General features: G+C 63.8%; 79 protein-coding genes (1 of these 79 cut by a window edge). 34 read left to right on the top strand and 45 right to left on the bottom strand.

The annotated features are described in order from the left end of the window. Positions 1 to 109 precede the first annotated feature (109 nt). Positions 110 to 994: a 3-hydroxyisobutyrate dehydrogenase gene (gene mmsB / locus LB525_RS17420; RefSeq protein ID WP_224545532.1), complete on the top strand. Its 885-nt coding sequence runs from the start codon at positions 110 to 112 to the stop codon at positions 992 to 994. Between the two features lie 426 nt (positions 995 to 1,420). Here mmsB and LB525_RS17415 read toward each other — a convergent pair whose 3' ends face one another. The 4 genes from LB525_RS17415 to LB525_RS17400 form a co-directional block, all read right to left on the bottom strand. Then, positions 1,421 to 2,800 carry an aspartate aminotransferase family protein gene (locus tag LB525_RS17415; RefSeq protein ID WP_224545531.1) on the bottom strand — a complete coding sequence of 460 codons (1,380 nt, stop codon included), beginning with the start codon at positions 2,798 to 2,800 and terminating at the stop codon, positions 1,421 to 1,423. 51 nt (positions 2,801 to 2,851) lie between these two features. Further along, the gene (locus tag LB525_RS17410) at positions 2,852 to 2,974 is read right to left on the bottom strand and encodes a hypothetical protein (RefSeq protein ID WP_040969798.1); all 123 of its coding nucleotides are present in this window, start codon (positions 2,972 to 2,974) and stop codon (positions 2,852 to 2,854) included. 43 nt (positions 2,975 to 3,017) lie between these two features. Then, positions 3,018 to 5,090, bottom strand: coding sequence for a prolyl oligopeptidase family serine peptidase (locus LB525_RS17405; RefSeq protein ID WP_224545530.1), 2,073 nt, complete (start codon positions 5,088 to 5,090; stop codon positions 3,018 to 3,020). Positions 5,091 to 5,162: 72 nt separating this feature from the next. Then, positions 5,163 to 6,323 carry an MFS transporter gene (locus tag LB525_RS17400; protein ID WP_224545529.1) on the bottom strand — a complete coding sequence of 387 codons (1,161 nt, stop codon included), beginning with the start codon at positions 6,321 to 6,323 and terminating at the stop codon, positions 5,163 to 5,165. A 307-nt stretch (positions 6,324 to 6,630) separates the two neighbouring features. Between LB525_RS17400 and LB525_RS17395 the strand changes: the two genes are divergently transcribed. The 5 genes from LB525_RS17395 (at position 6,631) to LB525_RS17375 (ending at position 14,618) form a co-directional block, all read left to right on the top strand. Next, positions 6,631 to 8,208, top strand: coding sequence for a trimethylamine methyltransferase family protein (locus LB525_RS17395; protein WP_224545528.1), 1,578 nt, complete (start codon positions 6,631 to 6,633; stop codon positions 8,206 to 8,208). 395 nt (positions 8,209 to 8,603) lie between these two features. Then, entirely contained in the window at positions 8,604 to 9,089 is a 486-nt protein-coding gene (locus LB525_RS17390; protein WP_411967020.1) for an endonuclease domain-containing protein, read from the top strand. Beyond that, positions 9,086 to 11,668, top strand: coding sequence for an FAD-dependent oxidoreductase (locus LB525_RS17385; RefSeq protein ID WP_224545527.1), 2,583 nt, complete (start codon positions 9,086 to 9,088; stop codon positions 11,666 to 11,668). Before LB525_RS17390 ends, LB525_RS17385 begins: the two co-directional genes overlap by 4 nt. Positions 11,669 to 11,854: 186 nt before the next feature. Next, positions 11,855 to 13,261, top strand: coding sequence for an ArnT family glycosyltransferase (locus LB525_RS17380; protein ID WP_224545526.1), 1,407 nt, complete (start codon positions 11,855 to 11,857; stop codon positions 13,259 to 13,261). A 16-nt stretch (positions 13,262 to 13,277) separates the two neighbouring features. After that, positions 13,278 to 14,618, top strand: a complete 1,341-nt coding sequence (locus LB525_RS17375) for a M24 family metallopeptidase (RefSeq protein ID WP_224545525.1) — start codon at positions 13,278 to 13,280, stop codon at positions 14,616 to 14,618. On the opposite strand, the gene LB525_RS17370 is transcribed toward LB525_RS17375, so the two are convergent. Next, the gene (locus LB525_RS17370; RefSeq protein ID WP_224545524.1) at positions 14,586 to 15,422 is read right to left on the bottom strand and encodes a phosphate/phosphite/phosphonate ABC transporter substrate-binding protein; all 837 of its coding nucleotides are present in this window, start codon (positions 15,420 to 15,422) and stop codon (positions 14,586 to 14,588) included. The genes LB525_RS17375 and LB525_RS17370 overlap by 33 nt on opposite strands. Before the next feature lie 76 nt (positions 15,423 to 15,498). Beyond that, positions 15,499 to 16,521, bottom strand: a complete 1,023-nt coding sequence (locus tag LB525_RS17365; protein WP_224545523.1) for a fatty acid desaturase — start codon at positions 16,519 to 16,521, stop codon at positions 15,499 to 15,501. A gap of 228 nt (positions 16,522 to 16,749) precedes the next feature. On the opposite strand from LB525_RS17365, the gene LB525_RS17360 reads away from it, so the two are divergent. Both LB525_RS17360 and bmt read left to right on the top strand, forming a co-directional pair. After that, positions 16,750 to 17,607: a helix-turn-helix domain-containing protein gene (locus tag LB525_RS17360; protein WP_224545522.1), complete on the top strand. Its 858-nt coding sequence runs from the start codon at positions 16,750 to 16,752 to the stop codon at positions 17,605 to 17,607. 155 nt (positions 17,608 to 17,762) lie between these two features. Beyond that, positions 17,763 to 18,785 carry a betaine--homocysteine S-methyltransferase gene (gene bmt / locus LB525_RS17355; protein ID WP_224545521.1) on the top strand — a complete coding sequence of 341 codons (1,023 nt, stop codon included), beginning with the start codon at positions 17,763 to 17,765 and terminating at the stop codon, positions 18,783 to 18,785. A gap of 8 nt (positions 18,786 to 18,793) precedes the next feature. Here bmt and LB525_RS17350 read toward each other — a convergent pair whose 3' ends face one another. The 6 genes from LB525_RS17350 to LB525_RS17325 form a co-directional block, all read right to left on the bottom strand. Then, complete coding sequence (locus LB525_RS17350) at positions 18,794 to 19,078, bottom strand: hypothetical protein (RefSeq protein WP_224545520.1); 285 nt, start codon at positions 19,076 to 19,078, stop codon at positions 18,794 to 18,796. A 139-nt stretch (positions 19,079 to 19,217) separates the two neighbouring features. Further along, the gene (locus LB525_RS17345; RefSeq protein WP_224545519.1) at positions 19,218 to 21,413 is read right to left on the bottom strand and encodes a vWA domain-containing protein; all 2,196 of its coding nucleotides are present in this window, start codon (positions 21,411 to 21,413) and stop codon (positions 19,218 to 19,220) included. 2 nt (positions 21,414 to 21,415) lie between these two features. Beyond that, on the bottom strand, positions 21,416 to 21,976 hold the full coding sequence (locus LB525_RS17340; RefSeq protein ID WP_095765551.1) for an RNA polymerase sigma factor: 561 nt from the start codon (positions 21,974 to 21,976) through the stop codon (positions 21,416 to 21,418). Positions 21,977 to 22,159: 183 nt separating this feature from the next. Further along, on the bottom strand, positions 22,160 to 22,891 hold the full coding sequence (locus tag LB525_RS17335; RefSeq protein WP_224545518.1) for a dienelactone hydrolase family protein: 732 nt from the start codon (positions 22,889 to 22,891) through the stop codon (positions 22,160 to 22,162). A gap of 103 nt (positions 22,892 to 22,994) precedes the next feature. Continuing rightward, the gene (locus LB525_RS17330) at positions 22,995 to 23,684 is read right to left on the bottom strand and encodes a 4Fe-4S dicluster domain-containing protein (RefSeq protein ID WP_224545517.1); all 690 of its coding nucleotides are present in this window, start codon (positions 23,682 to 23,684) and stop codon (positions 22,995 to 22,997) included. Positions 23,685 to 23,773: 89 nt separating this feature from the next. Further along, entirely contained in the window at positions 23,774 to 25,348 is a 1,575-nt protein-coding gene (locus LB525_RS17325) for a trimethylamine methyltransferase family protein (protein WP_140840065.1), read from the bottom strand. A 270-nt stretch (positions 25,349 to 25,618) separates the two neighbouring features. Between LB525_RS17325 and LB525_RS17320 the strand changes: the two genes are divergently transcribed. Beyond that, positions 25,619 to 26,317: a corrinoid protein gene (locus tag LB525_RS17320; RefSeq protein ID WP_095764935.1), complete on the top strand. Its 699-nt coding sequence runs from the start codon at positions 25,619 to 25,621 to the stop codon at positions 26,315 to 26,317. Positions 26,318 to 26,402: 85 nt separating this feature from the next. Here the strand turns inward: LB525_RS17320 and LB525_RS17315 are convergent, their stop codons facing one another. Then, positions 26,403 to 26,537: an entericidin A/B family lipoprotein gene (locus LB525_RS17315; protein WP_041003961.1), complete on the bottom strand. Its 135-nt coding sequence runs from the start codon at positions 26,535 to 26,537 to the stop codon at positions 26,403 to 26,405. Between the two features lie 53 nt (positions 26,538 to 26,590). Between LB525_RS17315 and LB525_RS17310 the strand changes: the two genes are divergently transcribed. Beyond that, complete coding sequence (locus LB525_RS17310; protein WP_224545516.1) at positions 26,591 to 27,232, top strand: DUF1638 domain-containing protein; 642 nt, start codon at positions 26,591 to 26,593, stop codon at positions 27,230 to 27,232. A gap of 3 nt (positions 27,233 to 27,235) precedes the next feature. Here LB525_RS17310 and LB525_RS17305 read toward each other — a convergent pair whose 3' ends face one another. Then, positions 27,236 to 28,147, bottom strand: a complete 912-nt coding sequence (locus LB525_RS17305; protein WP_224545515.1) for an NAD-dependent epimerase/dehydratase family protein — start codon at positions 28,145 to 28,147, stop codon at positions 27,236 to 27,238. Between the two features lie 238 nt (positions 28,148 to 28,385). On the opposite strand from LB525_RS17305, the gene LB525_RS17300 reads away from it, so the two are divergent. The 6 genes from LB525_RS17300 (at position 28,386) to LB525_RS17275 (ending at position 33,062) form a co-directional block, all read left to right on the top strand. Beyond that, the gene (locus LB525_RS17300) at positions 28,386 to 28,961 is read left to right on the top strand and encodes a DUF4893 domain-containing protein (RefSeq protein WP_224545514.1); all 576 of its coding nucleotides are present in this window, start codon (positions 28,386 to 28,388) and stop codon (positions 28,959 to 28,961) included. A 94-nt stretch (positions 28,962 to 29,055) separates the two neighbouring features. Next, on the top strand, positions 29,056 to 29,838 hold the full coding sequence (locus tag LB525_RS17295; protein WP_224545513.1) for a formyl transferase: 783 nt from the start codon (positions 29,056 to 29,058) through the stop codon (positions 29,836 to 29,838). Between the two features lie 134 nt (positions 29,839 to 29,972). Then, a complete protein-coding gene (locus LB525_RS17290; protein WP_041003951.1) occupies positions 29,973 to 30,275 on the top strand; it encodes a virulence factor in 303 nt (100 codons plus the stop codon). Further along, complete coding sequence (locus LB525_RS17285; protein ID WP_224522699.1) at positions 30,268 to 30,858, top strand: methylenetetrahydrofolate reductase C-terminal domain-containing protein; 591 nt, start codon at positions 30,268 to 30,270, stop codon at positions 30,856 to 30,858. The genes LB525_RS17290 and LB525_RS17285 overlap by 8 nt, the downstream gene beginning before the upstream one ends. Next, positions 30,855 to 31,946, top strand: coding sequence for a methylenetetrahydrofolate reductase (locus LB525_RS17280; protein ID WP_140840055.1), 1,092 nt, complete (start codon positions 30,855 to 30,857; stop codon positions 31,944 to 31,946). The genes LB525_RS17285 and LB525_RS17280 overlap by 4 nt, the downstream gene beginning before the upstream one ends. 141 nt (positions 31,947 to 32,087) lie before the next feature. Further along, positions 32,088 to 33,062 carry a methyltetrahydrofolate cobalamin methyltransferase gene (locus tag LB525_RS17275; RefSeq protein ID WP_095764928.1) on the top strand — a complete coding sequence of 325 codons (975 nt, stop codon included), beginning with the start codon at positions 32,088 to 32,090 and terminating at the stop codon, positions 33,060 to 33,062. Between the two features lie 79 nt (positions 33,063 to 33,141). On the opposite strand, the gene LB525_RS17270 is transcribed toward LB525_RS17275, so the two are convergent. Further along, the gene (locus LB525_RS17270; protein ID WP_224545512.1) at positions 33,142 to 33,384 is read right to left on the bottom strand and encodes a hypothetical protein; all 243 of its coding nucleotides are present in this window, start codon (positions 33,382 to 33,384) and stop codon (positions 33,142 to 33,144) included. Between the two features lie 89 nt (positions 33,385 to 33,473). Here LB525_RS17270 and LB525_RS17265 point away from each other — a divergent pair, with 89 nt between their 5' ends. Continuing rightward, positions 33,474 to 35,543, top strand: a complete 2,070-nt coding sequence (locus tag LB525_RS17265; protein WP_224545511.1) for an ASKHA domain-containing protein — start codon at positions 33,474 to 33,476, stop codon at positions 35,541 to 35,543. 9 nt (positions 35,544 to 35,552) lie between these two features. Here LB525_RS17265 and LB525_RS17260 read toward each other — a convergent pair whose 3' ends face one another. Next, the gene (locus LB525_RS17260) at positions 35,553 to 36,575 is read right to left on the bottom strand and encodes an acyltransferase family protein (RefSeq protein WP_224545510.1); all 1,023 of its coding nucleotides are present in this window, start codon (positions 36,573 to 36,575) and stop codon (positions 35,553 to 35,555) included. A gap of 338 nt (positions 36,576 to 36,913) precedes the next feature. Between LB525_RS17260 and LB525_RS17255 the strand changes: the two genes are divergently transcribed. Both LB525_RS17255 and LB525_RS17250 read left to right on the top strand, forming a co-directional pair. Then, positions 36,914 to 37,099: a hypothetical protein gene (locus LB525_RS17255; protein WP_181174730.1), complete on the top strand. Its 186-nt coding sequence runs from the start codon at positions 36,914 to 36,916 to the stop codon at positions 37,097 to 37,099. A gap of 306 nt (positions 37,100 to 37,405) precedes the next feature. Beyond that, positions 37,406 to 38,368, top strand: coding sequence for an alpha/beta hydrolase (locus LB525_RS17250; protein ID WP_224545509.1), 963 nt, complete (start codon positions 37,406 to 37,408; stop codon positions 38,366 to 38,368). Position 38,369: 1 nt separating this feature from the next. On the opposite strand, the gene LB525_RS17245 is transcribed toward LB525_RS17250, so the two are convergent. Next, a complete protein-coding gene (locus LB525_RS17245; RefSeq protein ID WP_095764924.1) occupies positions 38,370 to 39,269 on the bottom strand; it encodes a LysR substrate-binding domain-containing protein in 900 nt (299 codons plus the stop codon). A 221-nt stretch (positions 39,270 to 39,490) separates the two neighbouring features. Here LB525_RS17245 and LB525_RS17240 point away from each other — a divergent pair, with 221 nt between their 5' ends. From LB525_RS17240 to LB525_RS17235, 3 genes are all read left to right on the top strand, one after another. Beyond that, complete coding sequence (locus LB525_RS17240; RefSeq protein WP_095764923.1) at positions 39,491 to 39,676, top strand: hypothetical protein; 186 nt, start codon at positions 39,491 to 39,493, stop codon at positions 39,674 to 39,676. Between the two features lie 350 nt (positions 39,677 to 40,026). Then, on the top strand, positions 40,027 to 40,161 hold the full coding sequence (locus LB525_RS28580) for a hypothetical protein (RefSeq protein WP_263483928.1): 135 nt from the start codon (positions 40,027 to 40,029) through the stop codon (positions 40,159 to 40,161). Positions 40,162 to 40,464: 303 nt separating this feature from the next. Next, the gene (locus LB525_RS17235) at positions 40,465 to 41,403 is read left to right on the top strand and encodes a GlxA family transcriptional regulator (RefSeq protein ID WP_263482302.1); all 939 of its coding nucleotides are present in this window, start codon (positions 40,465 to 40,467) and stop codon (positions 41,401 to 41,403) included. 20 nt (positions 41,404 to 41,423) lie between these two features. Here the strand turns inward: LB525_RS17235 and LB525_RS17230 are convergent, their stop codons facing one another. From LB525_RS17230 to LB525_RS17160, 15 genes are all read right to left on the bottom strand, one after another. Next, entirely contained in the window at positions 41,424 to 42,215 is a 792-nt protein-coding gene (locus tag LB525_RS17230) for an ABC transporter ATP-binding protein (protein ID WP_224545508.1), read from the bottom strand. Next, positions 42,212 to 42,988 carry an ABC transporter permease gene (locus LB525_RS17225; RefSeq protein ID WP_224545507.1) on the bottom strand — a complete coding sequence of 259 codons (777 nt, stop codon included), beginning with the start codon at positions 42,986 to 42,988 and terminating at the stop codon, positions 42,212 to 42,214. Before LB525_RS17225 ends, LB525_RS17230 begins: the two co-directional genes overlap by 4 nt. A gap of 61 nt (positions 42,989 to 43,049) precedes the next feature. After that, on the bottom strand, positions 43,050 to 44,000 hold the full coding sequence (locus tag LB525_RS17220; RefSeq protein WP_224545506.1) for an ABC transporter substrate-binding protein: 951 nt from the start codon (positions 43,998 to 44,000) through the stop codon (positions 43,050 to 43,052). A 133-nt stretch (positions 44,001 to 44,133) separates the two neighbouring features. Further along, on the bottom strand, positions 44,134 to 44,976 hold the full coding sequence (locus LB525_RS17215; RefSeq protein WP_224545505.1) for a DUF1194 domain-containing protein: 843 nt from the start codon (positions 44,974 to 44,976) through the stop codon (positions 44,134 to 44,136). A gap of 76 nt (positions 44,977 to 45,052) precedes the next feature. Then, complete coding sequence (locus tag LB525_RS17210; protein ID WP_224545504.1) at positions 45,053 to 45,994, bottom strand: phosphoribosylaminoimidazolesuccinocarboxamide synthase; 942 nt, start codon at positions 45,992 to 45,994, stop codon at positions 45,053 to 45,055. Positions 45,995 to 46,125: 131 nt separating this feature from the next. Next, entirely contained in the window at positions 46,126 to 48,687 is a 2,562-nt protein-coding gene (locus LB525_RS17205) for an FAD-dependent oxidoreductase (RefSeq protein WP_224545503.1), read from the bottom strand. Between the two features lie 142 nt (positions 48,688 to 48,829). Beyond that, positions 48,830 to 49,588, bottom strand: coding sequence for an FkbM family methyltransferase (locus LB525_RS17200; protein ID WP_224545502.1), 759 nt, complete (start codon positions 49,586 to 49,588; stop codon positions 48,830 to 48,832). Continuing rightward, positions 49,585 to 50,817: a hypothetical protein gene (locus tag LB525_RS17195; protein WP_224545501.1), complete on the bottom strand. Its 1,233-nt coding sequence runs from the start codon at positions 50,815 to 50,817 to the stop codon at positions 49,585 to 49,587. The genes LB525_RS17200 and LB525_RS17195 overlap by 4 nt, the downstream gene beginning before the upstream one ends. Before the next feature lie 12 nt (positions 50,818 to 50,829). Then, on the bottom strand, positions 50,830 to 52,305 hold the full coding sequence (locus LB525_RS17190) for an aspartate aminotransferase family protein (RefSeq protein WP_224545500.1): 1,476 nt from the start codon (positions 52,303 to 52,305) through the stop codon (positions 50,830 to 50,832). 23 nt (positions 52,306 to 52,328) lie between these two features. Further along, positions 52,329 to 53,336: an NAD-dependent epimerase/dehydratase family protein gene (locus LB525_RS17185; protein ID WP_224545499.1), complete on the bottom strand. Its 1,008-nt coding sequence runs from the start codon at positions 53,334 to 53,336 to the stop codon at positions 52,329 to 52,331. Further along, positions 53,333 to 53,782, bottom strand: a complete 450-nt coding sequence (locus tag LB525_RS17180) for an EamA family transporter (protein WP_224545498.1) — start codon at positions 53,780 to 53,782, stop codon at positions 53,333 to 53,335. The genes LB525_RS17185 and LB525_RS17180 overlap by 4 nt, the downstream gene beginning before the upstream one ends. 123 nt (positions 53,783 to 53,905) lie before the next feature. Next, a complete protein-coding gene (locus tag LB525_RS17175) occupies positions 53,906 to 55,258 on the bottom strand; it encodes an FAD-dependent oxidoreductase (protein ID WP_224545497.1) in 1,353 nt (450 codons plus the stop codon). Continuing rightward, entirely contained in the window at positions 55,258 to 56,691 is a 1,434-nt protein-coding gene (locus LB525_RS17170) for a UbiA family prenyltransferase (protein ID WP_224545496.1), read from the bottom strand. The genes LB525_RS17175 and LB525_RS17170 overlap by 1 nt, the downstream gene beginning before the upstream one ends. Positions 56,692 to 56,952: 261 nt before the next feature. After that, on the bottom strand, positions 56,953 to 57,216 hold the full coding sequence (locus LB525_RS17165; RefSeq protein ID WP_095764911.1) for a hypothetical protein: 264 nt from the start codon (positions 57,214 to 57,216) through the stop codon (positions 56,953 to 56,955). Positions 57,217 to 57,407: 191 nt separating this feature from the next. Next, a complete protein-coding gene (locus LB525_RS17160) occupies positions 57,408 to 59,897 on the bottom strand; it encodes a mechanosensitive ion channel family protein (protein ID WP_224545495.1) in 2,490 nt (829 codons plus the stop codon). A 194-nt stretch (positions 59,898 to 60,091) separates the two neighbouring features. Here LB525_RS17160 and LB525_RS17155 point away from each other — a divergent pair, with 194 nt between their 5' ends. The 5 genes from LB525_RS17155 to LB525_RS17135 all read left to right on the top strand — a co-directional run bounded on the left by LB525_RS17155 (position 60,092) and on the right by LB525_RS17135 (position 66,838). Then, positions 60,092 to 61,351: a sarcosine oxidase subunit beta gene (locus LB525_RS17155; protein WP_224545494.1), complete on the top strand. Its 1,260-nt coding sequence runs from the start codon at positions 60,092 to 60,094 to the stop codon at positions 61,349 to 61,351. 15 nt (positions 61,352 to 61,366) lie between these two features. Then, positions 61,367 to 61,645: a sarcosine oxidase subunit delta gene (locus LB525_RS17150; protein ID WP_095764908.1), complete on the top strand. Its 279-nt coding sequence runs from the start codon at positions 61,367 to 61,369 to the stop codon at positions 61,643 to 61,645. Next, the gene (locus LB525_RS17145) at positions 61,642 to 64,635 is read left to right on the top strand and encodes a sarcosine oxidase subunit alpha (protein WP_224545493.1); all 2,994 of its coding nucleotides are present in this window, start codon (positions 61,642 to 61,644) and stop codon (positions 64,633 to 64,635) included. Before LB525_RS17150 ends, LB525_RS17145 begins: the two co-directional genes overlap by 4 nt. A 7-nt stretch (positions 64,636 to 64,642) precedes the next feature. Beyond that, positions 64,643 to 65,230, top strand: a complete 588-nt coding sequence (locus LB525_RS17140; RefSeq protein ID WP_318012410.1) for a sarcosine oxidase subunit gamma — start codon at positions 64,643 to 64,645, stop codon at positions 65,228 to 65,230. A gap of 225 nt (positions 65,231 to 65,455) precedes the next feature. After that, positions 65,456 to 66,838, top strand: a complete 1,383-nt coding sequence (locus LB525_RS17135) for an MFS transporter (RefSeq protein ID WP_224545491.1) — start codon at positions 65,456 to 65,458, stop codon at positions 66,836 to 66,838. A 14-nt stretch (positions 66,839 to 66,852) separates the two neighbouring features. Here LB525_RS17135 and LB525_RS17130 read toward each other — a convergent pair whose 3' ends face one another. Further along, the gene (locus tag LB525_RS17130; protein ID WP_095764905.1) at positions 66,853 to 67,557 is read right to left on the bottom strand and encodes a nitroreductase; all 705 of its coding nucleotides are present in this window, start codon (positions 67,555 to 67,557) and stop codon (positions 66,853 to 66,855) included. 232 nt (positions 67,558 to 67,789) lie between these two features. Here LB525_RS17130 and LB525_RS17125 point away from each other — a divergent pair, with 232 nt between their 5' ends. The 4 genes from LB525_RS17125 (at position 67,790) to LB525_RS17110 (ending at position 74,554) form a co-directional block, all read left to right on the top strand. After that, on the top strand, positions 67,790 to 68,377 hold the full coding sequence (locus LB525_RS17125; protein ID WP_224545490.1) for a helix-turn-helix domain-containing protein: 588 nt from the start codon (positions 67,790 to 67,792) through the stop codon (positions 68,375 to 68,377). A 98-nt stretch (positions 68,378 to 68,475) separates the two neighbouring features. Next, positions 68,476 to 70,929: an FAD-dependent oxidoreductase gene (locus LB525_RS17120; protein ID WP_224545489.1), complete on the top strand. Its 2,454-nt coding sequence runs from the start codon at positions 68,476 to 68,478 to the stop codon at positions 70,927 to 70,929. Then, positions 70,929 to 72,110, top strand: a complete 1,182-nt coding sequence (locus tag LB525_RS17115; RefSeq protein ID WP_224545488.1) for a pyridoxal phosphate-dependent aminotransferase — start codon at positions 70,929 to 70,931, stop codon at positions 72,108 to 72,110. The genes LB525_RS17120 and LB525_RS17115 overlap by 1 nt, the downstream gene beginning before the upstream one ends. Next, a complete protein-coding gene (locus LB525_RS17110) occupies positions 72,107 to 74,554 on the top strand; it encodes an FAD-dependent oxidoreductase (RefSeq protein WP_224545487.1) in 2,448 nt (815 codons plus the stop codon). The genes LB525_RS17115 and LB525_RS17110 overlap by 4 nt, the downstream gene beginning before the upstream one ends. A 164-nt stretch (positions 74,555 to 74,718) precedes the next feature. On the opposite strand, the gene LB525_RS17105 is transcribed toward LB525_RS17110, so the two are convergent. From LB525_RS17105 to LB525_RS17075, 7 genes are all read right to left on the bottom strand, one after another. Then, a complete protein-coding gene (locus LB525_RS17105) occupies positions 74,719 to 75,306 on the bottom strand; it encodes an NAD(P)H-dependent oxidoreductase (protein WP_224545486.1) in 588 nt (195 codons plus the stop codon). Next, positions 75,306 to 75,887: an NAD(P)H-dependent oxidoreductase gene (locus LB525_RS17100; protein WP_224545485.1), complete on the bottom strand. Its 582-nt coding sequence runs from the start codon at positions 75,885 to 75,887 to the stop codon at positions 75,306 to 75,308. Before LB525_RS17100 ends, LB525_RS17105 begins: the two co-directional genes overlap by 1 nt. Next, positions 75,887 to 77,290: an FAD-binding oxidoreductase gene (locus tag LB525_RS17095; protein WP_224545539.1), complete on the bottom strand. Its 1,404-nt coding sequence runs from the start codon at positions 77,288 to 77,290 to the stop codon at positions 75,887 to 75,889. Before LB525_RS17095 ends, LB525_RS17100 begins: the two co-directional genes overlap by 1 nt. A gap of 2 nt (positions 77,291 to 77,292) precedes the next feature. Further along, the gene (locus tag LB525_RS17090) at positions 77,293 to 78,591 is read right to left on the bottom strand and encodes a cytosine deaminase (RefSeq protein WP_224545484.1); all 1,299 of its coding nucleotides are present in this window, start codon (positions 78,589 to 78,591) and stop codon (positions 77,293 to 77,295) included. Positions 78,592 to 78,666: 75 nt separating this feature from the next. Beyond that, positions 78,667 to 79,518: an ABC transporter permease gene (locus LB525_RS17085; RefSeq protein WP_224545483.1), complete on the bottom strand. Its 852-nt coding sequence runs from the start codon at positions 79,516 to 79,518 to the stop codon at positions 78,667 to 78,669. Further along, positions 79,505 to 80,326 carry an ABC transporter ATP-binding protein gene (locus LB525_RS17080; protein WP_224545482.1) on the bottom strand — a complete coding sequence of 274 codons (822 nt, stop codon included), beginning with the start codon at positions 80,324 to 80,326 and terminating at the stop codon, positions 79,505 to 79,507. Before LB525_RS17080 ends, LB525_RS17085 begins: the two co-directional genes overlap by 14 nt. A gap of 15 nt (positions 80,327 to 80,341) precedes the next feature. Then, a complete protein-coding gene (locus tag LB525_RS17075; protein WP_095764895.1) occupies positions 80,342 to 81,346 on the bottom strand; it encodes an ABC transporter substrate-binding protein in 1,005 nt (334 codons plus the stop codon). A gap of 253 nt (positions 81,347 to 81,599) precedes the next feature. Between LB525_RS17075 and LB525_RS17070 the strand changes: the two genes are divergently transcribed. Both LB525_RS17070 and LB525_RS17065 read left to right on the top strand, forming a co-directional pair. Further along, positions 81,600 to 81,983 carry a RidA family protein gene (locus LB525_RS17070; RefSeq protein WP_224545481.1) on the top strand — a complete coding sequence of 128 codons (384 nt, stop codon included), beginning with the start codon at positions 81,600 to 81,602 and terminating at the stop codon, positions 81,981 to 81,983. Positions 81,984 to 82,044: 61 nt separating this feature from the next. Further along, entirely contained in the window at positions 82,045 to 82,842 is a 798-nt protein-coding gene (locus LB525_RS17065) for a creatininase family protein (protein ID WP_224545480.1), read from the top strand. Between the two features lie 18 nt (positions 82,843 to 82,860). Here LB525_RS17065 and LB525_RS17060 read toward each other — a convergent pair whose 3' ends face one another. Further along, positions 82,861 to 83,370 (bottom strand): tyrosine phosphatase family protein, encoded by a 510-nt coding sequence (locus LB525_RS17060; RefSeq protein ID WP_224545479.1) that lies wholly within the window; start codon positions 83,368 to 83,370, stop codon positions 82,861 to 82,863. Beyond that, positions 83,367 to 84,422 (bottom strand): threonine-phosphate decarboxylase CobD, encoded by a 1,056-nt coding sequence (gene cobD / locus LB525_RS17055; RefSeq protein ID WP_224545478.1) that lies wholly within the window; start codon positions 84,420 to 84,422, stop codon positions 83,367 to 83,369. Before cobD ends, LB525_RS17060 begins: the two co-directional genes overlap by 4 nt. Between cobD and cbiB the strand changes: the two genes are divergently transcribed. Beyond that, a complete protein-coding gene (cbiB, locus tag LB525_RS17050) occupies positions 84,421 to 85,410 on the top strand; it encodes an adenosylcobinamide-phosphate synthase CbiB (protein ID WP_224545477.1) in 990 nt (329 codons plus the stop codon). The two genes, cobD and cbiB, sit on opposite strands and share 2 nt — an antisense overlap. On the opposite strand, the gene cobO is transcribed toward cbiB, so the two are convergent. From cobO to LB525_RS17035, 3 genes are all read right to left on the bottom strand, one after another. Next, on the bottom strand, positions 85,407 to 86,036 hold the full coding sequence (gene cobO / locus LB525_RS17045; protein WP_224545476.1) for a cob(I)yrinic acid a,c-diamide adenosyltransferase: 630 nt from the start codon (positions 86,034 to 86,036) through the stop codon (positions 85,407 to 85,409). The genes cbiB and cobO overlap by 4 nt on opposite strands. Position 86,037: 1 nt before the next feature. Beyond that, positions 86,038 to 86,583 (bottom strand): bifunctional adenosylcobinamide kinase/adenosylcobinamide-phosphate guanylyltransferase, encoded by a 546-nt coding sequence (cobU, locus tag LB525_RS17040; protein ID WP_224545475.1) that lies wholly within the window; start codon positions 86,581 to 86,583, stop codon positions 86,038 to 86,040. 129 nt (positions 86,584 to 86,712) lie between these two features. Then, on the bottom strand, positions 86,713 to 87,230 hold the 3' portion of the coding sequence (locus LB525_RS17035) for a gamma-glutamylcyclotransferase (protein ID WP_318012408.1). Its footprint extends 154 nt past the window's final position; the window shows 518 of its 672 coding nt (coding positions 155-672); its start codon lies off the right edge, out of view — the gene reads right to left on this strand; its stop codon occupies positions 86,713 to 86,715.

Here is an 87,230-nt window from a genome sequence, read left to right as displayed (position 1 = left end):
CTTGTATGAGTTGATCTCGCCGGTCATCTTTCCCTACTGCCTACTGCCTACTGCCTACTGCCTACTGCCTACTGCCTACTGCCTACTGCCTGATCCAGGGAGCACTATCATGACAACGATCGCCTTCATCGGCCTCGGTAATATGGGCAATCCCATGGCCGCCAACCTCGTAAAGGCGGGTCATACGGTGCTGGGCTTCGACCTCGTGCCCGAGAACCTAGCCACTGCCAAGGAACACGGCGTCACCGTCATGGCGAACGCCGTCGCGGCGGTGAAGGACGCTGACGTCGTCATCACCATGCTGCCGGCCGGCAAGCATGTGTTGTCGGTTTATGAGGACATCGCGCCCAAGGCAAAGGAAGGTGCGCTGTTCATCGATTCCTCGACCATCGATGTCGAATCGGCTCGCAAGGCGCATGCCATTGCCGCGAAGCATGGTCACCCGTCGATCGACGCACCCGTCTCCGGCGGCACGGGCGGCGCCGCTGCCGGCACACTCACATTCATGGCCGGTGGCTCGGATCAGGCGTTTGCCGCTGCCGAGCCGATCCTGAAGCCGATGGCCGGGCGCGTCGTTCATTGCGGCGGCGACGGCGCCGGACAGGCGGCCAAGATCTGCAACAACATGATTCTCGGCATCTCGATGATCGGCGTCGCCGAAGCCTTTGTGCTGGCCGAAAAGCTCGGCCTGTCACACCAGGCGCTGTATGACGTCGCCTCCACTTCCTCGGGCCAGTGCTGGTCGCTCACCACCTATTGCCCGGTGCCCGGCCCTGTTCCGGCCTCGCCGGCCAACCGCGACTACAAGCCCGGCTTTGCTGCCGCGCTGATGCTGAAGGACCTGAAATTATCGCAGGAAGCCGCGCAGAACGCAGGCGCCGCGACTCCGCTCGGCGCCGAAGCCACGCAGCTCTATGCCTTGTTCAATGCGCAAGGCCACGCCGGCGCCGATTTTTCCGGCATTATTAATTTCCTGCGCGGAAATCCGGCATAAGTCTCTGCTTTTGAAGGGTTATTTCCAAGATTTGCCGGTGCGAAGCCGGCAAATTTAGATTTGCTTAAGGTCTTGCTAACGCACCGGTAACGATGTGCCTTTAAAACGGACTGCGAGGCGGACATCGCGTCTGCCCGGCGCTCCGGATCAGGTCTCGCGTACCGGAGCCCGTAAATTTCGCAAGTATTCTCGTAGCGAAATGCCATGTGTATCTGGCAAAGCCGCGTTCCCGCAGGGACGCGGTTTTTGCGTTTCGGAGACGCCCTCCGCGAGCCGTTCAGGAATGGACCGGGCGCTTAGAGCAATTCCAGGAAAAGTGTGAGCGGTTTTCCGCCCGGAATTGCGTCAAAACAAGGAGATAGAGCATTTCGCCGTTTTCGTGAAACGGTGAAATGCTCTAGTCAGGAGCGCCCGGAGAACATCCGCTTAGCGCTTGCGCAAATCGGCGTCAGCGAGATCGAGCGCCCTGGCGATGCGTTCGCAAGCCATGTCGATCGTGTCGCGCGTCCAGATCAGCGGCGGCGAGAGAATCATAGTGTCGCCGGTGGCCCGCAGCATCATGCCCTGCGCGATCGCGTGGTCGCGCACGACGACGGCCGCATTTCCCGATGGCAAATAACGTTCCTTGGTCGCCTTGTCCTTGACGATCTCGATCGCGCCCATCAGGCCGATCGAGCGCACCTCGCCGACCAGCCTGTGTCCGGCGATCCGCTCCTGCAGCGCCTGCGCGAAATAGGGACCGGTGTCGTTCTTGACCCTTTCGACCAGGCCTTCCTTCTCGATGATCTCGAGGTTCTTGAGCGCCACCGCGCAAGCCACCGGATGACCGGAATAGGTGTAGCCATGGTAGAACTCGCCGCCTTTCTCGACCAGCGTCTTGGCGATGCGGTCGCCGACCAGCAGCGCCGAGAGCGGCTGGTAGCCCGAGGTGAGCGCCTTGGCGGTGGTGATGGTGTCGGGCTCGATCCCGAACGTCTGCGCCGCGAACCATTCGCCGGTGCGACCATAGCCGGTGATGACCTCGTCCAGCATCAAAAGCACATCGTATTTGCGGCAGATGCGCTCAACTTCCGGCCAGTAGCTCATCGGTGGGATCTTCACCCCGCCCGCGCCCATCACCGGCTCGCCGATGAAGGCGGCGACCTTGTCGGCGCCGGCTTCGAGGATCGCGTCCTCGACCGCCTTCGCCGCGCGGATGCCGAAATCATGGTCGCTTTCGCCGGGCAGCGCGAGCTCATAGGCATAGGGCATCATCACATGGACGATGTTGGGCACGGCACCGCCGAGCTGCTTGTGCATCGGCTCCATGCCGCCGAGCGACGTGCCGGCTACGGTCGAGCCGTGATAGGCCGACTTGCGCGAGATGACGCGGTTCTTCTCGGGCTTGCCTTCAAGCGCCCAATAGTGGCGCACGAGCCTGAGCGCCGTGTCGTTGGCCTCCGACCCGGACGAACCGTAGAAGACCTGGCTGACATGCGTCGGCGCCAGCTCCGCCAGCTTCTTCGACAACAGCACCGGCGTCGGCGTCGAGCATTTGAAGAAGGAGTTGTAGTAAGGCAGCTCCTTCATCTGCGCGTAGGCCGCCTCGGCCAGCTCATCGCGGCCATAGCCGACATTGACGCACCACAGGCCCGCCATGCCGTCGAGGATTTCGGTGCCGTCGGCATCGTAGATGAACGGGCCGTTGGCATGGGTGATGATGCGCGAGCCCGTCTCGCGCAGCTCCTTATGGTCGGTGAAGGGGTGCAGGTGATGCGCGGCATCGATCTGCTGAAGCTGCTTCAGCGAATAATTCTGATAGGTCATGGATTTGATCTTTCCTCTTGAATCAATCCGGCAGCGGCCGGGGCGGATTCGTCAGAGGAAGCGGGGCGGCGAATAGCCGATGCGGGCGCACAGCCGCAACAGCTCGGCGCGCAGCGTGCGCGGTGACGGCGTCACCGCGACCCCGAAGGCGCCTGATGTGCTGAAGCGGATCATGGCAGCAGCTTACGCCGCCTGACGCCCAGAATTCAAGCCATGCCTATGAGGCAGGCTTACCCAGCGCCCGTTGCAGGAAAACATAGCGCATTGCCGTCTGCGCCGCCTGCGGCCGGCGGTCGCCGCGCCCGCCATGGCCGCCTTCGGTCTCCTCGAAGAACAGCGTCCTGCCGTGACCTGCCTCTTGCAGCCGCGCCGCCATCTTACGCGCATGTCCGGGATGGACGCGGTCGTCGGCGGTGGACGTCATCAGGAGCACCGGCGGATAGGCAGCGCCCGCCTTGACATGCTGGTAAGGCGAATAGGCACCGAGCCAGGCCGCCTCCTCCGGCTTCGACGGATCGCCATATTCAGCCATCCACGAGGCGCCGGGGGGCAGGTCGGTGTAGCGCAGCATATCGAGCAGCGGCACGTCGATGATGACGGCGCCGAACAGCTCCGGCCGCTGGGTCAACGACGTGCCGGTGAGCAGGCCGCCATTGGAACCGCCCTGGATGCCAAGCTGCGCCGCCGTGGTGATGCCGCGCCGGACCACGTCCTCGGCCACGGCCGCGAAATCGTCGAAAGCGTTCTGGCGCTTGCCCTTCAGCGCCGCCTGATGCCAGGCCGGACCGAACTCGCCGCCGCCTCGGATATTGGCCTGGATATAGGCGTTGCCCCTGTCCAGCCAGAGCCTGCCGCGAATGCCGGCATAGCCGGGCAGCAGCGGCACTTCAAAGCCGCCATAGCCGTAGAGCAGCGTCGGCACCGGTCCTTTCTGGTCGCGCCGCCGCACCACGAAATACGGGATCATCGTGCCGTCCTTCGAGCGCGCCTCGAACTGCTCCGAGATATAAGGCGAGGCGTCGAAGCGGGCCGGCTGCGACTTCACCGTTTGAAGCGTCTCGCCATTGTCATCCGACCAGATGATCGAGCTCGGCGTCAGGAAATCGGTGAAGGAGAAGGAGACGCTCGACCCGAAATGCTCGACATGGCTGATGCCGACATTGCCGTTGTCGGGCAGCGCTATCCGCTTCAGCGACCAGCCTTCTGCGGCGCGGTCGCAGGCGATGATCTTGCCGCGCACATTGTCCATCAGGTTGATGAACAGCCGGTCCTGCGTCCTGGCGAGGCCGGCGATCGAAACGCGGTGCGCCGGCTCGAGCACGGTCTGGAACGGACCGAAGGCACCGTTCTCGATCCAGCGATCGAAATCGACCGAATAGAGCCCGTCGGGCAGGCAGCGCGTGCCGTCCGGCGCCGTCCAGGGGCTGCGCACGCCGAAGATCAGTTGGCCCTTGAAGACCACGGTGTCGGTGGCGTCGTCGGGCAGCGGGATGCGCCGGTTCTCGCCCGAAGCCAGCCGCAGGAAACTGTGCGAAGTGAAGAAGTCGAGCGTCTTGCCGAGCAGCACGTGCCGCTTGTCGCCGTCATATTCGACGCCGCCGCCGACCGCGAGATGTTGTTTCTCGCCTTCGAGGATCGGCGTGGCGTCCTCGAGCTTGGCGCCGCGCCGCCACAGCTTGATCACGCGCGGGTAGCCGGACTGCGTCTTGTCGTCTTCCTCGAAAGCGGCGGAGACGATCACGGTATCTTCGTCCAGCCAGGAAAAGCCCGACTTGGAAGCGGGCGCCCGAAACCCGTCCTCGACGAAGGATTTCGTCACGATGTCGAATTCGCGCATCTCGCTGGCATCGCCGCCATCGGGCGACATGTAGAGCAGGCAGCGGTTGAAATCGGGATAGAGCCGGCTCGCCCCGCCGAACACCCACTTCACGCCTTCCTTCGCGGAAAGCTGATCGAAGTCGATGATCGTCTCCCAGTCGGGCTTGTCGGTCTTGTAGGACGCGACCGTCGTGCGCCGCCAGAGACCCAGCGCATTGGTCTTGTCCTGCCAGAAATTATAGACGTAGCCGGCAAGCGCAGCCCCGACGGGCATATTGTCCTCGGCGGTCATCAGGTCGAGCGCGGTCTCGAACGCGGCCTGATAAGAAGGATCGCCCTGCAGTTCGGCGACCGTCAGCACATTCTGGCGATGAACCCAGTCCAGCGCTTCCTTGCCATTGCGATCCTCAAGCCAGAGGTAGGGATCGTCGGCGGTCAATTCGAGCTGGGTTTTGGTCATCGTGCTGGTCATGCAGGTCTCCATCCGGCGGCCCCGCCTACATCGCGTTCGCTGCCTTGATATTCAAGAGCCATTCGGGGCCGATTACAAAACCCGCCTGCGCGCGATCGTCGCCGCCGCCAGCGCCGCGGAGATGGCGCCAAGCGTGACCGGCAGGCCGGCGGCGCCGATGACATCCATGACGCCGCCGGTGAGCGGCGGCACGACGATGCCGCCAAAACCCCACATCAGCGAGAAGGCGGCATTGCCGGCAACCAGCGCCGACCCGGTGAAGCGCTCGCCGAGCTCGATGATCGACATCGTGTAGATGCCGTAGGAAACGGCGCCCCAGATAAAGACGCAAGCCCAGATCAGCGGCGTCTCGATCAGCGCCGGCAAAGCCACGCATCCAAGGACGGTCACCGCCACGCAGCCGAACCGCACCAGGCGCGCCGTCAGCCTTTCGGCGAGCAGGCCGAGCGGCACCTGCATGGCGATGTTGCCGGCGATCATCACGGAAAGCAGCGCCGACATACGCGCTTCGGGAATGCCGTGATGCGTCCCATAGACCGGCAGCAGCGCCAGTATCGCCTGCTCGAACCCGGCCGCGACGATCACGGCCGACATAAGTAGCCAGGCCATTGGTATGAAGCCCAGCACCGAAACTTTGTTCTCGGCCTCGTCGACGTTCGGCAGCCTTTTCACCACCACGGCCAGGCAGCCGCCGCAGAAGAGGAAGGCAAGAATGCCGACAAGGAAAGGCGGCCAGCCTTCCGTGCCGACGCCGAGCAGGCAGAGCGGCCCGGCCGCGAAGCCCGCCGAGATGATGGTTGAATAGATGCCCATGACGCGGCCGCGCCGCGCCGGCGGCGCAAGCGCAATCACCCAGATTTCGCTCAGGACATAGAGCGGGTTGGTCACCACGCCGATCAGGAAGCGCAGCGGGAACCACAGATAGACATTTTGCGTCCAGCCGATCAGCGCCAGCACCAGCGCCGAAAGCGCCGCGCAGGTCAGCGCGGTCCGCCCCGCCCCGAACCGGCGCGCCAATCCCGGGATCAGCGGCGAGGACAGGATGAAGCCGACCGGCGTCATCGCCGCCGACAGCCCGATCATCGCCGGCGAAATGCCTTGCCGCTGCAGGATGAAGCTGAGCAGCGGATAGGAAAGCCCTTGCGCAATGGCGAAGACGGAAACCGTCGCGATCACGCCGGTGATCGCGGCCCACTGCACCGTCTCGTCGCTTTCCGAGCCCGCCAGCGCCATCAATGCCGCTCCAATCTTCGGAGCCTTAGCCGCTACCGGCGACAGCCGTAAGGGCCAACGGCGAAAGCGCATGCTCCAGCCAGTCCCTGTCAGGAGCGCTGGCGCTGCCAGGATCGGCACAAGGTAGCGGCACCCAGCAACGCATGGAGCCCGACGATGACGGCAGGCAGCCGAGCGGCCGATCGCCTGCGGCCGCCTCCCCTTCCGTCATGTCGCTTCCCTCGCCCTAGTGGTCGCCGCCTCCTCACCGGCTGTATTGCTGCCAGTCCATTATGCCGGCCAAATTCGCATCCTCACGAGGCCTCTCATGACTGCCGCCCTTCATCCTGCCGAGCCGGCACTGGCAACCGATCGCGCCCGCCGTGGCGGCCGCGCGGGAAAGCGCGCCGGCGGTTCGGCCGCCTTCGAGCAGCCCGCCTTCCGGCAATTGAAGAACCCGCTGACGCCGACCAGGCTGGTGTCCGATGACGAATTGGAATCAATCCACCTCGCCTCACTGCGCGTGCTGAGGGAAATCGGCGTCGACGTTCTGCACGACGAGGCCCGCCGCATCATGAAGGCGCATGGCGCGGACGTGCGCGAAGGCTCGGAGCGCGTGCGCTTCGACAGCGACATGATCCTCGAGCTTGTCTCGCACTGCCCGTCGGAATTCACCCTGCATGCCCGCAACCCGGCGCATAATCTGCGCTTCGGCGGCAACAACGTCATCCTGTCGATGATGGCTTCGGCGCCGAACTGCTCCGACCTCGACCGCGGCCGCAGGCCCGGCAACCAGGCCGATTACCGCAACTTCCTGCGCCTGGCGCAGATGCACAACATCCTGCACTGCACCGGCGGCTATCCGGTCGAGCCGATCGACATCCATCCGTCGGTGCGGCACCTGGAATGCATTCGCGACCTAGCCATGCTGACCGACAAAGTCTTCCACATCTATTCACTCGGCAAGGAACGCAACGTCGACGGCATCGAGATCACTCGCATCGCGCGCGGCATCAGCCGCGAGCAGCTGATGCAGGAACCGTCGGTCTTCACCATCATCAACACCAATTCGCCGCTCAAGCTCGACGTGCCGATGATGGAAGGCATCATCCAGATGTCGAGCATGGGCCAGGCCGTGATCGTCACGCCCTTCACGCTGTCCGGCGCCATGGCGCCCGTCACCGTCGCCGGCGCGCTGGTGCAGCAGAACGCCGAGGCGCTCTCGGGCATTGCCTTCGCGCAGATGGTCAAGAAAGGCGCGCCGGTCGGCTATGGCGGCTTCACCTCCAATGTCGACATGAAGTCCGGCGCGCCGGCCTTCGGCACGCCCGAATATATGAAGGCGCAGCTCGTCGGCGGCCAGCTCGCGCGCCGCTACCAAATTCCCTACCGCACCTCCAACACCTGCGCCGCCAATACGGTCGACGCCCAGGCCGCCTATGAAAGCGTGTTCTCGCTGTGGGGCGCGATCCAGGGCGGCGGCAATCTGATGATGCATGGCGCCGGATGGCTGGAAGGCGGCCTGCGCTGCTCCTATGAAAAGACCATCCTCGACATCGACCTTTTGCAAATGGTGGCCGAATTCCTCACCCCGCTCGACCTCTCCGAGGATGCGCTCGGCTTCGACGCCATGCAGTCGGTCGGTCCTGGCGGTCATTTCTTCGGCACCCAGCACACGCAGGAGCGCTACAAGACCGCCTTCTATTCGCCGATCGTGTCCGACTGGCGCAATTTCGAGACATGGTCCGAGGCGGGCTCGCCGACGGCGATGGAGCGGACCAACAAGGTCTGGAAGGAGCGCCTTGCCTCCTACGAGGAGCCGTATATGGATCCGGCCATCCGCGAGGAGCTCAACGACTTCGTCGAGAAACGCCGCGCCGAAGGCGGCGCGCCGACGGATTTCTGACCATCTGTGTTGAGGATGAATAGTCGACCCCCACTCCGTCGAGCTTCGCTCGACACCGCCCCCCCCCCCGGCGCGCTCCGCGAGCCACCTCTCCCCCGATCGACGGGGGAGAGGAAAGGCGCGAGGCGATTCCAGCTGTCTCCTTTCCTCTCCCTCCGGAGGGGGGAGAGGTGGCGCCGCGAAGCGGCGACGGAGTGGGGGAAGGCGCTGTTCAAACGCGAAGCCGTCGCAAACAGGGCACGACCCAGCAAGCCGGAAATCAAACGGATTTGGTGCACAGTCGACCCCCACTCCGTCGAGCTTCGCTCGACACCTCTCCCCCGATCGACGGGGGAGAGGAAAGGCGCGCGGCGATTCCAGCTGGCTCCTTTCCTCTCCCTCCGGAGGGGGGAGAGGTGGCGCCGCGAAGCGGCGACGGAGTGGGGGAAGGCGCTGCTCAAACGCGAAGCCGTCGCAAACAAGGCACGACCAAGCGCGCAAGAAATCTCCGGCAAGCCGGCAATCAAGCGGAAGCTTTGCTTTGGCTTGAATTGAAGTCACGCAAGCTCGGCGGCTATCGCTTTACGCGCCAGTTTTCCATCGGACCGTTCTTCGCCGACTTCGCTTGCCGCGAGCGTCGGCTCGTCGTCGAGGTCGATGGATCCCAACACGCCGACAGCTCATATGACCGCCGCCGCGACCACTTCATGCAGGCTCAGGGCTACTCGATCCTGCGCTTCTGGAACCATGACGTCCTGAAACATCGTGCTTCCGTCTGTGAAACCATCCTCGCCGCGCTCGACGGCAGGCTGGCCGAAAACATCGCGGCGTCCGATCTCCGCTTTGTTTTCACACCTCGATCCCTCGATTCAGTATTTTCAAACACGGATCTATCTGCATGAAATCCCACGTAAAAGCGGTTGTCATCGGCGGCGGAGTCGTCGGCTGTTCGGTGCTCTATCACCTCGCCAAGGCCGGCTGGACCGACATCATGCTGATCGAGCGCTCGGAGCTGACCTCCGGCTCGTCCTGGCATGCGGCGGGCGGCTTCCATACGCTGAACGGCGACCCGAACGTCGCCAAGCTGCAGGCCTACACGGTCCAGCTCTACAAGGAGATCGAGGAACTCTCCAGGCAGTCCTGCTCGCTGCATCTGACCGGCGGCGTCATGATGGCCGATACGCCCGAGCGCATGGACTTTCTGCGGCTGGCTCACGCCAAGGGCCGCTATCTCGGCATGGATACCGAGCTGATCACGCCCTCGGAAGCCAAGGCGATGTTCCCGCTGATGGACGAAACGAACTTCGTCGGCGCCATGTGGGATCCGGTCGAAGGTCATCTCGACCCTTCGGGCACCACCATCGCCTATTCCAAGGCGGCAAAAAAGCTCGGCGCCGAGATCGTGCTGCGCAACCGCGTCGTCGACCTGACTCAGCAGCCGGACGGCACCTGGAACGTCGTCACCGAGCAGGGCACGGTCCATGCCGAGCACGTCGTCAATTGCGGCGGCCTGTGGGCGCGCGAGATCGGCCGCATGGTCGGCGTCGAGCTGCCGGTTTTGGCCATGGAGCATATGTACCTTTTGACCGAGCCGATGCCGGAGGTCGAGGAATTCAACAAGTCGACCGGCCGCGAGATGATCGGCGTGCTCGACTTCAAGGGCGAGATCTACACCCGCCAGGAGCGCAACGGCGTCCTGCTCGGCACCTACGAGAAGGCGTGCAAGCCGTGGTCGCCGGTCAACACGCCGTGGGATTTCGGCCATGAGTTGCTGCAGCCCGACATCGACCGCATCGCGCCGTCGCTGGAGATCGGCTTCAAGCATTTCCCCGGCATCGAGAAGGCCGGCATCAAGCAGATCATCAACGGCCCCTTCACCTTCGCGCTCGATGGCAATCCGCTGGTCGGCCCGGTGCAGGGCCTGACCAATTTCTGGTGCGCTTGCGCCGTCATGGCCGGGTTCAGCCAGGGCGGCGGCGTAGGCCTCGCGCTCTCCAACTGGATGGTGCATGGCGATCCGGGCTTCGACGTCTGGGGCATGGATGTCGCTCGCTTCGGCGAATGGGCGAGCCTGCGCTACACCAACGCCAAGGTGCGCGAAAACTATTCGCGCCGCTTCTCGATCCGCTTCCCGAACGAGGAACTGCCCGCCGCCCGTCCGGCGCAGACGACCCCACTTTACGACACCATGCTCGCCAACAACGCCGTCATGGGCGATTCGTGGGGCCTGGAAACGCCGCTCTGGTTCGCGCCGAAGGGCACGGAGCCGAAGGACCTCGTCTCCTTCCACCGCTCCAACGATTTCGGCCCGATCGGCGAGGAAGTGCGCGCCACGCGCGACAGGGTCGGCGTCACCGAGATCGCCAACTTCGCCAAATACGAGGTGTCCGGTCCGGGCGCGGAAGATTTCCTCAACCGGCTGATGACCAACCGCATGCCGAAGGTCGGCCGTATCGTGCTGACCCCGATGGTCAACGAATTCGGCAAGCTGATCGGCGACTTCACCATCGCCAAGGCCGGCCCAAGGAATGGAGAAGACCGCTTCATGATCTGGGGCTCGTCCGCAGCGCAGAAATATCACATGCGCTGGTTCGAGAAGCACCTGCCGAAGGATGGCTCGGTGCGCATCCACCGCTTCGACCAGACGCTGGTCGGTCTCTCCATCGCCGGGCCGAAATCGCGCGACCTGCTGCAGAAGCTCGTCGATGTAGACGTCTCGACAAAGGCCTTCCGCTTCATGGACTTCCGCGAGATGGCGGTCGGCGGCGCGCCCTGCATGGTCAACCGCATCAGCTATACCGGCGACCTCGGCTACGAGATCTGGATGGCGCCAGCCTATCAACGCCTCGTCTACAAGGCGATCAAGGAAGCCGGCGCGGAATTCGGCATCGTCGATTTCGGCATGCGTGCGCTGCTCTCCATGCGCCTGGAAAAGAATTTTCCGACCTGGTTCCGTGAATTGCGTCCGATCTACGGACCGTTCGAAGGCTCGATGGACCGCTTCATCAAGCTGGAGAAGAACGACTTCATCGGCCGCGAGGCGTCCGCCAAGGAGCATGCCGAAGGGCCGAAGCTGCGCCGGGTCTCCTTCATCGTCGACGCTGCCGATGCCGACGTGATGGGCGACGAGCCGATCTGGGCCAAGGTCGGCAAGGACTACGGCACGGTCGAGAAGCCGCATGGCTACGGCGCGCCGCGCTTCGACACGTCAGGCAAGGAAGTGCGCGGCTCGAAGGCCGCCGAAGGCGCTTCGGCCGTGCGCGGCATCGTCGATGGCGACTGGCGCGTCATTGGTTGGGTGACCTCGGGCGGCTATGCGCATTACGTGCAGAAGTCGATGGCGCAGGGCTATGTGCCGGCCGCTCTTGCCGAGGACGAAAGCGCCGGCCTGTTCGAGATCGAGATTCTCGGCCACCGCCGCCCCGCCCGCATCAATGTCGAACCGCCTTTCGACCCGAGCGGCGAGAAGATGCGGACCTGAAGCCCCATTGTTGGATTGCGTCGGTAGCTATGGCATGGTCCGAGCCCACTACCGGCGCATCAGCATGAGAAGACCGTCCCCTTGCGGCAACTAGAGAAATGGACCGATTGGCTCTGCGATGAACGGGTCGGTCCATTCAGCGCGGCGGTTGCGTCGGTCCTCCTCTACTGTCTGACCCAGATCGTCATGATGGCCCTGCTGTCCCATGTTGCGGGCACGGGCGTCGGTGTCGACGATGCAGAGCAATTGACGGAAATGCGGTTCCTGGCCGCCGGCTACGGCAGCTCGCAGCCGCCTCTATACACCTGGCTGGCGACGCTTGCGGCCTCGCTGGTCGGAACCAGCGTCCTTGCCCTCAAGATCGTCAAATACGGCCTGCTGGCCGCGGGGCTGGTCGCCTATTTCACCGCCATACGCCGCCTCGGCTACTCGAACCGCGCCGCGGCGGCCGGCATATTCGGATTGCTGCTGTTTCCTCAGATCTTCTGGGAGATGCAGCACGCCCTCACCCACTCGGTCGCCATATTCTGTTTCACCTCGGTGCTGCTTCTGGCGCTGGTCGAGGTGGAGAAGCGGCGATCGGCTGTTGCCTATGCGTTTTTCGGCCTGGCGACGGCGGCCGCGATGCTGTCGAAATACAACATCGTCATCTTCCTTGCCGCCCTGTTCCTGGCATCTCTCTCGGTTCGCGAAACGCGTGAGGCGATTTTCGACCGCCGTTTCGCAATCAGCGTGGCGGTGGCGGTCCTTGCTTGCCTGCCGACGCTTTATTGGAGCCTGACACATCTGGAAGACCTGCTCGCGCACCAAGGGGGCCTGGGCGTCGCCGAAGGCGGCAGCGTTGCGAAAACGGCGCTTCTCGGCATCCGCAGACTGGTCAACGCGATCGTCAATTTCGCTGGACTGCCGGTCGTGATTTTTGCCGTCGCCTACGTCCTGGCGACAAGAAAACGGACGGATCCGCCTCAGCCGGTACGGTGGCCGGAAAAGCTGTTGTGGCGGGCGATCGTACTTGGTTTTGTGGTCATGGTCACAGTCGTGTTGGCGGCCGGCATCACCCAGTTTCGCGACCGCTGGATGCTACCGATCTTCATCCTCTTGCCCGCGGCGCTCGCCATGCGCTTCGACGCCATGGGCCAGAAGGGCCGAAAGACGCAAGCCACCATTGTCTTCGTCGGCGCTCTCCTTGCCATATTGGTGCTGCCGCTGAGCTGGTACATGCATCTGCACGGCGGCGACAGCCGCGGCAGCATCGTGCGCATGGATTACCGCTCGCTTTACGACCAGATCAACGCCGACGGGCCAGTCAAGACCGTGGTCTCGAGCTGGTTCTGGGTCGGCAATCTGCGCCTGGTCGATGCCGATCTCATCGCGCTCGATGATGAGACGCCGGACTTCGCCAGGTCGATCCGCGAGCCGGCGGTGCTCGTGCTTACCGATGACAGGGAATCGTCCTCGGAGGTTTTCGAAGAGTTGGCGAAGGTCGGCTACGTGATGGACACCATCCACCGCACAATTGAAGTGCCGCAGGCACTCGGCTTTCCGCCCCGCAAGGTCACGATTACCAGACTGCACAAGAAGCCCGCGCAGTAAGCTTCAGGTGGGACGAATGGACAAGCTAGGCTTCGGCCGCCATCGCAAGATCATGCCCTTCGAGCCAAGCTCGGTCGAAGCGCTGCGCGAGGCCTCGCGTAAAAAGGCGGCCTCGCTCAACCAGCATCTGCTGGGCTATGGCGCGACCGCCGAAGCCGAGTGGGCGACGGCGGGCGTCGCCGCGCCGGACTTGGCCGAAATGCGCAGATACCGGCTGGACCGCATCCGCGCCGAGCTGAAGCGCCGCGATTATGCCGGCGCCCTGCTCTACGACCCGGTCAACATCCGCTACGCGACGGACTCGACCAACATGCAGCTCTGGGTCGCGCACAATTCGACACGCCACTGTTTCGTCGCCGCGGAAGGGCCGGTGGTGCTGTTCGACTATTTCTCCTGCGAGCACCTGTCCGACCATTCGGGCGTCGTCGACGAGGTGCGCCCTGCGGTATCGTGGATATATCTCTACAGCGGCGAGCTCACCGAGCAGAAAGTCCGGCGCTGGGGTGCCGGTATCGCCGAGCTCGTTGCCGAGCATGGCGGCGGCAACCGCCGCATTGCCGTCGACCGCATCAACCCGGAAGGCGTTGAGGAACTCGCCCGCCGCGGCATCGCGATAGGCAATGGCGAGGCGGTGATGGAGAATGCGCGCCTCATCAAATCGCCGGACGAGATCCTCGCCATGCGCCGCGCCATCGTCGCCTGCGAGGCGGCAATTGGCGAGATGGAGACAGCGCTGAAGCCCGGCATCTCCGAAAACGAGCTCTGGGCGGAACTGCATCGCGGCAACATCGCGCGCGGCGGCGAATGGATCGAAACGCGGCTTTTGTCATCGGGACCGCGCACCAATCCCTGGTTCCAGGAATGCTCCTCGCGCGTCATCGAGGATGGCGACCTCGTCGCCTTCGACACGGACCTGATCGGTCCCTACGGGTTCTGCGCCGATCTTTCGCGCACATGGCTTTGCGGCGACGGAAAGCCGTCGAACGAGCAGCACGACCTCTTCCGCATCGCCGCCGGTCAGATCGCTCATAACACCGAACTGATGCGGCCGGGCATCTCCTTTCGCGATCTCGTCGAACGCTCGGCGGTGCCGCCGGACGACTGTTATCCGACGCGCTACGGCGTGCTCTATCACGGGGTCGGCTTGGCGGACGAATATCCGACGCTGCCGCATGCCGGCGACTGGACCGACGACACGCCGGACGGCGTGCTCGAACCCGGCATGGTGCTTTGCGTCGAAAGCTATATCGGCAGGCTTGGCGGGCGCGAAGGCGTCAAGATCGAGGAGCAGATCCTGATCACCGAAACCGGCAACGAGAAGCTTTCAGCCTACAAGCTGGACGAGCGGCTGCTCTGATGCGCTTTCGACGGCCGCGACGGCGTCGCGCATCGCGGCAACGATTTTTTCCGGCGTCGTTCGGGCGGTGATATAGGGCAGGCCCTTGCGCCGCGCCGTCCAGCCGACCACCTTCACGCCTCTCGCCGCCGGCTCGAAACGTTGCGCCAGCGCCCAGCTTTCGCAGTCGATGGCCGCGACCTCGGCCCTGCCTTCCGCGACGGCCACAATCGACGACCGGTGGCCGCCGCTTTCGCCGCGCGAGGCGAAGATGTCCAGGCTTTCGCCCATCGCCTCCAGGTCGCGCTGCAGGCCGATCAGCCCGGACATCGAATCCGGATTGTTGAAGGTGAAGCGCCTGCCGCGGAGAAGGTCGATCGGGATGAGGGCCTTGCCGTCCGCGGGCGAGGCAATCCCCGGTCCGCCATCCGCCGGCATCACCAGCGCGCTGGAATAGAGCTCTCCCTGCCCGCCCTCGAACGCATCGTAGCTCGGCTGCGCAACCACCTGCACATGCCGCGCAAGACCGAGTTCCATCGGCCCCCAGCAGGTTTGCCCGAAGAGCAGCGCCGGGCTCAGCCAGAGCTGGTGAAAGTCCAATTCTTCCGGGGGCAGCGTCGCCGGGTCGGGTGCGATCGGCTTGCCGGTGTCATCGAGTATGCCGCCGGGAACTCCTGGCAGCTCGCGATTGCTGCGCACGACCGCCTCCGGCGCCTCGATGCCCCTTTGCCGGAAAGCGTCACGGAGCCGCGCCCATTGCGCGTCGACTTGGCCACGCGCTTCGGACCAATCATACATAGGCAGGGCCGCAACGAACTTGCTCATGTCGAATAGCTTTCAAAGGCAAGCGGCCTTCGGCGCCTGCGTTCCGCCGCGCAAAAAGCGTCGCGGAAAGTCGAAATTACTCCTTCGGCGGCTCGGCGGGAACCGGCGCCGTGCCAAGTCCGCTGACATTGCGCGCCCTGACGCGCGGCTTGAAGGCGCGGCCCGGTTCCGGCGTGCGCCGCAGCACCGGATGAACGATCGGCTCCTTGGCCCTGAACGCATGGGCCTTCAGCATCGCAAAATAGTTCGGATAGGCATAACCGTTGTTCATCCGCAGCCATTCCTCGCGGCGCTCGCGAAAGAGCTTCGGCAGCCGGTACCAGGCAATGGTCGGGCTCTTGTGATGAACGAAATGCAGATTGTTGTTCAGGAACAGGAAGGAGAGCGGCGAGCGCTCGACGATCACCGTTCGCCCCTCCGGATGCTCCGACCACTGGTGCTCGGCATAGGTGCGGATCGAGATCAGTGACTGGCCGAGCCACACCGGCACCAGGATATAGAGCCACAGCGGGATGCCGAAACCGAACGTGACGATCGGCGCCACAATCGCGAGGCCGACGGCATGCAGCAGCCAGGCCTTGCGGATCGCTTTGTCGCCGGCAAGGATCTGCTTGGCATCGTCGATGAAGAAACCGACCGAGGACAACCACGGACCGAGGACGAGGCGGCCAACCATGGTGTTGTTGATCTTGAGCAGAAGCTTCATTGTCGGCGGCAGGCCCTCATGCATCCAGAGCGCCTGATAGTAGCTCTCCGGATCGTCAAGCGGATCGGTCAGGCGCTCGTCTGCATGATGGCGAAGGTGGATGGTCTTGAAGCGGCGGAACGGCCAGACCATGCCGATGGGGAGGAAGACGAAGGCTTCATTGATCCTGGCGTTGCGGGTCGGATGACCGTGCAGCACTTCGTGCATGATCGAGGATTGCAGAGCCAGGATAAAGGGCAGGACGGCAAGCGCCAGAAGCGGATGGGATGGCCAGACAAGGAAACCGGTGGCGAGCCATGCGCCGTAGCAGAAGAGTGTGAGGAAGACTGTCGGCCATTCGACAGCCGGTGTGCTGCGACGTCTCTTTTTCGTGCCGGTATTCACGCTTGCCATGCTCTTGACCACTGCCCCCCAGTCGCCGGAACCAACTCGATTCCTGACAACATTGTGTCAGTAGCCTGCCGTTATATCAATGCGACAATGCGCACAAACCGTTGCGAATGCGCATTTTTGGCGGCATATGTTATACATTGTAAACAGACATCGGGATTCATTTCCGCCTGAGCCACGTTCAGAACGACTCCGGCGCAAATTTTTCCTCTCCGACACGGAAGCAGCGTGATGGACAAGCGCGATCTATCGACGACCTTTCGGGAGCGCCTGAAATTGCTCTTGACACGGTCCGACCTGAACCAGTCGGCCTTCGCGACGGCGGTCGGCATCGACCGTTCGGCGCTGTCGCAGCTCCTCTCCGGCGCCTCGACCCGCCTGCCGCGCGCCGAGACCCTCCTCAACATCGCCGCCGAGTTCAAGGTATCGCTCGACTGGCTGCTGGGCCTGAGCCAGGACGAAGGTGTCACCGGCGAAATCAGAGAAAGCCTGGAGATCGAAGAGGCGCCCGACGGCTTCGACCGCACGCTTTTGGCCAAATGGCATGCCGAGGCAGCCGGCACCAAGATCCGCTATGTGCCCGCGGGCATTCCCGACCTTCTGCGGACCGAGGCACTGGTGGAATATGAGGCCGGCATTGCCAACAAGAGCCGTGAGGCGCAGGCAGGCGAAACGCAATATCGCATCGACTACAACCGTCGGCCGGAGACCGACATGGAGGTCTGCATGCCGCGCCACACGCTGGAGATCTTCGCGCGCGGCCTCGGCGTCTGGGATCGTTTCCCCGAGGCCGAACGGCGCAAGCAATTGCTGCACATGGCGGCGCTGCTTGACGACCTTTATCCGACCTTTCGCCTGTTCCTCTATGACGGCCGCATTCGCTATTCGATCCCCTATACGATCTTCGGCCCTTATCGCGCCGCAATCTATGTCGGCGACATGTATATCGTGCTGAGCGCCACTCAGCCGATCCGCACGCTCACCAGCCATTTCGACAACCTGATCCGGGCCGCCGACATCAACGCGCACGAGGCCGCGAGCTTTGCGCAAAAGCTGGCCGCAATGTCCTTCCCATCAAGCTCTGCCTGATCGCGCGCTTCGGCATCATCTTGGTCGCCGGTCATCGTTCCAGGGAAACCCGTGGCCTTTCGCGGCCGCAAATTCGTTGACTGGACATAAAGACTTCTTTATATCGTTATTTGAATTTGAACGCGAAAGCCATTCCAGGCAGGAAATTCAGGGCCATGACCGCGACCAACCCTATTGACGCACTGCTTGCCGAGAAAGGCGTGCTTTTGGCCGATGGCGCTACCGGCACCAATCTGTTCGCGATGGGTCTGGAGGCCGGGGAAGCGCCTGAGCTGCTCAATGAGGCGGCGCCCGAGACCATCGCCAGCCTGCATCAGAACTTTGTCGACGCCGGCGCCGATATCATTCTCACCAATTCCTTCGGCGGCACTCGTCACAGGCTGAAGCTGCATCATGCGCAGGATCGCGTCCACGAGCTGAACAAGCGCGCCGCCGAGATTGCCCGCTCTGTCGCCGACAAGGCCGGCCGCAAGGTGATCGTCGCCGGCTCCGTCGGCCCGACCGGCGAATTGCTGGTGCCGCTCGGCGCCATGACCTATGACGAGGCGGTCGAGGCCTTCGCCGAACAGATCGAGGGCTTGAAGGCCGGCGGCGCCGAAGTCGCCTGGATCGAGACCATGTCGGCGCCGGACGAGATCCGCGCCGCGGCTGAGGCCGCCATCCGGGTCGGCCTGCCCTATACCTACACCGGTTCCTTCGACACGGCCGGCCGCACCATGATGGGCCTGCTGCCGAAGGATATCCACGCCGTCGCCGATGGCCTGTCGCAGGCCCCTCTCGGCGTCGGCGCCAATTGCGGCGTCGGCGCTTCCGATATCCTGGCGTCGCTGCTCGACATGACCGAGGCGAAGCCGGATGCGACCGTGATCGTCAAGGGCAATTGCGGCATTCCGGAGTTCCGCGGCGCAGAGATCCATTATTCCGGCACGCCGGAGCTGATGTCCGATTATGTGCGGCTGGCGGTCGATGCCGGCGCCAAGATTGTCGGCGGCTGCTGCGGCACCTCGTTCGCGCACCTTGCTGCCATGCGCAAGGCGCTGGACGCGCACACCAAGTCGACCCGCCCGACCGTCGAGACGATCGTCCAGCGCATCGGCCCGATGCGCAACAAGGCGGCGACGGCAAACACCGCCGAGACCAGCGAAGCCCGCCGCGAGCGCCGGCGCAGCCGCGCCTGATACGTTTTCTACTTGCTGTTTTCAGCGTAGCGCGACAGCGCGGTATTGAGATCGGTGCCGGCGCTGCCCTGGTTGTCGGCGCCCATCGTCATCAGGGCGCCCGATGCGCCGGGGTCGCTGATCTGCTCGAGCATCGAGCGAAAACGGTCGTTGTTGAGGGCCGAAAGCGCTGTGTTGCGCGCCGCGTCGACATCGTTCCTGATGCGCGCGGCTTCCGCTGAAGCAGCGGACGGTCCGCGCACCGGGGCATTGGCCGCCGTCGAGTTCACGTTCCCCATTGTCGCGATATGCACTGCTGATCCCTCAAACCCTTGTCAGCACCGACTAACAGAAGCTCGTTGCGGCGAAGTTCCGGAAAAGCCGTGCAATTTAACGATCGAAAAAAGGCCGGCAGGATCTGTCCCGCCGGCCTTTCCTTCAATCCGCAATGGCCTACTTGTTGCCGTCCAGCGATGAGGCCAGCCGCACCAGCGACAGGAACTCCGCCCGATAGCCGAATGGATCGGCGCCGCGCGCGGCATTGGCGATCTCTGCGATGCGGTCATAGCTGAAATTCGCGGTCTGATCCTCGTCGCGCAGCTTCTGCCCGAAGGCCGCGACGGCAACCGAAAAACGTTGGTCGGCGCCGGCCGCATCGAAGGACGAGACCTCATTGGCGGCGGTCACCGGCGTGGTGATGAGCTTCGAGACGTTCTCGTCCGGCAGCTTGTAGCGGATCTTGACGAAGGCATATTCGCCCGCATTGGCGACGCCGCCATTGTCGACCTTGGCTTGGCCGTAGCGCAGCGGATCGACCTGCTCGCCGCCGCTGCCTTTAGGCGTGATCTCATAGACCGCGGTCACCGAATGGCCCGAGCCGATATCGCCGGCATCGACGCGGTCATTGTTGAAATCCTCGCGCTTCAGGGCGCGGGTCTCATAACCGACGAGACGGTATTCGGAGACCGTGGCTGGGTTGAACTCGACCTGAATCTTGACGTCCTTGGCGATGGTGAACAGCGTCGAGGAGGCATCCTCGACCAGCACCTTCTCGGCTTCGGCCAGCGTGTCGATATAGGCCGCCGTGCCGTTGCCATTCTGCGCGATGGTCTGCATCATCTGGTCGTTCAGATTGCCGCGGCCGAAGCCGAACACCGAGAGGAACACGCCCGTCTTCCGCTCCTTCTCGATCAGCCGCTTGAGGTCGTCGTCACTGGTCTGGCCGACATTGAAGTCGCCGTCGGTGGCAAGCATCACACGGTTGACGCCGTCCTTGACGAAGGATTGCTGCGCAAGCTTGTAGGCCTCGCGGATGCCTTCTTCGCCGGCCGTCGAGCCGCCGGGCGCCAGATTGTCGATTGCCGCAAGGATCTTCTGCTTTTCCGCCCCCTTGGTCGGCATCAGCACCGTGCCGGCATTGCCGGCATAGGTGACGATCGAGACGGTGTCGTCTGGCTTCAGTTTGCTCACCAACAAGCGGAAGGCGGATTTCAGCAGCGGCAGCTTGTCGGGCTCGTCCATCGAGCCCGAGACGTCGATCAGGAAGACCAGATTGGCCTTCGGCTGCTCGGCCGGCTTAACGTCGAAACCCTTGATCGCGACATGCATGAGCTTGGTGTGCTCGTTCCACGGCGTCGGCATGACGGTGACGGTCGAGTTGAACGGCGTTGAAGCCGATTCCGGACCCTTCCACTCATAGGGGAAGTAGTTGATCATCTCCTCGATGCGGACCGTGTCCGGGTCGGGCAGACTGCCTTCCTTGAGCGAGCGACGCACGAAAGAATAGGAGGCGGTATCGACGTCGATCGAGAAAGTCGAGACCGGATCCTGGGCTGTTTCATGCACCGGATTGGTTTTGACATTCTCGACGCGATCGCGGTTTTCCTCCTGCGGCTGCAGTTGGTCGACCGGCATGGGCGCGGGCTGCACCATCAGCTTGGAATCGGCGACGGCGGGCGGAGACGCCGGAACGGCGGCCGCGCCGCCTGCCGGCGCCTTGTCGGCCCGCTCAGCCTCATCGACGCTAGGCGGTGTCATCGACATGATCACTCTGTTTGACGACCCGTCCTTGCCGCCGGCCGCGAGCTGGCCGCTCCCCGCCGGCGCAGGCTGCAGGGCGCGCTTGCTCTCCGGCGCCGCCTCCTGCTTGAGCAGGCTGTCGACCTCGGCCGCCGGCTTGGGCGGCGTTGCCGGCACCGTTTGTGAATTGGCCCGAGTCTCGGCGTCGGCGTCTGTCTTCTTCTGCTTGGCCGGCGCCGCTGACAGCGGCTCGTTGATCGCGGGCTGTTCCGGCCCAGGCTTCTGCGCCGCCGGCTTGTCGGCCAAGGTCTCGGTGACCGTGCCGTTGCCGCCGACGACGGGCGGGTGGTCCTTCAGCATCTCGAAAGCGGCATAGCCGGCGATAGGCAGCGCGACCAGCGCGGTGATGGCCGGCGTGGCGATGAGTTTCCGTTGCATGATGTCTCTCCAGAGCATTCTTGCTCGCTCCGTGAGACGAAGGCCTGCGAACGTTCCTTGGCGAACAGGCGAGATTTTTTCGTCGAGGTCGAAAGCCTGCATCGCGGCGGCGAACGCGCGCGCCTTCGCCTCGCCGTCCGGCGCCGGTACCGCGATATCGCGCAGCCTTTCGAGTTCGTTGTCGTCGACCATGGTCACACTTCCCCGGCTGAGCGCATCAGCAGCTTCAGCCGTTTCTTCGCTTCATGGATGTGCCAGGACACCGTCGTCTCCGAGATCGCCATGATCTCGCCCGCCGCCGCGTGGTTGAGACCTTCGCCATAGACCAGCAGCACCGCGTCGCGTTGCTTGTCGGGCAGCATCCGCACCGCCGCCCACAGCGCCTCGGCCGGATCGTCGATCTCCGCCGACGCGTCGCCCGCGATCAGCGCATAGGCGCCGTAGGCATCGGTCTTGGCGGTGTCGCGGGCGCGCTTGCGCATCATGTCGCGCGAAGCGTTCAGCGTCATGGCATAGAGCCATGTCGTGAAGGCGCCGCTGCCCTGATAATCGCGGATCGCGCGGCCGAGCCGCACGCAGACGTCCTGGGCGATGTCCTCGGCGTCGGCTTTGCGGCCGCACCAGCGAAAGGCGGCGCGATAGACGAAGCCGTAATGCCTTTCGAGCAATCTGCCGAAAGCACCCCTGTCTCCGCCCCTCGCCCGCCCGATCAGTTCGGCATCGGAGGCTTCGCCGTCGTCCAGCATCATCGCCATCATTTGCCTGTTGGACGAAGGCTAATGGCCAATCCTTGGGGCGATGGAAAGATTTTTTTGCGGAGGCGCATTTCCTTCTGCCCGTTCACGGGGAGAAGGTGCCCGAAGGGCGGATGAGGGGCAGCGCGAACATTCGAAGGCTCGCGCTGCACGACGCCCCCCTTCGCGATCTGCGAGAGAAGGCTAGCCCAGCGTCTCTTGGAAAAATGTCGTCAGCCGCTTCCAATGCCTCTCGGCGCCCGCCTCGTCATAGACGCTGTGGTCCTTGACGCACCAGCCGTGGTCGACGCCGACATAGTTTTCGATGACGTGGTCAACCTCTGCCACCCTGAGCGCCTCTGCCAGCCGCGCCGACTGCTCCGGCGGGAAGCTGCGGTCGACGCCGGCGACGCCGACATAGACGCGCGCCTTGATCGAGGACGCCTTACGGTGCGGGCTGTCGGCCGCGTCGCTGGCGAGATTGCCGCCATGGAAGCTCGCCGCGGCAACGATCCGGTCGGGATAGCTCGCCGCCGCGTTTAGCGCCCGCGCGCCGCCCATGCAGTAGCCGACGACGCCAGTCGGTCCGGCGATCCCCTCGGCGGCCAGAGCATCGAGGAAGGCGCTGCCGTCGCGGATGGTCATGCCCTGCGTCGTGCCGCCGCTGAGCATCAACAGCAGGGCCTTGGTCTTTTCCTCGGCAAAGGCGGTTTTGGGATCGAACGGGCCATATGGCACATAGCGGTAGAAGAGATCGGGCACCAGCACGGCATAGCCATGCTCCGCGAGGCGCTCGGCCATCTGGTCGAGCGCCGGGCGCGGACCGAAAATATCCATATAGAGTATGACGCCAGCCTTGGCCGGCGCGGCTGGACGAAACAGCCGTGCCTTCGCCGTGCCGTCCAGGGTCTTGATCTTGATGTCCTGCCTCGTCATTGCGCGCTCCGCCGGTTGCCAGGGAGAGATATCCGCACCGCCCGGCAGGGCAAGCCGCAACCTCTCGATCGCGGTCAAGTTTCCGTGCGGTTCGGAAGAATGCCTACAGTCCGGCGAACGCCGCCATATGGAAAGCCTGGACATCGGCCGGATAGCGATACTCAGCGCCGTAAGGACAGGCGTTGCGGTCGAGGCAGCCGCCGGCGCGGCAGGGCGCACCATCCGTGCCACGCACATGCACCAGGCACGCCTCGTGCGCAAAGCCAGCCACCGAATATGCGCCGACCGGACAGGATTTCAGGCAGGGTTTTTCGACGCATGCGTCGCAAAGATGATTCATCTCATGAGCTTCTGGAAGAGAAATCTCGTCCTCGAACAGCAATGCGGCGCGATAGGCATGCCAAAGTCCATAGGTCGGATGCATGAGGATGCCGAGCGGCGACGGCTTCAGCCCTTCGGCCCGTATCGCCCACTGCTGGAACGGCAGGTAGGGCCGATCGGATGGCGACACCGCGCGGGCGCCGAATTCTTTCGCCACCGCGCCGATCACCTCGCGCGACCAACTGTCGAGTGGGTTGGCGATGTCCCTCGCCTGTCGTTCCCGCCAGCGCTGGAAATCCGGCCAGGGCGCCGCGCCCGCCTGTCCGACAAGCAGCACGGATTTGGCCGGCGCGCCGGAAGGCCCGGCTGGCGCCACCTCATCGTCACCGAAGCTGAAACCGCCGCGGAGAATCAGGCCGTTGACCGCGAGTGCGGCCGCAATCTCCTCGACCGTGCCGCGGAAAAAAGTCATCCCTTCCGGTCCGGGTCGGAGAACGCGCTCCGCCAGACTTCCTTGTGGATGATGTCGGCCACTTTAGCCCGGCCTGACTCGGGCTCCTTTCACGTGAAGGCGTCGGCCATCGAGCCCTTCTTCCTGGCGATGAAGTCCTTCAGCGCCTCGTCGATGGCCGGATCGAGATGCGGCGCCTCGTAGCTTTCCAGCCAGCGGCGTGCGAGCTCGTTGGCGCGCTGCGGGGCGGTCTTCTCGCCTTCGGCCAGCCACTGCTCGTAGGAATTGTTGTCGGCGATGCTGGAACGGTAGAAGGCCGTCTGGAAATTCGCCTGCGTGTGGTCGCAGCCGAGATAGTGGCTGCCCGGACCGACCTGGCGGATGGCGTCCATCGCCTGGCCGTTTTCCGACAGATCGACACCTTCGGCAAACTTCTGCTGCATGCCGAGCTGGTCGATATCCATCATGAATTTTTCGTAGCAGGACGCGAGACCGCCCTCGAGCCAGCCAGCCGAATGCAGGACGAAATTGGTGCCGGCAAGGATCGTCGAGTTGAGCGTGTTGGCGCTCTCATAGGCTGCCTGCGCGTCCGGGACCTTCGAGGCGCAGAGCGAGCCGCCGGTGCGGAACGGCAGGCCGAGCCGGCGCGCGAGCTGCGCGGCGCCGTAGGAAACCAGCGACGGCTCCGGCGTGCCGAAGGTCGGCGCGCCGGACTGCATCGAGATCGACGAGGCGAAGGTGCCGAACAGCACCGGCGCGCCAGGCCTGATCAGCTGGGTGAACGAAGCGCCGGCGAGCACTTCGGCAAGCACCTGCGTCAGCGTGCCGGCGACGGTTACCGGGCTCATCGCGCCGGCCAGGATGAACGGCGTGACGATGCAGGCCTGGTTATGGCGCGAATAGACTTTCAGCGCGCCTAGCATGGTCTCGTCGAACACCATCGGCGAGTTGGCGTTGATCAGGCTGGTCAGCACCGTGTTGTTCTCGACGAAGTCGTCGCCGAACACGAGCTTGGCCATCGCCACCGTGTCCTCGGCCCGTTCCGGCGCCGTCACCGAGCCCATGAACGGTTTATCCGAATACCGGATATGCGAGTAGATCATGTCGAGGTGGCGCTTGTTGACCGGCACGTCCACCGGCTCGCACACCGTGCCGCCCGAATGGTGGATCGAGGGCGCCATATAGGCGAGCTTCACGAAATTCTGGAAATCCTCGATCGTCGCGTAGCGGCGGTTGCCGTCGAGGTCGCGCACGAAGGGCGGGCCGTAGACCGGCGCGAATACGGTCGCGTTGCCGCCGATCTGCACCGAGCGCTCCGGGTTGCGCGCGTGCTGGGTGTAGATCGAAGGCGCGGTCTTCAACAGCGAGCGGCAAAGACCTTTCGGAAAATGCACGCGCTCGCCCTTGACGTCGGCGCCCGCGTCCTTCCAAAGCGCCAGCGCCTCGGCATCGTCGCGAAAAATGATGCCGATTTCTTCCAGCACCGTGTCGGTATTCTTCTCGATCAGCGCTAGTCCTTCCTCGTTGAGGACCTCGTAGACATTAATCTTGCGCTTGATGTAGGTGAGCTGTGTGCCCGGACCGCCGCCCGAGCGCGCCGCGCGCCGGGCCGCCGCGCCGCCGCTGGCACCGCGCCCACGCCGTGCGTTTGACGCTTCCTGGTCGACTGCCGCGTTCTCGCTCATGATCGTGCTTCCTATAAAACCTGGTCTGGATTGGCTCGCGGCCCGTAACCGCCGCTTCTCGCCGGATCGTAACCATGCACCCTATTGGAAACGGCCCGCCAGCGCCAACGCCTGTCGCAAAATCGACAAGAAAAGCGCCAACTTTCCAGTCGCTTTCCTTTTGCGGGAAGTCGCAAATCAGCTATGGCTAGCTTGCCCTCGCGGGTTAGGTATTGGCGCATCGATTTTTAGGCTGCCGCAGTCATCCCGAGCAGCAAGGAGCCCGAGAAAATGTCCGACGACGAGATCATCCTTTCCGAGCTTTCCGACGACGAGCTCGTGCAGCAGATGCACGACGACCTGTATGACGGCCTGAAGGAAGAGATCGAGGAAGGCACTAACATCCTTCTCGAGCGCGGCTGGGCGCCTTACAAGGTGCTGACCGAGGCGCTGGTCGAAGGCATGCGCATCGTCGGCGAGGATTTTCGCGACGGCATCCTGTTCGTGCCGGAAGTGCTGCTCTCCGCCAACGCGATGAAGGCCGGCATGGCTATCCTGCGCCCGTTGCTCGCCGCCACCGGCGCGCCCAAGCAAGGCAAGATGGTGATCGGCACCGTCAAGGGCGACATCCACGACATCGGCAAGAACCTCGTCGGTATGATGATGGAAGGCGCCGGCTTCGACGTCATCGATCTCGGCATCAACAACGCCGTCGAGAAATACCTGGACGCCATCGAGCAGCACCAGCCCGACATCATCGGCATGTCGGCGCTGCTCACCACCACCATGCCCTATATGAAGGTCGTGATCGACACGATGAAGGAAAAGGGCATCCGTGACGATTATGTCGTGCTGGTCGGCGGCGCGCCGCTCAACGAGGAATTCGGCAAGGCCGTCGGCGCCGACGCCTATTGCCGCGATGCTGCGGTGGCGGTCGAGACCGCCAAGGACTTCATGAAGCGCAAGCACAACGTTCGCGCTTCCGCCTGACCCAAGGCATCAGGATGGATCGACAAGAAAAGCCGCGCCTTGCAGCGCGGCTTTTTTGTACCCAGATGATAGGCGAGGCTGCCGATCAGTTGACGGTGTCTTTGACCGCCCTTGCCGTCGATTTGACGTCCTTGCCGACGCCCCGGATGGTGTTGGCGCAGGCCGTGAGTGCAAGCGCGCAGGCCAGGATGGCGATCGGCGCGATGCGTAGCAGTTTCATGGACGGTGTCTCCCTCGACAGATATTAAGCCCCGCAGCGAAAGCCGGCCCGACTTGGTCAAGACGCAAAAAACGGAACCGAATCAAACAGACAGGCTGCTCGTCATCGCCTGCGGGATGATTGCGCGCGAAGTTTTGGCCGTCAAGCAACAGCTAAAGCTCGACCATCTCGATCTGACCTGCCTGCCGGCCGAGTTTCATTTCTACCCGGACCGCATCGCGCCGGCGATGGACAAGGCGATCGAGAAGGCCAAGGCGGAAGGCTACCGGCAAATCTTCGTCGGCTATGCCGATTGCGGCACCGGCGGCCTGCTCGATCGCATCATCGAGAAGCACGGCGTCGAGCGCATGGCCGGGCCGCACTGCTTTGCCTTCTACCAGGGCATGGACGCCTACGCGAAGGTCGCCGACGACGACATGATGTCGTTCTACATGACCGACTTCCTCTGCCGCCAGTTCGACGCCTTCTTCATCAAGCCGCTCGGCCTCGACCGGCATCCCGAGCTGATCAAGGATTATTTCGGCAATTACGAGAAGCTGATCTATCTCGCCCAGACCGACGATCCGGAGCTCGACAAGGTCGCCGAGAAAGCCGCCGCCATGCTTGGCCTCGCCTATGAGCGCCGCTCGACCGGCTATGGCGATCTGACCGGCGAACTGGCGCGGACGGCACAGGGGGCTGCCCGAGACGCCTAGCCGTCACGCCTCTTCCAGCGCTGCAAGCACATCGGCGAAGCTGGTCCTGCAGACGAAGCCCAGCCGCTTCCTCGCCCGCGACGGATCGTACACGCGGTCGATCGAGGAAAACATCGTCCAGCCCTTCCTCGCATGGAGCCTCGAATAATCCGGGAAATAGCGCGCGACGACCGTCGGCGCGTCGGCGATCAGCTCGGCGCAATCCTGCGGCCGGAACGGCGTCGGCGCCGAGATGATGAAGATGTCGAAGCCAAGGCTCGGCGCCTTCTCCAGGGCCGCCACATGGGCTTCCGCCGCATCCTCCACCGTCAGTCGCCGGAACAGCAACTCGTTGGCCTTGGTGTTGGCATCGGACTGCTCGATGGCATGCGCCATGTCGTCCGCCTCGGGAAAGAAGCGTGCCGTGCGCAGCACCACCGCCGGCAGTCCATGCTCGATATGGTAGAGGCGACAGAGATGCTCGGCCGAGAGTTTCGTCACGCCATAGATGTTGCGCGGCTCAGGCGACATCTCTTCCGTCAGCCAGGCGGCCTTGCGCGCGCCGCCCTGGAACCCTGCGCGGATTGCCTGCGAGATCATGAGCGACGTCGTCGAGGTGAAGACGAAGCGTTGCACGCCGCAGGCCACGGCAGCATCGAGCAGATTGAGCGTGCCTTGCACATTCGTGGCGATAAAGGCCGTGTTCTCATGATGCTCGATATTCGGCTTGTGCAGCGCCCCACTGTGAATGATGGCCTCGATGCTGTTCTCGCGGACGGTCTTCAGGACAAGATCGCGATCCGCGATCGAGCCGACGACCTGCGTGCGCGCCGAGGCAACCGGATCGAGACCGACCACCTCATGGTCGAGCGCTTCGAGCCTTGGCTGAAGCGCGCTGCCCAACCAGCCGGACGATCCCGTGAGCAAGATTCGCATCGATCAACCGCCATTTTCTAGAGCATGATGCCGAAAAGTGTGGAGCGGTTTTCGGACGACATCATGCTCTATCTCTTTGATTTGGAGCCGGATTCAGATTTCAGGTCGACCCGACCTGAAATCATCCGGCTCTGGCTCACGCTGTAAAGCACGGATGACAGGTGAGCGCGAACCGGTAAGTTGTGCGTCAGCGATAGAAAGAACTTTGTTCCAGCTATTGATTTGAGGAAACACGTTCATGATGGCTCGCCTGTTCCTTGCCGCCCTCGGTGTCGTAGCCCTCACTTTGCCGTCCCTTGCCGACGGCGAAGTGCAGAAGCTGATCACCGCCGCCGACAAGACGCGACTGGATAGATATGGCGAGACGCGCAAGGCGGCTCTCGAGGCGGCAAAAGCCGGCGATCCGTCCGAGGTCAAGCAGTTGGACGAACTGCTCGCCAGACCTCTTGTCGCCTTCTCCGACAAGGATCTCACCGGCAACTGGAAGTGCCGCACCATCAAGGCGGGCGGCCTGAGCCCGCTCATCATCTATGGCTGGTTCAAGTGCAAGGTGACCGACGACGGCTCCGGTTGGCGCCTCGCCAAGATCAGCGGCTCGCAGCGCACAACCGGCCGCTTCTTCGACGACGGCGAGAAACGCTCCATCTATCTCGGCTCGTTCTCGGTCAATGATGACAAGGCCAAGCCCTATGGCAGCGGTCTCGAAAGCGACCAGGTCGGCTACGCCTTCCGCAACAGCGCCACCGAGTGGCGGATCGAATTCCCGGCGCCCTATTACGAATCGAAACTCGACATCATGGAATTCAAGCGCTGAGCCCGTCCTCTGCTGCCTCGTTGAAACGGCGCCGTCACACCAAGGATTAACCTGCTCCGCATAGCATGCGCGCGATTTCAAGCGGGTGGGTGCCGTGGCAGCGTCGGACTCGAATACGCGACCGATCGTGGTCGTCACCGAAGGTGGCCCGCATATCTGGGCCATCATCAATGCGCTTGCCGACCGTGTCGGTCCCGTCAGCGTCATCCTCGAATCCGCCGAATCCAAAAAGCGCCTGCTCATCCGCCGTGCGCGACGTCAGGGCTGGATCTCGGCCATAGGCCAGCTCGGCACGATGGTGCTGACCAGGCTCGGCAAGCGGTTCCTCGCCGGTCATGCCGAGAGGCTGATCGCCGAGGAGAAGCTCGACACTGAACCGCGGCAAGGTCAGGTGATCATCCATGTGCCATCCGCCAACGGGCCCGAATGCCTCGAGGCGGTCGCCAGGATCAATCCGGGCGTGGTGCTGCTTGCCGGCTGCAGGCTGTTGTCGAAGGAAACGCTGGCAAGAATGCCTTGCCCAGTGCTCAACTACCATGCCGGCATCGCGCCGAAATATCGCGGCATGAATGGCGGCTACTGGGCGCTGGCCTTCGGCGATCAAGGGAATTTCGGCACCACCGTTCACCTGGTCGATGCCGGCGTCGACACCGGCGGCGTGCTGAAGCAGGCGCGCGGCAGGCCCAAGACCGGCGATACGATCGCCAGCTACGCGCTGCGGCAGGCAGCCTTTTCGCGCGATATCTGCGTCGAGGCGGTCGGCAATGCGCTGGCCGGCAGACTGGAAACGATCGATACGGGCCTGCCATCGAAGCAATGGTATCACCCGACGATCTGGTTCTATCTCTGGACCGGCCTGACCAAGCGCGTCTGGTGATCAGTCGCAACGGATTTCAGCATTCGCTTTGCGCCATCGCCAGCGTCGCTTTTGAAGGCGCGCGCGTCGTCCCATAACAAGCGGCTCAACCACGCATGCGGCAATGCTCCATGACTTCGAGGAGTTGAGAATTCATGGCCGATCTGATCGTCGTCTACTGGCGCGACATCCCAGCCCAGGTCATCGTCAAGAAGGGCCGGCAGAACGCCAAGCGCGAATTGCCGCTGCGCTTCACTGAGGCGATAGACATGTGCGCCATGCGCACCGGCGCCGGCGGCACCGACGACTATCTGGCGGAATGGCGCAAGGCCGACCCGGTTCCGGTCGGCGACGACATCGAGGCCGAGGTTGAGAAAGCCTATCAGGAACTCGACGCGAAATATGACCGAGAGCGGCTGGTCGCTCTGGTCAAGGCTGGCGGGAAAGAAAATGTCTGAGCAACAGCCGGCGGTCACCCAGGCCACCTTGGTCAAGAAGGCAGCGCCGAAATCCGACTACAAACCGGCCGACGTGTCGCCGCAGCGCCGTGTCCAGCGCACTTTTGCCGTACGGCTTTGGTCGGTCCGGCACTCGCGCTTGCTCGAGTGGTTTTACAGCAGGTTCGCCGACGTCTTCCTCCTCTTGCACCCTCTGTGGAAAGGCATCGGCTACGGCCGCGTCGAAGCCCCGGTGAAATTCGTCGAGAAGCGGGTCAAGGGCTTCATGTTCGACTGCCGCATGTGCGGCCAATGCGTGCTCTCCTCCACCGGCATGTCGTGCCCGATGAACTGCCCCAAGCAACTGCGCAACGGTCCTTGCGGCGGCGTGCGCGCCAACGGCAATTGCGAAGTCGAGCCGGACATGCCCTGCGTCTGGGTCAAGGCCTGGGAAGGCTCGCGCAACATGGTCCACGGCGACAAGATCCTCACCGTGCAGAAGCCGGTCGATCAGTCGCTGCGCGAAACCTCGGCCTGGCTCCGCGTGACCGCGCAGGCCGCCGCCGCGCGCGAAGCGGCCAAGAATCCCGGAGCTTCGGCATGACCATCCGCCAGATCGACGAGAACCCGGCCGGCATCCACCTGCCGCTCGAGCCCCTGCCCGGCCACACGTCGCGCGGCCGGCTGGAGCGCGTGCTGCGCCGCGGCGAGTTTGCTGTAACGACCGAGCTCAATCCGCCCGACAGCGCCGATCCCGAAGACGTCTACAACCGCGCCAAGATCTTCGACGGCTGGGTCGACGCCATCAACGCGGTCGATGCCTCGGGCGCCAACTGCCACATGTCCTCGGTCGGCATCTGCGCGCTGCTCACCCGCATGGGCTACGCGCCGATCATGCAGATCGCCTGCCGCGACAAGAACCGCATCGCCATCCAGGGCGACGTGCTGGGCGGCGCCGCGATGGGCGTCGCCAATATGCTCTGCCTCACCGGCGACGGCGTGCAGGCCGGCGATCAGCCCGGCGCCAAGCCGGTATTCGACCTCGATTCCATGTCGCTGCTCGAAACCATCCGCATCATGCGCGACAACGGCAAGTTCCTGTCCGGCCGCAAGCTGACGACGCCACCGCAGGTTTTCCTCGGCTGCGCGGTCAATCCCTTCGCGCCGCCCTACGACTTCCGCCCGATCCATCTCGGCAAGAAGATCGCCGCCGGCGCGCAGTTTGCCCAGACCCAGTACTGCTTCGACGTGCCGATGTTCAAAGCCTTCATGCAGAAGGCGCGCGACCTCGGCCACACCGAAAAGCTCTTCCTGCTCTGCGGTGTCGGCCCGCTCGCCTCCGCCAAGACCGCGAAATGGATCCGCTCCAACGTGCCGGGCATCCACATCCCCGATGCGGTTATCAAGCGGCTGGAGGGCGCGCAGGATCAGAAGAAGGAAGGCAAGCAGCTCTGCATCGACATCATCAACGAGGTGAAGGAAATCCCGGGCGTCGCCGGCATCCATGTGATGGCCTATCGCCAGGAAGAATATGTCGCCGAGATCGTCGATGAATCCGGCGTGCTGAAAGGCCGCCAACCTTGGAAGCGGGAGATCCGCCGCGACGACCAGCTGGTCGCCGACCGGCTCGACCACCTGCTGCATGACGAGATAACCGAAACCCAGGTGGATATGGTGAAGACCGCGCATTGATGTATGTCGCCCCAAAGTGGGAACCGGTTTGGGCAACGACACACATGAACCTAGAGCCTAAGAGCGCGGACGGCACGCATTCACTTGAACCAAATCAGATAACGATATAAAGAAGTCTTTATATCCCGACGGAGAGATCGCATGACCCGCACCATCGTCGCCTCGGCGACCCGAGAAATCGTAATTGGCTTCGATCAGCCCTTCTGCGTGATCGGCGAACGCATCAACCCGACCGGCCGCAAGAAGCTCGCTGCCGAGATGGTGGCCGGCAATTTCGAGACCGTCATCAAGGATGCGCTGGAACAGGCCGCCTGCGGCGCCACTATGCTCGACGTCAATGCCGGCGTCACCGCGGTCGACCCCAATGCGACCGAGCCGGCGCTTCTGGTGCAGACGCTGGAGATCGTGCAGGGCCTGGTCGACCTGCCGCTGTCGATCGATAGCTCGGTCAGCGCCGCGATCGAAGCCGCGCTGAAGGTCGCCAAGGGCCGCCCTCTGGTCAACTCCGTCACCGGCGAGGAAGAAAAGCTCGAGGCAATCCTGCCGCTGGTCAAGAAATACAACGTTCCGGTCGTCGCCATCTCCAACGACGAGACTGGCATCTCGATGGACCCGGACGTCCGCTTCGCCGTCGCCAAGAAGATCGTCGAGCGCTGCGCCGATTTCGGCATCCCGGCGCATGACGTCGTCGTCGACCCGCTGGTGATGCCGATCGGCGCGCTGGGCGATGCCGGACGCCAGGTGTTCGCGCTGCTGCGCCGGTTGCGCGAAGAGCTCAAGGTCAACACCACTTGCGGCCTCTCCAACATCTCCTTCGGGCTGCCGCACCGCCACGGCATCAACGCCGCTTTCATCCCGATGGTGATCGGCGCCGGCATGACCTCGGCAATCATGAACCCGGTCCGTCCGCAGGAAATGGAAGCCGTGCGCGGCGCCAATGTGCTGAACGGCACCGACGAGAACTGCACCAACTGGATCCGCACCTACAAGGATTATAAGCCGGCCGAAGGCGGCCAAGCGGTTGCGGCTCCGACCGCCGTCAATGCGCCGGGCGAAGGTAACGGCAATGGCGGCCGGCGCCGCGGCGGCCGCGAAGCCCGCATGGCCAGAGGATAAGCGCGCAATCGTGAGCCGCACCGCAAACAAGGCTGGTCCGATCGCATCGTGGATGCGGCCGGACAGCTCTGCTTTGCGTTCAGGCCACGCCCAATATGGCGTCGAACAACGCCATTCCCGCCCACGATCCGAAAATGCCTGTCACGCCGCCGACGATGAAATCATCGTCATAGGCGGGCCAGAACGCGTGCAGCAGCAGCGCACCGATGATCGCGCCGAGGATCCCGGTGGCGAGATATTGCGGATTGCGCAGCCACGAGCCCTTGATCACGCGCACCATGGTGAACGCGGTGAAGATGGCGGAGAGCAACAGATCCGACATGGTTGGCCCCTGGACCAACGGACTCTCCGCCCAATAGTAAAACGATCCGTTAAACGGCATCGGCGATTGCCATCGAGACACGTGCCAGCATGAATCCTCCCCCCAACATCACCGATCCGCTCGTGCTGTTCATGCCGTCCGGCAAGCGCGGCCGCTTTCCGGTTGGCACGCCGGTGCTCGATGCCGCGCGCCAGCTCGGCGTGTATGTCGAAAGCGTTTGCGGCGGCCGCGCCACCTGCGGCCGCTGCCAGATTGAAGTGCAGGAAGGCAACTTCGCCAAGCACAAGATCGTCTCGTCCAATGACCACATCTCGCCCAAGGGCGCCAAGGAAGAGCGCTACGAACGCGTGCGCGGCCTGCCCGAGCGGCGCCGCCTCTCCTGCTCGACGCAGATCCTCGGCGACCTCGTCATCGACGTGCCGCAGGACACGGTCATCAACGCCCAGACCATCCGCAAGGATGCAGATACCAGGGTGATCGCCCGCGATACGGCGATCCGCATGTGCTATGTCGAGATCGAAGAACCCGACATGCACAAGCCGCTCGGCGACCTCGACCGATTGAAGATCGCCCTGATGAAGGACTGGGGTTTCAAGAACCTCGAATTCGACTTCTATCTCATGCCGCAGGTGCAGGGCATTCTGCGCAAGGGCAACTGGACCGCCACCGCCGCCATCCACAAGGACGCCGACAGCGATATCGCGCGCGTCATCGCACTGTGGCCCGGCCTGAAGAACGAGGCGTACGGCCTTGCCTGCGACGTCGGCTCGACCACCATTGCCATGCATCTGGTGTCGCTGCTCTCGGGTCGCGTTGCTGCGTCCTCCGGCACGTCCAATCCGCAGATCCGCTTCGGCGAGGATCTGATGAGCCGCGTCTCCTACGTGATGATGAACCCGGACGGCCGCGAAGGCATGACGGTCGCCGTGCGCGAGGCGATCTCCGGCCTCGTCGACAAGGTCTGCGCCGAAGGCAATGTCCAGCGCAACGATATCCTGGATTCCGTCTTCGTCGGCAATCCGATCATGCATCATTTGTTCCTCGGCATCGATCCGACCGAGTTGGGCGGCGCGCCTTTCGCGCTTGCCGTCTCAGGCGCCGTACGCATCAAGGCCTCCGACATCGGTCTGAAGCTCAACCAGGGCGCGCGCCTTTATATGCTGCCCTGCATTGCCGGCCATGTCGGCGCCGACGCGGCCGCCGTCACCCTGTCGGAAGGCCCGCATCGCCAGGACGAGATGATGCTGATTGTCGATGTCGGCACCAACGCCGAGATCGTGCTCGGCAACTCCACGCGCGTCGTGGCGGCCTCCTCCCCGACCGGCCCGGCCTTCGAAGGCGCGGAGATCTCCGGCGGTCAGCGCGCGGCGCCTGGCGCCATCGAGCGCGTTCGCATCGACCCCGAAACGCTGGAACCGAAATATCGGGTCATCGGCTCGGAACTGTGGTCCGATCAGCCTGGCTTCACCGACAGCGTGCAGGCCACCGGCGTCACCGGCATCTGCGGCTCCGGCATCATCGAAGTGGTGGCGGAGATGTATCTCGCCGGCATCATCTCGGAGGACGGCGTCGTCGACGGATCGCTCGGCATGCGTTCGCCTCGCATCGTGCCGAACGGCCGCACCTTCTCCTACGTGCTGAAGGAGGGCGAGCCCAAGATCACCATCACCCAGAACGACGTGCGCGCCATCCAGCTTGCCAAGGCGGCGCTCTATGCCGGCACCAAGCTTCTGATGGAAAAGCAGCACACCGACCATGTCGACCGCATCCATTTCGCCGGGGCCTTCGGCTCTTTCATCGATCCGAAATACGCCATGGTGCTCGGCCTGATCCCGGATTGCGACTTGGACAAGGTCCAGGCCGTCGGTAACGCCGCCGGCGCCGGCGCGCGCATGGCGCTGCTCAATCGCGGTTACCGGCGCGAGATTGAGGAGACGGTGAGCAGGATCGAGAAGATCGAGACGGCGCTTGAGCCGAAATTCCAGGAGCACTTCGTCTACGCCATGGCGCTGCCGAACAAGGTCGACCCCTTCCCCAAGCTGGCGGCCGCGGTGAAGCTGCCGCCGCGCAAGGCGATGAGCGAGGACGGCACCGCCGGTGACGCTACCCCACGCCGGCGTTCCCGCGAGGAGCGCGCTGCACGGCGCGGTCGGGACTAACGTTTCAGTTCATTCCGCTGCCCCTGCGGCCGCGGCATTGACTGCCTTGACGGCGCCCTTGGGACGTTGCGGATGCAGCAGCCCGATCAATGGCTTTTCGACGATCAGATATAGCATCGCCGAGAGCGCCAGCGTGGCGACCAGGATCGTCGCCGGCTGCATCGCTGCCGGCAGGCCGGTCCTCAGGACGACGCCAGTCGTCAAGACGCCGACCACGACATGCCACAAATAAATCGAATAGGACGCATCGCCGAGAAATGTGGGCAAGGCAGCCGGCTTGAACGGCCGCGACCGTTCGGCAAAAACCGCGCCCGCCACGATCAATGCGGCCGGAAGTCCCCAGCGCAAGGCACGCGGCAAATCGGCATCGAATAGTGGGCCAGCGGCAAGGAGAAGAAATCCCGCGCCAGCCATCGCCAGCCCCACCCCGAGCGGCAGCCTGGCGCCCTGCAACCACAAACGCCCCACGACGACGCCGGCCGCGAATTCGAGCACGACAGGATCGCTGAAGGCGCGTGCGTATCCGGCGGGAACCACGAAATGCAGCGCGACGATGGCAACAAGGGCGCCCACGAGGACGCCGAACCGCCAGCGTTGCCCGAGAAACAGAACCAGCGCGAAAACGAGATAGAACATCATTTCATAGCAGAGCGTCCAACCTTGTATGACGATTGGATGCAGCGCGTTCTCCTGCAGAACCGGCAGGAAGAACAGCGAACCAACGAAATTCGGGACGCTGAAGAAATGGCCGTAGAAGAACTGCGGCTTGATCAGGATGCCGGCCGCGGTCAGCAGCGTGACGATCCAGTAGAGAGGCACGATGCGGGTGATCCGGCGCCCCATGAAGCGCCAAGGATCAGCCGGCCTGCCGGCCGTCGTCACCCACATGATGAAGCCGCTGATGACGAAGAAGACGTCGACGCCGGATGCTCCGACGTTGAACGGACCGCCGAACTGCTCGCTGACATGAAAGCAGACCACCGCGCAGGCGGCGAGGCCGCGCAGATATTGGACACTATGGATGCTCGTCACGATGCCTTTGATCCGATCGCATCATGCTGCGATGCACACGCCCCACGCCGCATTGCACAATAACAATGCAGCTGCTCGCCTCTGTCAACCGCCGATGGCAGCTATTCGGATCGAAACGGGCGCGCCGGTCTGCTCAATTCATTTGTATGCAAATGTTTCCGAATCCACGCGATCTCGAAACGGAAACACTGTTTTCGCGAAATCGACCCGATACATGTGTGACGCATTTAGCGGCCATCGCACGGCGGCTGAAGATTGTGGGTGTCGCCCAAAGCGCTTCGCGGCTTTGGGACAAAGACATGCAACTTCGGCTGCCACGCTCTTCAAGGGAGATGAAAATGTCGATGTTTGGAAATCTCAGCCGCTTCGGTGTCACCATCCGGCAGGCTCATGCCAGGAACAAGGCGATCCGCGCGCTCAACGATCTGCCGGCGCATGTCCAGAAGGATATCGGCTGGCCGGCCTCGCCGCCGAGCGACCCGCAGGCAGCCCTTCATGCGCTGCTTCTGGGCACCCCGCGCTGATGACCTTCGCCGACAAATGCAAGCTGCTCGGCAAGCGCCGGGGCCGCGACGCGGCCTCGGTTGCCGGCGATAACAAACTGCGCTCGGCGCTGCTGTCGAAGCGGCGCTAGAGCAATTCCAGAACAGTGCGCAGCTAGGCTCGACAATTCGGCGTAGCCTTCCGCCCGAAATCGCGCAAACAAAGAACCGGCACCATCCGATCACGCCGATGTGCCAGCGTGATCCTTGACATTTTTAACTGAGGTACAATCTTCGCAGAGCGGGGGGAATTCTCTTAGTCGGCTCTGCCGAAGTGCGTGTATCTGCATGCCCAGTTTGAAAAGCCATCTCGTTTCGTTCGTTCTCAGGCACAGCCGCAAGAAGGCGTTTTCCAGTCCCGAGAACCTGCAGCGCTGGATCGCCTACGCCCGCAAGACCGAGGACTATCATCCGCCGGCCTTGCTCAGGGCACGGTTGGGCATCACCGAGACCGAGATCGACGGCTTTCCCGTCTATGAGATCGCGCCGAAGGCGGGCGAAAGCCGGCGCATCCTCTACATGCATGGCGGCGCCTATGTCTTTCAGATCACCTCCTACCATTGGGGGCTGATCGCCGAGATGGCCGAGCGTCTCGGTTTCGGCATCACCGTGCCGATCTATCCCATCGCGCCGGAGCACAATTTCCATGACATGTTCGGCATGGTCGGCAACGTCTACCGGCGCATGCTCGAAGAGACTGAGGCGCAAGAGATCGTCTTCATGGGCGATTCCGCCGGCGGCAACATGGCCGTTGTGCTGACCATGATGGCCGCCGAGGAGGGGCTGCCGGCACCGTCGCGCCATGTGCTGATCTCGCCCGGTCTCGACGTTTCGCTTGCAAATCCCGAAGTCTTCGAGGCCGAGCGGCAGGATCCGTGGCTGGGTATTGCGGGTGGGCTGGAAGCGGTGCGGCTCTACAGCGCCGGTTTCGACCGCACCGACTGGCACATCAGCCCGCTCTACGGCAACCTGTCCGTGCTGCCCAAGACGCTGCTGCTGACCGGTTCACGCGACATGCTGACGCCAGATAATCTCATCTTCGCCGAACGCGCGCGTGCTGCCGGTGTCGAGGTCGACCTGGTCTACGAGGAAGGCATGTTCCACGTCTGGCCGCTGATCGAGATGCCCGAGGCGCGCCGCGCTCGCGATTCCATCGTCGATTTCCTCAGCGTTCCGGCGCCAGCCCGAGCCCGCGCTCGACGCAGGACGAAAGCAGCTTTCGCAGCCCGCTCCGCGCCCGCGGCCGAATAGTTCAGAACTTGCCGGTTTCCCGGAACACTTCGAACGTCGCCCGGATATGGTCGGCCACGGCCTTCACCGGCGCGCTCGCATCAGGCGCCACCACCATGGCAAGATTGTAGGTTCCGATCTCGGGCATGCCGTCCTTGGCGCCCAGCGAGACCATGTCGTCGCCGAGGAAGGACTTCGGCAGCGGCGCCACCGCGAGGTCGGCCATGATCGCGGCGCGCTGGCCGGCCGTGTGTGCGCTCATATAGGCGATGCGGTAGTTGCGGCCCTCGCGCCCGAGCGCTTCGAGCGCTCCCGCCCGCCAGGCGCAGCCTTCTTCCCACAGCGACACCGGCAGCGGCTCGCGCAGATGCGCGCAGCCGCCCTTGGCGCCCGCCCACACGATCGGCTCGGTCAAAAGCACCTCCGCGCCGATCGCGCTTGTCTTGTAGGAATTGGTGAGCAGCGTGATGTCGAGCGCGCGGTCGTCCATGCGGCGGCGCAGATTGATGCTCTGGTCGATGGTGACGTCGACGGCGATCGAGGGATGCGACTGGGCAAAACGCTTCAGCACATGCGGCAGCACGCGCTCGCCATAGTCGTCCGGGGAACCGAGCCGCACCACGCCGACAATGTCGGGAATGATGAACTTCGACACCACCTCGCGGTTGATCGACAAAAGCCGGCGCGCATAGCCGAGCAGCATCTCGCCATCCGTGGTCAGCGTCACCGAACGCGCGTCGCGCGCGAAGACGGAACGGCCGAGGATATCCTCCAGCTTCTTGATCTGCATCGAGACGGCCGACGGCGTGCGGAACACCGCATTGGCGGCGGTGGTGAAGCTGCCGGTCTCGGCAATCGCCACGAAGGTGCGCAGCACATCGAGGTCAAGCAGCGGCAAAGGATGATTGAGCGGGGCGTTCATGGCAGCCTGCCTTCAATTTTTCTGATGCAATCCATCATTCCATTTCGTTTGATTGAACATCACTCCAAGCGCATAGTCAACTCGATCGATACAGGATGCTGCCAAAAGCAGTCATGAAACGACCCTGACACAGTCCTGCAATCGACGTGAAATGAAGCTGAAACAGACCTGGTTTAACGCAATGACGGGCGCCCCTCCCTGCCCGCATAGAGGAGAAAGAAATGTCTATCCTGTCGTCCATCGGTCGGCTTGCGACCGAATTCAGCGCGGCCCGCGCCCGCTACCAGACCGAACGCGCCATCCATGCCCTGCCGATCGAACTGCAGAAGGATATCGGCTGGCCGGAAGCCGCCGACGCCAAGACCGGCTTGCGCCTCGGTGTCGGAAGCTGGGCCGGAGCGAAGTAATCAAGTGTGTATGGAGTTCTGAAGGCCTGCCGGATCAGCTCGGCAGGCCTTTCGTTTGTTTAGAGCCTTTTATTTGCATTCAAATGACTTTTCCAGCCATGCGGCCGCTGCATGACGCATATGAACAAGTCGCATAGCGCGTTAATTTTCGAATTAAGCCGCTGTAAATTATCGGAAATTTTGAGCACCCCGCCTAAAAACGTCGCAAATGATGTCGCTTTTCATAACAAGCGCTTCGCTTTTGCGATTCAGTTTTTGCTGAACTGAGCCTATATCACCGTCAGCCAAAACGAGCTGCCCCACTCCATTAAGCGAAGGCGACCCGTCTGAGCAACCAAATGGAGATGACGATGAAGCTCTTTGCCCGCCTGTTCACCCGCCGTGAAATGAACCTGACAACCGCTATGGAACGTCAGCGTCTTGCCAAGACCATGCCCGGCCAGACCGGCGCCATGGCTGCTGCCCGTCTCGGCTTCGTCGCCTGAGACAATTCGGCATGCTGAATTCAACGCCGCCCGGCTTGCCGAGGCGGCGTTTTTATTGGGGCATTGCCACCTGACGTCGGCGAAGAGACGCCCTGCAGTTGCACGAATTGCCCATTTGCGACCCGTGTCGCAAATTTAATCTTCACTTAGCCGCCTACCCGATTGACAGGAATGATTTTTCCTGTTGTCGCTATGCTGTTCGCGACATCCTGTTCGCGTCATGGCTGCGTGAGGTTTCCCGTGAATGCCGTAAAGCATCCGATCAAGAGATCGTTTGTATTCTTCCTCATTCCCGATTTCACCATGATCGCCTTTGCGACGGCGCTCGATCCGCTGCGCTCGGCCAACCGGATGCTCGGCTACGAAGCCTATCGTTGGCGGCTGGCCAGCATCGACGGCAAACCGGTGCGCGCTTCGAACGGCGTCGAATGCGCCGTCAACACCTCGCTCGAGGAAGAGCGCAAGAAGATGGCCGGGCCGGATCGGCCGAACATGGCGATCGTTTGCAGCGGCATCAATGTCGAGCGCTACCACAACAAATCTGCCTTCGCCTGGCTGCGGGAGGAATACAACCGCGGCGTCGCCGTCGGCGGCCTGTGCACCGGCGCGCATATCCTGGCCGCCGCCGGCCTCTTGTCCAACAAGCGTTGCGCCATCCATTGGGAAAACCTGCCGGGCTTTTCCGAGGCATTCCCGAAGGCCAATGTCTTTGCCGACCTCTTCGAGGTCGACCAGAACGTCTACACCTGCGCCGGCGGCACCGCCGCGCTCGACATGATGCTGAAGCTGATCGGCGACGATTTCGACGAAAGCCTCGTCAACCGCGTTTGCGAGCAGGTGCTGACCGACCGCGTGCGCAGCCCGACCGATCGCCAGCGCCTGCCGCTGCGCGCCCGCCTCGGCGTTCAGAACTCGAAGGTGCTCACCATCATCGAGCTGATGGAAGCCAACCTAGCCGAGCCGCTGTCGCTGATCGAGATCGCCGACCATGTCGATCTTTCCCGCCGGCAGATCGAGCGCCTGTTCCGCACCGAGATGGGCCGCTCGCCTGCTCGCTACTATCTGGAGATCCGACTCGACCGCGCCAGGCACCTGCTCATCCAGTCGTCGCTGCCGGTGGTCGAAGTGGCGGTGGCCTGCGGCTTCGTCTCCGCCTCGCATTTCTCCAAATGCTACCGCGAGCTCTACGCCCGCTCGCCGCAGCAGGAGCGCGTCGACCGCAAGCAGTTGCTGGCAGCTTGAGCAGGCAGAGGCGAAGTCCTCTAGGTGGACTGCGTCTGCGCGGTCCGCATCGCCTCGATGCGGATGTCTTCGGTGAGTTGCGCCTTCAGCGCGGAAAATTCCGGGCTGGTCTTCAGCGTGTAGAGGCGCGGATGCGGCAGGTCGACCGGCACGTCCGATTTGATGCGGCCGGGCCGGGCGCTCATCACGATCACCCGCGACGCCATGAAGATCGCCTCCTCGATGTCGTGGGTGACGAACAGCACCGTCTTCTTGCGCAGCTCCCAGATGCCGAGCAGCAGTTCCTGCATCAGCCCGCGCGTCTGGTTGTCCAGCGCGCCGAACGGCTCGTCGAGCAGCAGGATCGCGGGATCGTTGGCAAGAGCGCGAGCGATCGCCGTACGCTGCTGCATGCCGCCCGACAGCTGCTTCGGCCAATGGTTCTCGAAACCCCTCAGACCGACGAGATCGATATAGGAGGCGACGATCTCGTTGCGCTCGCGCTCGGGCCGGCCTTGCTCGCGCAGGCCGAAACCGATGTTCTCGGCGACCGTCAGCCAGGGAAACAGCGTGTAGGACTGGAACACCATGCCGCGGTCCGGCCCCGGCCTTGTGACCGCCTTGCCGTCGAGCAGCACGCGGCCGGTGCTCGGCGCCTCCAGCCCGGCGACGATCCTCAGCAGCGTCGACTTCCCGCAGCCGGACGGCCCCAGGATGGTGATGAAATCATTCGCCGAGACGGACAGCTCAACCGGCTGCAGCGCTCGCACCGGCTCCCCGCCCCTGACCCCGGCAAAGGTCCGCGAAACGCCTTCGATCAGAAGCTTGCTCACGCCAGGCTCCATGGATAGAGCCAGCGGTTGAGCGCCTTGAAGGCGAAATCGGACAACAGCCCGATCAGCCCTATGACGATAATGCCGAAGATGATCTGCCCCGTCGCCAGCCGCGACTGGCTGTTGATGATCATGTAGCCGATGCCCGACGAGGAGCCGATCAGCTCAGCGACGATGACATAAGTCCAGGCCCAGCCGAGCACCAGCCGCAGCGTTTCGGCAATCTCCGGCGCGTTGGCCGGCATGATGACGCGCTTGACGATTCCATTGTCGGTCGCACCCAGCGTATAGGCTGCCTCGACCAGGTCCCGCCTCGTGCTGCCGACCTTGACCGCGACGATCAGGATGATCTGGAACACCGAGCCGACAAAGATAACCAGGAGCTTTTCGAGTTCCCCGATGCCGGCCCACAGGATGAGCAGCGGAATGAAGGCCGACGCCGGCAGGTAGCGCGCAAAGGACACGAACGGTTCGAGGAAGGCTTCGACCGGCTTCCAGGCGCCCATGGCGATGCCGATCGGCACGGCCACGATCGACGCCAGCACGAAGCCGCCGAAGACGCGCCAGATGGTGATCAGGATATCGAGCCAGAACCGGTCTTCGACGAGCAACCGCCAGCCATCCTTCAGCATCGACAGCGGATCGGCAAGAAAGATCCGGTTCACATGGCCGTCGAGCGTGATCCACGCCCAGAACGCCACGAACAGGACAAAGAAGGCGACGCCGAGCACGGTTCGCGTGCCCGGCGCAACGGGATGCAAGGGGCGCAGCATCAGGAAAAGTCCTTGAGAGGAGGGATCGGCGGCGTCACGCCGCCGATCGGGCGATACGCGATCAGTCGGCGATCGCGCTGGTGTCTGCAAGCGTCGACACATCCGGCGCTTCCTTGATCAGCCCCATCTGCAGCAGCAGCTCTGCCGCGGTCTTGGAAAAGTCCTGAAAATCCTTGGTGAAGAACTGCTTGTTCTCCGCCTTGTCGGCCCATTTCAGGTACTTGGCCGAGTCCTCGAACTCCTTGGCTGATTGCTTCACGTCGGCGCCCATGATCTCGTAGGATTTCTGCGGATCCTTCTTGATCATGTCGAGCGCGTCGAAATAGCTGTCGGCGAGCGCCTTGGCGGCATCGGGATTGGCCTTGAGGAAATCCGGCGTGCAGCCGACCGTGTCCATCACCATCGGATAATCGAGCGTGGTCGCCAGGATGTGGCCTTGGTCGGCCTTGTCGCGCACGGCCGAGATGAAGGGCTCGTAGGTGACGGCGGCATCGTTCTGGCCGGCGAGGAAGGCTTGCGCCGCCGCGTCCGGCTCCAGGTTGACGACTGTCACGTCCTTGGTCGACATGCCGTTCTTGTTGAGCACCCAGGCGAGCAGGAAATAGGGCGAGGTTCCAGGCGCGGACGAGGCGACGTTCTTGCCCTTGAGATCGGCGACGGTCTTGATGTCGTTGCGCACGACGATGCCGTCGGCGCCATAGGATTTGTCGAGCTGGAAGATCTGCTTGGTGGTGACGCCGCTGGCGTTCCACACCATCCAGGTCTCGACCGTGGTCGCCGCGCATTGCAGGTCGCCGCTGGCGATAGCCAGCGGACGGCTCGCCTGCGGCACTTTCTTGAGCGTGACGTCGAGCCCGTGCTTTTCGAAAAGCCCGGCCTGCTTGGCCAAGGTCAGAGGCGCGAAGCCGGTCCAGCCGCTGATGCCGATGGTGATCGACGTCGCCGCCATCGCCGGCGCGCTGAGCACCGCGGCCGCCGTCAGCGCCGCCGCGAAGATGGAGGTTCTTTTCATTGTGGTTCCCCTTTTTGTGGTGAGCGCGAATTGTCTCACAGACCCCAAAAGGCTTGTCAATGAAGCGGAAGCCGCACTCGACGATGGTCCAATCCGACGCCCGCCGGCGGACCTTGAGGGGCTTCTCGATTGCTCACGGCGTGCCCCAGCCGCGGTTGCGCCACATCTTCTCGCCCGCCAGGCAATCCGCGGCCGGCCCGTCGTCGGCGAGCACGACCGGCGGATGCGCCGCCTCTTGCGCCGCCCATTGCAGCGAAGCGGGACCGGCAAGCTCGAGCACCAGCTTGCGGCGGATCGCTTCGGGAAACTGCGTCCAGTCATTAACCGGGATCATGAAGGCGCCCGGTCCGCCAATCACGCAGTCGCTGTAATAGCGGTCGAGATTTTCGACGTCGAAGGCGCCGCTGAAACCGCCGCGCGTCATCAGCGGCAGCCCGTTGATGGTGATGCCTTGCCTGACCACCTCGTCGCGCGTGAGGTCGACCGGCGCGCCCTGGTTGTTGGGTCCGTCGCCGGAGATGTCGATGACGCGCTTGGTTCCCTGGAATCCGCTCTCGGCAAACAGGTCGCTGCCGAAGCTCAGCGCGCCGGAGATCGAGGTCCGCCGAGCGCTGTCGGGCGGATGGGCATCGAGTTGCGCCACCACCTTCTCGGCATCGGCGCGGTTGGCGATCACCGTCCACGGCACGATGACGCGCTGCCAGGTCGTGCCTGCCCACTCGACATAGGTTACCGCGATCTTGCCGTAGGCGCCGTCGGCGATGGCCTTCAGCACATTGTCATGCGTCAGCGCCGCGGCATAACCATGACGCTGGATCTCAAGCTCGGCCGGCGACATCGAGAGCGAAACATCGACCGCCAGCACCAGCTCGACATCGACGGGCTCGGCGGGAGAAGCTGCCGGTGTCAGCCAGAGCGCCAGCGCCAGCGCGGCACTGCCTGAAAAAATATGCCTTGCGCGGGCATAAGCAGACATGGAGCAAGGTTAGGCGAAAATCGCCGCGCGCAAAAGCCGGGAATCCGGGCATCGGATTCCGCCGCCGCGGGACCGCTTAAAAATACCGCGCGAGATTCGAACGGATGCGTTCCAGCACGCTGTCACCGGAAAGGTCGGGCACGAATTTCGCGCCCGTGATCGCCTCGTAGGCCTGGATATAGACCGCCGAGGCCTGGTTGACGATCTCGTCGGGAATTTTGGGGATCGGATCCGTGTAGGGATCGCAGCGCGCCGACACCCACGACCGGATGAAATCCTTGTCGAAACTTTGCGGCCGTCCGCCGCTTTCGAACGCCTCGTCGTAGCTCGCCGCGATCCAGTAGCGGCTGCTGTCGGGAGTGTGGATCTCGTCCGCCAGCACGATGGCGCCGTCCGGCGCAGTGCCGAATTCATATTTCGTGTCGGCCAGGATCAGGCCGCGTTCGGCGGCGCGCTTCTGGCCGCGGGCGAACAGCTGCAGCGCATAACGCGATACCGTGTCCCACTGCGCCTGCGTGAGCAGCCGCTGTTCGATGATCTCGGCTTCCGACAGAGGCTCGTCATGGCCGCCGCTGGCGGCCTTGCTGGTCGGGGTGATGATCGCTTGCGGCAGCTTTTCATTGTCGCGCAGCCCATCGGGAAAGGTGTGACCGTAGAAGCTCCGTTCGCCCTTCCTGTATTTGGTCAGGATCGAGGTGCTGGTGGCCCCCGCCAGATAGCCGCGCACCACGATCTCGACCGGCAGCATGTCGAGCCGCCTGCCAACCACGACATTGGGATCGGGATATTCCAGCACGTGATTGGGACAGATGTCGGCTGTTTCCTCGAACCAGTAGCGCGCCGTCTGGGTGAGGACCTGCCCCTTGAATGGGATCGAGGCCAGGATCGTATCGAACGCGCTCAGACGATCGGTGGCGATGATGATGCGGCGCCCGTCCGGCAGATCGTAGTTTTCGCGCACCTTGCCGTTGTAGCGGTTGGGCAGTTCGGGAATGAAGGCGTCGGACAGGATGCGCATGGGGCGTGTGGCTTTCGCGGGCTGCTGATGGGCCACATAAGCCGTTGGCCCCCAGCACATCAAGCCAAGCCTGAAGGCCTTCCGAGGAAGGCCAAAGCTTTTCCGACCAGTTGCCGCTATTGCGCCGGTTGTCAGCTCCGCGGCTTGAGGTTCTCCGGGTCGTAGAGCGGCTTGTAGCCGACACCGGCCACCTCGACCGGATAGGTCTCGCCAAAATACTCGACCTGCAGCTTGCGGCCTTCCTGGCAATAGGCCCAGGGCAGATAGGCGAGCGCGATGTTCTTGCCGATGGTCGGGCCGTAGGCGACCGAAGTGGTGAAGGAGCGGCGGCCGAGCTCGTCGACCAGCGTCTCGCCGGTGGCGGGATCCAGCACCGGCATGGTGCCGACCGGATATCGCGCGACACCCTTGGCGTCCTTGTTGTCGGTCATTACCAGCGTGCACAGCATCGCCGGCTGATGCTCGCGGGCGCGATATTCCAGGTGCTTGGCCTTGCCGCAGAAGTCGTTCTCCTTGACCTTTGGACGGGCAAGGTCGGCCTCGAGCAGATTGTACTCGGTGAGCAGATCGGCGTTCTGCAGCCGCAGGCTCTTTTCCATGCGGCGCGTGTTGGCATAGGTCTCGACGCCGAAAGGCATGACGCCGGTCGAGCGCAGCGCGTCCCAGACGGCGAGCCCGTCCTCGTAGCGCATATGCAATTCCCAGCCCTGCTCGCCGACATAGGAGATGCGGAAGGCGGTGACGTCCTTGCCGCCGATGCGGATCGGCTTGATTGCCGCGAACGGGAAATTCTCCGGCGTCAGCCCGTTCGGATCCTCGACCACCTTCTGCAGGGTTGTGCGCGCATTCGGTCCCCAGATGCCGATGGTGACGTATTTCTCCGTCACGTCGGTGACGGTGACGTCGAAGCCTTTGTCCTGCGCGGTGCGCTGCATGTAGCGGAAGTCGCGCGGGCCGGCGTCGGCGCCGTCGATCAGCCGGCACCGATCGGCCATGCGGATGACGGTAAAGTCGGCGCGCACCATGCCTTCCTCGTCGAGGAAGTGGGTGTAGATGCCCTTGCCGATATTGCTGTCGCCGCCGATCTTGGCCGCGCACAGCCATTCCAGCAGCGCGACATGGTCGGGTCCCTCGATGTCATACATCGAAAAATGCGACAGGTTGACGATGCCGCAATCCTCGCTCATCGCCAGGTGCTCGGCGTTGGAGACGCGCCAGAAGTGGCGGTTGTCCCACTCGTTCTCGCGCACCGGCACGCGGTTGCCGTACTTCTCCAGCAGATGCTCGTTGGCCGCGTAGCCATGGGCGCGCTCCCAGCCGCCCAACTCCATGAAATAGCCGCCAAGCTCCTTCTCGCGCTCATAGAACGGCGAGCGGCGGACATTGCGGCCCTTGGAGAAGGGCTCGCGCGGATGCACCGCCGGATTGTAGACCTTCATCGCCGTCTCGGTGCAGCGATCCCAGATGAACTGTTCCTGCATCTGGTGCGGATAGAAGCGCGAATAGTCGATCGCGTGATGGTCGATCGAGGTACGGCCGTCGGTCATCCAGTCAGCGATCAGCTTGCCCATGCCCGGGCCGTCCTTGACCCAAATGGCGACGGCATACCACAGCCCCCTCACCTTCTGGCTTTCGCCCATCGACGGGCCGCCATCGGTAGTCACCTGCAGCAGGCCGTTGAAGGAATGGCCTTCGTTATATCCGAGCTCACCGAGGATCGGCGTCAGCTCCATGGCGCGCTCCAGCGGCGCCATGATCTGCTCCATGTCGAGGTCGCGCTGCGACGGCGAGAGCCGCGCCTGGTCTTTTTCAAGGAGATCGCGCGGGTGGCAGAGACGCGGATTGGTCTCCTCGTAATAGCCCCATTCGATCTGCCCGCCCTCGGCGGTTTTCGGATCGCCGGTGTCGCGCATATAGGCCGAGTTGCCCTGGTCGCGCAGCAGCGGCCAACCGATCTCCTTGCCGGTGCCGGCAAACTCGTTGTAGGGGCCGAAGAAGGTCAGCGGATGATCGATCGGCATGACCGGCAGGTCCTCACCGACCAGCGCCGCGGTGAGCCTGCCCCAGATGCCGGTGCAGACGACCACATAGTCGGCCTCGATCGTGCCGCGCTCGGTCACCACGCCCTTAATACGGCCGTTCTCGACGATCAGTTCCTTGGCCGAGGTGTTCGCGAAAGCCTGGAGCTTGCCGGCCGCGACACCTTGGTCGACCAGCTTGCCGGCAACCGTCTGCGAGCGCGGGATGACGAGGCCAGCATCCGGATCCCACAGGCCGCCTTGCACCAGATGCTCCTCGATCAGCGGGAATTTTTGCTTGATCTCGGCCGGCTCGATCAGCCGCGCGCGAGTGCCGAAGGATTTTGCCGAGGCGATCTTGCGCTTGATCTCGTCCATGCGGGCGTCGTCGCCGACACGCGCCACTTCGAGGCCGCCGACGCGGGCGTAGTGGCCCATCTTCTCGTAGAAATCGATCGAGTAGAGCGTCGTCCAGCAAGACAGGAAGTCGTGGCTGGTCGTGTAGCAGAAGTCCGAGGCGTGCGCCGTCGAGCCGATATCGGTCGGGATGCCCGACTTGTCGATGCCGACGATGTCGTCCCAGCCGCGCTCGATCAGGTGATGCGCGACCGAAGCGCCGACGATACCGCCCAGGCCGACGATGACGACCTTCGCCTTTTTCGGAAACTCTGCCATTGCCCGCGACTCCGGAATGATGGACGGGCGCGTTTGCGCGCCTTTCGAATGGCGCACAATATGCAGAGGTCGCGGATTGAGCTACCGCCTGTTTGCGACACGCCGCAGGTACGGCGCGACCCCTCGCGCTGAGATGAATTGGCTAGTCGAAGGCCCAGACGTCCTCGGCCTGGAAGCCGACCTGGTAGCCCGCGGTCTTGAGCTTTACCACGACCTGGCCAATCTCGGCCGCAGGCAGCGCGCCGACCTCGATCTTGATCATGCCCGGACGATAGCGGCCAAGGTCAAGCTGTTCGAACACCATCCAGTCGGCGCCTTCGCAGTCGACCAGGAAAGCGTCAATGTGGGTGATGCCATTGCGGTCGAGCAAAGTCTGCAAGGTTTCGGACGGCACCTCGATATCCTTCAAGTGCGGCGCGAACTTGTTGAAATTGCCGTCGGCCTCGCCCCAGGCGTTCTTGCCCGACATCAGATTGGTGTCGGTGACCGACGAGCAGCCGATGAACTCGATCGGCAGCGTGCCGGCTTCAAGCGCCGCGGCATCGAATGTATGGACCGTGATCGTGCCCTTGGTCCTGGTCACCGCCACCGGCTCTATGACGAAGCGGCTGGCATCCGGGTAATTGGCGCGCAGCCGCTTCTGATTGTAGGGGATCGGCTCGACCAGCATCGCGCACGCTCCGGGGATCCGGTGCAGCCAGGGCGTCACGTCGTCGAACAGCGCGCCGTCGCAGGCGCCGACATTGACCATCTGGAACGGCCGGCCGTTGCCGCCGAACCGTGCCTTAAGCGCCGCCTTGGCGAGGAATTTCGTGCCCTGCAGAGAGGGGCCGCGATCGAGCAGGCCGGCCGGAAGGCCGAGCGACAGAAGAACCCGCGCGAGACTGGAAAGCGAGTTCATGACTTGTCTCCGGGAATGACCTGCAGCGCGGCGCGGTGCCTGCCCTGGTTTGCCGATGCCCACAGTGCCATCAGCGGCGCGGCAAGCAGCAGGAAGGGCGGCAGAAGATTGGGGAAGTAGATGCGGCTGTCGTGGATCGGGAAGACGGTGAACTTCGCCAGCACGCCCAGCACAAGCGCCGCCAGCAGGATGCCGGCGCGGCGGTCGAGCCGGAAGCCGGCGCGGCTCAGGCCGTACCATCCGGCCAGTGCCAGAACCGACACGCCGACCCAGCTGTTGACGTTGATGGCACGCACCACCGAGGCGGCGAAGGCCTTGAGATAGGCCGTTACCGAGAACGGCGGGTCGAACCCGTCCATGTTGTAGTGCTGCTCGATACTGGAAAACCAAAGATGCGGCCACCAGCCGGGATGCTGGGCCCAGTGCGAAATGGCGAAATAGGCGACGAAAGAGGCCGCGAAGCCTGCCAGCGCGCCCCATGCCTTCTCACGGAAAGCGACGAGCAGCGCCGCGAAAATGGCGAGGAAGACGATGTTATCCGGCCTGGCCATGAACGCGAGGAACAGCAGGACCGCCGTCGCCGCCTCGCGCTTGCGCACATAGGCGAAGACACCGCCGAGGAATAGTGCCGAGCACAGAAGGTCCGGCGTCGAGGCCCGCGCCGCATCGCCGAAATCGGCCATGATCAGCAAGGCGCCGACGACAGGCGCCAGCGCCAGCGCGTCCTCGGCGCGCAGCCAAGCGAGCGTAATGGCGCCGAACAGAAGCACGGAAACCACCTGCACCAGCCGCATCGCCTCGACCGGCGAGACGACATGGCTGAGGCCGGAAAGAATTTCGGCATAGAGGAACTTGATCCGGTACATGCCGAGCAGCGAATGGAAATCGGCGGCATTCTGCGCCATATGGCTGCGGAAGCCGCCGCCGTCGTCGGTCAGCGTCCTGTAATCGCCGGCCGACACACCTTGCTTGACCGTGCTGTAGGCATAGTCATGCAGCGCCTGGGGCTCGGGATAGGCGCTTTCCTCGGCGATCGCCAGATAAGGCAGCATGTCCCAGTTGGCGTCGGGCATGAACCAGGCGGTCGCGGCGGTCAGCAGGATATAGAGCGAGAAGGCGACCGCCCCGATCGATGCTGCCCATTTCGCGTAAGCCCCCTCGCCCCACGCCAGGCCGGCGCCGGTCAGGCTTTCCAGCGGATTGGTTGGCGCGGAGGGGCTGGTCAGCATTCTCAGCGGCCCCTATTTACCGACTTGGCTCTTCACGAAGTCCTTCACGATCGCCACGATGCCGCGCGACAAAAGGCTGTCGAAGGCGTCGACGAAGCGGTCGACATGCTCGGACTGGCAGATCAGCGGCGGCTCGAGCCGGATGACGTTGCGGTTGTATTCGGTGAAGGCGACGAGCACGTCATAGTCGCGCAACAGCAGCGAGCCGACGAAGCCCGACAGCGAGCCTTTCAGCTTGTCGTCAAGCACGCTCACCACCGGTCTGAGCACCATCGGCAGGGTCTGCGAGAAGTCGTGGAACTCGAGCCCGATCATAAAACCCTTGCCGCGCACGTCCTTGATGATCTTCGGGTATTTTTCCTTCAGCGCCTGCAGCCGCTGCAACAGGTATGCGCCCGTCGAAGCGGCGTTGTCGATCAGCCCTTCGTCATAGAGCACGTTGACGCCCTCGATCGCGGTGACGCAGGCCTCGCCCATGCCGCCGAAAGTCGCCATGGCGTGGATCATCGCCGTCTTCGGCGTGCCATAGGCCTTCATGTAGATGTCGCGCCTGGCGATCATCGCCCCGACCGCCGCCTTGCCGGCGCCCAGCGATTTCGCCAGCGCCGTCACATCCGGCACCACGCCGTAATGCTCGAAAGCATAGAAGCGGCCCGAGCGGCCATAGCCGCACTGCACTTCGTCGGCGACCCACAGAACGCCATATTGGTCGCAAAGCGCGCGCAGCTTCTGCCAGTACTCCGTGGGCGCCTGGATGATGCCGCCGCCGCCCTGGATGGTTTCCAGCACGATGACGCCGATCTCCGGATTGCTCTTGAACAGCCGCTCGACCGCGTCGATGTCGGCGAAAGGAACGCGCACGACATTGTCTGCGACCTTGAAATCGGCGCGGTAGAGCTGGCCGTCGGTGATCGCCAGCACGCCCTTGGTCTTGCCGTGGAAGGAATTCTCGGCATAGACGATTTTCGGCCGCTTCGGGCCCGCGGCGCGCTCGGCGAGCTTCACCGCCGCTTCCATGGCCTCAGAACCCGACGAGCCCAGGAACACCATGTCGAGATCGCCGGGCGAGCACTTGGCGATGTTGTGCGCAAGCGCTGCCGCATATTGCGACATGAAGGCGATGGCGATCTCCTGGCGCTTCTCCTCCTGGAATTTCTTCCGGGCTTCCAAAATGCGCGGGTGGTTGTGGCCGAAGGCCAGCGAGCCGAAGCCGCCGAAGAAATCGAGGATCCTGCGGCCGTTCTGGTCGATATAGAACATGCCCTCGGCGTGCTCGATCTTGACCTTGTGAAAGCCGAGCAGCTTCATGAAATGCAGCTGTCCAGGGTTGAGATGAGCCTTGAACAGGTCGGTGATGCGGGCGACGTCCATCGCCTTGGCCTGCTCGACGCTGATCAGATCGGGCTTGGCGATTGCTGTGGGCGAAAGCGCCGGCGCGTCGACCAGCGTGCGTGTTCCGGTATGTTCCGGCTTGGCCATGACGGTCATCTGAAAAATCTCCCCTTCGCGCTCTATTCGGCGGGAACCTGTCTGGTGGCGACGGCGTGGCCGTCCATCTTGGCGCGATATTCGTTGTAGGCGGCGATCAGCATGTCCTCGTCGCGATATTGCGGCACCCAGCCAAGCTGACGCTCGGCCTTGGAAACATCGAGCACGCATTCCTCGTCCGCGATCAGATACTGTTCCGGATCCATGATCGGCATGTTCAACCAGTCGAGCAGGTCGAGCGTGCGCTTGACCGCCCAGCCGGGCGTCGGCAGCAGGATCGACTTGGAGCCGGCATGGCGGATCAGATCGCCGAGCAGTTTTTTGACCGGCGGCGGATTGAGCGAGCCGAGATTGTAAGCCTCGTTCGGCACGCCGGCTTTCCAGGCCGCGCGGGCGGCTTCGGCGCAGTCGAATACCGAGATGAACTGGTAAGGGTTCCTGCCCGAGCCGATCATCGGCACCGGAAAATTCCAGTCGATCAGCTTGAACAGCTTTTCCAGGATGCCGAGACGGCCGGGCCCGATGATCAGGCGCGGCCTGAACAGCGAGATCGACATGCCGCGCTTGCGCCATTCAGCGGCGAGCTCCTCGGTCTTGAGCTTCGACAGCCCGTACTCGCCGAGCGGCGCGACCGGATGGTCCTCGGTCATCGGCAGCACGACCGTGTGGCCGTAGATCATGTCGGTCGTGTAGTGGACCAGCTTCGAAGCGCCGGCCTTGTCCATCGCCTGGATAATATTCTCGGTGCCGTGGAAATTCACCGGGAAGAAGAAATCGTGCCGCTTGGCGCGCACCTGGATCGGCGACAGCATCTTCGCCGACAAATTGTAGACCATGTCGTCGGTCCTGAGGCCGACCGCCGCGACTGAGACCGGATCGGTGACGTCACAGGTGACGAAACGCATGGAGCGGTAATGCGGCAGGTCGCTCTTGACGATATCGGCGACGACGACGGTCTCGCCATCGGCGGCGAGCTTGGGGGCAAGGTGGCGGCCGACGAAGCCGTCGCCGCCGAAAATCACATGTCTCATCGAACGATCTCGCTTATCCCGATCTTGTCGGGATTGATGGACGCTGTCTGGTCCTCATGCCCGCGCCCACCCATTTCCCGGCCACTTTGCGCGATCAGCACCGTGCCGACGCAGATGCAGGCGATGCCGGCGATGCGCCAGCCATTGAGGTCCTCGCGGAAGACGAAATAGGCGAAAATCGCCACGGCGACATAAGCGAGGCTGAGGAACGGATAGGCGAAGCTGAGCTCGACCTTGGACAGTACGTAGAGATGCGATGCCATCGAGATGACGAAGGTGCACAGGCCGAGGAACACCCAGGGGGTGAACACGATCTGCAAGAGCTTGACGAGCGGATTGACGCCCTCGAAGGAGACCGGCCCCATCGACATCATGCCCTGCTTCAGCATCAGCTGCGCTGCGGCATTGGTCATGACCGTGAAGAGAATGAATATTATGTATTTCATTGTTGCCACCCCGCCTCTTGGGCGGTCCTATTACAAACCCACAAAGATTTCGTGAAGCCTCGACGATGCTTTGAGTAAATCATGGTATAATCTTTCATTTACCATGGTTTATCTGACCTTTATCTATTCTGCGGCTTCAAAAACACCTTTCGTTGCATCCAGTCTTTTTGCCGTCCGTATCCAGAAGCTCGACAGAAAAGCAGGGTCGCGAAGCGCCTCCAGCTGCTGCCATTGCGGGAACGACGCGGCGAATGTCTCAGGTCCCATGCGGGCGTCCTTGTAGGGGTTCACCGCGCCGCCCGCCTCGACTGCGATGCGGTCGAGTTCGGCGAGCAGCCGCAACGTCCTTTCGCCCCGGTTGGGGAAATCGAGCGTCAGCGTGTAGCCGGGCCGCGGGAACGACAGCAGCGCCGGCGAGCGGACATCGCCGAAGCGTTTGAGCACTGTGAGGAACGACCCCTCGCCCGCCCGCCGCGCCGCCTCAAGCAGCGCAGGCACGATGCGGCGCGCATTGGCCTCCGGCACCACGCTTTGGTGCTGGAAAAGCCCGCGCGGACCGTAGAGCCGGTTCCAGTCGCGGACCCCGTCGAGCGGAAAGAAGAAGCCTTGATAGCCTGCCTGGTGCGGAGCCTGGGACTTGCCCTTCTTCCAGCGGTAGGCCGCGTTGAAGACGGTGAGGAAGGGCCGATTGAGGACATTGAATGGTAGCTGCACCAGCACGGAGAACCGGCTGCCGGCGCGCGCCGCCGCGTGCGAGCCGTGTTCGGCATGGTTGCCCGTGAACAACAGCCCGCGACCGTGCCCATGTCCGCTGGCAAGCTGATCGATCCAGGCGACGGCATATTCGTTGGCCTGGTCGGCAGCCTCGGCAAGATCGAAGAATTCGCCGAGATCGCGAAACCGCGTCGCCCTTTCCACTATGTCGAGCGAGGGCACCCGCATCAGCTTGATCGATGCCGACAGGATAAGCCCGGTCAGCCCCATGCCGCCGATCGTCGCTCCGAACAATCGGACATTGTCGGTCTGCGAGCAGCGATAGGTCCGGCCGTCGGACCGAAGCAGCGTCAAAGCCTCGACATGGCAGCCGAAGGTGCCGCGCCGATGATGGTTCTTGCCGTGGACGTCGTTGGCGATCGCGCCGCCCAGCGTCACGAACTGGGTACCTGGAACCACGGCCGGAAAGAAGCCGTAGGGCGCGGCATGAGCGATGATATCGCAAAGCAGCGTGCCGGCATCGGCCTCGAGCACGCCGGTCTCGGCGTTGAAGGAACGGATGCGGTTGAGCGGCCGCATGTCGACCACCATGCCGGCATCGTTCTGGCAACTGTCGCCGTAGGAGCGGCCATTGCCGTATCCGAGCAGCGACCCGGTCTTCGCCTCGCCGCGCTTAAGCAGGGCGATCGCCTCGTCCGCCGGGATCGCCTTGCGCGCCGGCGGCGTCGCCAGTCCGAAGCTGCCGAAGCGCTCGTGCCTCATCACCAGCCTCCGGCGACGAGGAAGACCGCGCCGATGGCGACGACGATCTGGCTGCGCCAGTCGCGGATGATGAAGACGACCGGGTCGTCATGCATCTCGTCGCGACGGGCGAGGATCCAGACGCGCATCGTGAGATAAAGCACGATCGGCGCCAGCGGCCATATCAGCCACGGATGCGGATAGAGCTCGCGCACCGCCGGGCTGTCCATATAGAGTGCCAGTACCAGCGCCGAGGAGAAAGCCGACGCCATGCCGGCCTGGGCGACGATTTCCTGGTCCTCGATGCGATAGCCGCGGCCGGCGATGCGCTCGCCGGGCGGGATGGCCGTGGTGCGCAACTCGACGAAGCGCTTCACTAGCGCCAGCGACAGGAAGAAGAAGATCGAGAAGGCAAGCAGCCAGAAGGAGACGTCGACGCCGGTGGCGGCCGCGCCCGCCAGCACGCGGATCGTGTAGAGGCCCGCGAGCGTCAGCACATCGATCAGAAGCATGCGCTTGAACGACAGCGAATAGGCGGTGGTGACGGCCAAATAGCCGGCAAGCACGCCAAGGAATTCGATCGGAAGGAAGAGGCCCGCGGCGATGCCGATCGCAAGCAGCGTAGCGATCGCGCCGAGACCGAATGGGATCGACAATGCGCCGCTGGCGAAAGGCCGGTTGCGCTTGGTCGGATGCTTGCGGTCGAGCGCGAGGTCGAAGAAATCGTTGAGAATATAGATGGCGGACGCCACGGCACTGAAGGAAGCGAATGCCAGCAGGCACTCCCAGATCATGTTCGGGTTGAAATATTCGTGCGACAGCACCATCGGCACGGCGATCAGCGCGTTCTTCAGCCACTGATGCATGCGCAGCATCTTGATGTAGATCCTCAGCGCCGGCCTCGGTGCGGGCATGGCATCGGCTTGATGCGCCGCCTGCCAGCGCCGGGCGCTGCGGTCGGGCGCCACCACGAGCGCGTTGCGCGCTGCATCGAACACTTTGAGGTCGTGCCGGCTGTTGCCGGCATAGTCGAAGCCTGCATCGCCATAGGCGGCGACAAGTGGCGCGCCTTTCCTGCCGGAGGTCATGTCGTGCGGACCGTCGGTCGCCAGCACATGATCGAAAATGCCAAGGTGCGCCGCGATCGCCTCCGCGAATTTGCGCGGCGTTCCCGTCGCCAGCACGATCTTGCGACCCTCCCGATGCTCGGCGCGCAGCCGGTCAAGCAGATCCTGGCGGTAAGGCAGCGAGGCCGGGTCAATGTCGATGCGGCCGGCGATTTCCTGCTTCAGCCGGGCCGGCCCGCCGATCAGCCAGAGTGGCAGGAGAAAGACATAGAGCGGGTTCTTCTTGAGCAGGATGAACAAACCTTCCCACAGAAGGTCCGTTGCGATCAGCGTACCGTCGAGATCGACCGCAAGCGGAATTGCGTTCCTGTCCGACCTCGCGTCCATGGTCCTGCCCCGATAGAGCGCAGGATCCCGAAACTCCGATCACGGAAAGATCACGCGCCAACTCAACCCACGCCGTATGCCGGCGTCCTCGGGTCGGATATAGCGGGTCATGACGCAGCGAACGTTAAAACGTCCGGTTGCAGAGCATTGTCCTACCGGTTTTTCGCCATTGTCGTTAAGTGTCGGCTACCGGAAACGATAAAAGGCCGGACATCGGTCCGGCCTTTGCCAATCCTGCGGCGCCACTCTCTGTGGCGAGAGTTACTTGATGCGGGCCGCGCCGCCCGAGATTTCGACCGTTTCCGAGCCGGTCAGGGCTTCGAGGTCACCATTGGGCAGAGTGACGAAGCAGCCGCTCGAGCAGAACTCCACCGTCTCGCCGGCGGCAAGCGTCAGCTCGCTCTTGGCGCCGCCTTCGGTCACGACCAGGGTCCGCGTCTGAGCGTCCCTGTTGATCGCGCTGGCGGCGAAAGCCGAACCGCCCAGGGCCAGCAAAGCGATGGCGGCAACGACAGACTTCCACATTGCAATTCCGGTGTTCGCACACCGCCTCTGTTCAAATTTGCAAGGCATTCTCGCCCTTTGCATCGAAGCTTATATGAGATGTTACCTGAACCGCAACTGAATGCCGCATTCATGCCACAATCGGTTTCGGCGCCGGATGAGCGCAGCGTGTGGCCATTTGCAGGCCGGCCTCATCCGAATGTCGACACACCTCAGCCGGGGTCCGGCTTGCGGCCCTTGCGCTTCATCTTGGCCAGCCGCTCCCGCTCGGCCGCGGCTTCCGCCTCCAGCCTCTCGCGCTCCGCGAATTCGGCTTCGATCTTGTCGTCGTCGATCGGCCAGGCTTCGTGCTTCTTGCTCTCGACCACGGCGCGCGGCGTCGATGGTATCTCGATCTGCTCCTGCTCGAAGATATCGAAGATGGCGAAGCGGATATCGTTCTGGACGACGCTGCCGTTCATGATGTCGGCGACGAACACGCGGATCTCGAATTCGAGCGCGGCCGCCCCGAAATTGGCGAAGAGAACGAATGGTTCGGGATTCTTCAGCACCATCGGATGGGCGCGCGCAATATCCATCAGGACGGCATGGACGCGTTTGACGTCGCTGCCATAGGCAACGCCGACCTTGATGTCGATGCGCCCGAGCTTGTTGCGATGCGTCCAGTTGCCGACCGCATTGTTGATGAGGTTCGAGTTGGGCAGGATCACCGCCTGCCGCTGGAAGGTCTCTATCTCGGTGGCGCGCACGCTGATCTTCCGCACCGTGCCGCTGACGTCGCCCGCCACGATCCAGTCGCCGACCTTGAACGGCCGCTCGGCAAGCAGGATCAGGCCCGAAACGAAATTCGAGACGACGTTTTGCAGGCCGAAGCCGATACCCAGCGAAAGCGCGCCGGCAACCAGCGCCAGATTGGAAAGATCGATGCCCGCCGCCGAGATGCCGACCAGGCCCGCGACCGCCACGCCGGCATAGCCGACGCCGAGCCGGATCGAGTTGCGCACGCCGGCATCGACCTTGCCGCGCGCCATCACCGATCCGTCCAGCCAGCCCTGGAACCAGCGCGTCAGGAAATAGCCGATGACGAATACGACGATGCCGCTGAGGATGCCGAGAAAGGAGATGGTCACCGAGCCGATCGTGACGCCGGTCGCCAGCTTGTAGGCCCAGGCCTCGATGTCGCCGGGCTGAAAGCCCCACATCAACAGGATCAGCGGCAGGAACACCACCACGATCATCAGATTGATGGCGATGCTGACGACCAGGCCGAGCTGGTCGAGGGCGGTATCCTCGTAGCTGGAGTTTTCCGAAAGCCATCGCCCGACCGAAGTGTCGGCGAAGCCGCCCTCCTCTCCGATCGCGCGTGCCGACAGGAAGCCGATATAGGCCGTCACCAGCACGGTGCCGGTCACCACGACCTGGAACGAGACGAAAAGCGCCAGGCCGATATAGCCAAGCAGCGCCGCCGCGATGGTGAACAGGCCGAGCCCGATGGCGATGAAACGAAGCCAGGCCGGCCAGGGGCGCCATGAGCCGTCGGCCGCCCTGAACGGCCGCAGCAACCCCATCAGCACAAGGATGACGCCGACGATGATGCTGGCGACAACGCCCCTCGCGATCGTCAGCGAAAGTGGCGAACCCATCTTCTCGTTGACGACCGACAGGAAGTAATTGAACCCGAGTACCAGCGCCATGGCGGTCGTCAGTCCGACGAGCCAGCGCGCGGAACCGGTCGCGACGGGGATCAGGCGCCAATTGGGCAGGCGCGGTTCTAGCGCAGCGTTGGTCAGCCGGTTGACGCAGAACACCATGGCGATCACCGTCAGCAAGGCATTGAGGAACGTGCCGATATCGCCGCGCAGCACATTGTAATAGTTGAAGAAGAACACGGCCGAGGCGAAGAAGACGCCGAGCGCCAGGGTCGGCAGCAGCGTCGACCAGAACGCCACCGACAGCCGGCTGAGATAGGAAGGATCTTCCACGGTCGGGTCGGCCTCGAATATTCGGCCGAACAGGCGCCTGCCGCCGATCAAAAGCACGGCCGCCAGCGCCAGCGCCATAAGCGTCGCCGCAAGGATCGCCTGGAACTTGAACCTGACGGCGAAGCTCGCCCACGACGACACCGCCTTATAGAGGCCCGTGAACTGGTCATGCGCGTCGGAAAAAGCCTGCGGGCTCAGCGCGTCCGTCAGGTCATAGTGCTTGGTGATGACGCTGCGGAAAAGCTCGCTGCGCATGACGGCGATCCTGTCGACCAAGCCGTTGACGCGGATCGACAGGTTTTGCGCGCTGGCGACGACCGCGTTGATCTGAGCCTTTTCCGTGGCGAGCGCGCTGCGCTCGTTGCTCACGATCACCGGCTCCGGGGGTTGCCCCTGCGCCGGCGGCTGGCCGAGAACCTCCGCGCGATTGTTGATGTCGGTGAGGCGCTGCCGGAATGCCAGGGCGCTGTTCAGCGCCGCCCGCGAAATATCCTCGAGCTGCAACCGGATGTCGACGAGCCCCGCATCGTCCTGGTCGGGGTCGCTCAGTTTCTTTTCCAGGCCGTCGGTCCTGGCCGTCAGGTCCTGGATGGCCTTGGTCTGGTCGGCGATGAGTTGCGACGAGCCATGGCCGATCGCCTGCGCCGACGCGTCCAGCGCCGGCTGCGCGAAGACAGCGACGATGACGACCAGAAGCAGGCGCAGCAGGCGGAAGAACATGATTTTGTTGGCGACTCGCGGCCGAAAAATTCTCGAAATTTCCGCCCTTGATAAAGACCGGCATATCGGGCGGCAAGCCGTCTCGATCGTGCCGGCGATAGTCGGCCTGTCGAAAAGCGATGGCGCAATCTTGGCTTTGCGCTTCCCGCCTGCTCTATAGTCTGCCGCCTCGCACCACAAGGACGATAGGAAGAATGGCGGAATATTCAGCCTTCTCGCTGCTCAAGAACGCGCTGACCGGCAACAAGGATTGGAAGCCCGCCTGGCGTAAGCCGGACCCCAAGGCTTCCTATGACGTGATCGTCATCGGCGGCGGCGGCCATGGTCTTTCGACCGCCTATTATCTCGCCAAGGAACACGGCATCACCAACGTCGCGGTGCTGGAAAAGGGCTGGCTCGGCTCCGGCAATGTCGGCCGCAACACCACGGCGGTGCGCTCCAACTATCTCTTGCCGCAGAACACCCGCTTCTACGAACATTCGATGAAGCTGTGGGAGAATCTCTCGCACGATCTCAACTACAACGTTATGTTCTCGCAGCGCGGCTGCCTGAACCTCGCGCACACGCCAGCCCAGCTCGACGACTATGCCAGGCGCGGCAATGCCATGCGCCATCTCGGCGTCGACGCCGAGCTGATGAGCGTCGACCGGATCAAGCGGCTTGTCCCGGCGCTGGATGTCTCGGGGTCGGCGCGCTTTCCCGTCCTTGGCGGGCTGATGCAGCCGCGCGCCGGCACGGCCCGGCACGACGCTGTCGCCTGGGGCTATGCGCGCGGCGCCGATCGGCGCGGCGTCGATATCATCGAGAATTGCGAGGTCACCGGCTTCCTGCGCGACGGCGACCGCATCACCGGCGTTTCGACGACGCGCGGCGAAATCCGCGCCAAGAAGGTCGCGCTTGCGGTTGCCGGCAGCACCGGCCGCGTCCTGCAGCTTGCCGGCATCTCGCACATGCCGATCGAAAGCCACGTGCTGCAGGCCTTCGTCTCGGAATCGCTGAAGCCTGTCGTCGACACCGTTCTCACCTTCGGCATGGGCCATTTCTACATCTCGCAGTCCGACAAGGGCGGCCTCGTCTATGGCGGCGACCTCGACGGCTACAACAGCTACGCCCAGCGCGGCAGCCTGCCGATCGTCGATGAGGTGATGAGCGAGATGGTGGCACTGTTTCCCGGCTTGGCGCGCGTGCGCATGCTGCGCTCCTGGGGCGGGCTGTGCGACATGACGATGGACGGCTCGCCGATCATCGCCGCCGGTCCACTGCCGGGCATGTATCTCAATTGCGGCTGGTGCTATGGCGGCTTCAAGGCGACGCCAGCCTCCGGCTGGTGCTTTGCCTACACCATTGCCAAGGACGAGCCGCACGAGTTCAACGCGCCCTTCACGCTCGACCGTTTCTACCGCGGCCTGGTCATCGACGACAAAGGCCAGGGCGCGACGCCCAGATTGCACTAGGGTTTGGATTGAAAAATGCTGATCACCTGTCCCTATTGCGGCCCGCGCGACGTTATCGAATTCACCTACCAGGGCGACGGCAACCGCGAGCGGCCGCAGCCCGCCTCGCAGGACCTCGACGCCTGGAACGCCTATGTCTACGACCGGCTGAATCCGGCCGGTGACCACAACGAGATCTGGCAGCATTCCGGCGGTTGCCGCGCGCATCTCAGGGTCGTGCGCAACACAATCACGCACGAAATCCTCAGCACCGCATTCGCCCGTGGCGGCCACAAGACGGAGAGCCGCTCGTGAGCCCGCGCCGCACCGAGACCGGCGGCCGGATCGACCGGCTGCGCACCATCCGCTTCACCTTCGACGGCGCGCCTTACACCGGGCATGCCGGCGACACGCTGGCCTCGGCGCTGCTCGCCAATGGCGTGACGCTGTTCGGTCGTTCCTTCAAATATCACCGCCCGCGCGGCCTGCTCGCCGCCGGCGTCGAGGAGCCGAACGCGCTGGTGACAGTGCTGCGCGGCGAGGTGCGCGAGCCCAACATCGCGGCCACCATGGTCGAGATCTATGACGGGCTCGTCGCCGTCAGCCAGAACCGTACCCCCTCGCTCGCCTGGGATATCGGCGCCCTCAACCAGCTCGGCGGCAAGCTCCTGTCGGCCGGCTTCTACTACAAGACCTTCATGGGGCCGGTGATCGGCCCGCTGAAGGGCACGCGCTTCTGGATGTTCTGCGAGCATTTCATCCGTCGCGCCGCCGGCCTTGGCAAGGCTGGCACCGCTCCCGATCCGTCTCGCTACGAGCGTATGAACGCATTTTGCGACGTGCTGGTCGTCGGCTCCGGTCCGGCCGGCCTGATGGCGGCGAAAGCCGCCGCCGACCAGGGCGCCCGCGTCATCCTCGCCGATCTCGAAGCCCATTTTGGCGGCTCCGCCAACTGGTCGGGCGAAACCATCGACGGCATGCCTGCCGCCGAATGGGCCCAGCGCACGGTCGCGCAGCTCGGAGGCAACGACAATGTGCGGCTTTTGCCGCGCACGACGGTGTGGGGCTATTACGACGGCAACACGCTGGCCGCCCTCGAACGGGTGACCGATCATAAGGAGGCGCCAGCCAAGGGCGAGCCGCGCCAGCGCTACTGGGCGATCCGTGCCGGCACGGTGGTGCTCGCCACCGGTTCCTTCGAGCGGCCGCTGGTGTTTCCGGGCAACGACCGTCCCGGCGTCATGCTGGCGCATGCGGCGGAACGTTACGTCAATGAATATGGCGTGCTGCCGGGACAGCGCATCGCGCTCTTCACCAACAACGACAGCGCCTACCGCTCGGCCGTTGCGTTAAAGAAGGCCGGCGCGACCATTGTTGCCATCGTCGATGTCCGCGCCGACGTCTCGAACGACATGCGCCGGCTCGCCGGCGAGGCCGAGGCCGAGCTGCTGGATGGCCACGCCGTGGTTGCGACCGAGGGCGGCAAGGCCCTCACCGGTCTCAAGGTGCAGCGCTTCGACGCCACGAGCGGTGCGCTCAGCGGCGATGCCCGCAGCATCCATGCCGACAGCCTTTTGATGTCGGGCGGCTGGTCGCCGACCATTCATCTCGCCAGCCAGGCGGGCGCCAAGGCTGAATGGGACCCGGCCAGGCAGGCCTTCCTGCCGCCCAGGCCGACGCAGCGCTGGATCGGCGCAGGCGCCTTCACCGGCAGCTTCTCCACCGCCGAAGCCATCGCCGAGGGCCGCGCGGCCGGCGTTTCGGCCGCCGGCGGAACGGCGGCGCCCGCAGCCCTGCCGATCGTCGAAGCCGCCCCAGGCGATCCAGATCCGGCGCCGGTCTTCGAGATCAAGGCCAAGGGCAAGAGCTTCGTCGACTTCCAGCACGATGTCACCGCCGAGGACGTGCGGCTGGCGCATCGCGAAGGCTTCGTATCGGTCGAGCACCTGAAGCGCTACACCACGCTCGGCATGGCGACCGACCAGGGCAAGAACTCCAATGTGCCTGGCCTTGCGATCATGGCCGAGGCGCTCGGCAAGCCGATCCCCGAAGTCGGCACGACGCGCTTTCGCCCGCCTTACACGGCGGTCTCAATCGGCTCTCTTGCTGCCGAGCGTTTCGGCGACCTCAAGCCCGAGCGGCTGACGCCGATGCATGACTGGCACATCGCCAACGGCGCGACGATGTATTCGGCCGGCCTCTGGTACCGGCCGATGATCTACGGCCTTCCCGGCGAGACGGTCGAGCAGGCCTATGTCCGCGAGGCCAGGGCAACGCGTGAAAGCGCCGGCATCGTCGATGTCTCGACGCTGGGCAAGATCGCCGTGCAGGGGCCGGACGCGGCCGAGTTTCTCGACCGCGTCTACACCAACATGTTCTCCACTTTGGCCGTCGGCAAGGCACGCTACGGCTTGATGCTGCGCGAGGACGGGCTTGCCTTCGACGACGGCACCACTTGGCGGCTTGGCGAGCAGGAATTCCTGATGACCACCACCACGGCCAATGCCGGCAAGGTGATGCAGCATCTGGAATATTTCCTCGACGTCATCTGGCCGGAGCTGAAGGTCACCGTGACCTCCGTCACCGACGAATGGGCGGGTGCGGCGATCGGCGGACCGAACGCGCGCGCCATCCTTGCGGCTTGCGTAAAAGATACCGCTGTCGACAACGCTACGCTGCCCTTCATGGGTATCGTCCATGGCCGCATCGCGGGCGTGCCGGTGATGATCTGCCGGCTGTCCTTCTCCGGCGAAATGGCATTCGAGGTCTATTCCGGGGCCGGCTACGGCACCCATGTCTGGGAAGCCTTGATCGAGGCCGGCCAGCCTTTCGGCCTGGTCACCTACGGGCTAGAGGCGCTGGGCACGATGCGCATCGAGAAAGGCCATGTCACAGGCGCCGAGATCGACGGCCGCACCACGGCGCGCGACCTCCATCTCGACTGGATGCTGTCGAAGAAGAAGCCCTTCATCGGCTCGGCCATGATGGACCGCGAAGGCCTGATCGCCCCCGACCGGCTCGAGCTGGTCGGCCTGATCGCCCTCGACAACCGGCCGCTCAACGGCGGCGGCCATATCGTCGAGGAACTGGACGAGGACAATCCGCACGACTCGCTCGGCCACATCACCGCCTGCTGCTATTCGCCGGCGCTGGGCAAATATATCGCGCTGGCTTTGGTCAAGGGCGGCAAGGCAAGGCATGGGACCCGCGCCTTCGTCTCCGACCCGCTGCGCCGACGGTTCGGGCCGGTCGAGATCGTCTCCAACCATTTCTACGATCCGGACGGGAGCCGCATGCATGGCTGAGCAGCATTTGCCCGAACGCCAATCGCCGCTCGAGCCGGAGTATCATCCGGGTTCGCACGGCAATTTCGAACATGGCGTCGATGTCATCCTGTCCGAGACGCGGCCGGGCTCGATCCTGCAGCTCGCCGCATGGCCGGGTGAAGAGAAGCAACTGATCGAAATTATCGGCAAGCTCACCGGTCTCACTCTGCCCGATGGCGCCGGCGGCGGCGTGAGCAGCGGCGCCCGCGCCGCCTTCGGCTTCGCGCCGGGAAAGTTCACCGTGGTCGACGAAGCGGAGGGGCTTGCTCAAACCTTCGCAGGCGCCATCACGCCGGCCGTCGGTACGATGACCGATCTCTCGCATGGCCGCACCGCGATCCGCATCGCCGGTCCGAAGGCTGAATGGGTGATGGCGAAGTTCTTCGCTATCGATTTCGCCTTGCCGGCCTTTCCACTCGGCGCCGGACGTTCGACCAACCATCACGACATCTTCGCCCAGATCCAGCGCAGCGGCCCAGACCAGTTCGACATCTACGTCTTCCGCTCCTTCGCGCGCTCCTTCTGGAAGGCCTTGTGCCACGCCTCGGAGGAAGTCGGTTACGAAGTGCAATAGCCCGCTCGGGCGTTGCGGGCTTAGCATTGGTCCAGGCGGCATCTGGCATTATCGACGGCTACAACTGCTGCTTGAGCGCTGGGCCAGCAGCGCGATAGGTAAGGAATCACGGGCGTTTGCCAGGGCAAACGTCCGCACCGGCAACCAGTTCGACCATACCCTTCCATGACTGTTGAGACTTCGGCGACGGCCACGACCCGCTTTGCTCCGGCGGAGGGTCCGTCGATGCTGTTGCCGGCAACCGTCGCTTGCGGCGTGTTCATGACCAGTCTCGACCAGAACGTAGTGGTCACAGCGCTGCCCGGCATCGGCGAGAGCCTCGACCGGCCGCCAAGCCAGCTTGGCCTTTTGATCACCGTCTATGTCGCCAGCCTCATCGTCACCATGCCGCTTGGCGGCTGGCTGGCCGACCGTTTTGGGCTGCGCAACGTCTATTGCTTCGCGCTGCTCGTCTTCGCCGGCGCCTCGGCCTTGTGCGGCCTTTCGGAAAACATCTGGATGCTGGTCGGCTCGCGCGCCCTGCAAGGCTGCGGCGGCGCGCTGATGGGCACGCTTGGTCAGGTCGTGATCCTGTCGAGCTTCCCGCGCGACCGCACGCTGAAGATCAACATGTATATTTCGCTCGCCGGCCAATCCGGGCCGCTGGTCGGGCCGCTCGTCGGTGGCGCGCTCACCACTTACGTCTCCTGGCGCTGGATCTTCTACATCAACATCCCGATCGCGCTGACCGCGGCGCTGCTGGCCGCCTCCCTGTTTCCGACGACGACCAAGCCGGTGCGCACGCCGTTCGATTTGCCAGGCTTCCTGCTCGTCGGCTGCGGCATGACGCTGCTGGTCTTCGGCATGGATTCGGTCGCTGCGAAAGATGTGGCCGCAAGCAGCATGGCGCTTGAGCTCGGCCTGGCCATCGTCATCCTGACGGTTGCCGCCTTCTACTGCCTGCGCGCGCGCAATCCGCTGCTCGACCTCAATCTCTTGCGCATCCGCACCTTCCGCATCTCCTTCCTGACGGGCGGCGGCCTCGACACCATCGGGCTGAGCTCGGTGGTCTTCCTCTTGCCGCTGATGTTCCAGCTCGGCTTCGGCATGAGCGCCGTGCAGGCGGGATCGCTGACCTTCGTGGCCGCGATCGGGTCGTTGATCATGCGCTTCTTTATGCCGCGCCTTTTGAACCGTTTCGGCTTCAAGCGCGTGCTGGTCACCAATACGCCGATCGTCGCTTTGCTGGTCGCGGGCTTCGCCTTGATGCAGGAGAGCCTGCCGGCCTGGATCGTGCTTGCCTATATTTTCGCCTTCGGCGTCTTCCGCTCGGTGCAATGGGCCTCGACCGGCAATCTCTCCTATTCGGACATCGCGCCGGAGCAGCTCGCGCGCTTCAGCGCGCTCTATTACATCCTGTGGCAGCTGGCGGTGGCGATCAGCGTCGGCCTCGCGGCCGCGCTGCTGTCGCTGCTTGCCGGCGGCGGCAAGGCCGGCATCAACGACTACCGCATCCTGTTCGTCATCGAAGGATTGATCACCCTTTGCGCGCTGTCGGCCTATCTGAGGCTGACGCCGCAGGATGGCGCCCATGTCAGCGGCCATAGCGCGCATATGAGCACCGACTGACGCCTCAGCCGACGCTACTTCGCGAACGTCACCCAGTCCTCGAGCGGCGCGCGGTCGGTGCGAAACTCGTTCTCCGGCTTGGATGTGTCCTCATAGCCCAACGCCATGCCGCAGACGACGATCTCTTCGTCGGGAATATCGAGCACCGGCCTGATCTGACGGTGATAGGGCGCGAAGGCTGCCTGCGGGCAGGTATGCAGTCCCCTGCCCCGTGCCGCGACCATGATGTTCTGCAGGAACATGCCGTAGTCGATCCACGACCCTTGGTTCAGCCTCCGGTCGATCGTGAAGATCATGCCGACCGGAGCGTCGAAGAAAATGAAATTGCGGTCGTGTTGGGCGCGCATTCTGTCGACCTCGCGGCGGCCGATGCCCAGCACGCCATAGAGCCCGAAGCCGTTGGCGCGGCGGCGGGTGAGATATGGTTCGAAGAACTGGTCGGGATAGTAGCGGTACTCGTCCCACTCGGCCTTTTCGGCCCGGATGCCGGAATTGAGGATGGCGTCGCTGATGCGCTGCTTGACCTCGCCCTTGGTCACATAGACGCGCCAGGGCTGCATGTTGGTGCCCGACGGCGCGCGCGCGGCGACCGCCAGGATCGCGCGGATCGTGTCGTCATCGACCATATCGGGCAGAAACGCGCGCACCGACCGGCGCGACAGGATCGCATCGTCGACGATCGCCGCATCCATGGCGATTCGGCTATTCTTCTCCAGCATGGGCCGTCCCTTCGCGCATGGCCGGAACTGCAACCGGTTCCATGGCGACCATCCGCAGACACTAAACTGTATTGGTCCCCGACCGGACGTCCCCACTCGCCGCTCGTGATCGTGGCTTTGCCTCAACCTCAAAAATCGCGCAAGTAAATCTTGCGGGGTATGAAAATCCCCTTGATTTTTTCATGACTTTACCGCTTCATGAAATTTATCCGGAATTTTTCACGAGATACGCTTGAGCTCGACTACTGCCAGATCGGAGCAGGACAATGGCGACCGGCTGCTGGCCGGCGACATCCGTGCGCTTCGCAAGGCGCGCGGCCTCACACTGGCCGAGATCGCCCTCAAGCTCGGTCGGTCGGTCGGCTGGGTCAGCCAGGTCGAGCGCGGCCTCTCGGTTCCCTCGCTGGGTGACTTGCGGGCATTCGCCAGCCTCTTCGATGTTCCGATCAGCCTGTTCTTCAGCCATGACGCGCCTGTCGAGCAGGAACGCGGCGTGGTCGTGCGCGCCGGCAGCCGCCGTTCGCTTGGCACAAGCGAATCCGGCCTGGTGGAGGAGCTTCTGTCGCCCGATCTCGGCGGTAGCTTCGAGATGCTGCGCTCGGTGTTCGCGCCGGGCGCGGAGCTGAAGACGGAAGCGCGCCGCCCGACGGAAGAAGCGGGCTATGTCGCGTCGGGCACATTCGAGATCGAGATCGACGGCGTCTGGCATCGTCTCGGCGAAGGCGACTCGTTCCGCTTCGAGGGCAAGCCGTTCCGCTGGCGCAATCCCGGCGCCGAGCCGGCAGTGGTGATCTGGGTGGTTTCGCCACCGGTATACTGACAATGCATGTCAACCAAAAGTGCGAAGCGGTTTTGGGATAACGACATGCATCAAAAACAAAAATCGAAGCGCGAAGCGCTGAGACTCTGGAGGAAGAAATGGCCGGTTTGCCGACCACGGCACGCGTGGTGATCATCGGAGGCGGCGTCGTCGGCACCTCCTCGCTCTATCACCTCTGCAAGGCGGGCTGGACCGATTGCGTGCTCCTGGAAAAAAACGAGCTGACCTCAGGCTCGACCTGGCATGCCGCCGGCAACGTGCCGACCTTCTCCTCGTCCTGGTCGCTGATGAACATGCAGCGCTATTCGACCGAGCTTTACCGGGGTCTGGCCGAAGCGGTCGACTATCCGATGAACTACCATGTAACCGGCTCGCTCCGGCTCGCCCATACCAAGGAGCGCATGCAGGAATTCCAGCGCGCCAAGGGCATGGGCCGCTACCAGGGAATGGATATCGACGTCGTCGGCCTCGACGAGATCAAGCGCCGCTACCCCTTCATCGAGACGCATGAGTTGAAGGGCGCGCTCTATGACCCGAGCGACGGCGACATCGACCCGGCTCAGCTGACCCAGGCGCTGGCCAAAGGCGCGCGTGACATGGGCGCCAAGATCATCCGCTTCTGCCCGGTCACCGGCGTGCGCCGCGAGAACGGCGAATGGGTGATCGCCACCCCGCAAGGCGAGATCCGCTGCGAGATCGTCATCAATGCGGCCGGCTACCGCGCCGCCGAAGTCGGCAAGATGTTTGGGCGCGACGTGCCGATGATGGTGATGAGTCATCAGTACATATTGTTCGAGGAAATCCCCGAGCTTGCCGCGTGGACGAAGGAACAGGGCCACAAGCTGCCGCTGCTGCGCGACGTCGACACGTCCTATTACTTGCGCCAGGAAAAGAGCGGCATGAATCTCGGCCCCTATGAGCGCAATTGCCGCGCGCATTGGGCGACCCACAACGATCCGATGCCGGAGGATTTCTCCTTCCAGCTCTTCCCCGACGATCTCGACCGCCTCGAGCATTACTTGGCCGACGCCGTCGCCCGCGTGCCGATCCTCGGCACCGCCGGCCTCTCCAAGGTGATCAACGGCCCGATTCCTTACGCGCCGGACGGCAATCCGCTGATCGGGCCGATGCCCGGCGTGCCGAACGCCTTCGAGGCCTGCGTCTTCACCTTCGGCATCGCGCAAGGCGGCGGCGCCGGCAAGGTGCTGGCCGAATGGGTCACCGAAGGCCAGACCGAATGGGATATGTGGTCCTGCGATCCGCGCCGTTTCACCAGCTTCGCCTCGGCGCCCGACTATTGCGTCGCCAAGGGCATGGAGATCTACGGCAACGAATACGCCATCCAGTTCCCGCGCCATGCCTGGCCGGAGGGGCGCAACCGTAAGCTGTCGCCGCTGCATGATCGCATCAAGGCGCTGGGCGGCCAGTTCGACGCCTATAATGGCTGGGAGCGCGCGACTTGGTACGCACAACCCGGCGATGATACTTCCGAAGAGTCTACCCTCACCTTCCGCCGCGACGGCCCGTGGCAGCAGCGCGTGCGCGAGGAATGCCTTGCCGTGCGCGACGCCGCCGGTATCCTCGACCTGCCCGGCTTCTCGCGCTTCAATCTCGAAGGCCCTGGCGCGGCCGAATGGCTGGCGCTGCAGGTCACCGGCCTGGTGCCGAAACCGGGCCGCATCGGCCTGGTCTATTTCGCCGATGACAAGGGCCGCATCGTCACCGAGATGTCGGTGGTGCGTCATGGCGAAGACCAGATGACGCTGATCACTGCGGCTGTCGCGCAGTGGCATGATTTCGAATGGCTGAAGTCGCGCATGCCCACCGACGCGGCCTTCACGCTGACGGACCGGACGGAGGAATACTCAACGCAAATCCTTGCCGGCCCGAACTCGCGCAAGATCCTTGCCGAAGTCTGCGACGCTGACCTGACGCTGCCCTGGCTGACGCATCAGGAAACGACCATTGCCGGGCGCTGGGCGAAGCTGGTGCGCGTCTCCTTCGCCGGCGAGCTCGGCTGGGAGATCCACACCAAGGTCGCGGACACGGCGACCGTCTTCGACGCCGTCTGGGCCGCCGGCCGGAAGCACGAGCTGAAACCCTTCGGCATGTATGCGCTGGATTCGCTGCGGCTGGAAAAAGGCTACCGCACCTGGAAGGGCGACCTCTCGACCGACTATTCGATCCTGCAGGGCGGCCTGGAGCGCTTCGTCAAATGGGACAAGCCAGACTTCCGCGGCAAGGCGGCTCTCCTCAACGAGAAGCAGCAGGGCGTGAAGAAGCGCTTCGTCACTTTGGTTGTCGAGAACCCCGGCGACTGCGACGCACCCTATATGTCGACGCTCTGGCATGAGGGCACGATCGTCGGCGAGACGACGTCGGGCGGCTGGGGCCACCGCGTCGGCAAGTCGATCGCGCTCGGCATGCTGCGCACGGATCTCACGGAGCCGGGCACGGCGGTCGAGGTCGAGATTTTTGGCGATCGCTTCAAAGCCATCGTCCAGAACGACGAGCCGCTGTGGGATCCGAAGAATGAGAGGTTGAGAGCCTGATGCCGAAGCCATCAAAACGCATTACCGGTATCGTGCCTTCCGGCAAGGACGGCTGGGAGGTCCATTTCGCCGCCTGGAATCGCAAGCAGGCCGGCGAAGACATCATTGTGCTCTCGGTCGGCGACCATGATTTCGACACGCCGTCGGAAACCATCGAAGCCTGCGTGACTGCCGTGCGCGGCAGCAACCATCACTACACGCCGCTGCCCGGCCTGCCGCGCCTGCGCAAGGCGATGGCCGCCGCCGCGACCGTTTGCGCCGGCATCCTCACGGAACCCGACGAGGTCATCGCCACGCCTGGCGGCCAGGCAGCGCTTTACGCCGCCGTGCAGGGCGTGCTCGACCCGGGCGACCACGCCATTGTAGTCGCGCCTTACTACGCCACCTACCCCAACACCTTCAGCGCCGCGGGCGCCAGCTTCACGGTGGTCGAGACACCGGCCGAAGATGGATTTCAACCTCGCGCAGACATGATCCGCGCCGCGCTCAAGCCCAACACCCGCGCCATCCTGATCAACACGCCGAACAACCCGACCGGTGCCGTCTATTCGCGCGAACGGCTCGAACGGCTGGCCGAAATCTGCAAGGAGCACGATCTCTGGCTGCTGTCGGACGAGGTCTACTGGACGCTCGGCGGCGGCGAGCACATCTCGCCGCGCTCGCTGCCCGGTATGGCCGAGCGCACCCTGGTCATCAACTCCATGTCGAAGAGCCACGGCATGACCGGCTGGCGCATGGGCTGGCTGACCGGGCCGAAAGCGATGATCGCGCTGATGACCGACCTCAATCTGGTCACGACCTACGGCCTGCCAGCCTTCATCTCCATCGCTTGCGCCGAGGCGCTTGAAAACCACTATGGCGTGAAGGATATCGCCGAGCGTTACGCCGCGCGGCGCGCGATCTTCCTCGATGCCATACGCGGAGCCAACGAAGTCACCGTGCGCGGCTCCGAAGGCGGCATGTACATCATGCTCGATGTCTCCGCGGTCGAACCCGACGACGAGAAATTCGCCTGGGCGCTGCTCGACGAGGAAAAGGTCGGCGTGATGCCCGGATCGAGCTTCGGCGAAGCCGCCGCCGGCCACATCCGCATCAGCCTCTGCCAGCCCGAATCCATCCTCAAGGAAGCAGCGCTTCGCGTTCGCCGCTTCGCTTCCAACTATCGCCGCGAGGCCGCATGACCAAGACCATCCCGGCCAAAGCCCGCGCGGTAATCATCGGCGGCGGCGTCTCCGGCTGCTCGGTCGCCTATCATCTGGCCAAGCTCGGCTGGACCGACATCGTGCTCTTGGAGCGCAAGCAGCTCACCTCAGGCACCACCTGGCATGCGGCCGGGCTGATCGGCCAGTTGCGCGGCTCCCAGAACATGACGCGGCTGGCGAAATATTCGGCCGATCTCTACGTCAAGCTCGAGGCTGAGACCGATGTCGGCACCGGCATGCGCCAGGTCGGCTCGATCACTGTCGCGCTGACCGAGGAGCGCAAGCACGAGATCTATAGGCAGGCTTCGCTCGCCCGCGCCTTCGATGTCGACGTGCGCGAGATTTCGCCGCGCGAGGTCAAGGAGATGTACCCGCATCTCAACGTCTCGGATGTGGTCGGCGCCGTGCATCTGCCGCTCGACGGCCAGTGCGATCCCGCCAACATCGCCATGGCGCTGGCCAAGGGCGCGCGCCAGCGCGGTGCTTCCATCATCGAGAACGTCAAGGTCACAAAGGTTCATACGAAGAACGGCCGCGTCTCCGGCGTCTCCTGGGCGCAGGGTGAGGAGCAAGGCACGATCGAGACCGACATCGTGGTCAACTGCGCCGGCATGTGGGCGCGCGAGTTGGGTCGGCAGAACGGCGTTACGATCCCGCTGCATGCCTGCGAGCATTTCTATCTCGTCACCGAGCCGATCCCCGGCCTCTCCCGCCTGCCGGTGCTGCGCGTGCCGGACGAGTGCGCCTACTACAAGGAGGACGCCGGCAAGATGATGCTCGGCGCCTTCGAGCCGGTGGCAAAGCCCTGGGGCATGGACGGCATCCGCGAGGATTTCTGCTTCGACCAGTTGCCCGAGGACATGGACCATTTCGAGCCCATCCTCGAAATGGGCGTCAACCGCATGCCGATGCTGGGCACCGCCGGCATCCATACCTTCTTCAACGGCCCGGAGAGTTTCACGCCGGACGACCGCTATTATCTCGGCGAGGCGCCGGAGCTTTCCGGCTACTGGATGGCGACGGGCTATAACTCGATCGGCATCGTCTCCTCCGGCGGCGCCGGCATGGCGCTGGCGCAATGGATCAATGACGGCGAGGCGCCCTTCGACCTGTGGGAGGTCGATATCCGCCGCGCCCAGCCTTTCCAGAAGAACCGCCGCTACCTCAAGGAGCGCGTCTCCGAAACGCTCGGCCTGCTCTATGCCGACCATTTCCCCTATCGCCAGATGGCGACCTCGCGCGGCGTGCGCCGCTCGCCCTTGCACGAGCACCTGAAGGCGCGCGGCGCCGTCTTCGGCGAGGTGGCGGGCTGGGAGCGCGCCAACTGGTTCGCGCGCGAAGGCCAGGAGCGCGAATACCGCTATTCCTGGAAGCGGCAGAACTGGTTCGACAACCAGCGCGAGGAACATCTCGCGGTGCGCAACGGCGTCGGCCTGTTCGACATGACTTCCTTCGGCAAGATCCGCGTCGAGGGTCGCGATGCCTGCGCCTTCCTGCAACGGCTCTGCGCCAACGACATGGACGTGGCGCCGGGCAAGATCGTCTACACGCAGATGCTCAACCAGCGCGGCGGCATCGAGAGCGACCTCACCGTGACGCGGCTTTCGGATACGGCCTATTTCCTGGTCGTGCCGGGCGCCACGCTGCAGCGCGACTTCGCCTGGCTGAGAAAGCATGTCGCCGACGAGTTCGTCGTCATCACCGACGTCACCGCCGCCGAAGCCGTGATCTGCGTCATGGGTCCGGAGGCGCGAAAACTGATCCGGAAGGTCAGCCCGAACGATTTTTCCAACGAGACCAATCCGTTCGGCACTTTCCAGGAGATCGAGATCGGGATGGGTCTCGCCCGCGCCCACCGGGTCACCTATGTCGGCGAGCTTGGCTGGGAACTCTATGTCTCGACCGAGCAGGCCGCCCATGTCTTCGAGGAGATCACCGAAGCCGGCGCCGATGTCGGCCTGAAACTCTGCGGCCTGCATACGCTGGATTCCTGCCGCATTGAAAAGGCCTTCCGCCATTTCGGCCACGACATCACCGACGAGGACAATGTGCTGGAGGCGGGCCTCGGCTTTGCGGTGAAGACGAGCAAAGCCGGTTTCATCGGCCGCGAGGCGGTGCTCAGGAAGAAGGAAGCCGGCCTGTCACGCCGGCTGGTACAGTTCCGCTTGAAAGACCCGCAGCCGCTGCTCTTCCACAATGAGGCTATCCTGCGCGACGGCCGGATCGTCGGCCCGATCACATCAGGCAATTACGGCCACCATCTCGGCGGCGCGATCGGGCTTGGCTATGTGCCCTGCCAGGGCGAGAGCGAGGCGGATGTGCTGGGTTCATCCTACGAGATAGAAATCGCCGGCGAGCGCTTCGCCGCGGAGGCATCGCTGAAGCCGATGTATGATCCCAAGGCGGAACGGGTGAGGATGTAGCGCGGTCTGCCCTTCTCCCCTATGTGGGAGAAGGTGGATCGGCGCGCAGCGCCGAGACGGATGAGGGGTGTTCCAGCGGAGTGTGGCGTCGGCGTTCACTGGAGCACCCCTTATCCGTCGCCTTCGGCGACACCTTCTCCCACAAGGGGAGAAGGAAGAGGCGCTCAAAACCTCTCCAGCCTCGCCCTCACCTTCACCAGAAACCCCGCCCTGCTCTTCGGCGTTGAGGCATCCATCAAGTAGTGCGCCAGGAAAAACGTCTTGCAGCGCGTGGCGCATAGCGCCCGCATGCCGCGTAAAATCGTCTTGCGTCCCGGCTGGCCGACGACCACGCTCCACCAGGTCGGCGCGCCGCAGGTGGTGATGACGCCGACCTTGGTCACATGCCGCATCAGCGACGTGATGCGCCCCTTGCCGGCCGGCAGCTTGAAGGCGATGTCGGTCGCCCACACGCGGTCGAACCAGCCCTTCAGCATCGCCGGCAATCCGTACCACCAGGTCGGGTAGATGAAGAGAATCGCCTGCGCCCATTGCAGATGCTCGAAATGGGGCGTTAGCGCCGGGTCTTGCGGCGCCCGGTCGTTGTAGAAGCGCCGCTCCTCGCAACTCATCACCGGATCGAAATTCTCGGCATAGAGATCGAGCAGCCGCACGTCCCAGCCCCGTCCTTTCAGCACCTCCACCGCCATGTCGCGGATCGCCGCGCAATAGCTTTCAGGCACCGGATGGCAATAGACCACCAGCACGCGCATCAGAAGGCGTCCATCGTGGCCGCGATCTTCGCCATGAAGACTTTGCGCGTCTCGTCTGTGGATAGGTTCATCGAATAATGCGCGAGATAGGAGACGGGAGCGCCTGGCTTGATGGTCGCCCGCAGCATGCGCTTGACGATCTTGCGCGGCGGGTCGCCCATCAGCATGGCGCGACAGCGGCTGCCGCCATAGGTGGTGATGGCCGCGAGCTTGCGGATGTTGTGCAGCGTCGGCCGCACCTTGCCGTCGACCAGCTTGAACGACACGCCGGGCAGAAAGACGCGGTCGAAGAAGCCTTTCAGGATTGCCGGATAGCCATAGTTCCAGACCGGAAACGACAGCACCAGCGCTTCGGCATTCTTCAGCCTTTCGACATAGCCGGCGACCGCGTCGTCCGGCCCGCGCGGGTCGTGGTAGCCGAGCCGCTCGGCGCGTGTCAGCCTTGGGTCGAAATCCTCGGCATAGAGGTCGCAGTCGTCGACCGCATGCCCCGACGCGGCGAGCCGCTCGACGATCGTCTCGTGCAGGCCGGCGTTGAAGCTGGTCTCAACCGGATGAGCGTAGAGCACGAGGATTTTCATCACCCCGCCTTCTGCAATCCCTTGAACAGAAACGTGCGGCCGGAGCGATAATCATAGTCCGGGTTTTCCCAGGCGATCATCTTGCCGGGATTGAGCAGCCCTTGCGGATCGGTCTCGCGCTTGAAGGCAAGCTGGATCTCGTCGGTCTGCTTCATGCCGCCTTCTTCCAGCGTGTAGCGGTGCGGGTTGAAGATCGGGCAGCCATTCTCCTCATGCAGGCGGATTATTTCGTTGAGCCGCGCCTCGGTGGTGAACTTGACCAGCGGCAGGCCGAAGCAGGTGATGTTGCCGTCGAGCCGCACGAATTCCAGATGCGAGAACACCTCGCCCGTGAACATCGCGTCCATCTTCTCGACCAGCGCCAGCTGGTTGGGGAACGGATAGAGCGACTGCAGATAGGTGATCGACGGGTCGACGCGCAGTGCGCGCAGGGTCGTGTGGTTCCAGGCAAGCTCATAGGCCGGCGGCAGGCCCTTCTTGTCCTCGTCCGTCGCGGTCGCCGCATTGAAGATGACCTCGCCGCCGGCGCGCCGGGTGAAGGCCAGGAAGGCGTCGAGCCCATGCTTCGCGACCATGACGACGCAAATGCTTTGCCCCTCGCGCAGGAATTTCTGGTGCCGCTTGAAATAGAGCTGCGGCACGGGTGCGGCGATCGGCGTGATCAGCTTGGTCAGGATGCCGTCCTGGCAGGCAAGCGCGTTGCCGTAGCGGGCTGCACCCATGAATTTGTCGAGGCCGACAATAACGTCGATCCAATCATAGGCGGCGGTCAGCGGCATCTCGACCTCGGTGATAATGCCGTTGGTGCCATAGGCATGCGTCACCTTGTGCAGGTCCTCGCCGGTGAGTTCGAGCGCCTTGGGCTCGGCCTCCATGGTGACGACGCGTAGGCGCAGCACATTGCCGAAATCGCGCAAGCCGCCGAAATTGATCGAGCCGACGCCGCCCGAACCGCCAGCGATGAAGCCGCCGATCGAGGCGGTGTTGTAGGTCGAGGGCGAGAGCCTCAGCTCCTGTCCGGAATGCGCCCGCGTCGCCTTGTCGATGTCGGCCAGCACCGCGCCCGGCCCGGTCACCACCCGCCCCGGCGCGATCGTCTTGATCTCGTTCATCTCGGCGAGGTTCAGCACCACGCCGCCCGACAGCGGCATCGCCTGCCCATAATTGCCGGTGCCGCTGCCGCGCGGCGTCACCGGAACGCCGTGCCTGTGGCATGCGGCAAGCGCGCGGATGACTTCATCTTCGTTCTTCGGCGTGACGATCAGGTCGCCTTTGATGTGATCGAGTTGCGCCTTCAGCACCGGGCTGTACCAGTAGAAGTCGCGGCTCTTCTGCTGGACGATGGCCGGATGGTCGTCGAGCTTGATCCCGTCGAGATCGCGCTTCAGCGCTGCGATATCCATCATCACACCATCAGTTCGTCGAGTTCGGCATAGTCGGGCAATTGGCGTTCGATCGCCCTGCCGTCGCGCACCACGATGCGATCCGATTCGGGCCGCGACAGCAATTCGGTCCAGCTGCGCCCCCTGAAGACGATGAAATCGGCTGAGCCGCCGACGGCAAGCGTACCGGCGCCGTCGAGCCGCATCACCTCGGCCGGCGTTGCCGCCACCGCCTTCGGCCAGTCGCCTACCGGATGGTCGAAATGCAGGATGCGCGTCGCCAGGCGGTAGACCTCCAGCATATCGAGATCGCCATAGGCGTAGAAGGGATCGCGCGTGTTGTCGGAAGCAACCGCCACCTTGATGCCGCGCGCCTTCATCTCGTGCAGCAGCGTCACGCCGCGCCAGCGCGGGGTGGTGTGATCGCTGCGGCGGTCCTGCAGATAGAGATTGCACATCGGCAGCGACACCACGGCAAGCCGCGCCTTCGCCACCTTGTCCAGCGTGTCGAGCACCTCGAGGTCCGGCTGGCGCGCCAACGAGCAGCAATGGCCGACCAGGATATTGCCCTCGAAACCGTTCCACAGCGACGCCTCGGCGATCTTCTTCAGCGAGATGGCCGCGGCATCGTCGGTCTCGTCGGCATGGAAATCGAGATCGAGCCCATGCTCGATCGCCTGGGCGAACACCTTGTCGAGCAGTTCCTCGAGATCGGGTACCATATAGGTGACGACGCCGAGCACGCCCTTGGCCGCGGCGACGCGCTTCGCCAACCGTTCGAACCAGGCCTTGTCGCGCACGCCTTCGATGCCGAGCAGGCAGGCCGCCTGCAGCTCGATGCGCCCGCGCCATTTTTCCCGCATCGTTTCGAACACCGGCCAGGAGATCTCCTCCTGCGGCGGCACGCTGTCGAGATGCGTGCGCATAGCCTTGGTGCCGTGCGCGTAGGCCGAGCGCAGCGAGAAGTCCATGCGGCGCGCGACATCCTCGGCGCTCCAGCGCGTGGTGCGGTCGGCGCCGGTGGCATTGAGTGCGCCCATGAAAGTGCCGTCCGGATTGGGCTTTCGCGGCCAGATATGGCCCTTGTCGATATGGGTATGGCAGTCGACGAAGCACGGCATCACGATGCGGCCGGCAAGGTCGATCGCGCCGGGGTGCGCCTCTGCCTGGTCGTGCGCGGCAAGATCGGCGATCTTGCCGTTGGTGATGGTAATGTTGGCAAGCGCAAACCCGTCCGAGTCGAAAGCGGCGGCAAGACCCGGCGTGAGCGATCGATGAAGCCGAACGTTAGCCAGGCAATAAGAACCAGAGGTTGGTATCAAGGCCTGGCCCCCGCTGTCTTATGCAGAACTGGTCCCCAAATGGGCGCCTCACTATTCTCAATCGCATCGCGCACCTTACCGCTCCTGTTTCAGCGCACTCTCGTGCCAGCGGCGCAGGATGAGATGCGACACCAGCGACAGCACCAGGAAGATAAGGATGCCGGTGAGCGAGATCAGGATCAGCGCCGCGAACAGGCGCGGCGCGTTAAGCCGGTAGCCGGCCTCGATGATGCGGGACGCGAGCCCCGATGACTGCCCCTGCGCGCCGGCGACGAATTCCGCCACCACCGCGCCGATCAGCGACAGGCCGCCGGCGATCTTCAGCCCGCCGAGGAAATAGGGCATCGCCGCCGGCAGCCGCAGATAGCGCAATTGCTGCCAGCGCGTCGCGCCGTTGAGCTTGAACAGGTCCCGCAGGTTCCGATCGACCGAGTTCAGGCCGAGCGTGGTGTTGGAGAGGATCGGAAAGAAGGCGACGATCCAGGCGCAGAGCAGCAGTTTGACGGTCTGGTTGTCCACATAGATGTTGATCAACGGGAAGATGGCGACGATTGGCGTCACCTGCAGCACGATGGCGAAGGGGAAGAACGACATCTCCACCCATTTCGATTGCGCGAACAGCACCGCCAGTCCGACGCCACCGATCACAGCGAGAGCCAAGCTGAAAAAGGTGATCCTGAGCGTCACCAGCAGTGAGGAGAACAACAGCCCCGCATCGTTGTGCAGCGTCTGCAGCACCACGCCCGGCCGCGGCAGGATATATTGCGGGATCTCGTTCCAGACGCAGATGCGGTCCCACACCACGATCGCCAGCACCATGATCGCCAGCGGCAGCACCCATTTGCCGATGCTCTCCAGCCGCTCCTGGCGGGCGCGGCGCGCCTCTTCCGGATCGAGCGTCAGGACATTGTCTTCAGTGGCCGTCATTTTGCGATCCGGCGGTTGAGTTGATGGCGTCGACCAGCACGCCCGAGGCCTGCCGGCAAAGCGCAGCATAGCCCGGCGAGGTGCGGAACGCCTCGTCGCGCGGATAGGGCGCGTTGATCGGGAGTTCGCCATGGACGCGGCCCGGCCGCGCGGCCATGACGACGACGCGGCTGGACAGGAACACGCTTTCGAACACACTGTGGGTGACGAAGATGACGGTGAAGCGCTCGCCCTGCCAAAGCTCCAGAAGGTCGTTGTTGAGCTTGAAGCGGGTGATCTCGTCGAGCGCCGCGAAAGGCTCGTCCATCAGAAGGATGCGCGGCTTGGTCACCATGGCCCGCGCGATCGAGACGCGCATCTTCATGCCGCCGGAAAGCTCGCGCGGCACGGCGTTCTCGAAGCCGGTGAGATGGACGCGCGACAGCATCTCCATCACCGCCGGCTCCGCCTTGGCGCGCGACACCCCCTTCAGCCTCAGCGGCAGCCAGACATTGTCGAAGACGCTGGCCCAGGGCAGCAGCGTCGGCTCCTGGAAGACGAAACCGATGTTCGAGCGGTCGATCGAGCCGCGCCAGTCGAGCTGGCCGGAAGTCGGCGTCGAGAGGCCGGCGATCAGCCGGAGCGCCGTCGACTTACCGCAACCGGAGGGGCCGAGCAGGCTCAGGAAATCGCCTTCACGGATCGCCAGGTCGACCTTGCTCAGCGCCGTCACGCCGTTGGAAAAAACCTTGCCGACATTGCGTAATGCCAGCAGCATCGGAGCCTCGCCCGATGCCGCCGGCGTCTCAGCCACTTTCTCCTGGATCATCTCAGGCCGGCCGCCTTACTTCTTCAACTCCAGCCCGACACCTTTGTTGATGAAGGCCAGCGTATAGGCCTTCTTGATGTCGAGACCCGGCTGCGCGACCTTGGCCTTGACCATCTTGTCGTAGAAACTCTGGATGCGGGCTTCGGTCATGGCGCCGATGCCGAGCTTTTCCGAATCGCCCGAATCGACAACGCCGAACTTCTTCATCTGCTCGATCGAGAAGGCGATCTGCTCATCCGTCATGTCCGGATTGTCCTTCTTGATCATCTCGTTGGCGGCCTTGTTGTCGCCATAGAGGTATTTGTACCAGCCCTTGGCCGAGCCATCGACGAAGCATTGGACCACCTCCGGCCGCTTGTCGATCGTATCCTGCATCACCTCGATGGTGGTCGCATACGTATCCCAGCCATAGTCGGCGAGCAGGAACTGGTTCGGCGTGAAGCCGCCCTGCTTCTGCACGGCAAACGGCTCGGACGTCACATAGCCCTGCTGGATCGACTTCTTGTTGGCGATGAAGGGCGCCGGATTGAATGTGTAGGGCACGCGCTTGGCGGCATCGAAACCGAGATCGGTGACCATCCACTGGAAGAAGGTCTGCGCGCCTTCGTCGCCCATGATGTACTGGTCGGCGTTCTTGAGGTCCTCCCACTTGTCCAGCCCCTCTCCCGGATGGGACATGATGACCTGCGGATCCTTCTGGAAGTCGGACGCGACGACACGCATCGGAATGCCCTGCTGCACGGCGTCGAAGGCCGAAAGCAAATTGCCGCCCATATAGAAATCGATCTTGCCGGCTAGCAGCATCGGCCGGCCGCTGACCTGCGGGCCGCCCTGCATGATGGTGACATCAAGGCCGCAGGCGGCATAGGTGCCGTCGGCGATCGCCTGGTAGTAGCCGCCATGCTCCGGCTCGGCCAGCCAGTTGGTGCCGAACGTCACCTTTTCGTTTGCGGCCGCACCCAGCGTGCCCGCCGCCAGCAGGGCGACGGCGCCCGCCAGGATCTTTCCTTGTCCGATCATAAACTCACCCTCTCTTGGCTCCGGCGCGCAACGCGCTGGGCTCGACACCATTGATTCAAGAAGCAAGACACATGCCACCGCCAGGGCCGCCTGCTCGTGCGGCAGTCGTTGCCGAGACCGGACGGGTCATGCCGTACGCGAGGCATCGTGCCTATTTTTTGGACGCCTGTCCATAATCGCTCCTGGCGGCGTCCACGGCATCTTGAATGTTTCATGAATCCGCCACTAGGCTGTCGGCCGACAGGAGAATGCCATGCTCAAATACCTCGCCCCAAAGTCGATCAAGCCGCCTTTCGCCCGCTACAGCCACGGCGTCGAAATACCGGCCGGAAAGCGCCTGGTGCTGTGCTCGGGTCAATTGGGCATCGGCCCCGACGATGCCGTGCCGGAGGATGCCGGCGCGCAGACGGAGCTCTGCTTCAAGAACATCGCCGCGATTCTGAGCGAGGCCGGGCTGACCTTGAACGACATCGTGCGCATCAACGCCTTCGTCATCGGCCGCGAGCACCTACAGGCCTATATGGATGTCCGCAACCGGCTCTTTTCCGATCCGGCGCCGGCCTCCACGCTGATGATCGTCTCCGGCTTCGCCCGCCCGGAATTCAAGGTCGAGGTCGAAGTTCTGGCAGCGGGCTAGCTGTTTCCGGGGATAGGCTCTAGACCTCAGGCCGGACAGCAGACCAATCGGGAGACGAAAAGTGACGACAAGACGCGTGTGGTGGGGCGATTACCGGACGACCGAATACGCCTCGATCGACGCCGAAGCAACCATCGCCGTGCTGCCGGTGGCGGCGATCGAGCAGCATGGCCCTCACCTTCCGGTCTCGACCGACACCTCGATCATGATGGGCATGTTGGAGACGGTGATCGCGCGCCTGCCCGACGATCTCGACATCCGCATCCTACCCGTGCAGGCGGTCGGCAAGTCGAACGAGCATCTGCATGCGCCGGGAACGCTCACCTTGCCCGCCACCACCTTGGTCGACGCCTGGACCGAACTTGGCCTGTCGGTCGCCCGCGCCGGGGTGAGAAAGCTGATCGTCGTGAATTCGCATGGCGGCAATGAAGAGATCATGGGCATCATTTCGCGCGAATTGCGCGTGCGCGCCAAAATGCTGTCTGTGAAGACGAGCTGGCAGCGGTTCGGCCGCCCGGCCGGCATGTACACCGAGCTGGAGGATCGTCACGGCATCCATGGCGGCGATGTCGAGACATCGCTGATGCTGCACTTCCGGCCCGATCTCGTCGACATGAGCAAGGCGGAGAATTTCGTCTCCAATGTCGGGCGCGCCGAAAAGGAATTCGCCCTGCTGCGCCACACCGGAACGCACGCATTCGCCTGGATCGCCAGCGACCTCAATCCGAACGGCGTGGTCGGCGACGCTTCGATCGCCACGGCCGAGAAGGGCCGCCTGACGGCGGAAATGCAGGCCGACGGCTTTATCAGCCTGGTCAGGGATGTGCGCAAGGCGAAGCTTGCCGAGTGGCTGTCGTAGCGGCTGGTCCGCTTTGACTTAGGCTTCGATTCCCAGTTCGAAGGGTATCCCTTCGAACGCGTCGGCGCCGCGCCCGATCGCCTCGATCGCCGCGATCATGCGGCCGTCGCGCTGAAGCAGCGTGTCGGCGACTGCGATCAGCCGTGGATTGGGCGTAGCCGTCGGCGAAAGGAAGCGCAGCGTCCGAGCGAGTTCCATCTCGTCACGCTTGGGCGCCAGCGCCGCGGCGATGATGTAGGCCGAGGCCGTCGAGCGGCTGACGCCGGCATAGCAATGCACCACCAGCGGCTTCACGCGGTCCCAGCGATAGGCGAAATCGAGCAAGGCCCGCACATGCTCCTCGCCGGGCATCGTCATGCCTTCCTGCGCGACAGCGATGTCGTGCATGACCAGATGCAGGTGGTTTTCCCCCAGGATCGAGGCCGGGCGGACCACTTCGGTGCCTGCGGCGAGCAGCGACAACAACCGCTGCGCACCGGTCCTTGCCACGGCCTCGTCGACCTTCGACAGCGAACAGACGTGGATCATTGCCCGAACTCCTTTGGCGCATCCTTGCGCCGCGCGGCCCACGTGGCAAGGGCGCCTTCGAGGCGTTGCCATTGCGCTTCATCGCCCGGCAAACCGACACGCAGCACTTGAGGCCGCTCGGCAAAATGGCGGACCAGCACGCCGCTCGAGCCAAGTGCCGAAAAAAGGCCTGCGGCCCCGGGAAACGACAGATAGCGGAACAGGCTGGTGCCGCCGGCGACCGGAACATCGAATCGGCCAAGCAGCGCGTCGAGCCGCCCGGCATCCTGCGCCAGGCGCTGCCGCATATCGGCCTGCCACTTTGCATCCGACAAGGCGCGGATGCCATATTCGAGCGCTGGGCCAGCCACCGCCCAGGGCCCCAGTTGCGCATCCAGCCGCTCGGCCCTCAGCGGATCCGCCAATGCGAATCCGAGTCTCACACCCGCAAGGCCGAAGAACTTGCCGAACGAGCGCAACACGACGATGCCGCCTACCCCGAGGTCGCCGGCAAGGCTTTGCTCGATCGGGCCGACATCCATGAAGGCTTCATCGACGACGAGCAGCCCCCCTTTGGCGCGAAGCCGCGCCGCGAGGTCGAGCAGGCGCGGCTTTTCGATCACTCGCCCGTCCGGATTGTTGGGATTGACCAGCACCGCAAGGTCCGCCTCGGCCAGCGCGTCCAAATCGCTGACCTCCGCGACCGCATGGCCGGCGATAGCCGCGGCCCGGGCATGTTCGGCATAGGTTGGGCCGAGCACCAGCGCCTTGCCTGGCCGCAGCAGCGAAGCGACGCGCGGCAGGAGAATCTGCGTGCCGGGCGCCGCCGCCACATGCGCCGCCGACGGCGCGCCATAGGCCCTGGCCGCAATTTCGGCCAATTCGCGCAGTTGTCCTGCCTCCGGCAATCGGGACAGCGCTGTGGCGGGCAGGTCGAAAAGCGGATAGGAGTGCGGATTGATACCTGTCGAGAGGTCCACGAAAGGTTTTGGCGCATGAGGAAAAAGCGCGTTTGCCCGGCCAAGGCTGCCGCCATGATCAACCGCTGCAATCGCTCCGCTTAGAAGTTTCATGTCCGTCCTGATCGCTTTCCTGTCACTCGCCATCGAACGCGCCCTCGGCTACCCGGACTGGCTGTTCAGCGCCATCGGCCATCCGGTCACCTGGATCGGCAGGCTGATATCCTTTCTCGATCGCCGGCTCAACCACGCTACGGATTCCGACGAATTGCGTCGCCGACGCGGCGTCCAGGCCCTGCTCATCATTCTGCTGGTGCCCGGCCTGATCGGCTTGGCGCTGCATGTCCTGCTCTGGATGATGTTCCCTACGGGCCTCGTCATCGCCGCCATCCTCGGTTCCTCGCTGCTGTCGCAGAAGAGCCTCGCGGAGCATGTCGAGGACGTCGCCGATGCGTTGGAGACCGGCGGCCTGACCCTCGGCCGCATCGCCGTATCGCGCATTGTCGGCCGCGATCCGGAAAAGCTCGACAAGGGCGGTGTCGCGCGTGCCGCGATCGAAAGCCTGGCCGAGAATTTTTCGGACGGCATTGTAGCGCCCGCCTTCTGGACCGGCATCGGCGGACTGGGCGGAGGTGCTGCCTACAAGGCCGCCAACACCGCCGATTCGATGATCGGCCACCGCACGCCGAAATACGAAGCCTTCGGCCGTGCTGCCGCCCGTTTCGACGATCTGGTCAACCTGCCCGCATCGCGGCTGACCGGCCTGCTGATCGTGCTGGCGGCCTTTCTCGTCCCGGGCGCCGATCCGCACTCCGCCTGGCATGTCATGCGCCGCGACGCGAGGAAGCACCGTTCGCCCAATGCCGGCTGGCCAGAGGCGGCGATGGCCGGCGCGCTGGGGCTGTCCCTCGCCGGGCCGCGCAGCTATGGCGGCGAAGTCGTCGAGGATGCCTTCATGGGCGAAGGCGGCCGCCGCGAGGCCGAAAGCATCGACATCCGCCAGGCGCTCAAGCTCTATCGCGTAGCCGACTGGCTGCTGCTCGGCCTGTTCGCGGTCGTCTCGGCGATCGTGATCTACCTGACCATCTTGATCGGCGGCTAAAACTCAATTCCCTGCTGCGCCTTCACGCCGGCGGCGAAATGGTGCTTGATCAGCCCCATCTCGGTGACGAGATCGGCCGCCTCGACGAGGAGCGGCTTGGCGTTGCGGCCGGTGACGATGACATGCAGATCGCCCCGGCGCGCCTTCAGCGCCGCGACCACCTTTTCCAGATCGAGATAGTCGTAGCGCAGCGCGATGTTGAGCTCGTCGAGCACCACGAGGCTCATCGAGGGATCGGCCATCAGCTCCAACGCCTTGGCCCAGGCAGCTTCGGCGGCGGCGATGTCGCGCTTCAGGTCCTGCGTCTCCCAGGTAAAACCCTCGCCCATCGCATGCCAGACGATACGGTCGCCGAAGGCCGCGAAAGCATCCTTCTCGCCGGTATGCCATTTGCCTTTGATGAACTGCACGACGCCGACGCGCTTGCCATAGCCCAGCATTCTCAGCGCCAAGCCGAAGGCGGCCGTGGTCTTGCCCTTGCCCGGCCCGGTGTTGACGATCAGCAGCCCCTTTTCAACCGTCTTGCCGGCCACTTCGGCATCCTGCACCGCCTTGCGCTTGGCCATCTTGGCGCGGTGGCGCTCGGCGTCCTTGTCGTCAATGGTCTTGTCTTCGATTTCGGCCATGTCACTTCACCTTGAGTGGCAATCCCGCCACCATCATGAGAACGCTGTCGGCAGCGGCCGCCACCTGCTGGTTGAGTCGGCCCGCGGCGTCGCGGAACCGGCGCGCCAGCGCGTTGTCGGGCACGATGCCCAATCCGACTTCGTTGGAGACCACGAACCATGGCCCGCGCGGCCGCGACAGCGCATCCTTGAGCCGCCGGCATTCTGCCTCGACATCATGTTCGGCCAGCATGTGGTTGGTGAGCCACAATGTCAGGCAATCGATCAGCACAGGTTGGTGGGTCGGCAAGGCCTCGATTGTGCCCGCCAGATCGAGCGGCGCATCGACGGTGACCCAGCCTTCGCCGCGCCGCGACCGATGCAGCGCGATGCGCTCGCGCATCTCGTCGTCATAAGCCTGCGCCGTGGCAATGTAGGTCCAGGGCGATGGATGGGCGGTTGTCAGTGCCTCGGCATGCGTGCTCTTGCCCGAACGGGCACCGCCCAGGATGAAGGTCAGCTTCCCATCGGAAGCTCTATTGCCGCTCGCGGCTGTCGCGCCGGTCATTCTTGCCTTCCAGGTTGGAATCGTGTCGCGGCCCAGAGGCCGACGGTGCGCGAACCTTAGGCAGAAGCGCAACCACCGGCAAACCCAATTCCGCCACCGCCCGGCGCGATTGCGGCACGACTTGCGGTGCTACGAGCCGGCAATCCGCGCCGCGACCAGCTGCTGCAGCCGCCACAAATGCGTATCGTGGATGCCGCGCTGCTCGAGATTCTTCACCGTGTTGTAGAGATAGTCGGCGCCCGAGCCCCAATGGCCGCAGGAGGTCGCCAGCCTTTCGACAACCGCTTCCTCGCTTAACGGACCGGCATAGGTGGTGCCCTGGCGGTTGATGACGAAGGCCAGCGCCCGCAGCGGGCCGCCATCGCTCGTCATATCGAGCAGGCGCGGATGATAGCTGGTCGGCTTCAGTGTCACCTCTCGCCGCAGGATCTTGTCGAGTTGCTCGCGCCTGTCGCCGTCGCCGAGCCGAAAGGCGACGCCCTTGCATTGTCCGCCACGGTCCAGCGCCATCATCAGGCCCGGACTTTCCTTGGTGCCGCGCCAACGCGTCATGTTCATGCAAAAGGATCTGTGCCAGCCGCGCAGCAGCGCCACGCGCTCCTCGACATGCTCGATCTCGGGCTTCCAGATCAGAGAGCCGTAGCCAA

This window comes from Mesorhizobium sp. CA16, assembly GCF_020165175.1.
Taxonomy (GTDB): domain Bacteria; phylum Pseudomonadota; class Alphaproteobacteria; order Rhizobiales; family Rhizobiaceae; genus Mesorhizobium.
This window is presented reverse-complemented; position numbering and strand designations above follow the sequence as displayed.

What these genes read in the sequence shown, in the direction of transcription:
- mmsB (WP_224545532.1), top strand. Translation starts at nt 110, where the DNA reads ATGACAACGATCGCCTTCATCGGCCTCGGTAATATGGGCAATCCCATG.
- LB525_RS17415 (WP_224545531.1), bottom strand. Translation starts at nt 2,800, where the DNA reads ATGACCTATCAGAATTATTCGCTGAAGCAGCTTCAGCAGATCGATGCC.
- LB525_RS17410 (WP_040969798.1), bottom strand. Translation starts at nt 2,974, where the DNA reads ATGATCCGCTTCAGCACATCAGGCGCCTTCGGGGTCGCGGTGACGCCG.
- LB525_RS17405 (WP_224545530.1), bottom strand. Translation starts at nt 5,090, where the DNA reads ATGACCAGCACGATGACCAAAACCCAGCTCGAATTGACCGCCGACGAT.
- LB525_RS17400 (WP_224545529.1), bottom strand. Translation starts at nt 6,323, where the DNA reads ATGGCGCTGGCGGGCTCGGAAAGCGACGAGACGGTGCAGTGGGCCGCG.
- LB525_RS17395 (WP_224545528.1), top strand. Translation starts at nt 6,631, where the DNA reads ATGACTGCCGCCCTTCATCCTGCCGAGCCGGCACTGGCAACCGATCGC.
- LB525_RS17385 (WP_224545527.1), top strand. Translation starts at nt 9,086, where the DNA reads ATGAAATCCCACGTAAAAGCGGTTGTCATCGGCGGCGGAGTCGTCGGC.
- LB525_RS17380 (WP_224545526.1), top strand. Translation starts at nt 11,855, where the DNA reads ATGATGGCCCTGCTGTCCCATGTTGCGGGCACGGGCGTCGGTGTCGAC.
- LB525_RS17375 (WP_224545525.1), top strand. Translation starts at nt 13,278, where the DNA reads ATGGACAAGCTAGGCTTCGGCCGCCATCGCAAGATCATGCCCTTCGAG.
- LB525_RS17370 (WP_224545524.1), bottom strand. Translation starts at nt 15,422, where the DNA reads ATGAGCAAGTTCGTTGCGGCCCTGCCTATGTATGATTGGTCCGAAGCG.
- LB525_RS17365 (WP_224545523.1), bottom strand. Translation starts at nt 16,521, where the DNA reads ATGGCAAGCGTGAATACCGGCACGAAAAAGAGACGTCGCAGCACACCG.
- LB525_RS17360 (WP_224545522.1), top strand. Translation starts at nt 16,750, where the DNA reads ATGGACAAGCGCGATCTATCGACGACCTTTCGGGAGCGCCTGAAATTG.
- bmt (WP_224545521.1), top strand. Translation starts at nt 17,763, where the DNA reads ATGACCGCGACCAACCCTATTGACGCACTGCTTGCCGAGAAAGGCGTG.
- LB525_RS17345 (WP_224545519.1), bottom strand. Translation starts at nt 21,413, where the DNA reads ATGGTCGACGACAACGAACTCGAAAGGCTGCGCGATATCGCGGTACCG.
- LB525_RS17340 (WP_095765551.1), bottom strand. Translation starts at nt 21,976, where the DNA reads ATGGCGATGATGCTGGACGACGGCGAAGCCTCCGATGCCGAACTGATC.
- LB525_RS17335 (WP_224545518.1), bottom strand. Translation starts at nt 22,891, where the DNA reads ATGACGAGGCAGGACATCAAGATCAAGACCCTGGACGGCACGGCGAAG.
- LB525_RS17330 (WP_224545517.1), bottom strand. Translation starts at nt 23,684, where the DNA reads ATGACTTTTTTCCGCGGCACGGTCGAGGAGATTGCGGCCGCACTCGCG.
- LB525_RS17325 (WP_140840065.1), bottom strand. Translation starts at nt 25,348, where the DNA reads ATGAGCGAGAACGCGGCAGTCGACCAGGAAGCGTCAAACGCACGGCGT.
- LB525_RS17320 (WP_095764935.1), top strand. Translation starts at nt 25,619, where the DNA reads ATGTCCGACGACGAGATCATCCTTTCCGAGCTTTCCGACGACGAGCTC.
- LB525_RS17315 (WP_041003961.1), bottom strand. Translation starts at nt 26,537, where the DNA reads ATGAAACTGCTACGCATCGCGCCGATCGCCATCCTGGCCTGCGCGCTT.
- LB525_RS17305 (WP_224545515.1), bottom strand. Translation starts at nt 28,147, where the DNA reads ATGCGAATCTTGCTCACGGGATCGTCCGGCTGGTTGGGCAGCGCGCTT.
- LB525_RS17300 (WP_224545514.1), top strand. Translation starts at nt 28,386, where the DNA reads ATGATGGCTCGCCTGTTCCTTGCCGCCCTCGGTGTCGTAGCCCTCACT.
- LB525_RS17290 (WP_041003951.1), top strand. Translation starts at nt 29,973, where the DNA reads ATGGCCGATCTGATCGTCGTCTACTGGCGCGACATCCCAGCCCAGGTC.
- LB525_RS17285 (WP_224522699.1), top strand. Translation starts at nt 30,268, where the DNA reads ATGTCTGAGCAACAGCCGGCGGTCACCCAGGCCACCTTGGTCAAGAAG.
- LB525_RS17280 (WP_140840055.1), top strand. Translation starts at nt 30,855, where the DNA reads ATGACCATCCGCCAGATCGACGAGAACCCGGCCGGCATCCACCTGCCG.
- LB525_RS17275 (WP_095764928.1), top strand. Translation starts at nt 32,088, where the DNA reads ATGACCCGCACCATCGTCGCCTCGGCGACCCGAGAAATCGTAATTGGC.
- LB525_RS17270 (WP_224545512.1), bottom strand. Translation starts at nt 33,384, where the DNA reads ATGTCGGATCTGTTGCTCTCCGCCATCTTCACCGCGTTCACCATGGTG.
- LB525_RS17265 (WP_224545511.1), top strand. Translation starts at nt 33,474, where the DNA reads ATGAATCCTCCCCCCAACATCACCGATCCGCTCGTGCTGTTCATGCCG.
- LB525_RS17255 (WP_181174730.1), top strand. Translation starts at nt 36,914, where the DNA reads ATGTCGATGTTTGGAAATCTCAGCCGCTTCGGTGTCACCATCCGGCAG.
- LB525_RS17250 (WP_224545509.1), top strand. Translation starts at nt 37,406, where the DNA reads ATGCCCAGTTTGAAAAGCCATCTCGTTTCGTTCGTTCTCAGGCACAGC.
- LB525_RS17245 (WP_095764924.1), bottom strand. Translation starts at nt 39,269, where the DNA reads ATGAACGCCCCGCTCAATCATCCTTTGCCGCTGCTTGACCTCGATGTG.
- LB525_RS17240 (WP_095764923.1), top strand. Translation starts at nt 39,491, where the DNA reads ATGTCTATCCTGTCGTCCATCGGTCGGCTTGCGACCGAATTCAGCGCG.
- LB525_RS28580 (WP_263483928.1), top strand. Translation starts at nt 40,027, where the DNA reads ATGAAGCTCTTTGCCCGCCTGTTCACCCGCCGTGAAATGAACCTGACA.
- LB525_RS17235 (WP_263482302.1), top strand. Translation starts at nt 40,465, where the DNA reads ATGATCGCCTTTGCGACGGCGCTCGATCCGCTGCGCTCGGCCAACCGG.
- LB525_RS17225 (WP_224545507.1), bottom strand. Translation starts at nt 42,988, where the DNA reads ATGCTGCGCCCCTTGCATCCCGTTGCGCCGGGCACGCGAACCGTGCTC.
- LB525_RS17220 (WP_224545506.1), bottom strand. Translation starts at nt 44,000, where the DNA reads ATGAAAAGAACCTCCATCTTCGCGGCGGCGCTGACGGCGGCCGCGGTG.
- LB525_RS17215 (WP_224545505.1), bottom strand. Translation starts at nt 44,976, where the DNA reads ATGTCTGCTTATGCCCGCGCAAGGCATATTTTTTCAGGCAGTGCCGCG.
- LB525_RS17210 (WP_224545504.1), bottom strand. Translation starts at nt 45,994, where the DNA reads ATGCGCATCCTGTCCGACGCCTTCATTCCCGAACTGCCCAACCGCTAC.
- LB525_RS17205 (WP_224545503.1), bottom strand. Translation starts at nt 48,687, where the DNA reads ATGGCAGAGTTTCCGAAAAAGGCGAAGGTCGTCATCGTCGGCCTGGGC.
- LB525_RS17200 (WP_224545502.1), bottom strand. Translation starts at nt 49,588, where the DNA reads ATGAACTCGCTTTCCAGTCTCGCGCGGGTTCTTCTGTCGCTCGGCCTT.
- LB525_RS17195 (WP_224545501.1), bottom strand. Translation starts at nt 50,817, where the DNA reads ATGCTGACCAGCCCCTCCGCGCCAACCAATCCGCTGGAAAGCCTGACC.
- LB525_RS17190 (WP_224545500.1), bottom strand. Translation starts at nt 52,305, where the DNA reads ATGACCGTCATGGCCAAGCCGGAACATACCGGAACACGCACGCTGGTC.
- LB525_RS17185 (WP_224545499.1), bottom strand. Translation starts at nt 53,336, where the DNA reads ATGAGACATGTGATTTTCGGCGGCGACGGCTTCGTCGGCCGCCACCTT.
- LB525_RS17180 (WP_224545498.1), bottom strand. Translation starts at nt 53,782, where the DNA reads ATGAAATACATAATATTCATTCTCTTCACGGTCATGACCAATGCCGCA.
- LB525_RS17175 (WP_224545497.1), bottom strand. Translation starts at nt 55,258, where the DNA reads ATGAGGCACGAGCGCTTCGGCAGCTTCGGACTGGCGACGCCGCCGGCG.
- LB525_RS17170 (WP_224545496.1), bottom strand. Translation starts at nt 56,691, where the DNA reads ATGGACGCGAGGTCGGACAGGAACGCAATTCCGCTTGCGGTCGATCTC.
- LB525_RS17165 (WP_095764911.1), bottom strand. Translation starts at nt 57,216, where the DNA reads ATGTGGAAGTCTGTCGTTGCCGCCATCGCTTTGCTGGCCCTGGGCGGT.
- LB525_RS17160 (WP_224545495.1), bottom strand. Translation starts at nt 59,897, where the DNA reads ATGTTCTTCCGCCTGCTGCGCCTGCTTCTGGTCGTCATCGTCGCTGTC.
- LB525_RS17155 (WP_224545494.1), top strand. Translation starts at nt 60,092, where the DNA reads ATGGCGGAATATTCAGCCTTCTCGCTGCTCAAGAACGCGCTGACCGGC.
- LB525_RS17150 (WP_095764908.1), top strand. Translation starts at nt 61,367, where the DNA reads ATGCTGATCACCTGTCCCTATTGCGGCCCGCGCGACGTTATCGAATTC.
- LB525_RS17135 (WP_224545491.1), top strand. Translation starts at nt 65,456, where the DNA reads ATGCTGTTGCCGGCAACCGTCGCTTGCGGCGTGTTCATGACCAGTCTC.
- LB525_RS17130 (WP_095764905.1), bottom strand. Translation starts at nt 67,557, where the DNA reads ATGCTGGAGAAGAATAGCCGAATCGCCATGGATGCGGCGATCGTCGAC.
- LB525_RS17120 (WP_224545489.1), top strand. Translation starts at nt 68,476, where the DNA reads ATGGCCGGTTTGCCGACCACGGCACGCGTGGTGATCATCGGAGGCGGC.
- LB525_RS17115 (WP_224545488.1), top strand. Translation starts at nt 70,929, where the DNA reads ATGCCGAAGCCATCAAAACGCATTACCGGTATCGTGCCTTCCGGCAAG.
- LB525_RS17110 (WP_224545487.1), top strand. Translation starts at nt 72,107, where the DNA reads ATGACCAAGACCATCCCGGCCAAAGCCCGCGCGGTAATCATCGGCGGC.
- LB525_RS17105 (WP_224545486.1), bottom strand. Translation starts at nt 75,306, where the DNA reads ATGCGCGTGCTGGTGGTCTATTGCCATCCGGTGCCTGAAAGCTATTGC.
- LB525_RS17100 (WP_224545485.1), bottom strand. Translation starts at nt 75,887, where the DNA reads ATGAAAATCCTCGTGCTCTACGCTCATCCGGTTGAGACCAGCTTCAAC.
- LB525_RS17095 (WP_224545539.1), bottom strand. Translation starts at nt 77,290, where the DNA reads ATGGATATCGCAGCGCTGAAGCGCGATCTCGACGGGATCAAGCTCGAC.
- LB525_RS17085 (WP_224545483.1), bottom strand. Translation starts at nt 79,518, where the DNA reads ATGACGGCCACTGAAGACAATGTCCTGACGCTCGATCCGGAAGAGGCG.
- LB525_RS17080 (WP_224545482.1), bottom strand. Translation starts at nt 80,326, where the DNA reads ATGATCCAGGAGAAAGTGGCTGAGACGCCGGCGGCATCGGGCGAGGCT.
- LB525_RS17075 (WP_095764895.1), bottom strand. Translation starts at nt 81,346, where the DNA reads ATGATCGGACAAGGAAAGATCCTGGCGGGCGCCGTCGCCCTGCTGGCG.
- LB525_RS17070 (WP_224545481.1), top strand. Translation starts at nt 81,600, where the DNA reads ATGCTCAAATACCTCGCCCCAAAGTCGATCAAGCCGCCTTTCGCCCGC.
- LB525_RS17060 (WP_224545479.1), bottom strand. Translation starts at nt 83,370, where the DNA reads ATGATCCACGTCTGTTCGCTGTCGAAGGTCGACGAGGCCGTGGCAAGG.
- cbiB (WP_224545477.1), top strand. Translation starts at nt 84,421, where the DNA reads ATGTCCGTCCTGATCGCTTTCCTGTCACTCGCCATCGAACGCGCCCTC.
- cobD (WP_224545478.1), bottom strand. Translation starts at nt 84,422, where the DNA reads ATGAAACTTCTAAGCGGAGCGATTGCAGCGGTTGATCATGGCGGCAGC.
- cobO (WP_224545476.1), bottom strand. Translation starts at nt 86,036, where the DNA reads ATGGCCGAAATCGAAGACAAGACCATTGACGACAAGGACGCCGAGCGC.
- cobU (WP_224545475.1), bottom strand. Translation starts at nt 86,583, where the DNA reads ATGACCGGCGCGACAGCCGCGAGCGGCAATAGAGCTTCCGATGGGAAG.